The following is a 109,183-nucleotide window of genomic DNA, read 5'->3' on the forward strand; positions in this document are numbered from 1 at the left end:
GTGTCGGTCGAACTCTGGCAACGTTGCGTGGATGTGCTGCGCGACGAGCTGCCTTCGCAACAATTCAATACCTGGATCCGGCCACTGCAGGTGGAAGCGGAAGGGGATGAGCTGCGGGTGTTCGCGCCCAACCGCTTCGTGCTCGACTGGGTCAACGAGAAGTACCTGAGCCGTATCCTCGAATTGCTCGAGGAACATGCCGACGATGGCATCGCGCCGGTGCTTTCGCTGCTGATCGGCAGCAAGCGCAGCAACAAGCCGCGCCCGGCCCAGACGCCCAGCAGCCAGAGCAGTCCGCTGCCACCCCCGGTACAGGCGCCGCAACCGATCCAGTCGGATATCGTCACCGCGGGCGTCGCCTTGGAAGACGTGACCGCGGAACTGGCCGAGGCCGACGAGCCGGCGGTCAAGACCGAGCGTACCGTGCAGGTGGAGGGTGCGCTCAAGCACACCAGCTATCTGAACCGGACCTTCACCTTCGAGAACTTCGTCGAGGGCAAGTCCAACCAGCTGGCCCGCGCCGCGGCCTGGCAGGTGGCGGACAATCCCAAGCACGGCTACAACCCGCTCTTCCTTTATGGGGGCGTGGGTCTGGGTAAGACCCACCTGATGCACGCGGTGGGCAACCACCTGCTCAAGCGCAATCCGAACGCCAAGATCGTCTATCTGCATTCGGAGCGCTTCGTCGCCGACATGGTCAAGGCGCTGCAGCTCAACGCCATCAACGAATTCAAGCGTTTCTACCGTTCGGTGGATGCGCTGCTGATCGACGACATCCAGTTCTTCGCCCGCAAGGAGCGTTCGCAGGAAGAGTTTTTCCACACCTTCAACGCCCTGCTCGAAGGTGGACAACAGGTGATCCTCACCAGCGACCGCTATCCCAAGGAGATCGACGGCCTAGAAGAGCGGCTCAAATCGCGCTTCGGCTGGGGTCTCACCGTGGCCGTGGAGCCGCCGGAGCTGGAGACGCGGGTGGCGATCCTGATGAAGAAGGCCGACCAAGCCAAGGTCGACCTGCCCCACGACGCCGCCTTCTTCATCGCCCAGCGCATCCGCTCCAACGTGCGGGAACTGGAAGGCGCGCTCAAGCGGGTGATCGCCCATGCCCACTTCATGGGCCGGGACATCACCATCGAGCTGATCCGCGAATCGCTCAAGGATCTGCTGGCGCTGCAGGACAAGCTGGTCAGCATCGACAACATCCAGCGCACCGCGGCCGAGTACTACAAGATCAAGATCGCCGATCTGCTGTCCAAACGCCGCTCGCGTTCGGTCGCCCGGCCGCGGCAGGTCGCCATGGCGCTGTCCAAGGAGCTGACCAACCACAGCCTGCCGGAAATCGGCGACGCCTTTGGCGGACGCGATCACACGACGGTGTTGCATGCCTGTCGCAAGATCGCCGAACTTCGGGAATCCGACGCGGATATTCGCGAGGATTACAAGAACCTGCTGCGTACCCTGACCACTTGACGGACGCGGCCCTGGCAAGGACCTGACCATGCATTTCACCATTCAACGCGAAGCCCTGTTGAAACCGCTGCAGCTGGTGGCCGGTGTCGTGGAACGTCGGCAAACGCTGCCGGTGCTGTCCAACGTACTCCTGGTCGTGGAAGGCCAGCGGCTATCGCTGACCGGTACCGACCTGGAAGTCGAGCTGGTTGGCCGGGTCGATCTGGAAGAAGCCGCCGAAGCCGGTGAGATCACCGTGCCGGCGCGCAAGCTCATGGACATCTGCAAGAGCCTGCAGCCCGATGCGCTGATCGACATCCGCACCGAGGAACAGAAGCTGCTGATCCGTGCCGGACGCAGCCGTTTCACCCTGTCCACCCTGCCGGCCAACGACTTTCCCACCGTGGAGGAAGGTCCGGGCTCGCTGAAGTTCAGCATTCCCCAGGGTCGCCTGCGCCGTCTGATCGAGCGCACCGGCTTCGCCATGGCCCAGCAGGACGTGCGCTACTACCTCAACGGCATGCTGCTGGAAGCCAGCACCGGACGCCTGCGCGCCGTGGCCACCGACGGTCACCGCCTGGCCATGTGCATGCTGGAGGCCGATGTCGACCAGGCCGAGAAGCACCAGGTCATCGTGCCGCGCAAGGGCATCCTGGAGCTGTCGCGCCTGCTCACCGAACCGGAAGAGCCGGTCAACGTGGTCCTGGGCCAGCACCATATCCGCGCCACCACCGGCGACTTCACCTTTACCTCCAAGCTGGTGGACGGCAAGTTCCCCGATTACGAGCGCGTCCTGCCACGGCATGGCGACAAGCTGGTACTGGGCGAGCGTCAGCACCTGCGCGAGGCCTTCAGCCGCACTGCCATTCTCTCCAACGAGAAATACCGAGGCATCCGCCTGCAGCTGGAAAACGGCTTCATGAAAATCCAGGCCAACAACCCGGAGCAGGAAGAAGCCGAGGAAGAGCTGCAGGTCGACTATGACGGCGGCAGCCTGGAGATCGGTTTCAACGTCAGCTACCTGCTTGACGTGCTGGGCGTGATGACCACCGACCAGGTGCGCATCACCCTGTCCGATTCCAGCAGCAGTGCGCTGTTGCAGGAGGCGGGCAACGACGATTCCTCCTATGTCGTGATGCCGATGCGCCTCTGATCGCCGCTCGATGACGCTGATCCGCTTCAACGCCGACCGCCTGCGCAATCTGCAGGCGGTCGCGCTTCAGCCCTCGCCACGGGTCAACCTGCTGCATGGTGCGAACGGCAGCGGCAAGACCAGCCTGCTGGAAGCCATCCACCTGCTGGGACTGGCCCGCTCCTTTCGCAGTACCAAGCTGGCGCCGGTCATCCAGCATGAGCAGGCCAGCTGCACGGTGTTCGGCCAGGTGCGACTACCCGGGGGCCAGGACTGCAACCTGGGCATCCAGCGCGAGCGCGGTGGCGACTACCAGATCCGCATCAATGGCGAGAATGCCCGTAGTGCGGCGCAGCTGGCCGAGGTGCTGCCGCTGCAGCTGATCAACCCCGATGGCTTCCGGCTGCTCGAAGGCAGCCCCAAGATCCGACGGCAGTTTCTCGACTGGGGCGTGTTCCACGAGGAACAGCGTTTCCTGCCCCTGTGGCAACGCCTGCAAAAGGCGCTCAGGCAGCGAAATCACTGGCTCAGACGTGGTAAAATCGACCCTGCGGCGCAGGCCGCCTGGGATCAGGAACTGGCCCTGGCCAGCGCCGAGATCGATGGCTTTCGCCAGGCCTATATCCAGCGTCTGAAGCCGGAGTTCACCGCGGTGCTGGCCGAGCTGATCCAGCTCGATGGCCTGACCCTGAGTTACTACCGCGGCTGGGACCGCGAGCGCGATTTGCGCGAGGTGTTGGCAGACAGCTTGCCACGGGATCTGCAGCTGGGGCATACCCAGGCCGGTCCCCAGCGCGCCGACCTGCGGATCCGCATCGGCAACCACAACGCGGCGGACATCCTGTCGCGCGGCCAGCAGAAGCTGGTGGTGTGCGCACTGCGCATCGCCCAGGGGCGGCTGGTCAACCAGGTCAAGCGGGGCCAGTGCGTCTATCTCATCGACGACCTGCCTTCGGAACTGGACGAGGGACACCGGTTGGCCTTGTGCCGGCTGCTGGAGGCACTGGAGTGCCAAGTCTTCATCACCTGTGTCGAGCGCGAGACGCTACAGGCCGCCTGGCGGCCGGAGACAGAGGTCAGCGTGTTTCACGTGGAACACGGCCATATCAAGCAGACCCACACTAGCGGGAGCCAAGCATGAGCGAGACCAATACCTACGACTCTTCCAGCATCAAGGTGCTGAAGGGACTGGATGCCGTGCGCAAGCGCCCCGGCATGTACATCGGCGATACCGATGACGGCACCGGCCTGCACCACATGGTCTTCGAGGTGGTGGACAACTCCATCGATGAGGCCCTGGCCGGCTTCTGCAGCGAGATCAGCATCACCATCCACATGGACGAGTCCATCACCGTGCGCGACAACGGTCGCGGCATCCCGGTGGACATCCACAAGGAAGAAGGCGTCTCAGCGGCCGAGGTCATCATGACCGTGCTGCACGCCGGCGGTAAGTTCGACGACAACACCTACAAGGTGTCCGGCGGCCTGCACGGCGTGGGCGTCTCGGTGGTGAACGCCCTGTCCGAGGAGCTGCGGCTGACCATTCGCCGTGCCGGCCAGGTGTGGGAGCAGGTCTATGTCCACGGCGTACCCCAGGCGCCGCTGGCGGTGATCGGCGAGACCGACACCACCGGTACCCAGGTGCACTTCAAGCCTTCGGCCGAGACCTTCAACAACATCCAGTTCAGCTGGGACATCCTGGCCAAGCGGATTCGCGAACTGTCCTTCCTCAACTCCGGCGTCGGCATCGTCCTGCGCGACGAGCGCAGCGGCAAGGAAGAGCTGTTCAAGTACGAAGGCGGCCTGCGCGCCTTCGTCGACTACCTGAACACCAACAAGACCGCGGTGAACGAGGTGTTCCACTTCCAGGTGCAGCGCGACGACGATGGCGTCGGCGTGGAAGTGGCCCTGCAGTGGAACGACAGCTTCAACGAGAACATCCTCTGCTTCACCAACAACATTCCCCAGCGCGACGGCGGCACCCACCTGGCGGGCTTCCGTTCGGCGCTGACGCGCAACCTGAACAGCTACATCGAGGCCGAGGGCCTGGCCAAGAAGTTCAAGGTGGCCACCACCGGTGACGACGCCCGCGAAGGCCTGACTGCCATCATCTCGGTCAAGGTGCCGGATCCCAAGTTCTCTTCCCAGACCAAGGATAAGCTGGTTTCCTCCGAGGTGAAGACCGCGGTGGAACAGGAGATGGGCAAGCACTTCTCCGACTTCCTGCTGGAGAATCCCAACGAGGCCAAGGCGGTGGTCGGCAAGATGATCGACGCGGCCCGGGCCCGGGAAGCGGCGCGCAAGGCGCGGGAGATGACTCGCCGCAAGGGCGCGCTGGACATCGCCGGCCTGCCCGGCAAGCTGGCGGATTGCCAGGAAAAGGATCCGGCGCTGTCCGAACTCTACATCGTGGAGGGTGACTCCGCCGGTGGTTCGGCCAAGCAGGGCCGCAATCGGCGCACCCAGGCGATCCTGCCGCTCAAGGGCAAGATCCTCAACGTCGAGAAGGCGCGCTTCGACAAGATGCTCTCCTCCCAGGAGGTGGGCACCCTGATCACCGCGCTGGGCTGCGGCATCGGTCGCGAAGAATTCAACATCGACAAGCTGCGCTACCACAACATCATCATCATGACCGATGCCGATGTCGACGGCTCGCACATCCGTACCCTGCTGCTGACCTTCTTCTTCCGCCAGATGCCGCTGCTGATCGAGCGGGGCTACATCTACATCGCTCAGCCGCCGCTGTACAAGGTGAAGCGTGGCAAGCAGGAGCAGTACATCAAGGACGATGAGGCGATGGAGGAATACCTGACCCAGACCGCCCTGGAGGAAGCCAGCCTGCACGTCAACGAGAACGCCCCGGGTCTGTCCGGTGTGGAACTCGAAAAGCTGGTGAACAGCTATCGCCAGGTGATGAAGACCTTCAAGCGTCTGTCGCGGCTGTATCCGGCCGACGTCAGCGAACACCTGCTGTACCTGCCCCGCGTGGGCGTGGAGCAGCTGGGTGACGAGGCGGCCATGCGCGAGTGGCTAGCCACTCTCGAGGCGCGCCTGAAGGCCGCCGAGCGCAATGGCACCACCTACACCTTGAGCCTGCGCGAAGATCGCGAGCGCAGCCTGTGGCTGCCGGAGGTCGAGACCCGGGCCCATGGCCTGTCCAGCTACGTGACCTTCAACCGGGATTTCTTCGGCAGCAACGATTACCGCCTGGTGACCGAGCTGGCTGCCCAGCTGGACAACCTGCTGGAAGAAGGCGCCTATGCCAAGCGCGGCGAACGCCGTCGCCCGGTCAGCACCTTCAAGGAAGCCTGGGAGTGGCTGATGGTCGAGACCAGCAAGAGATTCAACATCCAGCGCTACAAGGGCCTGGGCGAGATGAATCCGGATCAGCTGTGGGAAACCACCATGGACCCGAACGTGCGTCGCATGTTGCAGGTGACCATCGAGGACGCCGTGGCGGCCGACCAGATCTTCAACACCCTGATGGGCGATCACGTGGAGCCGCGTCGCGATTTCATCGAGAGCAATGCCCTGGCGGTGTCGAACCTCGACGTCTGATTCCAGCGGTTATGCACAAGCCCCGCCATGCGGGGCTTTTTTGTGGAAAACATTCTGGCTAGACGAAGATGCCGTTTCGTTCCCTGGGAAGGATTGCCACTCATCTTATAGCCAGAGGTTTTGTGGATAGTTTTCCTCAGCTGCTTTTCGCAAAGCCTGGAAAGCAGCACAAAGAGGCCGTGCCATGCGGCATAGAGACACAGGCTATAACGGGCGATCCTGTGGATAAGCCTGGGAATAAGCTTATTGGTACTTGTGGATGACAGGGGATTCGCGGTAGCGGCCCACGATCAGGGCGCAGGAAAACCTCAGGATGTCCTGTGGATAAGTCTGTGGGAAACGCGAGGAAAACTGTCGGAAACAGCCAGGCCTTGCGGCCTGGCGATCAGGCGACGCAGCGCTCGACCGGGCTGGCGTCGGGCTTGGGGGCGAGGGCCTGTTCGATGAAGGCGAAGCAGCGGGCATTGAGATCGACAATGGCGCGGGGATCCTGGCCCTGGGGATAGAGCAAGGGGCCGATGCTGACCTTGATGGTTCCCGGCGACTTGATCCAGGAACGATTGGGCCAGTAGGCGCCGGCATCGTGGGCGATGGGCAGGATGGGCACGTTCAGGCTGCAGGCCAGGGCGGCGCCACCGCGGGAGAACTTGCCCATCTGACCGTAATCGATGCGCGTGCCCTGGGGAAAGATCAGTACCCAGCAGCCCTGGGCCAGGTAGCGGCCGCCCTGCTCGGTCAGCTGCTGGAGAGCCAGCTTGCCGTTGTCGCGGTCGATGGCGATGGGCTTGAGCAGCGAGAAGGCCCAGCCAAAGAAGGGAATCCGCAGCAACTCGCGCTTGATCACCTGGGAGGTGGGTTCGAACTGGGCGGACAGGAAGAAGGTTTCCCAGGTGCTCTGGTGGTTGGCCACGATCACGCAGGGCTGCGCCGGGACGTTTTCCAGGCCGTCGATCTCGTAGCGAATGCCGCAGATGACCTTGGCCAGCCAGACGGCAAAGCCGGTCCAGGCCTTGACCACCAGCCGATAGCGGGCGCGATAGGCCAGGAAGGGCGCGATCAGCAGGCTGACGCAGGACCAGAGGATGCCGCTGGTCCCCAGCAGCACGTAGAACAACAGGGTACGCAAGAGCCGCATCAGCGCGTTTCCTCGAGCAGGTGATCAGCCACCGCGGCCAGGTCGGCGAAGACCTGGGTGCCGGCTGGTAAAGGCTTGGCCAGGGTGCGCTCGCCCTTGCCGGTGCGCACCAGATAGGGGGTGCAGCCCAGGGCCACGCCGGCTTCCAGGTCGCGCAGGCTGTCGCCGACCACGGGGACTCCCGCGAGATCAGGGCGCCCATACTGGGTGGCGATGGCGCGGAACAGGCCGGGCAGCGGCTTGCGGCAGTTACAGCCCGCTTCCGGGCCATGGGGGCAGTAGAGGATCAGATCGACCCGACCGCCCTCCTCGGCCAGCAAGCGTTGCAGCTTCTCGTGCATGGCCGCCAGGTCATCTTCCGTGAAATAGCCCCGGGCCAGACCTGACTGGTTGGTGGCCACGGCCACCTGCCAGCCGGCCCGGTTCAGCCGAGCGATGGCAGCAAGGCTGCCGGGCAGCGGTTGCCACTGCTCGGCGCTGCGCACGTAGTCATCGGAATCGACATTGATGACGCCGTCGCGGTCCAGCACGATCAGCTTCATGCCTAGCCCAGCACCGAGATGTCGGCGATGCCGAGGAACAGGCCGCGCAGGTGGGCGAGCAGCGCGTAGCGATTGGCGCGGACGCGCTCGTCCTCGGCGTTGACCAGCACCTCGTCGAAGAAGGCATCTACCGGAGCGCGTAGACTGGCCAGGCGTTCCAGGGCTTCGCGGTAACGGCGGGCTTCGGCCAGGGGCGCGGCATCCCGCTCGGCGTCGGCGATGGCGGCGGCCAGGGTGCGCTCGGCGTCGGTCTCGAACAGGGCGGCATCGGCCTGGGCCGCGACCTGACCTTCGAACTTGCCGAGCAGGTTGGAGACGCGCTTGTTGGCGGCGGCCAAGGCTTCGGCTTCGGGCAGGCGACGGAAGGCTTGCACGGCCTGGACGCGCTGGTCGAAGTCCAGCGCCGAGGCCGGGCGCAGGGCGCGCACGGCCAGGTAGGCGGCGGTGTCGATGCCTTCGTCCTCGTAGCGGGCGCGCAGCCGGTCGAAGACGAAGTCCAGCACCTGCTCCTGCAGGCCCGCGGCCTTGACCCGCTCGCCGTAGCCGCCGGTGGCGAAGGCGACGGCGGCCGGCAGATCCAGCTCCAGGCCTTTCTCGATGAGGATGCGCAGCACGCCCAGGGCCTGACGGCGCAGGGCGAAAGGATCCTTGCTGCCGGTGGGCAGCATGCCGATGCCGAAGATGCCGACCAGGGTGTCGAGCTTGTCGGCCAGGGCCACGGCCGCACCGGTCAGGGTCTGCGGCAGTTCGGCGCCAGCGCCACGCGGCATGTACTGCTCGTTGAGCGCCAGGGCCACGTCTTCCGCCTCGCCGCCTTTCTTGGCGTAGTAGTAGCCGGCGATACCCTGCATCTCGGGGAATTCGCCGACCATCTCGGTGGCCAGGTCGCACTTTGCGAGCACGCCGGCGCGGTGGGCGCGCTCGGCATCACCGCCGATGCGTTCGGCGATGAACGCGGCCAGGGCAGCGACTCGCTGGGCCTTGTCGTAGACCGTACCGAGCTGGGCCTGGAAGACCACGTTCTTGAGGCGCTCGTTGAAGCTTTCCAGCGGCTGCTTCTGGTCCTGCTTGAAGAAGAACTCAGCGTCGGTGAGACGGGGGCGGACCACCTTCTCGTTGCCGCTGACGATCTGCGCCGGATCCTTGCTCTCCAGGTTGGCCACGGTGATGAAGCGCGGCAGCAGCTTGCCCTGGGCGTCCAGCAAGCAGAAGTACTTCTGGTTGTCCTGCATGGTGGTGATCAGGGCTTCCTGGGGCACCTCGAGGAAGCGTTCCTCGAAGGCGCACACCAGCGGCACCGGCCATTCCACCAGGGCGGTCACCTCGTCCAGCAGCGCGGGCGGCACCACGGCGCTGCCCTGCTCCGCCGCGGCCAGTTCGGCCACGCGGGATTCGATGAGCTGGCGGCGTTCGGCGAAGTCGGCCAGCACATGGGCGGCACGCAGGTCGGCGGCGTAGTGGGCCGGGGCGCTGATGCGCACGGCATCGGGATGATGGAAGCGATGGCCGCGGGACTCACGGCCGGCACGGCGGGTGAGGATCTCGCAGTCGATGACCTCGTCACCGAGCAGCATCACCAGCCACTGGGTCGGCCGGACGAATTCCTCGCGGCGGGCGGCCCAGCGCATGCGCTTGGGAATCGGCAGCTCGGCGAGGGAGGCTTCGACGATGCCGGGCAGCAGCGCGGCGGCGGGCTGACCGGGGATGCTCTGGGAGAATCTCAGCTTGGGGCCGCTGCGATCGATGGCGCTGATGTCGACGCCGCACTTGCGGGCGAAGCCCAGGGCGGCCTGGGTCGGCTGGCCATCGGCGCCAAAGGCGGCCTGGAGCGGCGGGCCGTCCAGGTTGACGCTACGCTCGGGCTGCTGGGTCTGCAGGGCTTCGACCAGCACGGCCAGGCGGCGCGGCGCGGCATAGGCGCGGGCGCTGGTGTAGCCAAGGCCGGCCTGCTTGAGGCCCTTCTCGATGCCGGCGAGAAAGCTGTCGCCGAGGGTCTTGAGCGCCTTGGGCGGCAGTTCTTCGGTACCCAGTTCGACCAGGAAATCCAGAGTGGTGCTCATCATTCGCCCTCCTTGAGCAGCGCCTGGACATCGTCGCGACCCAGGACCTCGTCACGCAGCGCCGGGGTGGCCAGGGGGAAGCCCAGGTGGGCACGGGCCTTGAAGTAGCCCTGGGCGACGCTGCGCGCCAGGGTGCGCACGCGCAGGATGTAACGCTGGCGCTCGGTCACCGAGATGGCGCGGCGGGCGTCCAGCAGGTTGAAGGTGTGGGAAGCCTTGAGCACCATCTCGTAGGTGGGCAGCGGCAGGTCCAGGGCGATCAGGCGATTGGCCTCGGACTCGTAGAAGTCGAACAGCTCGAACAGCTTGGGCACATTGGCGTGCTCGAAGTTGTAGGTGCTCTGCTCCACCTCGTTCTGGTGGAAGACGTCGCCGTAGGTCACGGTGCCGAAGGGGCCGTCGGCCCAGATCAGGTCATAGACCGAGTCCACGCCCTGCAGGTACATGGCCAGGCGTTCGAGGCCATAGGTGATCTCGCCGGTCACCGGGTAGCATTCGATACCGCCGGCCTGCTGGAAGTAGGTGAACTGGGTGACTTCCATGCCGTTGAGCCAGACTTCCCAGCCCAGACCCCAGGCGCCCAGGGTGGGCGATTCCCAGTTGTCCTCGACGAAGCGCACGTCGTGCACCAGCGGATCCAGACCGATGGCGGCCAGGGAGCCCAGGTAGAGCTCCTGGAAGTTGTCCGGATTGGGCTTGAGGACCACCTGGAACTGGTAGTAGTGCTGCAGGCGGTTGGGGTTCTCGCCATAGCGGCCGTCGGTGGGGCGGCGGCTGGGCTGCACATAGGCGGCGTTCCAGGTCTCGGGACCAATGGCGCGCAGGAAGGTGGCGGTGTGGAAGGTACCGGCGCCAACTTCCATGTCATAGGGCTGAAGTACCACGCAGCCCTGCTCGGCCCAGTATTGCTGCAAGGCCAGGATCAAGTCTTGGAAGGTGCGCACGGTGGGCTTGGACTGGCTCACGAAAGATACCCGTTCGGCTGCGACGAAAAGCCGGGGAGTATAGCTGAAAGCCGGGGGTGGCCACATGGGGGCTTTAGGGCTGCCCGACGGGAAAGTGCCTGCTCCCGTTATCGCAACCGTGGGCCAGCGCGTAGGTTGGGTTGAGCGTAGCGAAGCCCAACAGTGTCTCGGGGCGCCGGCGATGTTGGGCTTCGACGATAGCGCCGTCTCAACCCAACCTACGGTCTAGTGCTGCCATGGCTGCGATACGCTGGCAACCTGATAGCGTGGAAAAGCGCCTGGTGAGGCCGTTGGATTCGTCTCATCGACCTGGCAACTGCGCTAAGGTGACGTCTCCCCTCGCCGTCCGAGCCTTCGCCATGCCGCGTTGCTTCTGGTGCACCGCCGATCCGCTGTACATCGAGTATCACGACCACGAATGGGGCGTGCCCCAGCGCGATCCGGCGGTGCTCTTCGAATTTCTCTTGCTGGAAGGCTTTCAGGCCGGGCTGTCGTGGATCACCGTGCTGAAGAAGCGCGAGCGCTATCGCCAGGTGCTGCACGGCTTCGATCCCCGGCGCCTGGCGCAGCTGAGCGATGCCGAGATCGAGGCGCTGATGCAGGATCCGGGCATCATCCGCAACGGCGCCAAGCTGCGCGCCGCCCGTCAGAATGCCCAGGCCTGGCTCAGGCTCGAAGACCCGGCTGGCTGGCTATGGTCCTTCGTCGGCGGTGCGCCGAAGATCAACCATTTTCGCGACCGCCATGAGGTACCGGCGATCACCCCGGAAGCCGAGGCCATGAGCAAGGCGCTCAAGAAAGCCGGTTTCACCTTTGTCGGCCCGACCATCTGCTATGCCTTCATGCAGGCCATGGGGCTGGTGATGGACCACACCCTCGATTGCGACCGCCATGCCGAGCTGGCGTCTTTGTCGGCAGAACCGCAGGAAAAGTCGAATGTATAGGCGTCAGTTGGCGCGAACCTTACGCTTTCTTAACGTTTCCGGGGCTTGTAGACGCTAAACTGTCGGCGCATTCAGACAGGAGTCCCTCTTTTGGAAAGATTCAAAGGCGCGCTGATGATCGCCTTCCTGCGCCTTTTCGCCCTGCTGCCCTGGCCATTGGTCCAGCGCCTGGGTGGATTCATCGGCTGGTGCATGTGGAAGCTGCCGACCCGCGCCAGCAAGGTTACCCGCATCAACCTCGCCCACTGTTTCCCCGAACTCGATGCCGCCGGCCTGGAACGGCTGTCGCGCGAGTGCCTGCGCGGCATCGGCAAGACCCTGACCGAAAGCGCCTGCGCCTGGATCTGGTCGCCCCAGCGCTCCCTGCGCCTGGTGCGCGAGGTGGAAGGCATGGACGTCCTGCAGGAGGCTCTAGCCTCCGGCGATGGCGTGGTGGGCATCACCAGCCATCTGGGCAACTGGGAGTTGCTCAACCACTTCTATTGCTCCCATGCCAAGCCGATCATCTTCTATCGGCCGCCCAAGCTGAAGGCGGTGGACGACCTGCTCAAGCGCCAGCGGGTCCAGCTGGGCAACCGCGTGGCGCCCTCCACCCCGGAAGGCATCATCAGCGTGATCAAGGAAGTCCGCCGCGGCGGCGCCGTGGGGATTCCGGCCGATCCCGAGCCAAGTCGCAGCGCCGGCCTCTTCGTGCCCTTCCTCGGCACCACTGCCTTGACCAGCAAGTTCGTGCCCTCGCTGCTGGCGCGCGGCAAGGCCCGCGGGGTGTTCTTCCATGCCGTGCGCCTGGCAGACGGCAGTGGTTACAAGGTGATCCTGGAAGCCGCGCCCGCAGCCATGTACGACCCGGATCCGGAGGTCTCGGTGGCCGCCATGAGCGAGGTGCTGGCCGGCTACGTACGGCGCTATCCGACCCAGTACATGTGGAGCATGAAGAGGTTCAAGAATCGCCCGGATGGCGAGGAGAAGTGGTACTGAGGTCTTTCGCCCGGGGCCTGCCCGGGCGCTGAGGGGCAGGAGGTAGTCCCATGACCTATCGCTCGGTGCTTCGCCAGGACCGTTCGGTCGGCGCGCGGCTGACAGCCGCTGGGCTTTGCCGGAAGCTGCCCGGACCTCTAGGGAACGCTCAAGCCAGGGAGTCAGGCGATGAATTCGCGCGATCAGCGCCAACATACCCGTACCCCACTCAAGTGCCGGCTGTGGATCGCCTATCCGGATGGCGAGATCGTCGGTGAGACCCGCGACCTGTCCGATGGCGGCGTCTATGTGGTGCATCCCGAGCTGGCCCGGCTACCGCAGGGCACCCGCGTGGTCGGCCAGGTACTCGATCTGCCGATCGAAGCGCCCAAGGTGACCATGGAAGTCATGCGCACCGACGCCGACGGCGCGGGCCTCAGGTTCCTGCGCGATCAGGACTGAGCGCGGCGCGCCAGGCGCTTGAGAAACACCGTCATCTCCTTTTCCGCCTGCTTGTCGCCCTTGGCCTGCGCCGCCTGCAGGCCCTGGGTCCAGGCCGCCTCGGCGCTGGCCAGATCGCCACTCCCCTCATGGGCCTTGCCCAACAGTTTCCAGGCCGCCGAATAGGCCGGATCGAATTCGACGCAGCGCGCCAGGTGCTCGATCGCCCGCGCGGGCTCCCCGGCATCCAGAGAGCCCTTGCCCAGTCCGAACCTGAGCAGGGCGTTGTCCTGGCCGCGAGCGAGCATTTTCTCCAGGGATTCGAGCATGGCGGACTCCGGTAGCAGCGGAAGGGACGGGCCGATTCACGACCTTGAGCCGAACATTCTGCCCCGACTACCGGCAGCCTGGCGATCCGGCGCTGAAAGTGCCATATGTCAGGTGGACGGGCAGGTTGGTCTGGAACAGGCCTTTTGCCATCATTTTGTGACGTGTTTCACTTTAAGCTGACTGATCTATCGGCGCCTAGGACGGCCGCAGGATCTGATGAAGCTGTTTTCTTCCCTCAGTCGCAAGCTTGTGCGGGACGGTGCCCACATCGTCGACCCGCGTCAGGCAAAGAGCCCCTGGCTGCTGATCCTGACGCTGACATCGCTGCTGACATTCGCTCTGGGCTGCTGGCTGGGTGGTCGGGTTTCGCCTGCTGCAGCTCCAGCCACCCCTGTCGCTGCCACTCCGGGCAGCGCCAGCACACCGGTGGCCCTGGAGCGAATGGGCGTGCTGGTCGGCCGGCTGCAATCGCTGGAGGCCGATACCCAGGCGCTGCAGCGGATGCTGGAGCAGAACAGGCAATTGCGCGACCAGGTGAGCGCGGTCGACCCCAGTCTGCTGGTCGAGCCTTCCACGCGAGGTGCCCAGGGCGGTGCCTGGCTGCCGGCGCGATCCTGTAACGCCGGCGCCGCCAGCCAGGGCTTGCCTCTGCGCATGCTGGGTGCCAGCGAACAGGTAGCGCTCTGCCTGCGTCAACAACTGGATCTGCTGCTGAACCGGGTGGCCAGTCGCAATGCCGCCCTGATGGCGATTCCCTCGCTACGCCCAGTGGAACAGGCCCGTCTGGGATCGCTGTTCGGCAATCGGGTCGATCCCTTTACCGGTCACCTGGCGTTTCATTCCGGTGTCGACTTCGCCGCGCCCACTGGCACCCAGGTACACGCCGCTGCCGGGGGGCGTGTCCAGGTCACGGGCGCCCTGGGTGGCTATGGCAATCGGGTGGAGGTCGCTCACGGCAATGGCCTGGTCACCCGCTATGCCCATCTGAGCCGCATCTTCGTCAAGGAAGGCCAGGTGGTCACCCCCGGGCAACTCCTGGGTGCGGTGGGCTCCACTGGACGCTCGACCGGGCCTCATCTGCATTTCGAGGTCTTGCGTGACGGCCAATTCCTCGACCCCCAGCGCTTTCTTGCCCTGGGCCGACTGGAGCCCGAGCGCGATGGCCAGGCGCGCGACTAGTCGAGCGTCGAGTCGCGAGCTGCTGCGCGGCGAATTTCGCCTGCAGCCGGTCCCGCGACGGCGACTGGCCGGCTGGGTTGGTTTGTGCCTGCTGCTGTTGATACCGCTCGCGTTGCTGGTGGTCGGGCAGCGGATCCACCAGGGATACCAGGCGGAACTGAATCACCTGCAAGCCGAGAATCAGCACCTGCGCGATCGTCTGGCGCAGCAGACGCTGGATCTGCAACTGGGTGCGGCCACCGAACGCCAGTTGCTCGAACGCAACGCCGCCCTGTTGGCGCAGGTCGAGCGCCTGAGCGCGGAGCTGGCCTTCTTCCGTCGCCAGAATCAGAAACCCTAGTTGGAGAGCAGCACGGATGTTCAACAGAAAGAAGGCGGTTCCTCACCCCGCGGTGAATGGCTTTTCCAGTCTCATCGCCGACAACCTGTCGATCCGCGGTGATCTGGAGTTCAGCGATGGCCTCAAAGTCGACGGCCGGGTATGCGGCAGCATCAGTTTCAAGTCCGGCACCACCAGCCTGCTGGCGATCAGTGCCAATGGCGTGGTGGAGGGCGACGTGAGCAGCTACGACGCCCTGATCGATGGCACCATCGTCGGCGATCTGCGGGTCGAGCATCTGCTGGAGCTGCATTCCAATGCGCGGGTGCAGGGCAACATCACCTATCGCCAGCTGAGCATGGAGAACGGCGCCGTGGTGGAAGGCACCCTGAGTCGCCTCGAAGAAGGCTCCCCGGTGCTGGAGCTGCCCCAGGCGGAGGTACGCGCGCAGTTGCCGCACCCAGCCGCCACCGCGGAGAAGCGTCCGCAGCAGGATACGAACCAGCCGCTACCGCCAGAGGCTAGCGAGCAATCTTGATCAGCTTGCAGTAATAGAAGCCGTCGTGGCCTTCGGGCTGCGGCAGGAGCTGGCGACCATGGGGCTGGGCGAGGCCCCAGGGCGCGGGGATATCCAGTTCGCGGGCGCCCGGGGTGCGGGCGAGAAAGGCGGCGAGGTTGTCGCTGTTCTCTTCCGGCAACACCGAGCAGGTGGCGTAGACCAGGATGCCGCCGACGTCCAGCGTCGGCCAGAGGGCGTCCAGCAATTCGCCCTGCAACTGCACCAGGGGCGCGATATCGCTGGCCTGACGGGTCAGCTTGATGTCCGGATGGCGGCGGATCACCCCGGTGGCGCTGCAGGGAGCGTCCAGCAGGATGCGCTGGAAGGGCGTGCCGTCCCACCAGTCGGTTACGGCGCGGCCGTCGGCGGCCAGGGTGCGGGCGGTGAGGCCCAGCCGTGCCAGATTCTGCTCGACGCGCTCCAGGCGACCGGCATCGGCGTCCAGCGCCACCACCTCAGCCAGCGCCGGTTCGCGTTCCAGCAGGTGGCAGGTCTTGCCACCGGGCGCGGCGCAAGCGTCCAGCACCCGTTGTCCGGGCGCCAGCTCCAGCAGCTCGGCGGCCAACTGCGCGGCTTCGTCCTGCACGCTGAGACGCCCCGTGGCAAAGCCCGGCAGGGCGGTGACGTCCTGGGGCTGCAGCAGGCGGATGCCGTCGGCGCCGAAGGCGCAGGGCACGGCCTCGATGCCGGCGGCGGCCAGCTCGGCCAGATAGCTGTCGCGACTGCCCTGACGGCGATTGACCCTGAGGATCAGTGGCGGATGCAGGTTGTTGGCCGTGGCGACGGCTTCCCACTGCACCGGCCAGCGTGCCTTGAGCGTCTTCTGCAGCCAGCGTGGATGGGCCAGGCGCGCGGCCGGATCATGTTCCAGGCCTGGCAGCAGGCTGTCGTATTCACGCTGGGCGCGGCGCAGCACGGCGTTGAGCAGACCCTTGGCCGAGGATTTCTTCAGTTTGTCGACGCAGCCTACCGTCTCGCCGATGGCGGCATGGGCCGGGATGCGGGTATGGAACAGCTGGTAGAGCCCGATCAGCAGCAGGGCTTCGAGATCGCGGTCGCCAGCCTTGAAGGGTTTTTCCATGAGCTTTTCCGCCAGCAGCGACAGGCGCGGCTGCCAGCGGGCGGTGCCGAAGGCCAGATCCTGGGCCAGGGCGCGGTCACGCGGATCAACCTTGGCCAGTTGCTCGGGCAGGCTGCTGCCCAGGGAGGCACGTCCGGCAAGGACCGCCGCCAGGGCGCGGGTAGCCGCCAGTCGCGGATTCATAGACCCAGCACCTGACCGGGGGCGAAGCGCTCGCGACGGGCGTTATAGAGATCGGCGAAGCCCAGTGGCTTGCCACCGGGCAGTTGCAGCCGGGTCAGACGCAGGGCGCCCTCGCCACAGGCCACCAGCAGGCCTGCGCGATCGGCGTCGAGCACCATGCCGGGAACGCCCTGCCCTTCCGCCAGTTCGGCGGCCCAAACCTTGAGCGGTTCACCGGCCAGGGCGGTGTGGCACAGCGGCCAGGGATCGAAGGCGCGGATACGGCGCTCCAGTTCCACCGCCGGCCGACCCCAGTCCAACCGGGCCTCGTCCTTGTTGAGCTTGTGGGCGTAGGTGGCCAGGTTGTCGTCCTGTACCTCGCCCTGCAGACTGCCGTCGGCCAGACCCGGCAGGGCCTGGACCACGGCGGCGGCGCCCAAGGCGGCCAGGCGATCGTGCAGGCTGCCACCGGTGTCCGTGGCGGTCAGCGGCGTGGTCACCTTGCTCAGCATGGGGCCGGTATCCAGACCGGCTTCCATGCGCATCACGGTGACCCCGGACTCGGCATCGCCGGCTTCCAAGGCGCGCTGGATGGGCGCGGCGCCGCGCCAGCGCGGCAGCAGCGAGGCATGGCTGTTGATGCAACCCAGGCGCGGGATGTCCAGCACCGCCTGGGGCAGGATCAGGCCGTAGGCCACCACCACCAGCAGATCGGGTTCCAGCGCCGCCAGGGTGGCCTGGGCCGCGGGATCGCGCAGGATCGGCGGCTGCTGCACGGGAATGCCGTGGCTCAGTGCCAGCTGCTTGACCGGGCTCATGGCCAGTTTCTGCCCCCGCCCGGCGGGACGGTCCGGCTGGGTATAGACGGCGGCAATGGGATAACCGGCGTCGATCAGCGCCTGCAGGTGCACGGCGGCGAATTCCGGGGTTCCGGCGAAGACGAGGCGAAGGGATCTGGACATGGCGGACCTGGCGGAAAGGGCGAGCGGCGGACGCCGATGACGCCGTCCGCCAGTGCGATCAGGCCTTGTGGCGCTGCTGCTTTTCGAGCTTCTTCTTGATGCGATCGCGCTTGAGCGGCGACAGGTAGTCGACGAACAGCTTGCCGTCGAGGTGATCGATCTCGTGCTGGATGCATACCGCCAAGAGGCCGTCGCATTCCAGCTCGAAGGGCTTGCCGTCGCGATCCAGGGCCTTGACCCGGACGCGCTCGGGGCGGCAGACCTTTTCGTAGAAACCGGGGATCGACAGGCAGCCTTCTTGGTACTCGCCCAGTTCCTGGGTGAGCGGCTCGGCCTCGGGGTTGATGAAGACCAGCGGTTCGCTCTTGTCTTCGCTGACGTCGATCACCACCAGGCGGCGATGAACATTGACCTGGGTGGCGGCCAGACCGATGCCGGGCGCTTCGTACATGGTCTCGAACATGTCGTCGATGGTCTGGCGCAGGGCATCGTCGACCACGTCGATGGGCTTGGCGACGGTGCGCAGGCGGGGATCGGGGAATTCGAGGATGTCTAGGGTCGCCATGGCGTTGAGGGCACTTGTGGAATACAGTCAAGGGGCGCTGCTAAGATGCCGCAGCGTTGTTTCCACCCGCCTCGGGCTGGTCCCGAGCGGTGGATGACGTCGGTCGACGGGGATGAGCGCCTGCGCTGCCCGGTGCCGACGAAGGTGGCGATCAGGGCACGACTGGGGCGATTCCCCGACGTTTGCGTGAAGACGGTTCTTCAAAGCTAAGTGTAAAGGGATTCGACGCATGAGGAAATCTTTGTTCGCCCTGCTGCTGGTCGCCGGGGGCGCCCTGCAGTCGGCGTACGCAGCGGTCACCCTGCGTCAGGATCACCCGGAGAGCTATACCGTGGTCCGCGGCGATACCCTCTGGGACATCTCCGCCAGATTCCTCAGCAAGCCCTGGGAATGGCCGGAGATCTGGCAGGCCAATCCGCAGGTCAAGAATCCCCATCTCATCTATCCCGGCGATACCCTGGTGCTGAGCTACGTCGACGGCCAGCCGCGGCTGCAGCTCAACCGCGGCGCCTCGCGTGGCACGGTCAAGCTGTCACCTACGGTGCGCAGCACGCCCATCGCCGAAGCCATCCCGGCCATTCCGCTGGAAGCGGTCAACAGCTTCCTCTTGCAGAATCGCGCCATCGATTCGGCCGAACAGTTCCAGGCGGCGCCCTATGTGGTGGCCGGCAATGCCGAGCGCGTGGTGAGCGGCGCCGGCGATCGCATCTATGTGCGCGGCAAGCTGCAGCCGGGTGTCTCGGCCTATGGCATCTACCGCCAGGGCAAGACCTATGTCGATCCCAAGACCGGCGCCTTTCTCGGCATCAATGGCGACTTCATCGGCAGCGCCGACCTGGTCACCCAGGAGGGCGACATCGCCACCCTGCGCCTGACCCGCACCACCCAGGAGGTGCGCCTGGGCGACCGGCTGTTCCCCACTGAGGAGCGGCTGGTGAATTCCACCTTCATGCCCAGTGCGCCGGCCCGTGACATCAACGGCCTGATCCTCGACGTGCCGCGCGGCGTCACCCAGATCGGCCAGTTCGATGTGGTGACCCTCAACAAGGGCGCCCGGGACGGTCTGGCCGAGGGCAATGTGCTGGCGGTCAACAAGACCGGCGAGACGGTGCGTGATCGCATCACCGGCGAGCTGGTGAAGATCCCCGACGAGCGCGCCGGGCTGCTGATGGTCTTTCGCACCTACGACAAGATCAGCTACGGCCTGGTCCTGACCGCCACCCGCCAGCTGGCGATCATGGACAAGGTGCGCAACCCCTAACCTCTTCCGGGTCGCCAGGACGGCGACCGGCCACCCTCAAGGATGACAGCATGGCCAGCCTCTCCCCTGCCGAGCTGGACGCTCGGCTTCACCTGCATGCCCTGCCGGAGCTCGGTGCCGTGCGCCAGCGCCTGCTGCTGGATGCCTTTGGCAGCGCCAGCGCCGCCCTCAGTGCCCCCGCCTCGGCCTGGCGCGCCCTGCGCCTGCCGGCGGTGGCCGCGGACGCCCGCCGCAGCCCCGCGACCCGCGAACGGGTCGACCAGGCCCTGGCCTGGCTGGAGGACCCCGAGCGCCATCTGCTCTGCCTGGGCGACGAGCGCTATCCGGCGCTGCTCGCCGAGATCGCCGATCCACCGCCGCTGCTGTTCGTCGAAGGACGGGTCGAGTTGCTCGAACGACCGCAACTGGCCCTGGTCGGCAGCCGCCAGGCCAGTGCCCAGGGACTCGACAATGCCCGGCGCTTCGCCCACAGCCTGGCCGCGGCCGGCTTCTGCATCACCAGTGGCCTGGCGCTGGGCATCGATGGCGCGGCGCACCAGGGTGCGCTGGACGCCGGCGGCGGTACGGTGGCCGTGCTGGGCACCGGCCTCCGGCAGCTCTATCCCCGCCGTCATCTGGGCCTCGCCCGGCGCCTGCTGGCCGAGGGTGGTGCGCTGGTCTCGGAATTGCCGCTGGACTGCACGCCCCAGGCCGCCAACTTTCCGCGGCGCAACCGGATCATCAGCGGCCTCAGCCTGGGTACCCTGGTGGTGGAGGCCAGCCCCTCCAGCGGTTCGCTGATCACCGCGCGGCTGGCCGCCGAGCAGGGCCGCGAGGTGTTCGCCCTGCCCGGCTCCATCCATCATCCCGGGGCGCGAGGCTGTCATCAGCTGATCCGTGAAGGGGCGCAACTGGTGGAGGGCGTGGAGCATATCCTCGAAGCCCTGCAGGGCTGGCGCAGCCTGGCCCCGGTCGCCACGGCCGCGGTGGTCGAGGATCACCCCCTGCTGCGGCAGCTGGCCGCCGGACCGCTCAACAGCGAAGAGTTGGCGCGGCTCTGCCGCCTGTCGTTGCCGGAGGTGCTGGTCCAGCTGACCGAGTTGGAGCTGGAGGGCCGGGTGGTGGCGCAGCAGGGCAGCTGGACGCGTCTCGGCTAGCGGTGGATGGCTACCATCGGCGGCGCGCTCGGGTAGACTTCAGGGATTTGGCGGAGGCAAGGCGATGCACAACAGCTGGCGAGTGCGGCAGGCGGCGCGAATCGTGCGCGAGGGGGGCGTGCTGGCCTACCCCACCGAGGCCGTCTGGGGCCTGGGCTGCGATCCCTGGGATCAGGCCGCGGTCTATCGCCTGCTGACGCTCAAGCGGCGGCCCATGGAAAAGGGCTTGATCTTGGTGGCCGATACCATCCGCCAATTCGACTTCCTGCTCCACGATCTGCCGGAAGATTCCCTGGCCAAGCTGGCCAGCACCTGGCCCGGCCCCAACACCTGGCTGGTGCCGCACCACAATCGCCTGCCCGGCTGGGTGACCGGCGCCCACGCCACCGTGGCGCTACGGGTCTCCGAGCATCCGCTGGTGGGCGAACTCTGCGCCCTCACCGGTCCGCTGATCTCCACCTCGGCCAATCCCGCCGGCCGCCCGGCCGCGCGCACTCGGCTGCGGGTTCAGCAGTACTTCCCCGATAACCTGGATGGCATCCTCACGGGCGAACTGGGTGGGCGCAAGAATCCCAGCGTGATTCGCGATCTGGTGACCGGCAAGGTCTTCCGGCCCTAGGTCAGTCCAGCAACTGGCGCAGCAGCCGCGCCAGCGCATCGATCTGGAACGGCTTGGCCAGCGAGAGCTCACCGTTCGGGGTCGGCCGTTCGGCGTGACCGCTGACGAACAGCACTGGCAACTCCGGCCAGCGCTCGCGCAGGCGCCCGGCCAGGTCGGCGCCGTCGAGATCCGGCAGGCCGAGATCGGTGATCAGCAGGTCACAGGGCAGGTCGCCGTCGACCAGGGTGAGCGCCGCCGAGGCACTGGCCGCGGTGCGCACGCGATAGCCCAGCTCGGTGAGCATCTCGCGCAGCAACAGCCGCACCGAAACATCGTCTTCCACCAGCAGCAGGCGTTCGCCCCGGCTCTGGGCGATGGCCGCTTGAGGTGTATCGCTCGCTGCCGGTCGCTCGGGCTGGGCACAGGGCAGCCAGAGGCTGACCCGGGTGCCGCTGCCCAGTTCGCTCTCCAGGGTCACGTGGCCACCCGACTGCTTGATGAAGCCATAGAGCATCGACAGGCCCAGACCGGTGCCCTGGCCGATGGGCTTGGTGGTGAAGAAGGGATCGAAGGCGCGATCCACCACCTCGACCGGCATGCCGCTGCCGGTGTCGGCGATGGTCAGGCGCACATAGTCACCCGGCGGCAGGTCATGCTCGGCGGCCAGGTCAGTGAGGTGATCGAGGGCGGTTTCGAGGGTCAGCTGACCCCCCTCGGGCATGGCGTCGCGGGCGTTGATCACCAGATTCAGCAGAGCGTTCTCCAGCTGGTTGGTGTCGGTGCGCGCCGGCGGCAACTGCAGCGCGAGACTGCTGCGCAGGCTGATGCGTTCGCCCAGGGTGCGCTGGAAGAGTTCTTCCAAGGACAGGATCAGGTCATTGACGTCCACCGGCCGCGGGTCGAGGGTCTGCCGACGCGCGAAGGCCAGCAGGCGATGGGTCAGGGCGGCGGCGCGGGTGGCGGATTGCTCGGCGGTGTCCAGGTAGCGCTGCAGGTTGTCGTGGCGGCCCTGGTCCAGGCGCCGACGCAGCAATTCCAGGGAGCCGCTGATGCCGGTGAGCAGATTGTTGAAGTCGTGGGCGATGCCGCCGGTGAGATGGCCGATGGCTTCCATCTTCTGTGCCTGGCGCAGCGCGGCTTCGGCGTTCTGCAGGGCCAGGGCGGCGTCGTGCTCGACGGTGACGTCGCGGCCGAAGACATAGATGCGGCCATCGTGATCGGCGGTGGCCTTCCACATCATGTGGCGCCAGTGGCCGTCGCGAGTGCGCAGGCGGCCCGGCAGATCGCTGAGCACCTCGCCATGGCGCAGGGCGGCCAGGCGCGGGAACACCGGCGGATCGTCCGGGTGCTCCAGCGAGGTCGGCGGCTGGTGGCGCAATTCCTCGTCGTCCCAACCCAGGGTGCGGCCCCAGGCCGGATTGCGACTGAGCCAGCGTTGCCCCTGGATGACACCGAGCAGGTCGTCGGCCACCCGCCACATGCGGTCACGCTCGACGGTGCGCTCATGGACGCGCTGTTCCAGCAGTTCGGCTAGGCGCCGCAGGCGGTGTTCGGCCATGCGGATCTCGCTGACGTCGGTGTGCACGCCCACCCATTCGCAGACCACGCCGTTTTCCCGCACCGGCAGGGCGCGCACGCTGAAGGTCCGCCACTGACCGTCGCGGCAGCGCAGCCGGTGTTCGTCGTGGAAGTCCACCTGTTGCTGCACCGCCAATCGCCAGCGGCGCAGGGTGCGGGGGGCATCCTCGGGATGCAGGGCAGCGGCCCAGCCGTCCTGCTGATACTGGGCATAGCTCTGCCCGGTCAGGGTGCTCCAGGCGAGTTGTTCGCCGAGCAGGTGCCCCTGGGCATTGCTGGTCCAGACCACCCCCTGCACCGCCTCCACGGCGTTGCGGAAGCGCTGGTTGGACAGGTGCAGCGCGGCTTCGGCCTGCTTGCGCTGGGTAAGATCCACCACCACCAGACTCACCGACAGCTCCTGGCCGATTTCCGACTGCAGCGGCGAGCCGTGCAGGCTGACCCAGACCACCGAGCCATCGGGACGCAGGAAGCGCTGGTCCAGCTTGAAGCTGTCGCCGCGCTCGCGCAGGGTGTCGAGATGGCGCTCCAGTATGGCCCGGTCCTCGGGATGGGTCTGGGCCTGCAGGGTCTGTTCCAGCACCCCGACCTCGTTGCGATCGAGCAATTCGCAATAGCGGCGATTGGCGAGCAGGATGCGCCCGCGGGCGTCGGTCTGGCAGATGCCGACCGCCGCCTGGTTGATCAGGCTGGCCAGCCGCGCGCTGTGTTCGCGCAGGGCGGTTTCGGCATCGACCCGCTGCTGGACGTCATCGAACAGGGTGACCGAGGCGATCACCTCGCCGGTGGCCGAGCGGACCGGCGCGCTGGACACTTCCAGCAGCCGGATGCTGCCGTCGGGTCGCCGATAGCGCATCAATTCCGGCGCCACCGCCTGGCCGCTGCGCAGCACCCGTACCGTGGGGTAATCGTCCACCGCATAGGGCTGGCCATTGGCGTGCAGGGCGCCGATGGCGCCATAGCGTTCGTCCAGCGTCTCACCGGCCGGACGCTTGCCGAGAAGGATGTCGACGCGGTCGTTGAGCATCACCGCTTCTTCGCTGCCGGCTTCGGTGATGGAGATGCCCAGGGGCGCCTGCTGCAGCACGCTGGCCAGCAGCCCCTGCTCCAGTGACAGCCGTCGTTCCAGTTGCCGCGCCTGGTCCTGGGTCTGCTGCCGCACCAGCAGGGCGCCCAGCAGCAGAGCCAGCTGATCCAGCAACAGCCGGGTGTCCGCCTCGACGGCGCTGCCCAGCTGCAGATAACCCAGGGGCTGGGTGGCGGGACCGAAGGGGATGAGTGACGGAGCCACCGGCGGACTGCCGGCCTCGGCCACGGACAGCAGCCGCGCCTGGGGATCGTCGGCGAGGTCCCGCAAGGCCTGGGTGGCACACAGGCGCAAGGCGGCCAGGTCCGTGGTGCCGCTGAGGCGCCGTGACCATTCGCCAAGCGCCTGCAGGCGTTGCGGCAGGTCGCGCTCGGCACTGCGGCGGGCGGCGAAGCGCGCCCGGCTCGCCGGGGCCTGCCAGACGTGCAGCAACCAGCCCACGGCGACATCGGCCCGGCGCAGCGGCACCAGGTGCAGGTCGAGGCGTACCAGATGACCATCGCGATGGCGCAGGCCCCAGGTTTGGCAGCGTTCGAGGGCGGTCAGCCAGCCGTCCGCCGGGGGTTCCGGGAGCAACAGGCCGACGATGGACTCGCCGACCTTGTCCTGCGCGCTCCAGCCCAGCAGCCGGGCGACGGCCGGGCACCACTGCCCGATGCACCCTTCGGCGGTCAGGGTGATCAGTGCCGTGTCCGTGGCGGTGTCGAGCAGGTTGGCGAGGGGGCTGGAGATGGGCATGACGAGGGCAGCGATCCGGCCGATTCTGGAAAGAGCGTCGAGACCTTGGCGGCCTGACTGTCCGAGATAGACCGGCGTTTACCCCCGTCGTGCCGCCTGGTTACGGGAAACTTAATGGCCGTCACGATTTACCCGGCCAGGCGCGCGAACGTCTAGCCTCAGGGCAGCAGGATGGTCGAGCCGCTGGTCTCGCGGCCTGACAGGGCGCGGTGCGCCTCCTGCACCTCGGCCAACGGATAGCGGCGACCGATGTCCACCTGGATACGGCCATCGGTGATCAGCTCGAACAACTGATCGGCCATGTCCTGCAGCGCTTCGGGTGAGGCGGCGTAGGTAGCCAGGGTCGGCCGGGTTACATAGAGCGAACCCTTCTGCGAGAGGATGCCCAGGTTGACCCCGGTGACCGCGCCCGAGGCGTTGCCAAAGCTGACCATCAGGCCGCGCGGGGCCAGGCAGTCCAGCGACATCTCCCAGGTGTCCTTGCCGACGCCGTCGTAGACCACCGGCACCTTGGCACCCTCGGTTAGCTCGCGGACCCGCGCCGGGACGTCTTCCTGGCGATAGTCGATCACTGCCCAGGCGCCCAGGGCCTTGGCCTTTTCCAGTTTTTCCGGCGAGCCGGCGGTACCGATCAGGCGTACGCCCAGGGCCTTGGCCCATTGGCAGGCCAGGGAGCCGACGCCACCCGCCGCGGCATGGAACAGCACGGTGTCACCGGCCTGCAGCGGATAGGTCTGGCGCAGGAGGTACTGCACTGTCAGCCCCTTGAGCATGACCGCGGCGCCCTGCTCGAAGGAGACCGCCTCCGGCAGGTGCACCAGATGCCGCTCGGGCAGCACATGGACCTCGGCATAGGCGCCCAGCGGACCGGTGGCGTAGGCGACGCGGTCGCCGGCCTTGAAGCGGGTGACGGCGTTGCCCACCGCCTCCACCACTCCTGCACCCTCGGTGCCCAGGCCCGAGGGCAGCGACGGCGGCGGATAGAGGCCGCTGCGGTAGTAGGTCTCGATGAAGTTGAGGCCGATGGCGTGGTTGCGCACCCGCACCTCGTCGGGGCCGGGCGCGGCGGGTTCGAAATCCACAAGTTCGAGTACTTCGGGACCACCGGTGCGGCTGAACTGGATGCGCTGGGCCATGCTGTCGGTTCCTTATTGACGTGAGCCTTCATCCAAGCCGCAACCGCGGGCCACGTCAACCGGTCGGATACGGGTGTTATGCTCTCCGCCCTCCCCGCCTGTTGTGGAAATCCTTGCGATGAATCCCTCCCTGGAGGCCGTCAAGGCCTATCTGCTCGATCTGCAGGAGCGCATCTGCGCTGCACTGGAAGCCGAGGATGGCGCTGCGCATTTTGTCGAAGACGCCTGGACCCGGCCGACCGGCGGTGGTGGCCGCACCCGGGTCATCGCCGAGGGCGCCCTGCTGGAAAAGGGCGGTGTGAACTTCTCCCATGTGCATGGCGACAGCCTGCCGCCCTCGGCCAGCGCCCATCGTCCGGAACTGGCCGGGCGCAGCTTCGAGGCCATGGGCGTGTCGCTGGTCATGCACCCGCGTAATCCGTATATCCCCACCGCCCACGCCAATGTGCGCTTCTTTCTCGCCGAAAAGCCTGGCGAAACGCCGGTCTGGTGGTTCGGTGGCGGTCTCGACCTCACCCCCTACTACGGCAACGAGGCCGACTGCGTGCACTGGCACCAGGTCTGCCATGACGCCTGCGCACCCTTCGGCGCCGACGTCTATCCGCGCTACAAGGCCTGGTGCGACCGCTATTTCCACCTCAAGCACCGCGGCGAACCGCGCGGCATCGGTGGCCTGTTCTTCGATGACCTGAACGACTGGGACTTCGACACCTGCTTCGCCTTCCAGCGCGCCATCGGCGATGCCTTCGTCGACGCCTACCTGCCCATCGTCCAACGCCGCCGTGACCAGCCTTATGGCCAGGCTGAGCGGGAATTCCAGGCCTATCGTCGTGGGCGCTACGTGGAATTCAACCTGGTCTACGACCGTGGCACCCTGTTCGGCCTGCAATCCGGCGGCCGCACCGAGTCCATCCTCATGTCGCTGCCGCCCGAGGTGCGCTGGGGTTATGACTGGAAACCCGTACCCGGCTCGCCGGAAGCGCGACTGACCGATTTCTTTCTCACCGACCGCGACTGGCTCGCGCTCGCCCCGACGCCTGCAGGATAGCCCCATGGATCGCTACGCCGTCTTCGGCAACCCCATCGCCCACAGCAAGTCGCCGCTGATCCACAGCCTGTTCGCCGACCAGACCGGTCAGCGCCTGCACTACGGGCCGCTGCTGGCACCGCTGGACGGCTTCACCGAAAGCGCCCGCAGCTTCTTCCAGAGCGGCCTGGGCGCCAACGTCACGGTGCCCTTCAAGGAAGAGGCCTACCAGCTGTGCGACGACCTCACCCCGCGCGCCCGGCGCGCCGGGGCGGTCAACACCCTCAAGCGCCAGCCTGACGGTCGCCTGCTGGGCGACAACACCGATGGCGCCGGGCTGGTGCGGGACCTCACCGTCAACGCCGGTCTGCAGCTGGCTGGCCAGCGCGTCCTGGTGCTGGGCGCCGGGGGCGCGGTACGCGGCGTGCTGGAGCCGCTGCTGGCCTGCCAGCCCGGGCAACTGGTGCTGGCCAACCGCACCGAACTCAAGGCGGTGCAGCTGGCGCGGGAATTCGCCGAGCTGGGGGCCATCGAGGTGGCCGCCTTCTCCACCCTGCGCGAGCCCTTCGACGTCATCATCAATGGCACCTCCGCCAGCCTCGGTGGCGGTCGTCCGCCGCTGTCGGAAGCGGTGATCGGCCCCCAGACGGTGACCTACGACATGATGTACGGCAAGGACCTGACCGCCTTCAATCGTTGGGCGCAGGATGAAGGCGCCTTCCACACTCTGGACGGCCTGGGCATGCTGGTGGAACAGGCCGCGGAGGCCTTCGAACTCTGGCGCGGCGTGCGCCCCGACGGTGCGCCGGTGCTGGCGGAGTTGCGGCGACAACTGGGTTAGTTTCGGGATGCTGTTGGGCTTCGCTGCGCTCAGCGCCAACCTACGGGAACTCCATTGTAGGTTGGGTTGAGGCGGCTCCATCGCCGAAGCCCAACGGGCCGCGGTCAGCCCGCCAGCTGGGGCTGGCGCCTGCGCGAGGCCAGAGACACCGGCCACGCCTGGGCGATGCCGAAGCCGATTTCGATCACCAGGAACATTGCCAACAGAGGACTGGCACCCTGGTACAGCGCCCAGGCCTGCCAGAGGGCGAACAGGCCCCTGGCCACGGCGTCGTAGCGCCCCAGCGTCACCGAGGGGCTGGCCAGCCGCAGCGCCGCCCAGACGCACACCACGGAGCCGAGCAGGTTGCCTAGCAGCAGGGCTTCCGGGCTGAAGGTCGCCAGGGGGGCGAATCCCAGCCACTGCCCCAGGGCATCGAGCTGCCGCAGCAGCCAGGCGAGACTCCAGGGGGTGGCAAAAGGCGCGGTGACCAGCAGATCATAGAGGGCGCTGGCACGGACCAGCCGCAGATAGGGCGCAAGCTTCCACATGGACGGACTTCCTTGAACGAGAGGAAATCCAGTGTTGACCCTGGAGCTAGCTCCAGGGTCAAGGAGAACGGATGCGTATCGGCACCCTCGCCCAGGCGACCGGCCTGACCCGCGATACCCTGAGATTCTACGAGCGCCAGGGACTGCTCAAGGCTAGGCGCCGGGCCAATGGCTACCGCGACTATCCGCCCGAAGCCGTGGAATGGCTGGGCTATATCCGCACCGCCCAGCGCTTGGGCTTCAGCCTGCAGGAGATCGCCGCCAACCTGGAGGACGTCGAGCGCGCCGCCGATCCGGATGCCTATCTGCAGGAGCTGCTGCGCGACAAGCTCAGGGTCATCGAGGCGCGCATCGATGAACTGCAGGCGTTGCGTGGGGTGCTGTATTCGCGCTTGGGTGAAGCCTGTCCGCTGCGAACGTAGCTGAGCGTTGGGCTTCGCTGCGCTCGACCCAACCTACGGCCGTGAGCGGCGATCGCGGCCATGGGCCGCTCCTACAATTGCGTTGGAGCCTGTAGGAGCGGTCGTATCGACGGACCGCCATGACCGTGATCAGTTGTAGGTTGGGTTGAGGCGGCTCCATCGCCGAAGCCCAACAGGACCAGGCCTGCTAGGCCCCCTCCTCCCCGTAGCCTTCAGCCAGATGCTGGTCCTTGAGCTTCACGTAGTTGCCGGCGCTGTAGGTGAAGAAGGCGAGCTCCTTCTCTTCCAGCGGGCGGATCTGCTTGACCGGGCGGCCGACGTAGAGGTGGCCGCCTTCCAGCCGCTTGCCTGGCGGGACCAGACTGCCGGCGCCGATCACCACGTCGTCCTCCACCACCGCGCCGTCCATGACGATGCTGCCCATGCCCACCAGCACCCGGTCGCCAATAGTGCAGCCGTGCAGGGTCACCTGGTGGCCGACGGTGACGTCGTTGCCGATCAGCAAGGGATAGCCGTCCGGATTGAAGGGGCCGGCGTGGGTGATATGCAGCACGCTGCCGTCCTGGATGCTGGTGCGGGCGCCGATGCGGATGCGATGCATGTCGCCGCGGATCACTGTCAGCGGCCATATCGAGCTGTCTGCGCAGAGCTCGACATCACCGATTACCACCGCGGTGGCATCGACGAAGGCGCGTTCGCCCAGGTGCGGGGTCTTACCCTGGAAGGTCCTTATGGTCACGATAGATACCTTTTCTCGTCGGAAGGGTCTTGAGACCTATTAGGATGGGCTCCATATATAACTGTCAAAGCCATCGCCCCGAGGGGAACGCCGTGAGCGCCAGCAATCCGCTGCTTCAGTCCTACGACCTGCCGCCCTTTTCCGCCATCAAGCCCGAGCACGTCGAGCCGGCCATCGATACCGTCCTGGCCGAGAACCGTGCCGCCCTGGCCAAGTTGCTGGAGACGCAGAAGGAACACCCCACCTGGGCCGGCCTGGTGCTGGCGATGGACGAGCTGAACGATCGGCTGGGCCAGGCCTGGAGCCCCATCGGCCATCTCAACGCCGTGTGCAACAGCGCCGAGCTGCGCGCCGCCTATGAGGCCTGCCTGCCCAAGCTGTCGGCCTATTCCACCGAGATCGGCCAGAACAAGGACCTCTTCCAGGCCTACAGCCGCCTGGCCGAGAGCGAAGAAGCCAAGGGCTTCGACGCCGGCCAGAAGACCACCCTGGAACACGCCCTGCGTGACTTCCGCCTGTCCGGCATCGACCTGCCGCCGGCCGAGCAGCAGCGCTATGCCGCCATCCAGGCGCGTAAGTCCGAGCTGGGCAGCAAGTTTTCCAACCAGTTGCTCGACGCGACGCAGGCCTGGACCAAGCACCTCACCGATGAAGCCGCCCTTGCCGGCCTGCCTGAATCGGCCAAGGCCCAGCTGCAGGCCGCCGCCCAGGCCAAGGAGCTGGACGGCTGGCTGGTGACCCTGGAATTCCCCAGCTACTACGCGGTGATGACCTACGCCGACGACCGTGCCCTGCGCGAGGAAGTCTATGCCGCCTATGCCACTCGCGCCTCCGAGCAGGGCCCCAACGCCGGTCAGTTCGACAACGGCCCAGTGATGGAAGAACTGCTCGACCTGCGCCAGGAACTGGCGCGTCTGCTGGGCTACGCCAACTACGCCGAGCTGTCGCTGGCCACCAAGATGGCCGAGAGCAGTGATCAGGTGCTGGGTTTCCTGCGCGACTTGGCGGTGCGCTCCAAGCCCTTCGCCCAGCGCGACCTGGAAGAACTGCGCGCCTTCGCCGCCGAACAGGGCGTGCAGGACCTGCAGAGCTGGGACACCGGCTACTTCGCCGAGAAGCTGCGCCAGCAGCGCTACGCGCTGTCCCAGGAAGAGGTCCGCGCCTGGTTCCCGGTGGACAAGGTGCTCTCCGGCCTGTTCGCCACGGTGCAGAAGCTCTATGGCATCGAGATCGCCGAGCTGCGCGACTTCGAGAAGTGGCATCCCGACGTGCGCCTGTTCGAGATCAAGGAGAACGGCACTGCCATCGGCCGCTTCTACTTCGACCTCTATGCTCGCGCCAACAAGCGTGGTGGCGCCTGGATGGACGGTGCCCGCGACAAGCGCCGTGATGCCCAGGGCCGGCTGATCGATCCGGTGGCCTACCTGGTCTGCAACTTTACTCCGGCCAGCCCCGGCAAGCCGGCGCTGCTCACCCATGACGAGGTGACCACTCTCTTCCATGAATTCGGTCATGGCCTGCACCACCTGCTGACCCGCGTCGAGCACGCCAGCGTCTCCGGCATCAACGGTGTGGCCTGGGATGCGGTGGAGCTGCCCAGCCAGTTCATGGAGAACTGGTGCTGGGAGCCCGAGGGCCTGGCGCTGATCTCCGGTCACTACGAGACCGGCGAGCCGCTGCCCCAGGAGCTGCTGGACAAGATGCTGGCGGCCAAGAACTTCCAGTCCGGCCTGATGATGCTGCGCCAGCTGGAATTCTCGCTGTTCGACTTCGAATTGCACGCTACCCATGGCGACGGCCGCAGCGTGCGCGAGGTGCTGGAAGGCATCCGCGACGAGATCTCGGTGGTGCGTCCGCCGGCGTACAACCGCTTCCCCAACAGCTTCGCGCACATCTTCGCCGGCGGTTATGCGGCGGGCTACTACAGCTACAAGTGGGCCGAGGTGCTGTCCGCCGATGCCTTCGCCAAGTTCGAGGAAGAAGGCGTCTTCAACCCCGAGACCGGGCGCGCCTTCCGCGAGGCCATCCTGGCCCGCGGCGGCTCCCAGGCACCCATGGTGCTGTTCGTCGACTTCCGCGGTCGCGAGCCCAGCATCGACGCCCTGCTCCGCCATTCCGGGCTGAGCGAGGAGGCGGCGTGAGCGAGCCGATCCGCAAGAGGTTCATCGCCGGGGCGGTCTGCCCGGCGTGCCAGGCGCAGGACACCCTGAAGATGTGGACCCAGGACGGTACGCCCCACCGCGAGTGCCTCTCCTGCGGCTACAGCGACACCCTGGACGAGCGTGGCAATTCGGTCCCCAAGGAGTTGCCGACGCGGGTCAATATCAGTGCGCTGAAACCCAAGAAGCCCGATCCCAAGGTGCAGGCCGTGCAGTTCTTTCCCAATCCCAAGCTGAAAAAGCCGGAATAGCGAAAGGCGACCTTCAGAAAAGCCGCGCCCGGTCATCCAGGCGCGGCTTTTCCGTTTCCAGGCTGGGGAAAATCGATCCGCGCACGGCTTGAGTGCAGGCGAAAACGAGCGTCAGCGTAGGGGGGTCCCAGGCTTTATCCACAAAAAGCGGATTCGATAGCCAGCCGATCATCTTTTTAATCTATTGATAATAAAAGGATTTTATTGAGTCTCTGATTGGCGTCAGGGTTTTCTCCTGAAGTTATACCGATTTTATCCCCGATTTATCCACAGGCTGGAGAGTCCTGGAATGACTTGGGAGTCTTTTCCTGCAATCAGACTCCAAGTGGATAGCCGACGCCATCGTCCCTGACGAGGAAACCCCATGCGTACCGTCCTTTCTGCTGCAGTCCTCTGTCTGATAGGCAACCTGGCTCTGGCCGCGCCGCCGGAACATGGGCCGGGAGGACCCAAGGGGCCGCATGGCCCGGGCTGGCAGGACCAGAGCGTTCCGCATGGCAAGGGACCGGGTCCCGAGTCGCGTGGCCAGGGTCGCCCGGGTGCCGGACCGGGTGCCGGCGGCCCGCCGGATCTGGGACCGGCGCGGGAGCGTATCCAGGCGCTACGCGGCCAGATCGGTCGCGGGGGCGACCTGCCGCCGGGGCTGCGTCTGGAGCGCGGGCGCCCTCTCCCACCTGGTTATGGTCGACCGCTGCCGCCGGGTATCGCCCGCCAGTTGCCGGACTACCCGGGCTACGAATGGCGGCGTCTGGGAACCGACATGGTACTGGTCGCCGTGGGCACCGGGATCGTCTACGCCATCCTGCAAGGCGTACTGGACTGACCGGGACGATTCTTTTAGCGGTAGCCAAGGAGTAGCGCCGAGCTCACCGCAGGCTCTGGCACAGGCTCCTGGGGCCTGCCGGCCCGACGGAACTGGCCGGCGCGCCATCGCAGGCGATAAATGGAGAAAGACCTCTGGCACAGTGCCAGCCCGGATTTCAGTAGAATAACCGCCGCGCGCGGCCGCCCTCCGCCTTCAGACGGTAGGGAAACCGGGCCGCTTCGTATCGGTCTCAACGCCCATCGCTCGCCAAGGATTTCCCATGAGAGCTCTTCCCCGTCTGCTGCCGCTGGCCCTGTTCGCCCTGCTTGTGGGGCATAACGCCCCAGCCCGCGCCGAACCCGGTCTGTTCAATCTGCTGGTGGGCAGTTACACCGCGGGCAGCAGCCAGGGACTGTATGTCTACCGCTTCAACAGTCGCAATGGCCAGATCGATGGCCCGCTACGGATCGTCAAGGCCTCCAATCCGTCGTTCCTGACCCTGTCCCGCGATGGCCGCACCCTGTTCGCCGTCAACGAGAACGGCCGCGGTTCGAGTGGCGACAGCATCGGCCGGGTCACCTCCTATCGCTTCGAACCGGGCAATGGCCGTCTGCAGCAGATCAGCCAGGTCAAGAGCCTGGGCGACGAGCCGACTCACTCCAGCCTCAGCACCGATGGCAAGTTCCTGTTCGTGGCCAACTACTCCAGCCTGCCGGAAGGCTCCCTGGCAGTGCTGCCGATCCAGGACGGCGGCGTGCTCAGCCCAGTGGCGCAGATCGAATTCCATCAGCCCAGCGAACAGCACCCGCGTCAGCAGTCCAGCCATGTGCACGCGGCGGTGACTACCCCGGATGGCCGCTTCGTCTTCGCCCCGGATCTGGGCGCCGACAAGGTGTTCGTCTATCGCTATCTGCCGCAGCAGCCGGAGCGGCCGCTGGTGGCTGCCGAGACGCCCTTCGTCCCGGTGCCGGAAGGCAGCGGTCCGCGCCATCTGGTGTTCAGCGCCGATGGCCGCTACGCCTACCTGACCCTGGAGCTGGCCGGTCAGGTCATGGCCTTCGCCCATCAGGACGGCATGCTGAGGCAGTTGCAGAGCTACAGCCTGACGCCCCAGGAATTCGTAGGCGAGCGGGATGCCGGGGCCCTGCACCTGTCCGGCGACGGGCGCTTCCTCTATGTCGCCAGTCGCGGCACGGACAACCAGCTGGCGGTGTTCGCGGTCAATCCCGACGGCACCCTGACCTTTGTCCAGCGCCATCCGGTCAATGGCCTGTCGCCACGGGAATTCGCCATCGACCCGTCCGGGCGGTACCTGCTGGTGGCCAACCAGAAATCCAACCAGCTCAAGGTTTTCGCCCGGGATCCCGACAGCGGCACGCTCGGCGATGAACTGCAGAGCCTGGATGTGGGCGCCCCGGCGGACCTCAAATTCGTCGCGGTACCCTGATGACCCACTTCGACCGTCTGCACCACGTGGCGCTGATCTGTGCCGACTATGAACGCTCCCGGCACTTCTACACCGAGATCCTCGGGCTGCCGGTGATCGCCGAGACCTATCGCGAGGCCCGGCGCTCCTGGAAGCTGGATCTGGCGGTAGGCGCGCATGCCCAGCTGGAGCTGTTTTCCTTTCCCGATGCCCCGCCCAGGCCGTCGCGCCCGGAGGCCCAGGGCCTGCGCCACCTGGCCTTCGCCGTGGCCGACCTGGACGCCACCGTCGCCCACCTGCAGGGCCATGGCGTGGTCACCGAGCCGATCCGTACCGACGAGCTGACCGGCAGGAGATTCACCTTTTTCGCCGATCCTGACGATCTGCCACTGGAAGTCTACGAGCGCTGAGTTCAGCTCAGGTCGCCAGCTGTACGCCGGCCAGGGACTCGCGCGGCATTTCCAGCTCTTCCAGCAGCCAGTCGAGAAAGCGCTGCACCAGCCGCTGGCGCCGCTTGCGCTCGGGCAGGATGGCGTAATAGCCGTAGCGCGAGGTGGCCAGTCCGGCGAAGGGGCGACAGAGCAGCTCCTGCTGCAGCAGGTCGTCCACCAGGTGGCGCCAGCCGATCGCCAGCCCCTGGCCGGCAATGGCGGCCTGGATCACCAGGGTGTAGTTGTCGAAGCTCAGCACCGCGCCGGACGGTGCCGCGGGCAGGGGCGCCAGGTCCAGCGCCGGCAACAGGGTCTTCCAGTCGTACCAGCGACTGTTGGGCGCCGCCTTGAGGTGCAGCAGCGGCCAGCGCCCCAGCTCCGTGGCGGGCAGCGGCGGTTGCCGGCCTTGGAGCAGCCGCGGACTGCACACCGGAAAGACTTCCTCGCGAAACAGCGGCCAGGCCTCGCCATGCTTGAAGCGGCCGTCGCCGAAGCCCAGGGTGATGTCGATCTCCGGGCCGGGCAGGGGCACTCGATCGCTGGTGACCAGGCTGACGTCCAGCTCCGGATGGCGGGCATGGAAGCGCGGCAGGCGCGGCAGCAGCCAATAGGCGGCGAAGGCGAAGTCGGTGGCCACCTGCAGGACTTCGTGGGCAGGCCGGGCGGTGACCAGGCGTACCCCTTCGTCCAGGGTGGCGAGGCCGGCCTCGACGTATTCCTGCAACAGCCGTCCGGCTTCGGTGAGCAGGATGCCGCGATGGACCCGATCGAACAGCCGCACCTGCAACTGGGCTTCCAGGCGCTTGATCTGCTGGCTGATGGCCGGCTGGGTGGTGCCCAGTTCGCTGGCCGCCGCGGTAAAGCTCAGGCGGCGCGCCACCACTTCGAAGGTGCGCAGACTGTCCAGTGCCAGGGCAGGGCGGTCGGCAGACGTCGTGGCGTCCAAAGTGAAATCCCTATGAGGGTCAGACATAAGCCCAGCTTATCCGAAACATCATCTTCTATGCCCTTCACGTGATTTTCCTGGCGTCGGATGATGGGTTATCCATAAGCAACCCTGATTCGAAGCGGAGGCGCTCTTGTCCAAGCCGATGAACATCCTCTTTCTCATGGCCGACCAGATGGCGGCACCCATCCTGCCGCTGTACGACGCCGCCTCGCCGATCAAGCTGCCGAATCTGCAACGCCTGGCCGAGCGCGCCGTGGTGTTCGACTCCGCCTACTGCAACAGCCCGCTGTGTGCGCCCTCGCGCTTCACCCTGGTGAGCGGCCAGCTGCCGTCGAAGATCAGCGCCTACGACAACGCCGCCGACTTCGCTGCTGACATCCCCACCTACGCCCACCACCTGCGCCGCCTCGGCTATCGCACGGCGCTGTCGGGCAAGATGCACTTCTGCGGACCGGATCAGCTGCACGGCTACGAGGAGCGCCTGACCAGCGACATCTATCCAGCTGACTATGGCTGGGCGGTGAACTGGGACGCGGCGGACGTGCGCCCGAGCTGGTACCACAACATGTCCTCGGTGCTGCAGGCCGGGCCCTGTGTGCGCACCAACCAGCTGGATTTCGACGAAGAGGTGGTCTTCAAGGCGCGCCAGTATCTCTACGATCACGTGCGTCGCGGCGATGACCAGCCGTTCTGCCTGACCGTGTCCCTGACCCACCCCCACGATCCCTACACCATTCCCCGCGAGTTCTGGGACCTGTACGACGAGGTCGACATCCCGCTGCCGGAAGGCGCCATTCCCCAGGCCGAGCAGGACCCCCACAGCCAGCGCCTGCTCAAGGTGATCGATCTGTGGGACAAACCGTTGCCCGAGGCCAAGATCCGCGACGCCCGCCAGGCCTACTACGGTGCCTGCAGCTATGTCGACGCCCAGGTCGGCCACCTGCTCAAGACCCTGGAAGAATGCGGTCTGGCCGACGATACCGTGATCGTCTTTTCCGGCGACCATGGCGACATGCTCGGCGAGCGCGGACTCTGGTACAAGATGCACTGGTTCGAGATGGCCGCGCGGGTACCGCTGCTGATCCATGCGCCCGGGCGCTTCGCCCCGGCGCGGGTGCAGGCCTCGGTGTCGACCATGGACCTGCTGCCGACCTTCGTCGAGCTGGCCGGCGGCAGGCTGCCGGCGGAGTTGCCGCTGGATGGTCGTTCGCTATTACCGCACCTGGAAGGCCGGGCAGGGCATGACGAGGTCATCGGCGAATACCTGGCCGAGGGCACCGTCAGCCCGCTGCTGATGATCCGCCGCGGCCCCTACAAGTACATCCACTGCGAGCTGGACCCGCCACTGCTGTTCGATCTGCAGAACGATCCGCTGGAACGCGAAAACCTGGCCGCCAGCCCCGACTATGCCGAGCTGCTCGCCAGCTTCCAGGCCGAGGTTCGCCAGCGCTGGGATCTGGCGCGCCTGCATGGCGAGGTACTGGCCAGCCAGCGGCGGCGGCGCTTCGTCGCGGCGGCCCTGGAGCAGGGCGAGCGGACCAGCTGGGATCATCAGCCCTTCGTCGATGCCAGCCAGCAATACATGCGCAATCACATCGATCTCGACGACCTGGAGCGTCGCGCCCGCTACCCTCAACCCTGAACCGCTAACTGGAGCACGGCCATGAAACACGGAATCATCGCTACGTTCACGCTGGCCCTGGTCAGCCTGTCGGCCCAGGCCGAGGATCAGGCCTGTGGAACGGTTCGCCTGGCCGATCCGGGCTGGAGCGACATCGCCGCCACCAACGCCCTCACCGGCGCGGTCCTGGGCGCGCTGGGCTACACCAGCAAGGTCGAGACCCTGGCAGTGCCGATCATCTACGGTGGCATGCGCAACGGGCAGGTGGACGCCTTCCTCGGCAACTGGATGCCGGCGCAGCAGGCGCACTATGACCAGTTCGTGAAGACCGGCCAGGTGACCGAGCTGGCGCAGAACCTGGTCGGTACCGAATTCACTCTGGCGGTGCCCACCTATGTCTGGGAGGGCGGGGTGAAGAGCTTCGCCGATCTGGCCAAGCATGCCGACCAGTTCGGCAAGAAGATCTACGGCATCGGGGCCGGTGCGCCGGCCAACCAGTCGTTGCAGAAGATCATCCAGGACAACGAATTCGGCCTGGGCAGCTGGCAGCTGGTGGAGTCCAGCGAACAGGCCATGCTGTCCCAGGTAGGGCGCGCGGTGAAGCGTGACAAGTGGGTGGTCTTTCTCGGCTGGACGCCGCATCCCATGAACGTCGACTACCCGATCAAGTACCTGACCGGGGGCGACAAGTATTTCGGTACCGCCGGCACGGTGAACACCCTGACGCGCAACGGCTACGCCGAGCAGTGCCCCAATCCGGCCCGGTTGCTGACCAACATGAAATTCACCCTGGACATGGAAAACGCCGTCATGAGCGCCGCACGGGACAAGGGCGGCAGCTACGATGCCGCCGCCAAGGCCTGGCTCAAGGCCCATCCCCAGGTGCTGGAGCCCTGGCTGCAGGGCGTCACCACCCGCGACGGCCAACCCGGCTTGCCAGCGGTACAGCAAGCGCTCTGACCGCTAATTCTCCAAGCGCTACTTGAGCCCCAGCCGTCGCGCCAGGCGGGCGAGATTGGCGCGGTCCAGGTCGAGGGCGGCGGCGGCCAGGGTCCAGTTCTGGCCATGCTGTTCCAGGGCCAGGGTGATGGTCTGGCGCTGGAAGGCCTCCGTGGCTTCGCGCAGGGAGGTGGCGGGCAGGACGAGATCCTCGTCGGGCAGCGCCGTGCTGCCCAGCGGCAGGCCGAGCTGCTCGCTGTCCAGGGTCAGGATGCCGCCGCGTTCCTCGCTGCCGGCATGGGCCTTGAGCGCCGCCCGGCTGATGAGGTGCGACAGTTCGCGCACGTTGCCCGGCCAGGCGTAGGCCAGCAGGGTGCGCTGCGCCGCGGGTGTCAGCCGGAGGCCGCGCAGGCCCAGGCGGGCGCGATTCTGCTCCAGGTAGAAACCGGCCAGCAGCAGGACATCCCGGCCACGCTCGCGCAGGGCCGGTACCGCCAGCGGATAGACGCTCAGGCGGTGGTAGAGATCGGCGCGAAAGCGTCCGGCGCGCACGCAGTCGGCCAGGTCGCGGTTGGTGGCGGCGATGATGCGCACGTCCACCTTGAGATCGCGATCCGAGCCCAGCCGCTGCAGTTGGCCGCTCTGCAGCACCCGCAGGAGCTTGGCCTGCACCGTCAGCGGCAATTCGCCGACCTCGTCGAGAAACAGGGTGCCGCCATCGGCCAGTTCGAAGCGCCCGCGACGTTCGCTGACGGCACCGGAAAAGGCGCCGCGCACATGGCCGAAGAGTTCGCTTTCCACCAGCGCCTCGGGCAGCGCCGCGCAGTTGAGACTGATCAGCGGCCGCTGCTGGCGCAGGGAGCGGGCATGCACGGCTTCGGCCACCAGTTCCTTGCCGACTCCGGTCTCGCCGGTGATCAGCACCGTCAGATCGCTGGCCGCCACGGTGTCGATCTCCTGGCGCAGCCGCAGGCTGGCCGGACTCTGGCCGATGAGTTCGCGAGGCCGCTGGTGCCCCACCGATTGCTGATAGGCCACGGTCAATTCGTGCTCGCTGACGATGCGGGCGGAGAGCTGACCGATGCGCTCGGCGGCGGCCACGGTGGCGGCGGCCAGGCCGGCGAAGGCGGCGAGGGTGGTGAGATCCTCGGGTCGGGCATTCTGCGCCTGCAGCGAATCCAGGGTCAGCAGGCCCCAGAGCTGGTCCTGCACATAGAGCGGACAGCCCAGGCAGTCATGGACCTCCAGGTGCCCCTGCACGCCTTCCACCAGGCCATCGTAGGGATCGGGCAGGTCGCAATCGAGGGCGAAGCGGGTGGGCGCGCGACTCGCCAGCAGCAGGGCCAGACGCGGGTGCTCACCGACCTTGAAGCGGCGTCCCAGGGTGTCGGCTGCCAGCCCGCGCACCGCCAGGGGCACCAGCACCTCGCCATCCAGGCGCAGCAGGGCCACCGCATCGAAGGGCAGGACCTGGCGCAGGGCATCGAGCAGACTGGCGTAGCGTTGTTGATCGGGCAGGTCGCGGGCCAGATCCGCCACCAGCGGTACCATCACATCGAGCAGAGTGGGGCGGGTCAATTTGACCTCAGCGAGTCATAGGGACCTGGTCATTATGACCTGCGCACTGGCTAAAAGCCTGATCCAGGGCAAGTTTTAGGCTGGCACGACTCGTGATAGGGACAGGGCAGTCCTGTTTGGAGATCCCTGCCATGCTGTCATCCGACCAAAAAGCCATCATCACGGCTACCGTCCCCCTGCTGGAAACCGGGGGCGAGGTCCTCACCCGGCATTTCTACGCCAAATTGCTGGGCGACAATCCCGAGATCCGCCCGCTGTTCAATGGCGCCCACCAGGCCAGTGGCGCCCAGGCCCGGGCGCTGGCCCGGGCGGTGCTGATGTACGCCCGCTACATCGATCGCCTGGATACCCTGGGGCCGCTGGTGGAGCAGATCGTCAACAAGCACGTCTCCCTGCAGGTCCAGCCGGATCACTATCCGCTGGTGGGTATCGCCCTGCTGCAGAGCATTCGCGAGGTGCTGGGAGCCGAGGTCGCCACCGATGCAGTAATCGATGCCTGGGCTGCCGCCTATGGTCAGCTGGCCAACCTGCTGATCGGTGCCGAGGAACAGCGCTATGCGGCCCAGGCCGAGGCGCCTGGAGGCTGGCGCGGCGGACGCCCGTTCCGCATCGCGCGGATCGAACCGGAAAGCGAAGAGATCAGCTCCTTCTACCTGGAGCCGGTGGACGGCCTGCCGACCAGCATCGCCCAGCCCGGCCAGTACCTGGGTCTGAGCCTGACCCTGGACGGGGTCGAATACCGACGCAACTACTCGATCTCGGCGGCCAGCGATGGCCAGGGCTATCGCATCAGCGTCAAGCATCAGCCAGGTGGGGTGGTTTCGCGTTACCTGCACACCGATGCCCATGAAGGCGGCGTGTTGCAGGTCTTCGCGCCAGCCGGCGAATTCGTCCTGCAGGAATCGACCAAGCCGCTGCTGCTGATCGCTGGCGGCGTCGGCATCACGCCGCTGTTGCCCATGGTATCGGCGGCCCTGCCCAGCGGCCGGCCGATTCAGCTGATCCACTGCACCCGCCATGTCGGGGTGCAGGCCTTCGGGCACTGGCTGGAAGAGCAGGCCGCCCATCACCCGCAATTGCAGCTGTACTTCTGCTACAGCGAGCCGGTGGCGGAAGAGGCCTACGCCTCGCGATTGGACCGGACGCGCCTGCAGCGCTGGTTGCCCAAGGATCGCGACCTGGACGCCTACCTTCTTGGCCCGCAGCCCTTCATGGCCCAGGTGCGACGGGATCTGCTGGAGCTGGGGGTGCCGGAAAAGCAGATCCGTCACGAATTCTTCGGACCTGCTACGGACCTTTAGATGCGACAACGCCCGCCACCTCTCGGTGGCGGGCGTTGCATCGGCAGCGGCCGGCGCTACCTGGGGCAGCGCCCGGCAGCCGGAGACCTAGCGACGCTGGTAGACGATTTCCTTGCTACCGCCTTCGCAGTTGCCCACCACCTTGGCGGAGGCGCTGGCGCTGCCCTTGTCCACCACCTCAAGACTGTAGTGCGCTACCTGCTTGGCCTGCAGCTTGGCATCGATATCGGCCTTGACCGTGTCGCACGAGGTGCCAGCGGCGAAAGCTCCGCTGCTCAGGGCCAACAAACCGAGGGTAATCACGACTCTACGCATCTTGCCTGTCCTTTTGCGAGGGGAGGGAGGTCTTGAATAGCGGCTCAGCTGGCTTCGATACGGAAGCCGATCTTCAGGGTGACCTGATAGTGCGCCACCTTGGCGTCCTGGATATGACCGCGGATTTCACCCACTTCGAACCATTCCAGGTTCTTCACCGACTTGGAAGTCTCGGCGAGGGCATTATTGATGGCGTCCTCGACACTGGTGGTGGAAGAGCCAACGATTTCCAGCTTCTTGTAGGTGTGATGATCGGACATGAAAATCTCCTGGGTCAGCAATGACGGGCGCTGCAGCGGATAGCCGGCAACGCGTTGACCGGTGTCGCGGTCGACTCGCCGGGAAGGGTGCCTCTGCCATTTGAGGCCGCGAAAGGTCCCGATAAGTTCACTGCCCAGGCTCTCGGATACGGCTATGCAGCACTTTCCAACGGCTCGGTAGTCACATTTCCTGAATCCGTCCATCTCAGGAGGTTGTCATGGCCCGTAACACCGACTACCAGGCGTCCATCGCCAGCATCGAGAACGAAATCAACAGCCTGCTCGACTCGCTGGCATCGCTGAAGAAGAACGCGGCGCGCGAATCCCGCAGCAGCCTGAACTCTTTCAAGAGCACCGCTCGCGAAGCCCTGCATCATTCGGGCGATTCGCTGGAAGAAGTCTATGACGACGTGCGTCGCCTGACCCGTCAGTACGGCCGTGCCGCCAGTGGCGTGGCGCGCGAACATCCCTGGGCCACCGTCGGCATCGCCGCTGGCGTGACCGTTCTGGTCGGCTGGGCGCTGCTGCGCGGCGACCACTGATCGTGGCAGTTCGAGGCATCCCACGGGATGCCTCGGGCGCTAGCGCTCGGCCAGCTCCTGTCTGAGCCAAGCCGCCAACCGCTCCACCCGCTCATCCGCCAGCCGACCCGGCGCCCACAGCGCCAGCTCCGCACCGGTCGTCGCGAAGCCCCAGGGCGCGACCAGCCTGCCCGCCTTCAAATCCGCCGCCACCAGTGGTTCCGGTGCGATCGCCACCCCCAATCCCGACAGCGCCGCCTCCAGCAGGTAATAGAGGTGCTCGAAGCCCTGCCCGTACTCCAGCGCCGGTGCCGCCAGGCCCTGAATGGCGAACCACTGTGGCCAGGCCTGGGGCCGCGACAGGGTGTGCAGCAGTCGCTCCGCCAGCAAGGCCTGCAGATCACCGTCCCTGAGCCGCAGATAGGCCGGGCAGTAGGGACTCAGCACGGGCCCGATCCGCTCAGGCGCCAGGTGATAGGGCATCACGTCTTGGGGCGGCGCCGTCTCGGTGAACAACAGGCTGGCGTCCAGGCCGGCAGCGGCCAGCGGGGTATCGTCGGTACGGGTCGAGAGGTGCAGGCGCAACTCCGGCAGATCGCGATTGAGGCGATCCAGTCGCGGAATGAACCAGCGGGCCACCAGGCTGCCCGGGCAGCCCAGCACGAAGGGTCCCTGGCGACTGCCAGCCTTGAGTTCAGCGCACACCTCGCGTAACCGTTCGAAAACCTCACCGCTCACCTCGCGCAGGCGCAGCCCGGCCTCGGTCAGCGCCAGCCCCCGACCTTCACGGCGAAACAGCGCCACCCCGAGCTGTTCCTCCAGTGCACGAATCTGGCGACTCACGGCGCCGTGGGTCACATGCAGTTCGTCTCCGGCGCGACTCATACCGCCCAGACGAGCGGTGGCTTCGAAGGCACGTAGGGCATTAAGGGGAGGCAGGTCGCGGGGTTCGCTCATCTGTGAGATTTCCTGACGGGTCATCGCGATCTTATCGATTTATCACCGGCACTCAAGCAGGTAAGGTAGATCCATCTTCGCAGGAGAATCCCATGACCCAGACCGCCTATCGCCAGGGCCCCGACGCTCAAGGCATGTTCGGCCAGTTCGGTGGCCGCTATGTCGCCGAAACCCTGATGCCGCTGATCCTCGATCTGCAGCGCGAATACGAGACCGCCATGGAAGATCCGGCGTTTCTCGACCAGCTGGCCTATTTTCAGCGTGACTACATCGGTCGTCCCAATCCGCTGTACTTCGCCGAGCGCCTGACCGAGCATTTCGGTGGTGCCAAGATCTATCTCAAGCGCGAAGAGCTGAACCACACCGGCGCGCACAAGATCAACAACTGCATCGGCCAGATCCTGCTGGCCAAGCGCATGGGTAAGACCCGCATCATCGCCGAGACCGGCGCCGGCATGCACGGCGTGGCCACCGCCACCGTGGCCGCGCGCTTCGGCCTGCCCTGCGTCATCTACATGGGCAGCACCGACATCGATCGCCAGCAAGCCAACGTCTTCCGCATGAAGCTGCTGGGCGCCGAGGTGATTCCGGTCACCGCTGGTACCGGTACCCTCAAGGACGCCATGAACGAGGCCCTGCGCGACTGGGTGACCAACGTCGCCGACACCTTCTACCTGATCGGCACCGTGGCCGGTCCGCACCCCTATCCGGCCATGGTCCGCGACTTTCAGGCCGTGATCGGTCGTGAGACCCGCGCGCAGATCCTGGAAAAAGAAGGGCGCCTGCCCGACAGCCTGATCGCCTGCGTTGGCGGTGGCTCCAATGCCATGGGCCTGTTCCACGAATTCCTCGATGACACCGACGTCGCCATCGTCGGCGTCGAGGCCGGTGGTCACGGCGTGAACACCGACAAGCATGCCTCCAGCCTCAACGGCGGAGTGCCCGGGGTACTGCACGGCAACCGCACCTTCCTCTTGCAGGACGACGACGGCCAGATCATCGACGCCCACTCCATTTCCGCCGGTCTGGACTATCCCGGCATCGGCCCGGAGCACGCCCACCTGCACGATGTGCAGCGGGTGGAATACGTACCGATTAACGATGACGAGGCGCTCACCGCCTTCCACCAGACCTGCCGTCTGGAAGGCATCATCCCGGCCCTGGAATCCGCCCACGCCCTGGCCGAGGCCTACAAGCGCGCGCCGCACCTGCCCAAGGACCACCTCATGGTGATCTGCCTCTCGGGCCGCGGCGACAAGGACATGCAGACCGTGATGAGCCACCTGGGAGACAAGCTATGAGCCGTCTGGAAACCCGCTTCGCCGCGCTGAAGGCCGAGGGCCGCGCGGCCCTGGTCACCTACACCACCGCGGGCGATCCGGACTATGCCACCGCCCTGGCCATCCTCAAGGGCCTGCCGGCGGCCGGCGCCGACGTCATCGAACTGGGCATGCCCTTCACCGATCCCATGGCCGACGGTCCAGCCATCCAGGCCGCTGCCCTGCGTGCCCTGCAGGGTGGCCAGAATCTGGCCAAGACCCTGGAGATGGTGCGTGACTTCCGTCGCGGGGAGGGGGAGACGCCACTGGTGCTGATGGGCTACTACAACCCCATCCATCGCTATGGCGTGGAGCGCTTCCTGGCGGAAGCCGCCGAAGCGGGCGTGGATGGCTTGATCGTGGTCGACCTGCCGCCCGAGCACGACGCCGAGCTGGCGCTGCCGGCCCAGGCCGCCGGTATCGACTTCATCCGTCTGACCACCCCGACCACTGATGACGCCCGCCTGCCGCGCGTACTCAACACCAGCTCCGGCTTCGTCTATTACGTATCCGTCGCGGGCGTGACCGGTGCCGGCTCGGCCACCACCGAGCACGTTGAGGCCGCCGTGGCGCGCCTGCGTCGTTTCACCGACCTGCCGCTAGCCGTCGGCTTCGGCATCCGTACCCCGGAGCAGGCCCGCGTGATCGCCCGGATCGCCGATGGCGTGGTAGTGGGTTCGGCATTCGTCGACCAGATCGCCAAGGCCGAATCTTCGGGCGCTGCCATCGATGGCGTGCTCGGCCTCTGCAAGCAGCTGTCGGACAGCGTACGTACTGCGCGCTGAGTACTTGCCAGTGCTTAAAAGACCGCCTAAAGCGGTCTTTTTTATGCCCGAATGCTTTGCAAACTGTGCATAAGGTTGTGGGCAGTCTGTTCGCTACCGACGCAAAGCCGCGCGCCAGAAGGGCTGCGGGGATACTGACCTTGTTGATCGAATTGGCGACGGTCAGATTCAACCGGTCAGGCTGCGGACGATTGCCTGTCGTGCCGTCATTGCTTGACAGGTAAAGGCTGTGGATAAGCCTTGGGCAAGTTGTCAGCAACCGTTGGGGCAACTGTCCAAGGAAAATTGCTCAATAAATAACCAATTCCGCTCAGGCTATGCATGACCCCAGAAGACGTTTCTCCTGGCTGGTTTGCCCACATCTGCTGTGTGCGTGCCTGTGGAAAAGATGTGGGACCTGATCTGTACGCCAGGGCTGGCAAGGCCTGCAGAGGATCGTACAAAAAATGATCAAAACTGTTTCAGGCGTTTTCCACAACCCACAATAGCGTTGCATAGGGCTGTGGATAGGTTGTTCGTCCAGTGCCAGAGACCAGAGCTGGCGCGGTTTCCAGAGGATCGATCAAATAATGATCAGTTTTTCGAGATATGCCCGAGTCAAGGGATTTCTTTTGCCAGCCCAAGGAGTTATCCACGCCTGTTCAGCTCGGGGTTCAGCGATCGACGCTAAAAGTCATGTGGATAACTCTGTTGATTTTCTGTTTGGAAGCCTGTGCATTAAGCCTGCGTCCTAGCGCAGCGTCACCTGCTGGCGCAGACCTGCGGCTGGCAGGGTGAAGGCACATTCCTCGAAGGTGGCCATGCGCATGCGCAGCGGCGGATTGTTGCTGTAGCCGTATTGTTCGGTGGGCATGCCGATGAAATTGGTATCCAGCTGGCTGTTGCTGTTGCTGTCGTGGATGACCGACACGGCGTAGCGTCCGGGTGGCAGGTCGAAGCGCTGTTCCTGGGCACCTGCCTGTGCAGCGAGATGCGCCTGGGCCACCGGCGTCTTGTGCGCCTTCCAGGCCTCTTCGCTATCGAATACCGCCAGCAGCAACTGGCCCCCCGAGGCATCGACCGTCTCCACCCGCACCTGCAGCTCGGCGGCGTGCAGCACACCACTCAGACAAAGACCAGCGACCAGCAACAGAGACTTCATGGACATTCCTTCAGCAGGGGGAGGGCCGCAGCCGCAACAGCTCGACCGGGTGTTCGAAGAAAAGATCGGGCTGCTGCGCACGCAGCGTCACCGGGCAGCCATAGCCCCAGGCCACGGCCGCGCAATCCAGCCCGGCGCGGTGCGCAGCCTGGAGATCGCGCAGCTCGTCACCGACATAGAGCGCCTCGGCCGGTGCGATGCCCTGGCGGCGGAGCAACCGTGTCAGGCGCCGGGCCTTGCCCAGCAGGGGGATATCGAATTCGCCATCGGGGAACAACCGTCCGGCCTGGGGCAGTACCTGATGGACCGCGGCGGCGGAATTGGAGGTCGCCAGACCCAGCGCCAGGCCGTTGGCCTGGAGCCGGTCGAGGGTGGCGGGAATCTCGGCGAAGGGCGCCACCTGGTCGCCGCGCTGGACCAGCAGGCGGCGATAGTGGCGGGCGATGCGCGGTACCTGCCACAGCGGGATGCCCAGGCTGTCGAGCAGGCCGGTCAGGGAGGCGGCGCGCAGCCGGGGCCACTCGTCGGCAGCTGGCTGCCGAAAGCCATGGGTTCGCGCCAGCTCGCCCAGGCAGCTCAACAGAAAGGGCAGGCTGTCCGCCAGGGTGCCGTCGAAGTCGAAGATGACGTAGCGATAGCTCATGCGAGAGAGGCACGGTGGGCGAAGGCGCCAGCGTAGCGGTCGCCTCCCGGTTTTGCCACCGCGATGGGATCCGGCAGGGGTGTCCCTGCCGGACAGGTCACACGCGGAAGCGGCGGATCTGGCCGTTGAGCTCCACCGCCAGTTCGGAGAGCTGCTGGCTGGCGGCGCGCGTCTGTTCGGCACCGGCAGCGGTCTGCACCGACAGATCGCGGATGCGTACCAGATTGCGATCCACCTCGCGGGCCACCTGGGCCTGCTCTTCGGCGGCGCTGGCGATCACCAGGTTGCGCTCGTCGATGCCCGACACCGACTGGGCGATGGCGGCCAGGGCGGCGTTGGCCGACTGCGCCTGCTCGCGGGTCTGGCGCGCCTGGTCGGCGCTGGTCAGCAGCGCATCGACGGTTTGGCCGGTGCCCTGCTGGATGCTGCCGATCATGCCTTCGATCTCGCGGGTGGATTCACCGGTGCGATGGGCCAGGGCGCGCACCTCGTCGGCGACCACGGCGAAGCCGCGACCGGCATCACCGGCACGCGCGGCTTCGATGGCGGCGTTGAGCGCCAGCAGGTTGGTCTGTTCGGCGACCGAGCGGATCACGTCCAGCACCTGGCTGATGTTGCGGGTCTGTTCAGCCAGCTGGCGGGCCTGTTCGCTGGCACCCAGCACGTTTTCGGTGAGCACCTCGATGGCGCCCAAGGTATCGCCCAGCTGCCGCTGGCCCTGGCGCGCGGTATCGGCGGCCTGGCGCGATTCGGACGAGGTGGAGGTGGCATTGCCGGCCACTTCGTCCACCGCCTGGCTCATCTCGGTGACCGCGGTGGCCGCCATCTCGATCTCGCTGTTCTGCTGTTGCAGGCCGTGGGCGCTCTCCTGCATGACCGCGGTCATTTCCTCGGCGGCGGAGGCCAGCTGGGTAGCGGAATGGCCCAGGTGCCCCAGGGTGTCGCGCAGATTGGTCTGCATCTGCTGCATGGCTTGCAGCAGCTGGGCGGCTTCGTCGTGACCGCGGGTATCCAGGGTCTGGGTCAGATCGCCGCTGGCGATGGTCCGGGCGGCGGCCACGGCCTCGGCGATGGGTCGGGTCATGCTCAGGGTCAGGCGCCAGGCCAGCAGCACGGTCAGACCCAGGGCCAGGGCGATGACCATCCAGGTGATGGAGGTGGCCTGGGCATAGGTGTCGCCGGAGTGTTGGGAGGCGGCCTTGATGTCTTCCTGGTTGATCTTGCGCAGGGCTTCGGTGCGCTCGTTCATCTGTACGCCGAGCTGGGCCATGCTGGTCTGGATCAGGCTGCGGGCCTCGTCGACCTTGCCGGCCCCGATGAGGTCGGCGAGTTGCGCGGTGTAGCGGACATAGTCGCCATGGATCTGGCGCAGGGCCTCGAAGGCCTGGCGCTCGCGGTCGCTGCTGACGAGCTTGTCATAGCGACCGAAAGCGGCGCCGATGTCGGCATTGATGCTGTCGATCTTCTTGCGCGTGTTGGCGACGGTAGCGGCGTCCGGAATGGCCAGCAGGCGCAGCACCTCGACCCGGGTGCGGGCCAGTTGCAGGGCAAGGTTGTCGGCTTCGACGATGCTGGGCACGTTGTTGGTCTCGATCACCTGGCCCTGGGCCCGGATCTGCGACAGTTGCAACAGGCCGAACAGGCCCAGACTGGCGACGAGGATGGCCAGCAGGCCGAAACACAACACGCTGCGAATGGCGAGGGAGAAGGAACGAAAGGTCACGGCGGCAGCCCCGGTGAAGAGTGAGGTCTCCTTTAACGGCTAGAGGCGCCGCGACTTTATGGTCATTCGTCTTAAAGCTGACTGTTAACGACCCGACGGCTTCTAGCCTAGGTGCTGACACTCGCTCAGAACTGGAAGCGGCGTACCTGACCACTCAAGGTCGCTGCCAGATCCGCCAGTTGCTGGCTGGCGCCCCGGGTCTGCTCGGCACCGGCGGCGGTCTGCACCGACAGATCGCGGATGCGTACCAGATTGCGATCCACTTCACGGGCCACCTGGGCCTGCTGCTCGGCGGCGCTGGCGATCAGCAGGTTGCGTTCGTCGATGCCGGATACCGCATCCGCGATGGCAGCGAGGCCGGCATTGGCCGCCTGGGCCTGTTCCCGGGTCAGTCGTGCCTGATCGGCACTGCTCAGCAGCGCATCGACGGTCTGGCCAGTGCCCTGCTGGATATTGCCGATCATCTTCTCGATCTCGCTGGTCGAGTCCCCGGTACGCTTGGCCAGGGCCCGTACCTCGTCGGCCACCACGGCAAAGCCGCGGCCCGCCTCACCGGCCCGGGCGGCCTCGATGGCGGCGTTGAGCGCCAGCAGATTGGTCTGCTCGGCCACCGCGCGGATCACATCCAGCACCTGGCTGATGTCGCGGGTCTGGCTTTCCAGCTCACGGGCCTGGGCGCTGGCGCCTAGGACCTGCTCGGTGAGGGCTTCGATGGCGCCGAGGGTCTCGCCCAGCTGGCGCTGGCCCTGGGCCGCGGTCTGGGCGGCCTGGCGCGACGCGGTGGAGGTCGAGCCGGCATTGCCGGCGACCTCTTCGACCGCCTGGCTCATCTCGGTGACCGCCGTGGCGGCCATTTCGATCTCGTTATTCTGCTGGCGCAGGCCGTGGGCGCTTTCCTGAGTCACCGCGGTCATCTCCTCGGCGGCTGAAGCCAACTGGGTGGCCGAATCGCCGATGTGCGCGAGGGTCTCGCGCAACTGGCCCTGCATCTGCTGCATGGCCTGCAGCAGCTGGGCCGCCTCGTCGCGCCCGCGAGCGTCCAGCGGCTGGGTCAGGTCGCCGGTGGCGATGGTACGCGCCGCCGCAACGGCCTGGGCGATGGGCCCCGCGATGCTGCGGGTCAGCCGCCAGGCGAGCAGGGCGGTGAGGGCCAGCGCCAGCAGGATCATCAGCCAGGTCACGGTGGTAGAGCGCGCATAGGCGGTATCGGCCTCGTTACTGGCCGTATGGATATCCTGCTGGACCACGTTGCGTAGCGTCTCGATGCTGGCGTTCATCCGGAGACCCAGTTGCGCCATGTTCTGCTGGACCACCTGGCGCGCCTCGGCCATCTGGCCGGCACCGGCCAGGTCGGCCAGCTGCCGTACGCCCTGCATGTATTCCCGGTGCACCTGGCGCAGATCGTCCAGCGCCTGTCGGCTCTGTGGCGACAGCGCGCCTTGCTGATAGCGCCCGAAGGCGGCCTGGACCTCGGTACTCAGGTCGTCCAGCTTCTTGCGGGTGTTGGTCAGGGTCTCGGCATCGGGCATGGCCAGCAGACGCAGGGTTTCGATGCGGGTTCGGGCCAGCAGCATCCCCAAGTCATTGGCGGCGACGAGCGTGGGGATATGGCGCTGTTCTACCTGATGACCCAACTGGCGGATTTGCGCCAACTGAAACCAACCGAACAAGCCGAGGGCAGCGACGAGTGTCGCAAGAATGCCAAAACACAGCAGATTGCGAGTAGCGATGGACAGCGAGCGAAGAGTCATGATGAGCCCGTGAAAGACGATTCAAAACGTGAACAGGCTCAACTTTATGTGATGTTTTAAAATAAAGACGCTAAAAAGAGGTGCGTCAAAAAACCGCATTAACATAAAGACAGTTTATTGGCATGCCCATGGAGCCCTTGCGGCTCCATGGGCGGCTTAGAATTCGCGTTCCTCAGTCACCGCCGACCTGGCGTAGATGCGCGGCTGGCGCCTCTTCGCCGAGGTTGTTGAGCAGCCGCTCGCTGTACCAGTCGATGAAGTTAATCACGCCGAATTCGTAAGTCTTTGAGTAGGGACCCGGCTGGTAAGCCTTGGAGTTGATACCACGCTGGTTTTCCTCGGCCAGGCGACGATCCTGGTCATTGGTGGCATCCCAGACCTTGCGCAGGTTGACCGGATCGTAGTCGACGCCTTCCACGGCGTCCTTGTGCACCAGCCACTTGGTGGTCACCACGGTCTCGGTCGGACCCAGCGGCCAGACGGTGAAGACGATCATGTGATCGCCCATGCAGTGGTTCCAGGAGTGCGGCAGGTGCAGGATGCGCATGGAGCCCAGGTCCGGGTCCTTGATGCGCCCCATGAGCTTCTGGCAGCCGGGCTTGCCGTCCAGGGTCATGGACACGGTGCCGGCGAGCAGTGGCATACGCACGATGCGGTTGCGCAAGCCGAAGCTGGCATGGGCGTAGGGGATGTTGTCGGCGTCCCAGCGCGTGGTGCAGGCGGCGACCTGATCCTTGAATGCCTGGGAGGCACGCGGATCGGTGACGTCGTCCCATTCCAGCAGGGTGTTCAGCAACTCGGGGTGGGAGCCGCTGCAGTGATAGCACTCGCGGTTGTTTTCCAGCACCAGCTTCCAGTTGGCCTGCTCGACCAGGTCGGTGCGTACCGCGACCTTGGCGTTCTCCATGTCGTACGGCTCCATGTAGTGCTCGAGCGTACGCAGGAAGTCGTCGATGGCCGGCGGTTCGTCGGCCAGGGAGATGAAGATGTAGCCGCCGGCGGTCTTGACGTGGATCGGCTTGAGATTGAAGTCGGCCATGTTGAAGTCGGCGCCCATCTCGGTGCCGGCGAACAGCAGACGGCCGTCCAGCTCGTAGGTCCACTGGTGGTAGGGGCAGACCAGCTTGGCGACCTTGCCCTTGTCGCTCACGCAGAGGCGCGAACCGCGGTGACGGCAGACGTTGTGGAAGGCGTGGACCTTACCCTCGGCACCGCGGACCACCAGGATGGGATTGTCACCCAGCTGCAGGGTGATGAAGTTGCCCTTGGTGGGGATCTCGCAGGTCATGCCGGCGATCAGCCATTCCTTGCCGAAGATCTCCTGCATGTCGATCTGGAACAGGCGCTCGTCGTTGTAGAACGGCTGGGGTAGGGAATAGGTGCGCTCGCGGGTGCGCAGCATCTCGGCCGTGGCCTTGCGGGCCGGATCGAGAGGGTCGCCCAAACTCAAGGTGCTGACGTCCATCGTACATCCTCGTGGCCACCGCGGCGGGTGGCGAAAGTGGTTGGTCACGGTATTGCAAGGCTATTGGCCGACAGGACAGGGCCGCCGAATGACCCCGTGCTTCGCCCGTCGCGCGCTGTTCAGGTTCGGCTTGGGGCGGAGTGTGGGGCCGGAGCCGGGAGGGGGCCTTGCTCATGGGCGACATGGCCGACGCTGTTCACGACGCCCCAGCCCTTGCCATTGCTGGGCCGGTCGCCATCGGCATGTGGATGTCGCGATTGGGAAAGTGGCGGTCGTGAGGCCCTCCCAGAATCGCCGCCAATAGCCCCAGTGGCAGTCGAGGTGCGTCATGAATACCTTCCTCAACCCCGTAACCACCCAGACCTGGACCAATGGCCGCCACCCCGTGCGCTGCGTCAAGGTCATCCAGGAAACCTGGGACGTGCGCACCTTCTGCTTCACGGCCGAAATCCCGCTGATGTATTTCTTCAAGCCGGGCCAGTTCGTGACCCTGGAGCTGGAAATCGATGGCCGGCAGGTGATGCGCTCCTACACCATCTCCAGCTCGCCTTCGGTGCCCTACAGCTTCTCCATCACCGTCAAGCGCGTGCCGGGCGGCCTGGTATCCAACTGGCTGCACGACAACCTCAAGGTCGGTGAAAACCTGGCCGTGCATGGCCCGGTCGGCCTGTTCAACGCCATCGATTACCCGGCCGACAAGGTGCTCTACCTCTCCGGCGGCGTGGGCATCACCCCGGTGATGTCCATGGCGCGCTGGTTCTACGACACCAACGCCAGCGTCGACATGGTCTTCGTGCACAGCGCCCGCACCCCGCGCGACATCATCTACCAGGGTGAGCTGGAGCACATGGCCGCGCGGATCGACAACTTCGCCCTGAACCTGGTGTGCGAGCGCACCGAGCACGGTGAGTCCTGGGCCGGTTTCCGCGGCTACTTCGATCGCCGCATGCTGGAGCTGATGGCGCCGGACTTCCGTGAACGCGAGATCTTCTGCTGCGGCCCCACGCCCTACATGAACGCCGTCAAGGCCATGCTCCGCGAGCTGGACTTCGACATGACCCGCTACCACGAGGAATCCTTTGGCGCGACGCCACCGGAAGCCAAGGTCGAAGCCGCCGAACAGGCCGAAGCCGCCGCCGACCTGCCGCCGATTCCCCTGGAAGCCCAGTGCCTGATCTCCTTCACCGAGAGCGACAAGAGCGTCAGCATCGGTCCCGGCGAGACCATCCACGGCGCCGCGGCCAAGCTCGGCCTGCACATTCCCAAGGCCTGCGGTATGGGCATCTGCGGCACCTGCAAGGTGCTCAAGAAAAGCGGCGAGGTGGTCATGGACCACAACGGCGGCATCACCGAGGAAGACGAAGCCGAAGGCTACATCCTGTCCTGCTGCAGTATTCCGCAGGGGGATGTGCAGATCGAGTTTTGAGGAGGAGGGCGGTTGGGCTGAACCTGAGCGAAGCCCAACGCTGCCCAGGTCGAGCACGCCCTGTTGGGCTGCGACGGTGGAGCCGTCTCAGCCCAACCTACGACACGAAACTCTAGTAGGTTGGCGCTGAGCGCAGCGAAGCCCAACGCTGCCCAGGTCGAGCCCGCCATGTCGGGCTGCGACGGTGGAGCTGTCTCAGCCCAACCTACATCACGAACTTCAGTAGGTTGGCGCTGAGCGCAGCGAAGCCCAACGCTGTTCAGGTCGAGCCCGCCCTGTTGGGCTTCGACGGTAGAGCTGTCTCAGCCCAACCTACATCACGAACTTCAGTAGGTTGGCGCTGAGCGCAGCGAAGCCCAACGCTGTTCAGGTCGAGCCCGCCATGTCGGGCTGCGACGGTGGAGCTGTCTCAGCTCCACCTACATCCGGTCCCTAGGCGCTGCGCTGCGCTAGGCCAGGCGCAGCGGCAGGTGCAGGGTGATGATCACCTCGCCCGCGCCATTGGCGAAGCGCGCCTCGCCACCAAAGCTTTCGCTGAGCGCCTTGACGATGGGCAGTCCCAGGCCCCAGCCGCGCTTGTCGCTGCGGGTGGAGATGAAATAGGGCGTGGCCAGGTTGGCCAGGACTTCGTCGGGAAACTGCCCCAGGTTGCGCAGCTCCAGCATGACCTGATCGCCAGCCAGCCATTGCCGCACCTGGATCGGCGTTCCCGTGTCGCCATGCTTGGCGGCGTTGAGCACCAGGTTGTCGAAGATGCGCAGGAAGGCGTATCTGTCCCACAGCACCTCCAGCTCCGGGGTCTCCAATTGCAGCTCGAGGTGATTGCCGAATTGCAGCCGTAGATTGGCCGCGGCGTCGTTCAGCAGCGGACCCAGCACCAGCGGATCGCCGCTGAGACGGACGCCGCCGCCCAGGCTCATGTGGCTGATGTCCAGCACGTCGGTGATCATCTGGTTCATGCGCTGCAGGTTGTCGTGCAAGGTCTGCAGCAGATCGTCGGTGCGTCGCGCCGGGCTGCGCTGCATCAGGTTGACCACCATGGTGGCGGCGGTCAGCGGCGAGCGCAGGTCGTGGTTGAGCGATCTCATGAAGCGTTCCAGCATGACCTTTTCCGCCTGCAGGTTCTCGCTGCGGGCGATGGCCGAATTGCGCTGCTGCTCCATGTGCCCGACCCGGGAGCTGGCCTTGAGCAGGGCACCGACGGTGGCCAGCACCTCTTCCGGATTGATCGGGTGGGTCAGGTAGGCCTGGGCCCCGGTGTTGAAGCCCTGGGCCTTGTCCTTGCCGGAGACGAAGGTGGCCGAGATGTTGATGATGGCCGGCAGCCGACCCCAACCGCACCTCTGCTCGATGGCCTGGATCAGCTCGAAGCCGGTGGTGTCCGGTAGATTGACGTCGATGATCACCAGTTCGACGGATTCGTCGATCAGCGCCAGGCCAGCGGCACCGCTAGCCGCTTCCAGCACTTCGTAGTGGGTCTGGCTGCCGAGGATCTTGCGCAGCACATAGCGATTGGCCTCGGTGTCATCGATGATGACGATACGGCGCTGGGCACTAGTCATCGGACAGGCTCCGCGCCAGCGCACAGACCTCGGCCAGCAGCCGCTCGGCGTGATCGGGGGCGTGCTTGAACAGGATGGCGTGGCAGTAGTCCTGCAGGCGCTGGCGACCCGCTTCGTCCAGGGGCTGGGCGGTGTTGATCAGCACCCGTCGGTGCATGCTCCAGTCCATGCTGGCGAGCAGATCCTCGCCGTTGATGTCGGGCAGGTCGAGGTCGAGGATGATGATGTCCGGGCGTACCGCATTGAGCCGATCCAGGCTGCTGCGGGCGCTGTCGGCCTCCAGCAGCACGGGATTGAGTCGTTCGAGGGTACGACGGACCAGATAGCGATCCCCTTCGTTGTCTTCGATCACCAGCACGGTGAGGCCGCTGAGATCGGGTTCCGGTTCGGCAGCGCGGTGACTGGCATAGTGGCGCGGCAGGCGCAGGGTGAAGCGACTGCCGCGGCCGACCTCGCTGTCCAGGGACAGCTCGCCGCGCAGCAGCACGGCCAGGCGCTGCGCCAGGGGCAGACCCAGGCCGGTGCCTTCGATATGGGTCAGGTGCGGCGAGCGGATCCGCTCGAATTCCTCGAAGATCTTCTGCTGATCCGCGGCGGCGATGCCGATGCCGCTGTCTTCCACCAGGAATTCCAGGCTGGCGTCGTCCGGCTGGAACACCTGGATGCGCACCTGGCCCCGAGGGGTGTACTTGAAGGCGTTGGAGATCAGATTGCGCAGCACCTGGAACAGCCGGCTCTCGTCGGTATCCAGCAGCACCTCGGCGGGCGGCGGGGCGACGCTGAAACTGACCTGGGGATAGCGCGGCGCCAGGGCGGCGGCGAACTGTTCCAGGCGGTCGACGAAGGTCCCCAGCGGGAAGGGCTGGGGCACGATGGTCAGGCGACCGGACTGTACCTCGGCCAGGGCCAGCAGCTCGCTGACCAGATTGGCCAGTTCCAGCGCCGCATCGCTGATGAAGCGCACCTGGCGCTGCTGTTCGGCATTGAGCGCCCCGTCCACGCCGCTGGCGAGCAGCTTGGCGACGTTCTCGATGATGTTGATCGGGGTGCGGAATTCATGGGTCATGTTGGAGAAGAAGCGCGTCTTCGCCTCGCTGGCCTCCTTGAGTTCCTGGGTGGCCTTTTCCAGTTCGGAATAGAGCGCCACCACCCCCTGATTGGTGTTTTCCAGTTCCTTGTTGGTGACCTCCAGCTCCGACTGGCGCAGTTGCAGTTCGGTGTTGGTCAGCAGCAGTTCTTCGCTCTGCAGGCGGATCTGCTGATAGGGATCCGGTGGCGGACTGCCTTGCAGGTCGGCCGTCAGCGCCTGGAGCAGGTCAGCGTCGGGAAAGGGCCGTGGCGCCTGGTACTTGCGGGCGGTGATGCAGGTGCCGGCGGGTGACGTCTGGATGTCGAAGTCGTCGAACAGCCGCTGGGCGCCGCGCAGGCCGATACCCATGCCGGTGTTGGAGCGATAGCTGCCGGCGCGGATGGCGTCCATCTCGGCGATGCCCGGGCCCTGGTCGACCGCCCGCACCTCCAGGCCGCGCAGGCGCAGGCGCTGGCCGTCGTCTCGCAGCAGGGCGAAGTCGAAATGCCCGCTGCCGGCGTACTGATGGATGTTGCGCGCCAGTTCGGAGACCGCGGTGGCCAGACGGATCTGCTCCAGCACCGGCCATTCCAGAGCCGCGGCCAGGCGCTTGGCGGCCTGGCGGCAATGCACGATGTCCTGCTCGCTGCGCAGGGCGAGGGTCAGCAGGGGCAAGACGTCAGACATGCTTGAGTACCAAGACGGTGGCATCGTCGGCGGAGCGCCGGAAGTCGCGATGCAGAAGGGCGGCGATCAGCGCCGGATGGCGCGCCCCGAGCCCGGAGTGCTCGCCCAGGCCTACCTTGGACGTCAGTCCATCGGAGTTCAACACCAGCAGGGTGCCGGGTGTCCAGGGGTAGGTATAGGTCTGGATCCGTCCGATCCGGTAGCCCAGGGTGCCATTGTTGGACACCAGACTGCGCGAGGTGTTGCCGAGCAGGCGCCCGGCGATGTTGCCGATGCCGCAAAAGCTCACCTGGCCCTGATCGGGGTCCAGCTCGGCCAGGGCCAGGGCGGCGCCACGGGTGTCCATCAGCGCCTGGTGCAGATTCTCCATCAGTCGCTGCAGCGGCAGGTGCGCGCCATGGCGCAGGAACAATTCTCGCGCCCGGCGACTGGCCGTGGCGGCCTGCCGGCCGTGTCCCAGGCCGTCGCAGACCAGCAGGCGGCGCCCGCTGACCGCCCAGGTGTCGCCGCAGACCTCTTCCTCGGGGTGCGGCGTGCACAGGGCGCCATGCTGCAGCCGGCTGCTGGGCGTGCCCGCCAGATGGAAGCGGGCCAGCACCACGGTGCCCTGACCGGGTCGCGAATGGATGTCGAACACATCGGCCTGGCGGCGGATCGCCCCCAGGCCGGCACCCAGCGTCGCGGCCGTGCTGTAGTGATCGCTCAGGCAGCGGGCGACGTCGTGCATGCCCGGGCCGCGATCCACCGCCAGGACATCGAGCACGCCTTCGCCGCTCAGGGTGGCCAGGAGTTCGCCATGTCCGGCATGCCGAACCAGGTTGTAGCCCAGCTCCTGGGCGACGATGGTCAGGCGCCCGAGCAGGGTTTCATCGGTGGTGACGGTGCCGGCCAGGCGGACCAGGGCGCGCCGGGCGGCATCGACATGGACCGTGGTGGTCACCGGCAGCACCAGGCTGCACGGCTGGTCGTTCATCGCCACTTCCAGAGCTCGACGGTGGTGCCCTGGCCGGGCTGGCTCTCGATGTGGAAGTCGTCCACCAGCCGCCGCGAACCGGACAGCCCCAGACCCAGGCCCTTGCCCGAGGTGTAGCCGTCGACCATGGCGCGGTCGAGGTCGGCGATGCCCGGACCCTGGTCACGGATCACCAGGCGGATCGCCGGCTTGCCGGCGCGCAGTGTCTCCTCGATCAGGCATTCGCCGCCCAGTCCGTAGACCAGACCGTTGCGCGCGATCTCGCTGGCCGCGGTGACGATCTTGGTCTGGGAGATCAGGCCCAGGCGGATGGCTTCGGCGACCTTGCGCACCTGCTGACGGATCAGCACGATGTCAGTCTCCTGGCGGAGTGGAAGCGTCTGTGTCTTCGCCACCCTCTGACTCCTCCAGCGATTCGTCCGCGGCGACCATGGCTTCCAGCCGGCGCATGCCCTTTTCCATGTTCAGCGCCGTGGCGATGCCCTCCAGCGACAGCCCCAGTTCCACCAGGGTGATGGCCACCGCCGGCTGCATGCCGACCACGATCACCTTGGCATCGAGGATGCGCGAGACCTGGGCGATGTGGGACAGCATCCGGCCAATGAAGGAGTCGACGATTTCCAGGGCCGAGATGTCGATGAGCACGCCCTTGGCCTTGTGGCGGACGATCTGCTCGGTGAGGTCTTCCTGCAGGTCCAGCGCCAGCTGGTCGTGCATGTCCACCTGGATGCTCAGCAGCAGAAAGGGGCCGAGCTTGAGAATCGGAATCCGGTCGATCATGGCGCGCTCCTAGCCCTTGGTGGGGGCGGCCAGGCGCACGCCCTGCTGGCGCAAGGCCAGGCGGAAGGCATCGGCCAGCGACGCCTTGGTGATGACATCGCCCAGGTCCACGCCCAGATGGACGATGGTGGCGGCGATCTGCGGGCGGATGCCGCTGATGATGCACTGGGCGCCCATCAGCCGGGCGGCGGTCACCGTCTTGAGCAGGTGCTGGGCGACCATGGTGTCCACCGTGGGCACGCCGGTGATGTCGATGATGGCGAGGTCCGATTCGGTCTGGACGATCTTTTCCAGCAGCGACTCCATCACCACCTGGGTGCGGTTGCTGTCCAGCGCGCCGATCAGCGGGATGGCCAGGATGCCGTCCCACAGTTCCACCACCGGGGTGGACAGTTCCAGCATGCTTTCCTGCTGCTCGCGGATCACCGTCTCGCGACCGTTCACATAGCTTTCCATGCTGTACAGACCGAGGTCGTCGATCAGCCGGGTGGCGGCCCAGATTTCGGCGAGGGGATCGTCGCATTCGTTCTGGATCAGCGTGAACAGCGGCTCCTTGAGCGAGAAGACGAAGGTCGCCGTCTGCGACGGCGTCAGGCCGGCACGACTCTGGTCGAAGGAAAACCGCTCCAGCAGCGCGCGCACCGGCTGCCAGTGCGGCTCGCGCAGATCACCCAGGCCCTGGGCGGCGGCCACGGTGATGCGCCGCAACAGCTCGGCGGAGTTGGCCAGGATGGTGGTTTCGTCGAGCAGGTCGATGCGCATGCCGGCCGCGCGCTGAGCGCCGATCCAGGCGTCGAGCAGCGCCCGCTCGTGGGTGCGCAGCAGCTCGACCAAAGCGGTACTGTACATGGGGGTTCCTAGGTGACGAAGAGGGCGGCTCAGGAAGGGCCGACCGGACGAAGAGGGTGTGGGAAAGAGACGGCAGGCGCGAAGGGGGACCCAGCGCTACGGCCAGGTCCCCGAGAGATCACATGTCCATCTTTTCCTTGGTGATCTTGCCGGTCTTGGCGTCGGCATGGAAGTCATACTTCATACCATCTTTCTTCATGCCTTCGCCTTCCCACTGACCGTCATCGGCTTCGATCTTGGTGATCGAGGTGTAGCCCTGCTCCATGAGCTTGGACTTGACGTCGTTCATGGGCATCCAGTCGGCGCCGGGCTGGTCGGCCAGGGCCGCGGTGCTGGCCAGGACGGAACAGGCAAACAGGGAAGCGAGCAGCTTGGATTTCATCGCGAGACCTCGTCGTGGTGGTATGTCCTGACCTTGGACCACCACCACGTGCGACAGATCCGTCTGGCCCAGGCGTTAGACTGACGATTCTTCGACCAGGTGTGGCAACAGCCCGGCAGGGGCCTTGGCGCTCTTGGGCTTGGCTTTGCGCGACTCATAGGGGCGGCTGGCCAATCGCCAGAGGTCCCGCCAGCGTTCGGCGAGGACGGTGGGCTTGTCCAGATAGAGACGCAGGCCCAGGGAAAAGGCCTTCGCCTGCAAGCGCTCGCGCTGCTGGGCCAGGCTCTCGCCAATGGCCAGGCGGGTATTGCTGGCGCCGAACAGCGTCGGCTCGCTTTCCAGCAACAGCTGCATCACCGCCAGGTCGTGATCGTCGCCCAGGTATTCCGAAAGACGCTTGAGGCTCTTCTGGCGCGTCTTGAATTCCGCCGGCCAGGCCGCGGCGAGCAGCTGGGTGTGATACCAGTGATCCTTCACCCGCTTGCGCCAGTCGTGCAGGGTCTCGTCGGTGGGCTTGTCGCGGGCGGTCTTGAGCGCCTGGCGTCCGGCCTTGTAGTTGTCTTCCAGGCCACGGGCGAACAGCCCGAAGCCCTTGCCGGAGAGCTTCCAGCCGGCCACCTCCTCGCGCAGGGCGGTCAGTTCCTCGAGCAACTCGGGATGGCCGCTGGCTGCGGCGATCTGCTGGTCGGCGCGCTCCTGTAGGCGCTGGCGCACCCGCTTCATGGCCGGCGAAGCGAACCTCTTGCGGTCGGACTCACCCAGCTTGTCCCAGCTTTCCACCAGGGCGGCGCTGTCGCGTAGCGACGACAGCTGGCGGCCCAGGTCGCGCAGGCGCCGATTGCGACTGGCGAAGGCGCGCTTGCCCAGGGCGCCGTGCAACAGCCGCAAGAGGGCGCGTAGTTCCTTGAGGCGCTTGCGCGTCTCGTGGACGCCTTTGGGGGTACCGCTCGCCAGGGACGTCTCAGCCTGTACCAGACGATCCGTCACCACGCGGCGGACTTCCTCGTCAGCTGCTTGCCGCGCATCGAAACGAAAGGCCATCGAACTCTCCTCAATAGGTGGACTGCAGACCCGCGCTGCGCGGGAGCGTAACGGTAAGAAAGACCTCCACGACAGCGGGAGATGCCAAATTTCATCTAAACGTCATATTTCCTTCATGAGATCTAGCAGCGGGCACCGCCTGCCGCCTGGCCGGTCAGAAGGGCTATAGTTGCCCGACCACCAGAGCGAGGAGATCCGGATGTTCGAAGCCGCCGAAAACGAACACCTGCTCGACGAGGCCACCTACGACGCCAAGCTGCCCAAGCTGCGCGAAGCGTTGCTGGCCGCCCAATACGAACTCAAGGCGCAGGGCCGTTTCCCGGTGATCGTACTGATCAATGGCATCGAGGGTGCGGGCAAGGGCGAGACGGTCAAGCTGCTCAACGAGTGGATGGATCCGCGCCTGATCCGCGTTGAGACCTTTCTGCAGCCCACCGTCGAGGAGCGCCAGCACCCGCCGGCCTGGCGCTACTGGCAGCGCCTGCCGGGCAAGGGTCGGACCGGCGTCTTCTTCGGCAACTGGTACAGCCAGATGCTGCATGGGCGGGTCAACAAGGCGCTCAGTCGCGTCGAACTGGATGCCGCCATCGGCCAGGCGGAGCGTTTCGAGCGGATGCTCGCCGACGAGGGCGCGCTGATCCTCAAGTTCTGGTTCCATCTTTCCAAGCCTCAACTCAAGCAGCGCCTGAAGCACCTCAAGAACGATCCTCGCCTGGGCTGGAAGCTCAGTCCGCTGGACTGGCGCCAGGCCAAGGTCTACGACCGCTTCGTCAAGGAGGGCGAGCGGGTGGTGCGGCGGACCCATCACGACTACGCCCCCTGGCACGTGGTGCCCGGTTTCGACGAGCGCTTTCGCAGCCTGACCGTCGGCACCGTGCTGCTCAAGGCGCTGCAGCGCGCCCTGGCCAACAAGCTGCGCAAGCAGCGCCGGGCCGCCGCCGTGCTGCCGCCGCCGGTGGATGGCCGCGGCGTGCTGGAGGCCATGGACCTGAGTCAGCGCCTGGACAAGGCCGATTACGAAGACCAGCTGCTCGCCGAACAGGCCCGCCTGGCGCGGCGCCTGCGCGACAAGAAGTATCGTCGCCATGCCCTGGTGGCGGCTTTCGAGGGCAACGATGCCGCCGGCAAGGGCAGTGCCATCCGCCGCGTCACCGGCGCCCTGGATCCGCGCCAGTACCGCATCGTCCCGGTGGCCGCGCCCAGCGACGAGGAACTCGCCCAGCCCTATCTCTGGCGCTTCTGGCGGCACATTCCGCGGCTGGGCAATTTCACCATCTTCGATCGTTCCTGGTATGGCCGGGTGCTGGTGGAGCGGGTCGAGGAGCTGACACCGGTCGCCGACTGGCAGCGCGCCTATGGCGAGATCAACGACTTCGAGGAGCAGCTCCACGACGCCGGCATCGTGCTGGCCAAGTTCTGGCTGGCCATCGACCAGGACACTCAGCTGGAGCGCTTTCGTGCCCGCGAGGAAACGCCCTTCAAGCGATTCAAGATCACCGAGGACGACTGGCGCAATCGCGACAAGTGGGACCTCTACAGCCAGGCCGTCAACGACATGGTGGTGCAGACCAGCACCGCCATCGCGCCCTGGACGCTGGTGGAGGCCAACGACAAGCGATTCGCGCGGGTTAAGGTGCTGAGGACACTCAACGAGGCGCTAGAAAGGGCGTATGACAAAGGTTGAAAGGCTGCTGCCTGTGGGCTAGGCGCTTCGCTTCATACCTATCTCACGACGTTTATCGTAGACGTGCAGGCGCGGAGAATGCGCCCCTTTCCAGAAGGGTGAGCGGAATCGTTGCGTAAGGGGTTGAGCGGCATGGATGCCGCGAGAGTCGCGAGGGCCATGGATGGCCCTTCGTGGCGTGCCCCTGGAGCGGCGATGGAGCGAACGAACCCCGGCGCAGCCGGGGCCGATGGAGGGGCAAGCGTTTTTGGTTACTTTTGCCGCGACTGGCAAAAGTGACTCGCCCGGGTGGGCGAAATTAAAGGCTTCAGCAGGCACGCTAATCAGCTGAATAGCGCAAGCCAGGCAACCACCAAATCCCAGAAACGAAAAAGCCCCGCCGAAGCGGGGCCTTTCTGCAACCGGATCAGTCGTTAGACGACTTGAACCTGGTCAGCTTGCATACCCTTCTGGCCTTTGACAGCCACGAAAGTGACCTTCTGGCCTTCGCTCAGGCTCTTGAAGCCGGCGCTTTCGATGGAGCGGTAGTGCACGAACAGGTCGGCGCCGCTTTCCGGGGTGATGAAGCCGTAGCCTTTCTCATCGTTGAACCACTTGACGGTGCCATTTTCACGATTGGACATGAGTATCTCCAGGTGTAGGGGGAACAACCACGTTAGCGAGACATTCGTTAACGGGACTGTAATGCGAGAGTGAGACGAGCCAGGAGATGAAAATGAAGCAACATCAAGCAGGTATCGAGTAACTATTGCAGTAGCAGTGCCCACACCATACTCGCTTTCGCGAGCTTGTATAGCCCTGATTCGCATATTTGTTGACCAGTGGCGCTGCTTGCGCTGCCAGGGCGTCTCACTCAGGCTACGGATTCCCCTGCTCGAAAGAGACTCCGCATGGACAAGCTGCACCGGATCAAGGGGGCCTGGCCCTACCTGATCGCCGTCTTTCTCAACGCCTTCGTCGATCTTGGCCACAAGATCGTCATCCAGAACACCGTGTTCAAGGTCTATGACGGTTCCACCCAGGTGGTGCTGACCGCCCTGGTCAACGGCATGATGTTGCTGCCCTTCATCCTGCTGTTCAGTCCCTCCGGCCATGTGGCCGACCGCTTCGCCAAGGTGCGGGTGCTGCGGCTCGGCGGCTGGGCGGCGGTGGCCATCACCCTGGGCATCACCCTGGCCTACTATGCCGGACTGTTCGAACTGGCCTTCGCCATGACGCTGTTGCTGGCCATCCAGGCGACCTTCTATTCGCCGGCCAAGTACGGCTACATCAAGGCGCTGTTCGGCAAGCAGCGGCTGGCCGAAGGCAATGGCCTGGTGCAGGCCAATTCCATCATCGCCATCCTGGCCGGCACCGTGGTCTTCACCGCTTTCTTCCAGCTGCACCTGGGCGAGGGCCATGCCACGCCCCATGCGATCCTGCAGGACATCGCGCCGCTGGGCTGGCTGCTGGTGCTCTGCAGCCTGGCCGAGGTGGCGTTGCTCTATCGCCTGCCGCTGCTGGAAGCGCCCAAGCCGCGCGAGCCCTTCGACTGGCATGCCTATCTGCGGCTGCAGACCGCCCGGCGCAACCTGGCGGTGATCGGCGAGAATCCGGTGATTCGCCTGTCGATCATCGGCCTGGCGGTGTTCTGGTCGGTGGGCCAGGTGCTGCTGGCGAGCTTTCCGGCCTATGCCAAGGATCACCTGGGCATCGACAACGTGCTGCTGTTGCAGGGCATCCTGGCCTGCGCCGGGATCGGCATCGCCTTGGGCTCGGCGCTGGCCAGCCGGGCCTCGCGCGGGCGCATCGAGACCGGGCTGATCCCGGTGGGCGCCCTGGGCATCGCCCTTGGCCTGTGGTGGCTGCCGGCGCCCAGTTCGGCGCTGGTGCATGCGCTCAATTTCATTTTCATCGGGCTGATGGGTGGGCTGTTCATCGTGCCGCTCAATGCTCTGATCCAGTTCCATGCCCGTGAGGACCAGCTCGGCACGGTGCTGGCGGCCAACAACTGGGTGCAGAACGTCGCCATGCTGAGCTTTCTGGTGCTCACCGCGGTGATCGCTCTGCTCGGCCTGGACAGTCGCTGGCTACTGCTGCTGATCGCGGCCGTGGCCCTGATCGGCGGTGCCTACACGGTGTGGAAACTGCCCCAGAGTCTGGTGCGTTTCCTGCTCGGCCTCATGGTCACCCGCCACTACCGCATCCAGGTCCAGGGGCTGCAGAACCTGCCGGCCCAGGGCGGGGTGCTGCTGCTGGGCAATCACATCAGCTGGGTGGACTGGGCCATGGTGCAGATCGCCAGCCCGCGCCCGGTACGCTTTGTGATGCTCAGGTCGATCTATGAGCGCTGGTACCTGAAGCCCTTCCTCAAGGCGATGGGGTGCCTGCCCATCGCCCAGGGCAGCGGCGCCGGCGCGGCGCTGGAGCAGGTGGCTGGCCTGCTGAGTGCGGGGGAGGTGGTCTGCCTGTTCCCCGAAGGCGCCATCAGCCGTACCGGCCAGCTCGGCGAATTCCGCCGCGGCTATGAAAAGGCCTGCGAGCGGGTCGGCCCGGAGGTGCAGATCGTACCCTTCTATCTGCGCGGCCTCTGGGGCAGCCAGTTCTCGCGTTCTTCGAGCAAGCTCAAGGAGCTGCGCGACAGTCCGCTGCACCGCGAGGTGGTGGTGGCCTTTGGCAAGGCGCTGCCCAAGGACACCCCGGCCGATGTGCTCAAGCGGCGGATCTTCGAGTTGTCGATTCGCTCCTGGGAGCGCTACATGCAGGGCCTGCCGTCGCTGGCCGACGCCTGGGTCGCCAGCGTCAAGCGCCGGCCCAATGGCCTGGCCCTGATCGACGACCTGGGCGCGCCGCTCAAGGCCGCCCAGGCGCTTACCGGCGCCGCCTGCCTGGCGCGGCGGATGCGCAAGCGGCCCGAGGCCAATCTCGGCTTGCTGCTGCCCACCAGCAGTGGCGGCATGCTGGCCAACATGGCGGTGCTGCTGGCCGGCAAGACCCTGGTCAATCTCAACTACACGGCCACGCCCGAGGCGCTGGCATCCGGCCTGGACCAGGCCGGTATCCGTACCGTCTACACCTCCAAGCGCTTTCTCGACCGCCTGCGCAAACGCGGCCTGCCGGTGGACGAGTTGCTGGCCGGACGCGAGGTGGTGGACCTGGAAGAGCTGCGCGCCGGCATCGGCAAGGCCGAGCTACTGGCCAACTGGCTGGCGGTCTGGCTGTTGCCCACCGCCATGCTGCAGGTGCTGGTGAGCCGCGCCCACGATCCCGCGGCCACCGCCGCCATCCTCTTCTCCAGTGGCAGCGAGGGTACGCCCAAGGGGGTGATGCTCAGCCACAGCAACCTCATGGCCAATCTCAAGCAGACCTCGGACGTGCTCAACACCCAGGACGACGACGTCTTCATGGCCTCGCTGCCGCTGTTCCACGCCTTCGGCCTCACCGTGACCCAGTTCCTGCCGCTGATCGAGGGGGTGCCGGTGGTCTGCCAGGCCGATCCCACCGACGTGGCCGGCATCGCCAAGGCGGTGGCCACCCATCGCGCCACGGTGCTCTGCGGCACCTCGACCTTCCTGCGGCTGTTCGTGCGCAACACCAAGGTGCATCCGCTGATGCTGGAGAGTCTGCGCATCGTGGTGGCCGGTGCCGAGCGCCTGGATCCGGCGGTGCGCGAGGCCTTCAAGCTCAAGTTCAACCATGACATCTACGAAGGCTACGGCGCCACCGAGACCGCGCCGGTGGCGTCGGTCAACCTGCCCGACGCCCTGGACGTCAGCTACCTGCAGGTGCAGCGTGGCGGCAAGCTCGGCACCGTGGGCATGCCGCTGCCGGGGACCGGCTTCAAGATCGTCGATCCTCAGACCTTCGCCGAATTGCCCACCGGCGAGGCCGGCATGGTGCTGATCGGCGGACCGCAGCTGATGCAGGGTTATCTGAACGATCCCGAGCGCACCGCCAAGGCGATCCGCGAGATCGACGGCGAGCGCTGGTACGTGACCGGCGACCAGGGTCGGCTGGACGAGGACGGCTTTCTCACCATCGTCGACCGCTATTCGCGCTTCGCCAAGATCGGCGGCGAGATGGTCAGCCTGGGCGCCGTGGAGCAGGCCCTGGCCAAGGCGGTGGCCGATCCGGAGATCGAGCTGCAGGCGGTCAATCTGCCGGATGCCAGGAAGGGCGAGCGCATCGTGGTGCTGCATACCGGCACCCTGGACGGCGCGGCGGTGGAAAAGACGCTGCTGGCCCAGGGGGTGAGCGGACTGCTGCTGCCCTCGGCCTGGCTGGCGGTGGACAGCCTGCCGAAACTGGGGACCGGTAAGGCCGACGTGGCCGGCGCGAAACGTCTGGCGCAGACGCGGTTGAGCGAGGCGGGGGAGGCCTAGGCGATAAATCGTCCATCCGGCGCCGGTGAACCCTAAAGCCTGACGCCGTTTGGCCGATCATGAGGAGGCTAATCTTTTTTTCGAGGTCTTCCCGGTGAAGCTACGCTCCCTCAACATCGCCCCGCGGGCCCTGGTTGCCTTTGGTTTCTTCGCCCTGCTGGTGATCGGCCTCGGGCTGTTTTCCCTGGGCCAGAATCGCGTCATCAAGGAGGGCGAGGAGCAGATCGTCGGCAACGTGATTCCCAGCGTCCAGGTCATCGGCGAGATCCGCGCCGACCTGCTGAGTCTGCGCATGCACAACCAGGGCCTGATGCTGGCGACCTCCAACGCCGAGACCCAGGCCGTGCACAAGGCCATCGACGCGGCCAAGGCCACCCTGGAGCAGCACGTGCGCCAGTTCGACGCCCTGCTGCTGAGCGACAACGGGCGTGAGGTCTACACCCGCTTGACCGGCCAGCTGACCACCTACCTGGACAACCAGAACCGCTATCTCAAGGCGCTGGACGACCAGAACGACGCCGAGTTGCTCAAGCTCGCCGGTCAGGACGGCGAGATGGCCCGTAGCGGCAATGCCCTGAGCGCCACCGTCAACGAACTCGCCGGGCTGGTCGATGGCAAGGTCACACGTCTGGCCGCTGCTTCCATGGCCAGCTACCACAACGCCATCGCCATCACCGTGGCGGTGATGGTGGCGGCCCTGGCCGGTACCCTGCTGCTGGCCTGGCGCTTCACCCGCAGTCTCACCGGGCCGCTGGAAAAGGCCCTGGCGGTGGCCGAACGCATCGCCGCCAATGACCTCAATCGGTCGGTCGAGCAGGACGGGCGCGATGAACCCGGCCGGCTGCTCGCCGCCATGGCGCGGATGCAGGACAACCTGCGCGGCACCCTGGAGCGGCTGACCCTGTCGTCCACCACCCTGGCGTCTACCTCCGAGGAGATGTCGACGGTCACCGAGACCGGCTTGCGCGGCATTCAACGGCAGAACGACGAACTGGCCCAGGCCGCCACCGCCGTCAACCAGATGACCGCTGCGGTGGAGGAGGTGGCGCGCAATGCCGCTGCCGCCAGCGCCGCCGCCCAGGATTCGCGCACCTCGGCCGATCTTGGCCAGCGCCGGGTCGAGGAGACCCTCACCACCATTCACGCGCTGCACACGGCGGTGACCTCCAGCAGCGGCGAGATCGACGGCCTGGCCGCCCAGGTGCAGCGCATCAGCGGGGTGCTCGACGTCATCCGCGGCATCGCCGAACAGACCAATCTGCTGGCGCTCAACGCCGCCATCGAAGCCGCGCGGGCCGGCGAGGCGGGGCGGGGGTTTGCCGTGGTGGCCGACGAGGTACGCGCCCTGGCGGCCCGCACCCAGCAATCCACCGGTGAGATCGAAGACATGATCGGCGCCATCCAGGGTGGCGCGGGCAAGGCGGTGGACGCCATGGCCACCAGCAATCAGCAGGCCGGTGCCTGCCTGACGGTGGCCGCGGCCGCCGGCGAGGCCCTGGCCGAGATCGGTCGCCACATCGTGCAGATCACCGAGCGCAACCTGAGCATTTCCGCCGCCACCGAAGAGCAGGCCCAGGTGGCCCGCGAGGTGGATCGCAACCTCACCAGCATCCGTGACCTGTCCACCCAGAACGCCGCCGGGGCCGAGCAGACCGCCGCCGCCAGCACCGACCTGGCGCGCCTGGCCGGTGACCTGAATGGTGCGGTGCGGCAGTTCCGCTTGTAGGCAGCACAAGACAACGCAGGCGTGCCCCGCCTCAGCGGCGCGGGGCGCTCAAGGCACCAGCGCCAGGGCCGTGCGCAGATCCACCACCAGGACATCCAGATAGCCACCCTGGAGGGCGCCGCGGATGGCGTTGACCTTGCGCAGGCCGCCGGCCAGGCCCACCACGCGGTCGATCTCCAGCAGTTGCGGCAGGTCCACCGACACTACGGTCTCTTCACTGTCGTCCAGCACCGGCCGGCCCTGGGCGTTGAAGTACCTGAGGCAGATGTCGCCCACCGCGCCGCGGGCGGCCAGCACTTCCAGCATGGCCTCGCCATGGTAGTTGCCGCTGTTGCGTAGGAGCTGCGAAGGCTCCAGCTCGCCGATGCCGACCAGGGCCACGGTGAGCCGGGCGAAGCGTTCGGTGACCTCGCGTACCTCGTCCAGTTGCAGGATGCGCTGGCGACTCTCGGGTGACTGCTCGATGCTCTGGGACGGCAACAGATAGGCCGGGCAACCGAGCAGATTGGCCAGTTGCTGGGTCAGCAGGGTGGCTTCGAAAGCCCCTTTGTTGCCGACCCCGCCGAGCAGCTGCACCACCTCGGTCGCGCCCTGGCGACTGCTGCCCCGGTGCATGTGGCCGACCATGGCGCGGATGGTGGAGCTCCAGGAAGAGATGCCAATGTGGTCCTTTTCGGTGACGCTGGTTTCCAGGTAGTGGGCGGCGGCCGAGCCGATGGCCTGCTTGATGGCTTCTTCGTCGTCACCGGTGGGCTCCACCACGATGGCCTGACGGATGCCGTAGCGCTGCTGCAGCTGACGCTCCAGTTCCAGGTGGAAATTGCGTGGCCGCTGCACCGAGATGCGCACGATGCCTTCCTTGAGCGCTCGGCTCAGGGCGCGGCTGACGAAGGATTGCGACAGGTCGAGCTGTTCGGAGATCTGCGACTGCTTGAGTCCCTCTTCGTAGTAGAGGGAGGCGATCTTGGTCAGCAGGCGTTGTTCTTCGAGGTTACTCATCCAGATTCCCGGTACCAGCGGCTAGGTCGCGCCCAGGGTCGCCAGGCCGGCCTGGCCATGACGAACCACCGAAAAGCAGGCACGTACCTGTTAGAAAGGCGCATTTTCCCGCTATTTTCCCTCAGCCTCCCGCTGGACGCCAAGGCTTTTGCGGCCTGGCGTCCCCGGGGGTCGATCAGGACATGATCAGGCCACCGTCCACATTGATCGCCTGGCCGGTGATGTAGGCGGCGTCCGCCGAGGCGAGAAAGGCCACCAGGCCGGCGACATCGGCCGGGGTGCCGGCGCGCTTCATGGGGATGTTGCCGACCCATTCCCGCATCAGTTCGCCCTGGCCATAGCGCTTTTCCGGGGTGGACAGGATCTCGCCCCAGACCCGGTCGTTGTAGTCCCACATCTCGCTTTCGATGATGCCCGGGCAGAAGGCGTTGACCGTGATGCCGTGGCGCGCCAGTTCGTGGGCCAGGCTCTGGGTGATGCCGATGACGCCCATCTTGCTCGCCGCATAGTGGGGGGTGTAGATGAAGCCCTGGCGCCCCTGGCCGGAGCTGGTGTTGATCAGGCGTCCGCCACGCCCGGCGGCGACCATGCGCCTGGCCGCCTCGCGACAGCACAGCCAGACACCGGTGGTGTTGACCTGCAGGATGCGGTCGAAGTCTTCCCGCGGCATGCGGTCGAAGGCATCGATGGTGATGATCCCGGCGTTCTGCACCGAGACGTCGACCCGACCGAAGCGCGCCTCGGCCTGGGCATAGAGATCGGCCACCGCCGCCTCGTCGGTGATGTCCACCACCAGTGGCAGCACCTCGGCCCCGGTCTCGGCGGCCAGCCGCGCGGCGGTGTCGTGCACCCGCTCGGCGTTGGAGACCAGCACCAGGTTGGCGCCCTCACGTCCGAAGCGCTCGGCGATACCCTCGCCGATGCCCCGGCAACCGCCGGTGATGACCACGGTTTGACCTGCGAAGCGACGTTCCACGTGAAACCTCCTAGAGCGGGTGGCGACCCGGCGCGCGTGATCGCCAGCGGGTTGTTACCAGCAGACGAAGCCGCCATCGACGATCAGATCGACCCCGGTGCAAAAGGACGCCGCCGGGCTGCAGAGGAAGATCGCCGGGCCGACCATTTCCTCCACCTCGGCCATGCGGCCCAGGGGGGTGGTCTGCTCGAAGATCTTGACCTGGTCGGCCACCTCGGGACGGGTGTTCATCGGCGTGGCGGTGTAGCCGGGGCTGATGCAGTTGACGCGGATGCCGCGCTCGGCCCATTCCATCGCCAGGCTCTTGGTCAGGTGGATGACCCCGGCCTTGGAGGTGTTGTAGTGGGCCTGCAGCAGGCCGCGGTTGACGATGCTGCCGGACATGGAGGCGATGTTGACGATGGCGCCCTTGCCGCGCGGCAGCATGACCCGTGCCTGGGCCTGGCAGCTGAGCATCACCCCGGTGAGGTTGATGTCGAGCATGCGCTGCCAGCGCTCCAGCTCCAGCTCCTCGGCCGGCTGGGCGTTGGCGATGCCGGCGCTGTTGACGGCGAGACTCAGGGGGCCGAGCTCGGCCTCGGTGCGGGCCACGGCGGCTTCCAGGTCAGCGGCGCTGGTCACCGAGCCTTCCAAGGCTAGGGCGCGGCGGCCGTGGGCCTGGATGCGCTCGACGGTGCCGGCGAGGTCGCGACTGCCGGGCAGGTCGAAGCAGGCCACATTGGCACCAGCCTCGGCGAGGCCGACGGCGATGGCCTGGCCAATGCCGCTGCCGGCACCGGTGACGAAGGCGGTCTGGCCGCCGAGATCGAAGAGACGCATGGGAAAACTCCTAGTCAGGCGGTAGCCAGTTCCATCACGGCCACCGGAGTGGCCTGTTCGCGTTCGAGAATGCCCATCTGCTGGCCACGGCTCATCACCATGACTCGGTGCGACAGGCCGAGGACCTCGTCGAGGTCCGAGCTGACCACGATCACCGCCATGCCGGTGGCCGCCAGTTCGGCGATCACCTGGTAGATGGCGGCGCGGGCGCCGACGTCGATGCCACGGGTGGGCTCGTCGAGGATGAAGACCTTGGGATTGCGCGCCAGCCACTTGGCGATGATCACCTTCTGCTGGTTGCCACCGGAGAGGGCGGCGATGGCCTGCTCCGGCTGGCCCTTGACGCCGAGCCGGGCCACCGCCTTGCGAGCGAAGGCGCGCAGGCCACCGGGGGACACCCAGCCACCGGCGGCGAGCAGGTCGGTGTTGCCATAGATGAGGTTTTCCTCGATGGCATGGTCGACCACCACGCCCTGCTGCTTGCGATCCTCGGGCACCAGCACGATGCCAGCCTGGATGGCTTCGCAGGGACTGGCGAAGCGGCAGGTCCGGCCTTCCAGCACCAAGGTGCCGGTGACCTGCTCGGCGGCGCCGGCGATGGCGCGGACCAGCTCGGTACGACCGGCGCCGACTACCCCGGCCACGCCGAACACCTCGCCCGCCCGCACGCTGAAATCGATGTGCTTGAGCGGCATCTCGCGGCAGCTGAGATCCTTGACCCGCAGCACCTCGCGGGCCGCGGGCGCGGCCATGGCCGGAAAGATGCGCTCCACGCTGCGCCCGACCATCTCTTCCACCAGTTGCCGCACCGGTACCTGGGCGGTGGCGTGCAGGGCGATCTGGCGGCCGTCGCGCAACACCAGGACCCGGTCGGCGATCCGCGCGATCTCTTCCAGGCGATGGCTGATATAGATGAAGGACACGCCCTCGGCCTTGAGCCGCTCGACCTGGGCGAACAGCAATTCGGTCTCTTCGCCGCCCAGGGCCGCGGTAGGTTCGTCGAGGATCAAGAGGCGCGCCTTGAGGGTCAGCGCCTTGGCGATCTCCACCAGCTGCTGGGCGGCCACACTGAGGCCGGCCACAGTGCGCGTGGCGGGTACCTTCAAGCCCAGGCGATCCAGCTGACGCTGGGCCTCGGTTTCCATGAAGGCGCGATCGATACGGCCGCCGCGCATGGGCAGGCGCCCGACGAACATGTTCTCGGCGATGGTCAGCTCCGGCAGCAGGCGGATTTCCTGGTGAATCAGGCCGATGCCGGCGGCCAGGGCGGCGCCGGGAGAATCCGGAGCGTAGTCGCGCCCCAGCCAGGTCATGCGCCCACCGGTCTCGGGCGGCACCAGGCCGGCGATGATGGACGACAGGGTGGACTTGCCGGCCCCGTTCTCGCCGAGCAGGGCCAGGACCTCACCGGGCTGGATATCGACGTCCACCCCGCTCAGCACCTCGATGCCGGCGTATTTCTTGCCGATGTTTCTCAGGCTGAGGGCGGCGGGCTGTTCCAGGGGCATGACGGCGGACATGGGGCCTCCGAAGGGGGGAACTGAAGCGGTGCCTCCATTGCAAGGCACATAAGGCATGGGCTGGATGCGGCGGGCGCTGCCCGCCACTGGTCCTACTGTTACGGATGGTTCTCGATGAAGGGGGCGACGTTATCCTTGGTGGTCAGGATCGCCTCCTGCAACTGCTCCTTGGGCAGCTGCTTGCCTTCCTTGAGCGCCACCGCCGATTCCAGGGCCATGCGACCCATCTTGCGAGTCTGCTGGGTCATGGTGGCGGACAGGGTGCCGGCGGCCACCGCCTTGAGACCGGCCACGTCGCCGTCGAAGCCGACGATGGTCACCGGATGATCGAGGTTGGCCACCTTGACCGCCTGGGCAGCGCCAAGGGCCATGGCGTCGGCGCGACCAAAGAAGACGTTGATGTTGGGGTCACGCTGGAGCATGTCCTGGGCCACGGCGAAGCCCTTGTCCTGGGCCCACTCGGCAGGCTGCTGGGCGACCACCTTCAGCTCGGGAAATTTGGCCAGGCCTTCGGCAAAGCCCTTGGCGCGATCGTTTTCCGGCGTGGTGCCGATCTGGCCCTGGAGGATGGCTACGCGGCCCTTGCCTTCGGTGACCTTGCCGACGTATTCGGCCAGGGTGCGGGCGGCGGCGACGCTGTCGCTGGCGATGAAGGTGTCACCCGGGGCGTCGGGGGCGTTGCGGTCCACCGCCACCACCGGGATGCCGGCGGCCTTGGCCGCCTTGACCGGGACACCGGCGGCGGTGGCGCCGGCCGGGATATAGATCAGGGCGTCGACCTGGCGGGTGATCAGATCCTGGATCTGGTTGACCTGGGTCGCCGAGTTGCCCTGGGCGTCCACGGTGATGACCTTGATGCCCTTGGCCTTGCCCTCGGCCTCGACGGCCTGCTTGATCTGATTGAAGAAGTCGGCCTGCAGGTTGGCCACGGCCAGGCCCACGGTGAGTTCCTTGGCCTGGGCATTGAAGGCAGTGGTGCAGGTCATGGCGGCGAACAGGGTACTGAGCAACAGCTTCTTGGGGGTCAGCATGGATGGCACTCCGTTGTTATTGTTGTACTGCGGTGACGAGACGAAGCAGAGCAGACCTATCGCTGCCCGTTACGGCGGCGCAGGGTGTCCAGGGTGACGGCCAGGGCGATGACGATGCCGATGATCACCTGCTGCACGAAGGGCGAGACTCCCAGCAGGTTCAGGCCATTGCGTAGCACGCCGATGATCAGCACGCCCACCAGGGTGCCGCCGATGCTGCCAACGCCGCCGCTGAGGCTGGCACCGCCGATCACCACCGCGGCGATGGCATCCAGCTCCATGGACAGGCCGGCGCTGGGCTGGGACGAATCCAGCCGCGCGGCCATGGCCACCGCGGCCAGGCCCGCCAGGGCGCCGCTCAGGGCATAGATCCAGATGGTGAGGGTGCGCACCTTGATGCCCGACAACCGTGCCACCTCGGCGCTGCCGCCCATGGCATAGAGGTTGCGGCCACCGGCGCGAAAGCGCAGGAAGACCCAGGCCACCAGCAGCATCAGCAGGAACAGCCCGACGGTGACCGAGAGGAAGCCGAAGTGCCGCACCGTGGCCAGGTTGGTGAACCAGTCCGGGAAGCCGACGATCTGGCGGCCGTCGGTAAGGATGTTGGCCAGACCCCGAGCCACCGACATCATGGTCAGGGTGGCGATGAAGGCGGGCAACCGTGCCTTGGCGATGAGCATTCCCGATACCAGGCCGCACACCAGACCGCCGAGGATGGCTGCGGGAATCGCCAGGCCCAGCGGCCAGCCGATGTCCTGATAGAGCCAGCCCAGCAGCATCATGGAAAAGGCCAGCACCGAGCCCACCGACAGGTCGATGCCACCGATGACGATGACCAGGGTCATGCCGATGGCCAGGATGCCGAGCACCGTCACCTGGTCAAGGATGTTGAGGGCGTTGCGCACGGAGAAGAAATACTCCGAGGCAAAGGAGAACACGGCGATCAGCAGCGCCAGACCGATCAGCGGACCGCCGACGTTGCGGGGCAGGCGTAGCGCCAGGCGGGCGAGGGGCTTGGCGGGTGGCGAGGCGATCGGGGCTTTGGCGTCCACGAGCTTCTCCTGAGGTTATTGTTCTTGTGTAGGGCTCGCTTGAATATTTATGCGTGCCTGATTTTTAATTCAGACTCTGCCTGTTCCGGGTGGAAGTCAAGCGCCTTTTCATCGCTGTATGCCGAACGCGATGGCTTCGGCAATCCCGCATCCCGCCACGCATTCTATCCGCTCGCCAGATCGCCAATGGCCTTTCCTGGCTATTGACGACCCTGCGGATTGGGGTCTAAATGATAAATATATTTTCAGTGACGAATAAATATTCATAAGACGCCCACTGAAACCTCGGCAGGCGTCTGCTCCACTGCAGCTTCGGATACCCGAGGGGGTCGCCTGATGAATCCGTTCCAGTACGACGTCGCGCAGATTCGCGAAAAGGCCCGGCTGATCCGCCGGCGCGTCATCCAGCTCAACGCCGGCTCGCCTGCCGGCGGCCATACCGGGGCGGATCTGTCGGAGACCGACATCCTCGCCACCCTCTATTTCCGCCTGCTCGACGTCGCCCCTGAACGCCTCGCCGATCCCCAGCGCGACATCTACATCCAGAGCAAGGGCCACGGCGTCGGCGGCCTCTACTGCTGCCTGGCCGAAGCCGGCTACTTCCCGCCGGAATGGCTCGACACCTACCAGCACTTCGATTCCCACCTGCCGGGTCATCCGGTACGGCAGAAGACCCCCGGCATCGAGCTCAACACCGGCGCCCTCGGCCATGGCCTGCCGGTCGCCACGGGGATCGCCCTGGCCGCCCAGCGCGATGGCAGTCCGCGCCGCGTCTATGTGCTGACCGGCGATGGCGAACTGGGCGAGGGCTCCAACTGGGAGTCGGCGCTGACCGCCGCCAAGTATCGGCTGGACAACCTCACGGTGATCGTCGACCACAACCGCCTGCAACTGGCCGGCCCCACCGCCGAGATCCTGCCGCTGGAGCCCCTGGCCGAGAAGTGGCGCGCCTTCGGCTTCCATGTGGTCGAGTGCGATGGCAACGACGTGGCCCAACTGGTGGAGACCCTGGAAGCGTTGCGCGATCACCGCGGCCAGCCCCAGGTGCTGATCGCCAATACCGTCAAAGGCAAGGGGGTTTCCTTCATCGAGGGCAAACCCGAATGGCACCACCGGGTGCCCAAGGGCGACGAGATCGCCGCTGCACTGGAGGAGCTCGACCATGGCCACTGATACCCAGATCCCGGGCGAAGCCCATCTCGCCAGCGTCATGGTCGAGGCCTTCATCGCCGCGGTGGACGCTGGCGTCGACCTGGTGCCAGTGGTCAGCGATTCCACCTCCACGGCCAAGATCGGTCCTTTCGTCAAACGCTTCCCCGAGCGCCTGGTCAACGTCGGCATCGCCGAGCAGACCCTGGTCGGGGTGGCGGCTGGCCTGGGCCTGGCCGGCAAGGTGGCGGTGACCTGCAACGCCGCGCCCTTCCTGATCTCCCGCGCCAACGAGCAGGTCAAGGTGGACGTCTGCTACAACAGGTCCAACGTCAAGATGTTCGGGCTCAACGCCGGGGCCAGCTATGGTCCCCTGGCCAGTACCCACCACAGCCTCGACGACATCGCCGTGATGCGCGGCTTCGGCAACGTGGAAATCTATGCCCCGGCCGACGGCGCCGAGTGCCGGCAGATCGTCGAGCACGCCCTGGCCCACGACGGCCCGGTCTATGTCCGCCTGGATGGCAAGGCGCTGCCCGATCTGCACGGCCCCGACTACCGTTTCGTCCCCGGTCAGGTCGACGTGCTGCGCCAGGGGCACGACGTCAGCCTGGTGGCCCTGGGCTCGGTGGTCCACGAGGCGGTGGACGCCGCCCGGCTGCTGGCCGAGCAGGGTATCAGTGCCCAGGTGATCAACCTGTCGTCGATCCGTCCGCTGCAGCGTGAAGCCCTGCTGGAAGCCCTCTGCGCCGCCCGCGGCGGGGTGGTCACGGTGGAAGAACACAATGCCAACGGCGGGGTGGGCAGTCTGGTGGCCGAGGTCATGGCCGAAGCCGCCCTGGGGGTGCCGCTGATTCGCCTGGGCATCGCCGATGGCGAGTATGCTGCCGCCGGCGCGCGCGGGCCGACCCGCGCCAAGCACGGCATCGACGCTGCCGGTATCGTCGCTGCGGTGCAGCGCCTGCGCTGATACGCCGGCGCCTAGGACAAGAACAACAACAGGAGCTGCCATGGCCGCCGAACCGCTGATCCTCGCCCTCGACGAGGGCACCACCAATGCCAAGGCGATCCTGGTGGATCGCGCCGGGCGAGTCGTGGCCCGGGGTTCCCGGCCGCTCACGGTCGAGCATCCCCAGGCGGGCTATGCCGAGCAGGATCCCCTGGCCATCTGGCAGGCCCTGCAGGGCGCCATCGGCGACTGCTTGGCGCAGACGGACGCGCCCCTGGCGGCCATCGCCATCAGCAACCAGCGCGAATCCGCCCTGGCCTGGGAGCGCCGCAGCGGTCAGTTGCTCGGTCCGCTGGTGAGCTGGCAGTGCAAGAGATCCCAGCCGCAGTGCGAGGCCCTGCACGCCGCCGGTCACGGCGAGACGATCCTGCAGCGCAGCGGCCTGGCGCTGGATCCGATGTTTTCCGCCGGCAAATGGCGCTGGCTGCTCGAGCAGATCCCCGACGGCACGGCCCGCGCCGCCGCCGGCGACATCTGCCTGGGCACCGTGGACAGCTGGCTGCTCTGGCAACTCAGTGGTGGCACGAGCTTTCTCATCGACGCGGCCAACGCGGCCCGTACCCAGTTGCTCGACCTGCGCGGCGGCGACTGGGACCCACAGCTGCTGAGCCTCTTCGGCATTCCCCGGGCGGCGTTGCCGGAGATCCGACCCAGTGCCGGCTACTTTGGCGAGACCCGTGCCCAGGGTCCGTTACCGGCCGGTCTGCCGATCCTGGCCATGATCGGCGATTCCCATGCGGCGCTGTTCGGCCAGGGCGGTTTCGTGCCGGGCAAGGTCAAGGCCACCCTGGGCACGGGTTCTTCGCTGATGACACCCATCGCTGAGCCGGTGGTGTCCGCCCATGGCCTGGCTACCACCCTGGCCTGGCGCCTGTGCGAGACCCCGACCTTTGCCCTGGAAGGCAACATCGTCCACACCGGCGCCGCCGTGGGCTGGACCGCGCGCCTGCTGGGCGGGGCCGGAGAGCTGGAGACCCTGGCCGCGGAAGCCGCGGCGCTGCCGGACAACGGTGGCGTCTATTTCGTCCCGGCGCTGGGAGGCCTGGGCGCGCCGCACTGGCGGGCCGAAGCCCGTGGGCTGTTTTGCGGGCTGGCCGAGAACTGCGGGCGGGCGCACCTGATGCGCGCGGCGCTGGAAGCCATCGCCTACCAGATCCGCGACGTTTTCGACGCCATGCAGCAGGACAGTCCGACGCCCCTGGACGAACTCTGGGTGGATGGCGGCGCCACGCGCAACGAATGGCTGCTGCAATTCCAGGCCGATCTCCTGCAGCGGCCGGTGATCTGCAGCCTGTCGCCGGAGGTCTCGGCGCTGGGCGCCGCCCATCTGGCCGGCCATGCCCTCGGTTGGTGGCAGGACGCCGCGGCCCTGGCCGATCTCGAACGACCCCGTCGCCGTTACGAACCCCGCGCCAATGCCGTACCCGAACTCTATGCCGGCTGGCGTCAGGCGCTGGCGCGAACGCTGCGGTAGGATTCCGGTGTTCCACTGATCGCGGCCATGGGCCGCTCCTACAGGATGTCCGGCTCCTGTAGGAGCGGCCCATGGCCGCGATTTGGCGGGATCAGCCCCGTAGCCTTTTCCAGTGGGGCATCGTGACGAGGGGCGCCCTCACCCCAACCCAAGGGGAGAGGGGGCTAGACCGTAGGTTGGGTTGAGACGGCTCCATCGTCGAAGCCCAGCAATGCGGATTCGAGCTGCGCACCGTTGGGCTTCGCTGCGCTCAACCCAACCTACGGCGGCCCGTACCGCCTGGCTCAGGTCGGCAGGGTCATGAAGATCTGGGTGCCCTGACCGGGGCGGGAGACCACGCCGATGCGACCGCCGTGCTGGCGGATGATTTCCTTGCACAGGGCCAGGCCCAGGCCGGCGCCGCCCTTCTGGCTACCGATCTGCACGAAGGGCTCGAACACCCGGCCCTGCTGTGCATAGGCGATGCCTTCGCCATTGTCCTGCACCGCCATCAGCAGCTGATCGTTCTGGCGCAAGGCCTGGATGACGATACGGCCGCCGGCCGGGGTATGGCGCAGGGCATTGCTCAGCAGGTTGTCGAACACCCGGCCCAGTTGCTTGGGATCCAGGCTGACCCGCGGCAGCGGCGTGTGCAGCAATTCGACGGCCAGCTCGACATCGCGCTCGCGGGCCTCGTCGGCATGACGACCACGGGCTGCCTCCAGCAATTCGCCGATTTCGCTCGGCAGCTTTTCCGGGCGCTGCAGGCCGCTCTGGTGGCGGGAATAGTCCAGCAGGTCGTTGATCAGCTGCACCAGGCGATGGGTTTCCTCGTCCACCGTCTGCAGCAGAAAGGCCTCGCGGGAATCCGGCGCCACCTTGAGGCGTTCCCGTAGCAGACCAAAGGCCATGTGCATGCCGGTGACCGGAGTGCGCAGTTCGTGGGAGGCGCGCAGGACGAATTCGTTACGCACCCGATCGAAGGCGCGCTGCTCGGTGACATCGCGCAGCACCATGAGCGCCCCGACGCTGCGGCCGTCGGCGTGGTTGACCGGGGTCAGACTCCAGGCCAGCAGCCGCACCTCGTCGTCGACGCGGATCTCCAGGTCCTCGGGCGCCGCATCCAGGGCGCCACCGGCCAGCACCCGTTGCACGCTCGCCTCGATTTCCGGGCGTTCCAGGGCGGCGATCAGGGATTCGCCCAGGTGGTTCTCGTTCCAGCCCAACTGGCGGCAGGCCACCGGGTTGGCGTGCTCGATGTTGCCCTGGGGATCGAGGATCACCAGGCCGTAGTCGATGCTGTCGAGCACCGCCTGCAAGCGCCGTTGCCCCGCCACTAGAGCCTCGACATTGGTCTGGCTGAGACGGTGCAGGGCCTGGGCCATGTTGCCGAAGCGACGACTGAGCAGGGTGAATTCGGCGATCTGGGAGGTGGGCAGCTGGACGTCGAAATTGCCCTGGCTGATGCGCTCGGCGGCCTTGGCCAGGCCGTCGATGGGACCGGTGAAGCGCCGCGCGATGCCGTTGGCGGTTACCACCCCGGTGACCAGGATGGCCACGCCGATCAGCGCCAGCAGCATGGCGATGATCACCGCCCGGTCATGGGCCTCGTCCTGCATGCGCTCCAGGGTCACCACATAGCTTTTCTGCAGGTCGTAGATGCGATTGCGCAAGGCGTCGAGGGTTTGCTGGAAACCCGGGTCGGCGCGCAACTGGTTGTAACCGCCCGGCGGCGACCGCAGGTAATCGGCGAAGCGCTCATAGCGTTGCTTGACGTCTTCCAGCACGGCCAGCTGTTCGGGCTTGTGCATCTCGCCCTGGACCAGTTGCAGATTCTGCTCGAAGCGTTGCTGGGCGGCGACCAGGGATTGTCGATCCGGAGCGCCATCGAGCATCTGGAACAGGCTGTTGCTCAGCTCCTGGCGCATGTTCAACGTCAGGTTGATGAAATCCAGGTTGCTGCGGGTCTGGACGCTCTGCTCGCGGGCCAGATGCAGCACGCTGACCAGGCCCACCAGCAGCCCGATGAGGGCTACGGCGATCAGCGCGGAGATGCTAAGAAAGAGGCGGGTGTGCAGCTTGATCGGCAGTTTCATAGCCCGTACTGCTTACGTTTTCGATAGAGCGTGGAGGCGTCGATGCCCAGGGTCTTGGCGGCCTGGTCGAGGGTCTCGCTGGTGGCCATCACCGCGGCGATGTGGGCGCGCTCCAGGGCCTCCAGACTCAGCGCCTCGCCGACCCGCGGCGCGCTGGCGGCGCTGCTGGTGGCCGGGCTGTCACCCAGGCCCAGGTGATTGACGTCCACCAAATCCTGGCCACAGATGATGCTGGCCCGTTCGATGACGTTGCGCAACTCGCGGACGTTGCCCGGCCAGCCATAGTTGCGCAGGGCCTCCAGGGCCGCCTCGCTGAAGCCATGGGCGGGACGGTTGTAGTCCTTGACGAAGCGGGCGAGGAAACGCTCGGCGAGATCGACGATGTCTTCCTTGCGTTCGCGCAGCGGCGGCAGGGTGAGCACGATGACGTTGAGGCGATAGAGCAGGTCTTCGCGGAATTCGTTTTCCGCCACCATCTGTTCCAGGTTGCGGTTGGTGGCGGCGAGGATGCGCACGTCGGCACGGCGCGTCACCGGATCGCCGACGCGCTCGTATTCCTTGTCCTGGATGAAACGCAGCAGCTTGGGCTGCAGGGCCAGGGGGAAGTCACCGATCTCATCGAGAAAGAGGGTGCCGCCATCGGCCTGGCTGACCCGGCCGAGGGTGCTCTCGCTGGCCCCGGTGAAGGCGCCACGGGTATGGCCGAACATCTCGCTTTCCATCAGGTCCGCGGACAGCGACGGGCAGTTGATGGTGACGAAGGTCTTCTTGGCGCGCCGACTCCAGGCGTGGATGGCCCTGGCCAGTTCGCCCTTGCCGGAGCCGGATTCACCGAGGATCAGCACGTTGGCGTCGGTGGTGGCGACCTGCCGGGCGGTTTCCAAGATGCTCATCATTGTTGGGCTGCGCGAGTCCAGACCGGCGCTGGACTTGCGCACCTCGCCTTCGAGGGCTTCTAGGCGCGCCGAGAGCTGGCGGAATTCCAGCTGCTTGGCCGCGGCCATGCGCAACTGATCGGGGCTGCAGGGTTTCACCAGGTAGTCGGCAGCGCCGGCCTGCATGGCGTCCACCGCGGTATCGATGGCCGAATGGGCGGTGACGATCACTACCCGCATCCAGGGCGCCTGGATACGCATCTGCTGCAGCACGTCCAGACCGTTGTCCGCACCCAGGCGCAGATCGAGAAAGCAGAGATCGTAGACCTGCCGCAAGAGCAGGACTTCGGCCTGAGCCGCGCTGTTGGCCGTGGCCACACTGTAGCCGGCGTCTTCCAGACAGAAACGAAAGGTCCGCAGGATGGCGGCTTCGTCGTCCACGAGGAGGATGCGACCGCTGGTTTGTTCCATGACGGGAAAACTCCGGGCCCAAGGGGCCGAAACGCACTAAAGGGCAGGGCTGGCAATTAGTCCATGATACATCGTGCAAGTTGCAATCCGCTGGGCCACTAGGCGATTCATCGTAGCCACCAGTGATGTCGTGCAGAACGCAACCCGGTGGGCTGAACAGGGGAAAAATCCGCTTTTTTGGCCGGGTGACAGGAAGCTCATGGCCACTTTCGCCGCTGCGCTTGGTAAACGAACAACCGGGCGCCCTCCAATACCCCTCTGGCCATCATGCAAAACGCAATGCTCCAGACGTTGCACCTTGCAAGGTGCATGTGTGGCTACACCCGGTGAAAAACATAAGCCATTGTTTTATAAGATAAAAAAGCTTTTCAAAAAGCTGGCACGCAGTCTGCAATCTCCTTGGCAAGCCGGCCTTAGGGCCAACGGACTGCAGGAGAGACCCGATGATCAGCCAGACCCTTCGCAAGCACTTGGTAGGTACTGCGCTCTTCGCTTGCTTCGCCAGCGCCGCCGTCGCTGCCCCCCAGGGCCAGGACGTCAGTCGCGAACAGGCACTCATCGCCTCTACCCGCATCGCTGCCCAGGCCATGGTGCCTGCAGCCAAGCCGCTGGCAAGTCAAGGTCGTGGGGAACTCAAAGCCATCCCGGCACAGTCCAACGGTGACCGTCTGGTGAAGCAGACCCGCTGGGTATTCTGAGGTCATGACCATGATGTGGATGCTGCTGGTGATTGGGTTGTTCGCTGCAGTGACGGTCATGAGCATCGGTATGTTGCTCAGTGCTTTGATGATGGGTCGTGCGCTCAATCAGACGCACAACCTCAATGGTCTGGATCTCGATCTGACCGCTGTGGAACCACGGATGGCGAGTCTGGATACCCAGGATTTCGCTAATAAAACCAATGCTCGCTGGACAGGTGCTGTCGTCCGCTGAGTGCACTTGTAATACATAGGAGAAACACCATGCTGAGCTGGGCTATCACTTTCCTGATCATCGCGATCATCGCAGGCGTCCTGGGTTTCGGTGGCATCGCCGGTACCGCCACCAGTATCGCCAAGATCCTGTTCGTGCTGTTCCTGGTGTTGTTCGTGGTGTCGTTCTTCATGGGTCGCCGTCGTCCCTGACGCCAGCCCCATGAGCAAGACAGGCTGCCGGTCGTGACGACCGGCGGCTGAGGCTCTGTCATCGGATTGCAGCTTTAAGCCGATTCAATGAGCAACCTCGAAGTCGTCTCCTCACCCGAGACGCAAGGGCCACATGGTCGGGACGCTCTGCAGTTAGGGAGGGTTCCAAGAGTACAGGGAGTACTTTCGCACTCGTAGCGGACTGGGCTGGTTACGACCACACCCCTGAATTCGACCGGTTTCGTCGTCAACGAAACCCGCCGACGTCAGGGGTGTTGTCGTTTCAGAGCAAGGAAAAACGACTGGGCGGAACGGACTCAGCCCTGCCAGAAGGCATCCCACCAGGTGCGCTCACCGCGAGCGTCTTCCAGTACGACGGTACAGGTGGTACCGGCTGCGAGCAGCAGCCCCTCCGGTAGCGGATCCAGAGCGATGCGCACTGGTACCCGCTGGGCCAGGCGTACCCAGTTGAAGGTGGGATTCACGTCGGCGGTGAGTTCACGGCTCTGGGGATTGTCGCGGTCGTAGATACCGCGGGCGATGCTTTCCACATGGCCCTGGAGTGTTTGGCCGCTCATCAGGCGCATCTCGGCGGAAGCACCCACCCGTACATGGGGCAGTTTGGTCTCTTCGAAGTAGCCGTAGACCCAGAACGAGTGGGCATCGATGACGGCCAGCTTGGGCGCGCCCGCGGCGGCGTAATCGCCCTTGAACACCGAGAGGTTGGTGACGTAGCCGTCGACCGGCGCCAGCACCCGGGTGCGCTTGAGATTGAGGCGCGCCGATTCCAGCTGGGCCTGGGCCTGGCGCAGATCGGCCTCAGCGGCCAGGGCGGCGCTGCTGGCGTCTTCGCGGTTCTCGCGGGAAACCACCAGGCTGTCGATGTCGGCACGGCGGCGGGCGTTCTGCTGGCGCATGGCGAGGGTGGCCTTGCGCGCGGCGACTGTGGCCTCGGCCTGATGCACGGCGATCTCGTAGTGCTCCGGATCGATCTGCAGCAGCAGGTCGCCCTTGTTGACCCACTGGTTGTCGCGCACGGCGATCTCGGTTACCAGGCCCGCCACGTCGGGCGCGATGGTGATGACCTCGGCGCGCACCCGGCCGTCGCGGGTCCAGGGGTCGTTCATGTAGTGCACCCAGAGCAGCCGCCCGAGGATCAGCGCCAGGCAGACCACCAGCAGGGTAAAGAGCACGCCGAAGAGTTTCTTGAGGATCATGGCAGGAGTCCTAGTGTGGTGGTTCAGGAGTTCGCACAAGAATTGGCGAGTGATTTTTAGGTCTGGGCTAGGCGCCGCGACGAGTCATAGCAGGGCTATGGCGAGGAGTGGCAACGACGTCCAGGCCGAAAAAGCGCCGCCAAAATTGTGTAGATAACTTCTGGAACACCACACTAGCGATAAACGCACAGCGCCAGGGCGCAGTAGAGGCAGATGAACAGGGCCAGGCGCAGCAGCGCCGGATGCCAGACGACGTGATAGAGGCCGACCGCGGCCAGCACCCGGTCAAGCGCCCAGGCGAGCAGGGCGGCGACCAGGAACAGCACCGTCACGGTGGGCAGGTAGAGGCCATGGAAGGCGATTTCACGGGGCATGGGAGATCTCGTGATAGCGGGCCAACGGCCCCTGGGGATCGAGCAGGGCGCTGCGGATGAAGTGCAGATCGCTCTGCACCTGGCGCAGGGGCGACTCGTCATAGGGCAGTTCCGGCGGTTCGGCCACGGCTGCCACGGTGGCCAGGGCAGCGTCCACGGCAGCCAGGGCCCGGCGCAGATTTTCCGCCCCAGGCTTGAGGAAGAGGCGCACCAGGGCGCGCCCGAGCACCCGAATGGCCTGGCGCCAGGCGCTGCTCTCGGCATAGCGCGGGGCCGCGGGCAGGTGGGCCTGCAACTGGCGCAGCTCGATCACCGCGTGACCGATCTCCAGAACCGCGAAGGCCCAGCCGATCAGGCGTCGCTGCGCCTCGCCCCGCCCGGCGCTGACGCCATAGGCCTGGTTGAGCAGATCGCGGGTCTGGCCCTCGAAGGCCGGCGCCAGGTGTGGCAGGGGGGCGCTGACCGCCCGCACCAGCTGCTGGCACAGGTCACGCTCCAGGCGGCGCCACAGCCAGGGGCTGTTGGGTGGCAGCAGCACCGCCGAGACCGCCGCGGTGATCACCATCGACAAGACCACGGCGATGCCGTTGTTGATGAAGGCGTAGGCGTCGTAGATCGGCGGATTGTCGGGGATCGAGGTGAAGCAGAAGAACACCAGGCAGCCCAGGCCATAGCCCATCCAGCCCGGCCGCAGGGAAATCCAGGTGCCCAGCATGAACACCGGTGCCAGGGTCAGCAGCAGCAGCGGCAGGCCGGTGATCCAGGGAAAGACGAAGAAGGTCAGGAAGAAGCCCAGCACCACGCCGCCACTGGCGCCAACGGCCATCTGCAGGGCGGTGCGCTTGGGATCGGGCGAGGCCGAGGCCAGCGCCGAGACCGCCGCGGCGTTGAGCGCCAGCATGCCGCCACTGGGATAGGCGCTGGCGATCCAGAACGCGCCCAGCACCAGCACCAGAAAGGCGCTGCGGATGCCGGTGACCGCGGCGCCTAGGGCATTGGCCTTGGCCACGAAGCGCGGCTTCCACTGCTCGCGGCTGTGCCGCGGCGCCGCCAGGGAGGCGTGGGTCTGCAGATAGCCGTGCCATTCGCCGGTGAAGCGAAAGAGCAGCTCCACGGCGGTCTCGAAGTCGCGCCGGTCGGGTTCGCTCAGGGGCGGCAGCTCGGCACGCAGGGCGCGAATACGCGGGCGCAGACCCTGGTGCAGCTGTTCCAGACGCGCCGCCGCTGCCAGGGCAGCACGGTCGGTGAGCGCCTGACCGCGCCATTCCTCGAACAGCTCCAGCAGGGGAGCCCAGAGGCGTTCGAGGGCTGTCAGGGGCACCTGGGCGTCGCGCTCGCGCAGGCGCATCAACAGCCGGCTGAGGGCATGCAGGCGGGTGGTCAGACCCATGAATTCGGCATTCAAACGGGCCAGGCGCCCGCTGCGCATGCGCATGTGCGGGTCTTCGAAGGCCGAGGCGCTGCGCAGGCTTTCCAGTCCTACCGCCTCGGCGGCCAGGCGTACTCCGGCGGCCTCCAGGGAGGCACGGTCGAGACGACCGCGCAGGACGTCGGCGGCCAGTCCGGCGAAGCCGCCCATGCGCCGATAGAGGGTCGCGCGCATGGCCGTGGCGCTGGTCTGCGGAAAGACCGCCGCGCTCACCGCGCCGCTGCAGAGCACGCCCAGGGTGATGGCCAGCACCCGCATCACCGCCGACATGAAGGCGGTGTCGGCATTGAGCGCGGCAGGGATGCCGATCAGCGCGGCGGTGTAGCCGGCCAGCATGCAGGCATAGCTGCGAAAGTCCCGGTAGCGCGCCGAGCCGGCCACGCAGAGGCCGATCCACAGCGCCAGAAAGATCAGGAAGGGCACCCGTTCCTGGGCGAACAGGGCGATCAGTACCAGCATCACAGCCAGTCCCAGCAGGGTGCCCATCACCCGATAGAAGCTCTTGGCCAGCACCTGGCCGCTCTGCGGCTGCATGACGATGAACACGGTGATCACCGCCGAGCTGGGATGCGGCAGTTGCAGGCGCATGGCCAGCCAGAGGGTCAGGCTGGCTGCGAGCAGCATCTTGGCCTGGTACAGCCAGAGGCTGCCATCGCTACGTGCCCAGGCGCCCAGGGCCTGGCGCAGTGGCGAGTGGGTGGCAACGTGGGTACTCACCGTGCGGCCCGCTCAACGGCGACGCGGGCCGGCACCAGGTCGTGGTCGCCTGGGCCGCGTTCAAGGTCCGCGCCGCCGCCGAGGGCGACCAGGGCGCCGGCCTGGGCGGCCAGGCGCAGAGCGTGCACCTGGGCGGTGATGCGCTGCTGGGCGAACAGCCGGGTCTGGGCGTCGAGCACGTGCAGGTAGTCGGTCAGGCCGCGACGGAAAGCCTCGCGGGCGATGTCGTAGGTGCGCTGGGCTTCCTGGCTGGCCTGGTCGGCAAGGGTGGCCTGCCTGGCCGCCGAGTCGGCTTTGATCAGGGCATCGGAGATGTCCTTGAGGGCGTCCACCAGGGTCTGGTTGTAGGCGCCGACGGCCAGGTCGTAGGCTGCCGATTCCGCGCCGAGGCGTCCGCGCAGGGCGCCACCGTCATAGATCGGCAACGAAAAGGCGGGGCCGATGAAGGAGCCGGTCTTGGCGTGGGTCAGCATCTCGCTGAGACGGCCCAGGGTGAGGAACTGGCCGACGTTGGCCACCAAATCGATATTGGGATAGAAGCTGGCGCGGGCCACGTCCACGCCCTTGGCCGCCGCGGCGATCTGCCAGCGGCGCGCCACCACGTCGGGACGCTTGCCGACCAGTTCCAGTGGCAGTGCACTGGGCAGGCGCGGTGCGGCGCCCAGGGTCAGTCGCGGTCGCTGCAGGCGGGCGCCGGCACCCGGGCCCTTGCCCGCCAGGGCGGCGAGCTGGTTGCGATCCAGCGCCAGGGTCTCGTCCAGGGCTTCCAGCTGACGCTCGGTCTCGGGCAGCAGGGCACGCGCCTGGCTGACCTCGAACTGGGTGCCGAGGCCACCGTCCAGCTGGCGCTGGGCCAGGTCGGCCAGTTGCCGCTGCTGTTCCAGGGTGGCGGCGAGGATGTCGCGCTGGTCATGGTGCAGGGCGAAGCCGATATAGCTGCGGACGATGTTGCCGGTCAGCTCCAGCTCGGCGGCGCGTACCTCGGCGGCGGCCTGGTGGGCCTGGTCCAGGGCCTGGGCGCTGGCATCACGCTCGCGACCCCAGAAGTCTAGGGCGTAGCTCAGACCCAGCTCGGCGTTGTTGTTCCAGGTGGTGCGGTCGGCCAGCTCGCCGGGGCCATAGAAGCCGTCGGTGGGCCAGCTGTAACGCTTGAAGGCGCCCTTGGCCTCCACCTGCAGGGCCTCGCGGGATTCGGTCAGGCCGGCCAGGGATTCGGCGCGGCGCACCCGGGCGGCGGCCGTGGCCAGGCGCGGGTTATCGGCCAGGGCGCCGCTGATCCAGGCGTCCAGCTGGGGATCGCCATAGGCGCGCCACCACTGGCGCTCGGGCCAGGCGGCCTGCCCGGCGGCGGCACGGATGGCAGCGTCGGTGGCCAGCGCCTGATCGTCGAGGCGCTGCGCCTGGGGCGCGTTGTGACCGGTACCGATGCAGCCGGCCAGCAGGGTCGCCAGGGCGACCACCGTGAGCGCAGGCCAGGCTCTGCTAGAGAAAGGCGACACTTGGAGGTCCGTTTGCAACAGGGCCATACTCCGGATTCGCGTCAGAGAAGCGCGGCGGGTCGGCGGGATGAGCTGGAACTGAAGAGGACGCCAGCGGACGAGGAGGCCGCTGGGGTTACCATTAGGCTGCTAACGATTCTATAAAATTCCAGGAGGGTCGATTAGCGCGCCAACCGGCGAATCTTTGTTTCACATACTGAAATAATGTGGAAAATGGCGCTTTCGTCAGACTGTCGAGGCGGCATGGACACCCTGCACAACATGCGCGTTTTCGTCGCCGTGGTGGAAAGCGGCAGCTTTACCGGCGCGGCCCAGACGTTGCAGACCACCACCGCCCATGTCTCCCGGGCGGTGGCCCATCTGGAAACCCATCTGCGTACCCGGCTGTTGCACCGCACCACGAGACGCATCGCCCTGACCGAGGCCGGCCAGCGCTACCTGGCGCGTTGCGAGCAGATCCTCGCCTATGTCGAGGAAGCCGAAGCCGAGGCCGGGCATGCCCAGGCCCGGCCCGAGGGACGGCTGCGGGTGCACAGCATGACCGGCATCGGCCAGCACTATGTGATCCGCGCCATCGCCGGCTATCGCGCCCTGCATCCCGAGGTGCGCTTCGACCTGACCATGGCCAACCGTATCCCCGATCTGCTGGAGGAGGGCTTCGACCTGGCCATCGTGGTGGCGGCCGAGTTGCCCGATTCCGGCTTCGTCTCCCAGCAGATCGGCCACACCTACAGCATCCTCTGCGCCTCGCCCGCCTATCTGCAGGAACACGGCCAGCCGCAGACGCCGGCGGAGCTGGCCAACCACGCCTGCCTGAGATTCATCAGCCCGGTGGTGTCCTTCGACCGCTGGCACTTCGAAGGTCCCAACGGCCCGGAAACCTATCGCATCGGCGAGACCCCCTTCCAGGTCAATGTCGGCGACGCCATGACCGAGGCCCTGCGCCAGGGCCTGGGCATTGGTGTGCTGCCGCTCTATTCGGCAGTGGACGGCCTGCGCGACGGCAGCCTGGTGCGGGTGCTGCCGGCCTATCGCCTGCAGCGGCTCAACGCCTATGCCCTCTATGCCTCGCGGCAGTACCTGGATGCCAAGATCCGTACCTGGGTGGCCTATCTGCGCGAACAGATCCCCGGCGCGCTGGAGGCGGACGAGGCCTTCGTGCGCGCTGTCAGCGAAGTCGTCGGACAATCGCATTGAGCTCGACGGGGCGCTTGGACTAAGCTCGGGAGAGACCCGGCTGCGTGCCGGGTCATAGTTAGTAAGCTATTGAAATATCGCCCGGTATTGCGGTCCTGAGGGCGACAGGACGGCTGCTCGACGGCACGCTCCACTCGCGTCGAGGTCCATGTCCCGAAGTCGGTGGCCATGCCGACGGACCGCCGTGCAGGACGGCCGGATCACGCAGGCGGTCAGGGACCGCCGTCAGTACCACGGGAGTCCAATGAGCGCCCAAGCAGGACCCACTCTGAGATTCGCCGACCAGCCGCTCAAGGGCATCGCCCTGATCTGTCTCGCGGTCTGGCTGTTCGCCTCCCACGATGCCCTCTCCAAGTACCTGTCCGGCTTCTATCCGGTGGTCATGGTGGTCTGGGCCCGCTACCTCTCCCACACCCTGCTGATGATGGGCATCTTCATCCCGCGCTCGGGGCTGGCGGTGATCCGCACCAAGCGGCCGGGATTGCAGGTGCTCAGGGCGCTGTGCCTGATCGGCTGCAGCCTGTTCTTCACCACCGGGCTGCGCTACCTGCCCATGGCCGAGGCCACCGCAGTCAACTTTCTCGCCCCACTGATGGTGACGGCGCTGTCGGTGCCGCTGCTCAAGGAGACCGTGACCCGCAGCCAGTGGGCGGCGGTGCTGGCCGGCTTCATCGGGGTGCTGATCATCGTCAGGCCGGGCGGCCAGCTGTTCACTCCGGCGGTGCTCTTGCCGGTCTGCTCGGCGGTGTGCTTTGGCCTCTACCAGCTGCTGACGCGCCTGCTCAGCGGCATCGACAGCCCCACCACCAGCAACTTCCTCACCGGCATCATCAACACCCTGGTGCTGAGCAGCGTGGTGCCCTTCTTCTGGGAGATACCCACCCTGGGCCACGGCTTCATGCTGGCCCTGCTCGGCTTCTTCGGCATGTCCGGTCATCTGCTGCTGACCCAGGCCTTCCGCTACGCGCCACCGGCGTTGCTGGCGCCCTTCAGCTATGGCCAGATCGTCACCGCCGGCATCATCGGCTATTTCGTCTTCGGCCATGTACCGGACAGCGGCGCGCTGATCGGCATCCTCATCATCTGTGCCAGCGGCCTGGCGGTGGCCTGGCAGCAGAGCCGCAAGGCGTCCAAGGCCAAGCAGGCCCGGGCGGTGCCGGCAGCGCAGCCCGAGGCGCTGCCGGAGGTGGTGGCCGATGCCGCCGCGGGCACCCCGGCTCAGCGCAGCCCGTAGTCGGCGATGATCCCGACGAGGATCGCCAGACCCGCCCAGTGGTTGTGCAGGAAGGCCTTGAAGCACACCAGGGGATCACGATTGCGGGTGACGTGGAATTCCCAGGCGAAGCAGCCGGCCGCCACCACCAGGCCCAGGTAGAAGGGCAGGCCCAGGCCGAAGCGACCGCCGGCCAGCGCCAGGCAGAGCAGGGTGAGGCCCTGGAGGGTGGCGATGATCACCCGGTCGGCATCGCCGAACAGGATGGCGGTGGACTTCACCCCGATCTTGAGATCGTCCTCGCGGTCGGCCATGGCGTAGTAGGTGTCGTAGCCCACCGTCCAGATCACGTTGGCGACGAACAGCAGCCAGGCCGCCGCCGGCAGCTCGCCGGTCTCGGCGGTGAAGGCCATGGGCATGCCCCAGGAGAAGGCCGCGCCCAGCACCGCCTGGGGGTAGTAGGTGTATCTCTTCATGAAGGGATAGAGCGCCGCCACGCCGAGCGCGCCAAAGGACAGCCAGACGGTGGTGGCGTTGGTGCAGAGCACCAGGCCGAAGCTGAGCAGCACCAGCACGGCGAAGAACAGCAGGGCCTCCTTGGGCGAGATGCGTCCGGTGGCCAGGGGGCGATTCTTGGTGCGGGCGACGTGGCCGTCGAAGTTGCGGTCGGCGAAGTCGTTGATCACGCAGCCGGCCGAGCGCATCAGCACCACGCCGAGCACGAAGATCAGCAGATTCTTCAGGCTCGGCACGCCCTCGGCGGCGATCCACAGCGCCCAGAGCGTGGGCCAGAGCAGTAGATAGATGCCGATGGGCCGGTCCAGTCGGGTCAGCTGGACGAAGTCCCAGATGCGCTCGCGACGCGGGCGCGTGGCGATGACCCGGGCACTGGGCTCGGGGCCGCGGGGGGCGGCAGGACGGCGATCACGGGGGCGGGAGGCGTGCTTTTTCATCGGACGACTGCGTGGCGAAGGGCCCGACGATTATAGGGGCCCCGTGGCGCCAACGCTGCCACGCTGATGATTCGGCTAGCCTTCGCGCCTGGCGTGGGGCCAGAAGGCCGGCAGGAAGACCTCGCCCACCAGGATCGCCAGGGGGCCGCGCCTGAACACCGAGCGCCGGGCCCAGCAGGGCGTTGCTGCCGCCCCTGCGGGCAGCCAGGTCAGCGGATAGCGACAGGCCTCCAGCGGCCCGCGAACGAAGGCCGGCGCCTGGAACAGCCAGTGGCCGAGGGGCCGCTCGCCCAGCGCCGCCAGATCGAAATCCGCCGCTTCCAGGGCCGTGCGCGCCGCCACGCTGCGGGCGAAGACCCAGGCCTCGCCGCCACCACGCAGCCAGACCTCGCGCACCCAGCCGGGGCTGGCCGCCGGGACCTCAAGCGCCTGGCACTCGTCCAGGCGCAGGGGCTGCCAGCCCTGGGCGATCACCTCGACGGCGAAGCGCCCGCCACTGAGGGCGGTCAGCCGTTCGGTGAGGGAACCACGGTCTGCATAGAGCCAGCCGAGCGGTGCCTCCCGGTAATCCGGCGCCTGGCTGGCCGCCACGTGGGTCAGCCAGCGCGGGGCGCCGTCACAGGCCCCAGACATTGCCCAGGGTGCTCAGCAGGGAGGGCTGGGTGCCTTGCTTGCCGAGATAGCCGAGGATCACCTGGGCGAACTGGCTGGTCATGCCACTGTTCATGCCCAGGGCGTTGAAGGTCTTGTCGACGTCCTGGCGGCTGTCGACATTGCCCAGCAGGCTGCCCAGCGGACTCTGCTTGGCGTCCTGGCCACCCCCGCCGAGCAGACTGCCCAGCCCACCCAGTTGCGCCAGGCCGCCGGTGGCGTTGGCGCCGGCCAGCTGGTCCAGTCCCGGCACGGCTTTGGCCAGTTGGCGATAGTCGTTGCCCACCAGCTGATTCTTGGCCAGGCCGAGCAGGGCGCCGGTGCCGCCCACCGCCTGCTGCGGGGTGACATTGAGCTGGGTGGTCAGGGCCTGCAGCAGGCCCTGGGCCTGGGGCGTGGCGGCCGCCGCGGCGGTGGCCTTGGCGTTGTTGTTGCCATTGGCGCTGTTGTAGGCGTTGACGGCGTCGTTGAGGTTGAAGGCGAAGACCGGGCTGGCGGCGAGCACCAGCGGCAGGGCGAGAACGGACAGACGCATGGGCGGACTCCAGCAGCTTGCGTGAAAGGTCAGAGAATAACCCGACAGCGATGACCACCGCCTGAACGACGTCCCTGCAGGGAGCGGACGCTACGGTTATCATCGCCGTTTTGCCGGGAGAACACCGATGCTCAACGGGTTGTGGCTGAGCTTCTTCATCGTCGCCGGGATCAGCGCCTTCGGGCAGTGGCTGGTGGCTGGCAACGCCGGGGTCTTCGCCGCCATGGTGGAGAGCCTGTTCGCCATGGCCAAGCTGTCGGTGGAGGTCATGGTGCTGCTGTTCGGCACCCTGACCCTCTGGCTCGGCATCCTGCGCATCGCCGAGAAGGCCGGACTGGTGGACGCCCTGGCGCGGTTGCTCGGCCCGCTGTTCGCCCGGCTGATGCCCGAGGTGCCGCGCGGTCATCCGGCACTGGGGCTGATCACCCTCAACTTCGCCGCCAACGGCCTGGGCCTGGACAACGCCGCCACCCCCATCGGCCTCAAGGCCATGCGCGCGCTGCAGGAGCTCAACCCCAGCAGCACCACCGCGAGCAATGCGCAGATCCTCTTCCTGGTGCTCAACGCCTCCTCGCTGACGCTGCTGCCGGTGACGGTGTTCATGTATCGCGCCCAGCAGGGCGCGCCGGATCCGACCCTGGTGTTCTTGCCGATCCTGCTGGCCCACACCTGCGCCAACCTGGTGGGGCTGTTCTCTGTGGCCTTCATGCAGCGGCTGAAACTCTGGGATCCGGTGGTGCTGGCCTGGATCGGCGGGGGCGCCCTGGCCTTTGGCGTCTTCGTCGCCTTTCTCTTCACCCTGACCGCCACGGCGCTGGCCGGACTGTCATCGCTGCTCGGCAACCTGACCCTGTTCGGCATCATCCTGGCGTTCATGATCCTGGGCGCCCTGCGCAAGGTGCCGGTCTACGAAGCCTTCGTCGAAGGCGCCAAGGAAGGTTTCGACGTCGCCAAGTCGCTCTTGCCCTACCTGGTGGCCATGCTCTGCGCGGTGGGGGTGCTGCGCGCCTCCGGCGCCCTGGAGGCCATTCTCGAAGGCATCCGCCATGCAGTGACCTTTCTCGGCTGGGACACCCGCTTCGTCGAGGCCCTGCCCACCGCGCTGGTCAAACCCTTCTCCGGCAGCGCCGCCCGCGCCCTGCTGATCGAGACCATGCAGACCCATGGCGTGGACAGCTTTCCGGCGCTGGTAGCGGCCACCATCCAGGGCAGTACCGAGACCACCTTCTATGTGCTGGCGGTGTACTTCGGTGCGGTGGGCATCCAGCGCGCCCGCCATGCGGTGGGCTGCGCCCTGCTGGCGGAATTCACCGGGGTCACGGCATCGATCCTGATCTGCTACTGGTTCTTTGGCTGAGCCTTGGGTTCCATGTCGACCATCCAGTCGTTTTGCACCATGCGCCGCTGACGGCGCGAGGTCAGCTGCTGGGTCTGCCAGTCCTCGGCGATCAGCGCACAATAGTTGCCGTCGTGCTGGCCCAGGCGAAAGCGCCGGCGCACCCCGATGGGATCGTGATCCGAGCCATAGAAGGCCACCGCGCGGATCTCCAGGCCCTCGAACACCCAGCCCTCGGGCGGCCGGTGGTTGTCCAGGGTCAGGCCGTTGTGCTCGGCGGCGCGGCGGATCAGGCCCTGGAAGGTGCCGATGTGGGTGAAGTCGCCGGTGTTGAGCGGTCCCTGGTGGGTCGCCTCGCCCAGCACCAGATCGGGATCGAAGTCATCCTGGCCGCTCTCGCGGATATCGGTGACATCGGTGTAGAGCGTCTCGCGGTTGGTCTTGAGGATCACCGTGAGCTGGTTGATGAACACCGGCTCGGCGCTCATGTTCGACAGCAGGCAAAGGGCGCCCACGCCCTTGCCGGCGCCGCGGTTGATGATCAGGCGCGGCTGGCGCTGGCGCTTGTAGTTGTTGAGCAAGAGCTGGGCATAGAGCACCCAGACGCCCAGGGTGCAGCACTGGGCGAAGAGCGTGAGGACTTGAGAGTTGTCTTTCAACCACTGGAACATGGGGGCACTTCACGGCAAGGAATGACCATCGGAAAGACCGTTCGGGTTCCAGGTTCCACCGCTTCGCTGGCCAAAGGATCGCGCTGAGAACATCGCCACAGCTCGGGCGTCCAAGCCTGAGAGGTCATCACGCCAAGGAAAATCGCCATGCTGCGTCTATCGCTACTCTGCTGTACCGCCCTGTTGAGCACGGCTGCGCTGGCCGAACCCCTCTCCTGCGACCAGCTCAAGGCCGAGATCGAGGTCAAGATCCAGTCGGCCGGGGTGACCGCCTATACCCTCGAAGCGGTTCCCAACGCCGAGGTACGCGATCCCAACATGGTGGTGGGCAGCTGCGCCAACGGTACCCACAAGATCCTCTATCAGCGCAACGACTGATCCTCGGCCCGGAGGACGAACCGTTCATCCGCTGGATGCTTGTACAGTTGCGCTTGGCTTAGTACTGTTTGCGCATACAGTATTTAGCCAAGAGGGTAATGCCATGTCGCCGTTCGCCCGGATTCGCCAAGCTCTGTCCCTTGCCCAGCCCGCGCCGCGCTGGATGGAACGCGAGGATTTCCTGCGCATGAGTCGCCAGCTGCGCGAGCAGAAGGGTCGCCCGGTCGCGCGTCGTAGCCAGGATCGCGATCAGGATGACTGGGTCAGCGTACCCGCCTAGCGGGTCCTGGGCTGACCCGCTCGCCCTCCCTGGCGACGGGGGTCAGAAGGGCGAGCAGATGCCCCGCTGGGAGCTCACCAGTTCGCGCTGGCCGTCGTAAAGGGTGATCTCGCCCTGGCCGAAGGTGTGTTCGGCCGCCAGTCGATAGCGCCGGCCGGCCTGGAAATCCCCGTAGTCCAGTTCCAGATAGCATTGGATCTGCAGAGGTTCGTTCCAGCCGAAACGTGGTCCGAAGCCACCGCCGCCATAGAGTTCGTAGCGATAGCTCACCTTGAGGCTGTGGCTGCCGGGGGCGAGCTGGAAATAGCGGCCGTCGTCGAGACGTCTGCCGTCCTGGGACTCGGCCAGCAGCGAGGCGCCTACCGCGGGTTCGCGCAGCTCCAGATCGACCCACGCCTGCTGGGGATCGACCGGGGGCAGCGGCGTGGTGCAGCCGCCGAGCAGCAGCAGCAGAGGAAGCAGCAGGCGCAGACGCATGGATGGCGACTCGCGACAGGGAGATCAGCCGAGTCTACACGTCGCCGCAACGACTGGCAGTGCTGCGCGCCACTTCCTGGTTGCGTTCGTCATAGAGGCGCGCCCAGGGTCGCCAACCGGTCTGGCCGGCTTCCAGGCGATAGCGCTCGCCCGCGGCGAAGGCCTTGTAGTTGAGGGTCACCAGGCAGGTGCGCGCCAGCGGATCGGCCACCTGGGCGCCGATGTTGGTGGGCTGCACCTCGAACTGGTAGCGTACCTGCAGATCGTGGTTTCCTGGCCAGACCTGGAAGTAGCGTTTGTCTTCGAGATCCTTGCGATCGGCGCGCAGGGCTTCCAGCTTGGCCTTGCCGTCGCTGTCCAGATCGATCCAGGCCTGCGCCGGATCGGGCTTGGGCAACGGCCACAGGGAACAGCCCCCCAGGAACAGCACAGGCAACAGCAGGCACAGTCTACGCATGACGGCTACAACTCCGGGCAGGGAAGGGTGCGCCACCCAGTCAGGCACCCTGCCTGCGCAACGCGCGAGCCGTTGGCTGGCGCTGCTGTCCCTCTTGATCGGACTGAGCGGTTGTACCTCGGTCGGGTACTACGCTCAGATGGTACAGGGCCAGTGGGCGCTGATCCGTGATCGCGAGCCCATTGCGACGGTCGTCGCAGATCCCGCGCGGCCCGTCGCCCTGCGCGAACGCCTCGCTGCCGCCGCGGGGGCTCGACGCTTCGCCAGTGCCGAATTGGCTCTGCCGGACAACGCCAGCTATCGCGGTTTCGTCGAACTCAAGCGACCCTTCGTGCTGTGGAATGTCTTCGCCACCGCCGAATTCTCCACCCGACCCACCACCCACTGCTTTCCCATCGCCGGTTGCGTGGCCTATCGCGGCTACTACCGGGAAGCCAAGGCCCGAGCTGAGGCGCAGCGGCTGCAGGCGCAGGGTCAGGACACCTACGTCGGCGGCGTGCCGGCCTATTCGACCCTGGGCTGGTTCAGCGATCCGCTGCTCAGCAGCATGCTGCGCTGGGACGACGACCAGGTGGCGGCCACGATCTTCCACGAGCTGGCCCACCAGCGCTTTTACCTGCCGGGCGATACTGCCTTCAACGAATCCTACGCCACCTTCGTCGAGGGCGAAGGTCTGCGACAATGGCGCGCCAGTCGTGGCCTGCCGCCGCCGGACGCTGGGCGCGAGGCCCGCTACCAGCAATTTCGCGCCCTGCTGCTGACCACCCGCGACGACCTGGCCAGGCTCTATGCCCAGCCGCTGGTGTCGGTGGCTATGCGCGCGGCCAAGGCCCGGCGTTTCGCCCAATTGCGTGCTGACTATCAGCGCCTGCGCGCCACCCCGGCCTGGCGTGACGAGCGTCGCTTCGATGGCTGGATGAGCCAGCCACTCAACAACGCGCGGCTGGTGCCCTATGGCCTGTACGAACAGTGGGTGCCGGCCTTTGCCGCGCTCTATGCACAGCACCCAGGCAATTGGCCGGCCTTCTTCCACCGGGTACGGCTATTGAGCGAGCGTCCGGCGGCCGAACGCGAGCAGGCGCTCAAGGCGCTGCTCGGCCAGGCGGCAACACCGCAGTCCTAGCGCGGCGCTCGCCAGTTGGACCAGGCAGCGACCAGACCCAGCGCTGCCGCCAGGGCCAGTCCCAGGCGCGGGGCCAGCCCGGCATCCAGATGCAGCAGCAACGCCAGGGCCGCGGCCCCCAGTGCCATGCCGGTCTGGCGCGCGGTCGCCTGGACGCCGCCGGTGGCGCCGTTGCGACCAAGCGGGGCAGCGGTCAGCATGATCCTGTTGTTGGGCACCTGGAAGAAGCCGAAGCCAATACCCCCGACGATCAGGCAGGGAACCAGCAGCGTGGTGGAGTGTTCCAGCGGCATCACCGCGGCGGCCGCCAGCCCCAGGGCGATCCCCAGCCCCCCGAGCATGCACAGCCGCTGCGGCGGATGGCGGTCGGCCAGCCGCCCGGCCACCTGCGCCGAGACGGCCACGGTGAGCGGCCAGGCCAGCATCAGCAGGGCCACCTGCAAGGGCACCAGCCCGAGCTGGTGCTGCAGATAGAAGGGCAGGGCGAGAAAGCAGAGCATCTGCGCGGCAAAGGAGCAGACCGAGGCCAGCACCGAATGGCGCATGGCCGGCAGCCCCAGCAGATCTACCGGAAGCAGGGGCGCCGGCAGGCCGCGCTCGCGGCGCACCAGCAGCCCCAGGCTGGCCGCGGCCAGCAACAACAGGGCCACCCCCTGCAGCGGCGCGCCGCCGAGCCGCTCCAGACCGCCGATGCCGGCGCAGAACAGCAGGGCGTTGAGCAGCACGCTGACGGGATCGAGACGGCGTTGCGCGTGGGGGCTGTCGGGCAGGTTGCGCACTAGTAGGCCGACCAGGATGGCCAGGGGTACGTTGATCGCGAACAGCCAGGGCCAGCCGCCCAGCGCCAGGATGGCCGCGCCCAGGCTGGGCGCGGCCGCCGAACCCAGGGCTACGCACAGGGCGTTGATGGCGATGCCCCGCCCGAGGCGGGCGCGTGGATAGGACAGCCGCACGATGCCGGCGCTGACGCACATGATGGCGGCGGCGCCGACCCCCTGCAGCGCTCGGGCAGCCACCAGGCTGGCCAGATCCGGCGCCAGGGCGCAGCCCAGGGAGGCCAGGCCGAAGATGCCGACGCCAGTGGCGAATACCGGACGCAGGCCCAGCCGCTCGGCCACCGCGGACAGCGGAAACAGCAGGGCGACCAGGCTCAGCTGGTAGGCGCTGACGATCCACACCGCCGCGGCGGCGGACACATCCAGGGCCTCGGCGATGGTGGGCAACGCCAGGTTGGCGATGCCGCTGTCCAGCACCGTCATGCTGATGGCCAGCAGCAGGGCGGCGACCGCCCGGTAGCGTCGGGGTCGCGGCAGGCCATCGGCGAGGGGGGCGCTGGTAGTCAATCCTCGACCTTCACATGCTGGTCGCTCTCGCCGAGCTTCCAGTAGCCGGCGGCCTTGACCCAGTCCCGCGGCAGACCCTTGGCCAGCAGCGCCTGACGCGCGGCGCGGGCCTGGGTCGCCTCACCGGCGATCCAGGCATAGCCTTCGCCCGCGGGCAACTTCAGCTGCTCCAGGGCCTGCACCAGGGCATCGGCCTCGGTTTCGCGATAGACCCAGCGGATATCGGCGGCGGCGGCGGTAGGCAGGGCGATTTCCAGGCCGGGGCGGGCCACTTCGGCGACGACCTGAACGCGGACGCTGGCGGCCAGTTGCTCCAGGCGGCGGGCGATGGCGGGCAGGGCGGTCTCGTCGCCGGCCAGCAGGTACCAGTCGAAGTCCTCGGGTGGCACCAGGGCACCCTTGGGGCCACCGATGATCAGCTCGGCACCGGGCTGCGCCTGGCGTGCCCAGGTGGTCAGCACCCCGGCTTCATGCAGATAGAAGTCGATGGCCAACTCGCCGCGCGCGGCGTCGTAGTGGCGCGGCGTGTAGTGCCGACCGACCAGCTGCTCGGGGCTAGCGGCGCGGATCGGGGTGGTGTCGGCGGGGACGAACAGCTTCACGTGCTCGTCGAAGGCCGCGCTCTGGAAGTCGGCCAGGTCGCTGCCGCCAAAGGTCAAGCGCAGGAGGTCACCACCGAGCGCTTCGCGGCGAACGACGGTCGCCCAGCGGCGCTTGAGGTCGAAGCGCACGCGCTGGAACAGGTGAGGGGCACTGGCATCGCCCTCGCGGCTGTGAAAAGATGTCGCCATTGCGGAGGTACCATTCATTGAGGTTCCTCACTATATTCGAGGTAAGTAGTTGTCATGTCAACCGCCGCCGCCATTGCCGAAGCCCTGATGGATCTGAAACGGCAGATGCGCCAACAACTGGATGAGACCCTCAAGGCCTCTGGACTTTCCTTTGCCCGCTACAAGGTGCTCAAGGTGCTGGAACGCCTGGGGCCCTGCCGCCCGGGCGAGGTCGCCGAACAACTGCGCCATGCGCCACGCACCCTGACCGATGCCTTCGACGCCCTGGAGCGTGACGGCTTGGTCCGCCGCGAGCCCCATCCCCAGGATCGCCGCGCTCTGCTGGTGCACCTGACCGAGCAGGGGCGCCAGGCCCTGGATCAGGCCCAGGCGCCCCGGACCCAGGGGCTGGAAGCGGTCTTCGCGCCCCTGGATGCGACCGAGCAGGCGCAACTGCTGGCCTATCTGGAGCGCGTCCGTATTCGTCGTTGAGCGGCGGGCGAACTCCGTGGCGGTCGTTGCGCTCGAAAGAAGGACCCTATCGAGGAGAGCCTGCCATGAGTGACCAGCGTTCCGATGCCCACCTGGGCAAGACCCCACCCAACGAACCCGCGCTCGATGAAGCGGGACGCCCCGTGGATGTGGTGAAGAAAGACATGGAGCAGCCGGAATCGACGCCGACCGATGGCATCGACAAGGTCCTCACGCCCACCGATATCAAGACCAAGGAACAGGAAGCCGACGCGCTCAAGCGCAAGAACGCCGAGGTCGAGCGCAAGCTGGAGCGCTGATGCTCCACGTGGAACCTCGGCTGGCCGAGGTATCCATGGCGTCCTTGCCTCGAAGCTGGCCATAGCCAAAGCCAGGGCTCCTCATAGTGCCTTTGCACTGGCTGCGAAGAGGTGAGGCGCCTAGCCTGGGCGCTGATCATCCCTTCTTGGCGTCAGGAGCACCCATGGACCAGGCCACCTTCATCGAGCAACTTGCCCGCGAGGGTTTCCAGCCACCGGTACTGGTCGAGCGCGATGCCCTGGGCAGGCTGGAACCCCATGCCCACCCCTTCGAAGCCAGGGCGTTGGTAATCCAAGGTGAGCTGCGTATCCGTAGCGCCGCTGGCGAACGCCACTACGGCGTCGGTGACATCTTTCAGCTCGCCGCCCAGGAGACGCATTCCGAGGTCTTCGGCCCCACGGGCGTGCGTTACCTGGCAGGTCGGCGACCGGCCTAGCCTTCGCTGTCGTTCTTCTCGATGTCCTTGCGTTGGCGGTTGAGGATCACGCAACCGTAGATGCCGCCGCCCAATAGCAACACGGCGAGGATGGAAAAGAGGGTCATGAAGATGGAGTCGTTCATCGTACTCTCCGAAAGCGGGGTCGGAGCAGTCTAGCGACTTGCGGACAGCTCGGCGAACAGGCTCTGGAACAGGGTGTTGCCGATGCCGGAGCGGCATCGGCAGACGCCTCAGACCCTTAGCCTTCGAGCGTGGCGTTCAGGTTGATCTTGGCGCCCTTGAGCACCTTGGACACCGGGCAGCCTTCCTTCGCCTGGTTGGCGATGGTGGTGAACTGTTCCTGGGTGGCACCGGGGATCTTGGCCTTCATGGTCAGATCGATGGTGGTGATCTCGAAGCCATCACCGACCTTGTCCAGGGTGACGTCGGCCTTGGTCTCGATCCGCTCGGGGGTCAGACCGTTCTGGCCCAGCAGCATGGAGAAGGCCATGGAGAAGCAGCCGGCATGGGCCGCGCCGATCAGTTCTTCGGGATTGGTGCCCGGCGTGCCTTCGAAACGGGTGTTGAAGCCGTAGGCATTGTCCTTGAGCGCGCCGCTCTCGGTGGAGATATGGCCCTTGCCATCTTTCAGACCGCCTTGCCAGACCGCGGAAGCATATTTCTTCATGGAGCGTCTCCTGTTGTAGGTTAGGAATCCATCTAGAACCAGGCGGCAGCCGGTAAGTTCGTTGCAGTCGATCCGGGAACTGCGTGGTCAACCTCTTTCGACCATCCCTGGAGGCCCCCATGAACTATCGCACTCTCGGCTGCACCGGTCTGAAGATCTCGCCCCTTTGCCTCGGCTGCATGACCTATGGCGTGCCCGAGCGCGGCAATCACCCCTGGACCCTGCCGGAAGATCAGAGCCAGCCGCTGCTAAAGAAGGCCCTGGATCTGGGCATCAACTTCTTCGACACCGCCAACAGCTACTCCGACGGCACCAGCGAAGAGATCGTCGGCCGCTTCCTCAAGGCCAACGCCGTGCGCGAGGAGATCGTGCTGGCGACCAAGGTGTACTTCCCGTTGCGTGACAGACCCAATGTCGGCGGCCTGTCGCGCAAGGCCATCTTCGCCGCCATCGACGCCAGTCTGCAGCGCCTGGGCACCGACTATGTCGATCTCTACCAGATCCATCGCTGGGACTATCACACGCCCATCGAGGAGACCCTGGAGGCCCTACACGACGTGGTCAAGGCCGGCAAGGCGCTGCACATCGGCGCCAGCAGCATGTACGCCTGGCAATTCGCCAAGGCGCTGCACACCGCCGAGCGCCATGGCTGGACCAGATTCGCCACCATGCAGAACCACCTCAACCTGCTCAACCGCGAAGAGGAGCGGGAGATGCTGCCGCTGTGCCGCGATGCCGGTATTGGCGTGATCCCCTGGAGCCCGCTGGCCCGTGGTCGCCTGACCCGCGACTGGGACGCCAGCACGGCGCGTACCGAAAGCGATGCCTTCGGCAAGACCCTCTATACCGCCAGCGAGGAATCCGATCGGCAGATCGTCGCCGCCGTAGCCCGCATCGCCGAAGTCCGCGGCGTACCGCGCGCTCAGGTGGCGCTGGCCTGGCTGCTGCAGAAGCCGGGCATCGACGCGCCCATCGTCGGCGCGTCCAAGCCGCAGCATCTGGAAGACGCGGTGGCGGCGCTGGAGCTGCACCTGAGCGACGAAGAGATCGCCGCCCTGGAAGCGCCCTATGTGCCGCATCCGGTGGTGGGGTTCAGCTGAGCCGGGGGCTGGCCCTCACCCCGGCCCTCTCCCGGAGGGAGAGGGGGAAGAGCAGGATGGCGCGAGGAATGATCCCCGGCGCTCAGGTCGCCACGAAGCTTGATCTTTGGGCTCTCGCTCCCCTCTCCCTCAGGGAGAGGGGCCGGGGGTGAGAACCGCTTTACCCGGCCTTGGACTTAGCGAACTGCCCCTGCCAAAGCGCGAGGAGTAGCTAGCCCCTCTCCCTCTGGGAGAGGGGTCGAGGGTAAGGGCCGCTTTACCCGGCCTTCGATTTAGCGAACTGCCCTGCCCAAGCGCGAGGAGTAGCTAGCTCCCCTCTCCCTCTGGGAGAGAGGTCGGGGGTGAGGGTGCTCGAACTCAGGCGTACTGGTCGGCGATCTGCCGCTCGGCGCTGGCCAGGGCCGCGTTCTTGGCTTCGTCGCCATAGGCCAGGCCTTCGGCGCGAACGATCTGGATGTCGGTGATCCCGAGAAAGCCCAGCAGCAGCTGTAGATAGTCCTCGTGGGCGATGCCGGTGGGCTTGCCGGCATGGATGCCGCCCGCGGTGGCGACGATGATCGCCTTCTTGTCGCCGCACAGGCCTTCCGGACCGGCTTCGCTGTAGCGGAAGGTGGTACCGGCCACGGTGATGCGGTCGATCCAGGCCTTGAGCTGGGTCGGAATGGTGAAGTTGTACATGGGCGCACCCAGCACCAGTACGTCGGCGGCGAGGAATTCCTGCAGGGCGCGGGCATTGCGCTCGGCTTCGTCGCGCTGTTCGGCGCTGCGCTGCTCGGCCGGGGTGGCCCCAGCGGCCAGGCTGGCGCCGGAGAAGTGCCCGAGGGCGTCGTGGGCGAGGTCATGGTAGATCACCTCCAGACCCGGCGTGGCGGCCTTGAGCGCGTCAACGACCTTGGCGGTCAAGGCGCGGGAGGCGGAATGATCGCCGAGGATGCTGGAATCGATGTGCAAGAGTTTCATGACGGTAGTCCTGTAGGGTTCGATGCGATGAGCCCAGACTACCGATAAGACGATCAGCTGATTAGCCAGCTAAAATGCGATGCTTCGTCCCATGGATAGGACAATCACCCATGCAAGACCTCAATGACCTCGCCTATTTCGCCAAGGTGGTGGAAGCCGGTGGCTTCGCCGCCGCCGGGCGGCTGCTGGGCATTCCCAAGTCGCGGCTGTCCCGCCGTATCGCCGAGCTGGAGACTCGGCTGGGCGCGCGCCTGTTGCAGCGCACCACCCGCACCCTGACCCTCACCACCCTGGGCGAGCGCTATCTGGTGCACTGCCAGGCGCTGTTGCGTGAGGCGGAAAGCGCCGCCGAAACCGCCGCCAGCCTGTCCAGCGAGCCGCGTGGGCCGCTGCGGGTGTCCTGCCCGGTGGCCCTGGCGCAGCAGTATCTTCCCGAGGTAGTGACGCGGTTTCTTACCCGTTATCCCCAGGTGCAGCTGGACATGCTGCTGGTCAACCGGCGGGTGGACATCATCAACGAAGGGGTGGACGTCGCCATGCGCGTGCGGGACGTCGACGACGAAGAGCCAGGCTTGGTGGTGCGGCGGCTGCGCCAAGCTTCCGTGGTGTTGGTGGCGGCACCCGAACTGCTCGCCGGGCGACGGCTGGATACCCCGGAGGCCTTGCTAGGCCTACCCTTGCTGGGCGCCCTGGAGGTGGATCGCAAGGTACACCTGCGTCTGGCAGGACCTCAGGGCGAACGTCGCGAGCTGATACTGGAAGCGCGTCTGGGCATCGATGACTTCGGCGTGCGCAAGGCCGCCGCCCTGGCCGGGCTCGGCTATACCCTGCTGCCATTGCCCTATTGTCAGGCCGAGCTGGCCGAGGGCCGCCTGCAACGCCTGCTGCCGGACTGGTCGATCCCCGGTGGCCATCTCCAGGCGGCCTATGCGCACCGCCGTGGCCAACTGCCAGCGGTGCGCGCCTGGCTGGAGCACCTGGAAGAGAACTTCCGCGATCAGGGCAGTGCGCCGGTCTAGACCACCGTCGCCCAGGCCGAGACGAGCAACAGCGCCGCCATCCCCAGGTTGAAACCACGCCAGGCGCGCTGCGATCTCAGGCTGCGCGCCGCGACCCGGCCGAGCAGCGCCCAGAGACCCAGGCAGGGCACGGACACCAGCAGGAACACCAAGGCCAGGACCAGCACCTGCCGCCAGAGGTCGGCGCCGGGCTCGGCATAGACCGTGACCACCGCCAGCGCCATGCTCCAGCTCTTGGGGTTGAGCACCTGTAGGCCGGCGGTGCCGCCGAATCCCAGGCGGGCGCTGTCATCCGTGACCGCGGGCGCGCCGGCACGGGCCAGTTGCCAGGCCAGCCAGCTCAGCCAGAGCACGCCGGCCCAGGCCAGGCCGCGCTGCCAGTCGGGATGTCGGGCCAGGGTCTGGCCGAGACCGAAACCCACCACCAGGACCAGGGCCACCGCGCCCAGGCTGCCGCCCAGCACCAGCGGCAGACTGGCCCGGGCGCCGTGGCGAGCGCTGTGGCCGAGGATGAGCACATTGGTCGGCCCGGGGGTGATGGAGGCGACCAGGGCGAACAGCAGGAAGGGCAGCAGGGACATGGGAGACTCCTGGAAGGACTGAGCCACCAGGGTCGCAAGCCTTGCCGCTAGCGGTCTGGAAGATTCGAGCAGCGCGCGCGATAGGCCGCCGGGGTCAGGCCATAGGCGCGGCGGAACCAGCGACCCAGGTGACTCTGGTCGGCGAAGCCCAGGGCGGCGGCGGTCTCCGCCGGCGACAGGCCGTCGGCCAGCAGGCGGCGCGCCCGCGACAGGCGCAGCTGCACTAGATAGGCATGGGGCGCCAACCCAAAGGCCGCCTTGAAGGCGCGGGTCAGGCGGAATCTGTCGACGCCAGCGGCCTGGGCCAGTTCCTCCAGACCGATGTCCTCGTGGTGATGGGCCTGCAGGAAGTCGCGGGCGCGCAAGGCCACCTGGGGCAGCCGTGGATCGCCGGCCTGGGGCGCCCGCCATTGCAGGTGCGGCAGGAGGCGCAGCAGCAGGGCGTCCAGGGCGCTCTGGCGGACGATGCGCAATTCCGGACGACTCAGGACCTCATGGGCCCAGGCCACCGCGCGGTGCAGTTCGGCCTGGTCCACCAGGGTACGGGCGAAGCCCGGTTCGCCCAGCGGCCGGGCCTCACCGTGCAGGCCCTGCAGCTCGCGCGCCAGCCACTGGGGATCGAGGTAGAGCATGGAATAGGTGAAGCCCTCGGCTTCCGGCGCCTGGCCGTCGTGCAACTCGCCAGGCTCCAGCAGAAAGACCTGCCCCGGGGTACTCAGGTGGCGCTGGCCCCGACAGTGGAATTGCTGCAGGCCCTGCTCGGTGTAGCCCACCAGATAGGCGTCGTGCCAATGCAGATCATAGGCATGGCCCTCGAAATGGGCGCGCAGGGTCTCGATGCCGGTGTCGGCGTCCTGCTGCAACTGGATCCAGTGATCGTCGGCCATGGCGAGAGAAGGGGCTTTTGGGCTTTCCAGTCTAATTACTGACCTGATGTCGGTCTGGAAGATTCGTGCAGCCTTAGCGCCCCAGCCGCGCGGGCAGCTCCTGCGCCAGATGGCGGATCAGTTCGGAAAGCCGACGCGGCACATGGCGCTGCTGGCGGTGTACCGCATAGATGGCTGCAGCCGGCGCCTCATGATCGGTCAGCACTGGCACCAGGGCGCCACTGGCGATCAGCTCGGCCACGTCCCATTCCGATCTCAGGATCAGCCCATGGCCCTCCAGGGCCAGGCGCACCACTACCTCGCCATCGTTGCTGCTGAGACTGCCGCGCACCTTCTGGGCGAAGTGCTGGCCGGCCTTGGTGAAGCGCCAGACGGCGTAGTCGCCCGCGTCCTGGCGCAGCACCAGGCAATTGTGCCGCGCCAGGTCCGCCACGCTTTCCGGCACGCCGGCCCGGGCCAGGTAGGCGGGGGCGGCGCAGAGCAGGCGACGGTTATCCAGCAGGCGGTGGGCGATGACCCGGGCGTCGGGTGGCTCGCCGACGCGGATGTCCAGGTCGAAGGGACCCTCCAGCAGGTTCACCGGATGGCTGGAGAGATGCAGATTGAGCTCCAGTTGCGGATGGCGGCGGGCGAAGTCCGACAGCAGCGGTGCCAGGTGGCGGCGGCCGAAGCCGAAGGTGGCATTGAGATTGAGCGCCCCGCTCAGGGGCGCGTCGGGCCGGCCGACTGCGGCCTCCAGGTCTTCCAGCTGGGTCAGCAGCGGACGGGCGCCTTCCAGGTAGCGCAGGCCCTCCGGCGTCAGGTCCAGCCGCCGGGTAGTCCGGCGGATCAGTTGCACACCCAGCCGACGCTCCAGCGCGGAGAGTCGTTTGCTGACCGCCGCCAGGGACAGGCCCAGCTCCCGGGCAGCGGCCGTCAGGCTGGGGTGGCCGGCCAGGCGGACGAAGAAGGCGAGGTCGTCGGCGGACAAGATTCTTGATCCCAGGTTAAGAATGGCTTTCCCTTTGGCGGGATTGTACGCCTCTGCCGCAGGACTACACTGGGTCCATCCCACCCAGACTGCCGGAGAAAGCCCATGCAAGCGTCCAAGCCCCATAAGATCGCGGTCATCGCCGGTGACGGCATCGGCAAGGAAGTCATGCCCGAAGGTATCCGCGTGCTGGACGCCGCCGCCCAGCGCTTCGGTATCGACCTGCAGTGGGACCATTTCGACTTCGCCAGCGCCGAGTACTACCAGGCCCACGGCAAGATGCTGCCGGACGACTGGTTCGAGACGCTCAAGGACTACGACGCCCTCTACTTCGGCGCCGTCGGCTGGCCGGACGTGGTGCCCGACCACATCTCCCTCTGGGGCTCGCTGCTGCAATTCCGCCGTCGCTTCGACCAGTACGTCAATCTGCGGCCCTGCCGGCTGATGCCCGGGGTCAAGGCGCCCCTGGCCAATCGCCAGCCGGGCGACATCGACTTCTATGTGGTGCGCGAGAACACCGAGGGCGAGTACTCCAGTGTCGGCGGCATCATGTTCGAGGGTACCGAACGCGAGGTGGTGATCCAGGAAACGGTCATGACCCGTCACGGCACCGACCGCATCCTCAAGTTCGCCTTCGACCTGGCCCAGCAGCGGCCACGCAAGAAACTGACCTCGGCCACCAAGTCCAATGGCATCGCCATCACCATGCCCTGGTGGGACAAGCGCGTGGAGGAGATGGGCAAGGCCTATCCAGACGTGGCAGTGGACAAGTTCCACATCGACATCCTCACCGCCAACTTCGTCCTGCACCCGGACTGGTTCGACGTGGTGGTGGCCAGCAACCTGTTCGGCGACATCCTCTCCGACCTGGGCCCGGCCTGCACCGGCACCATCGGTATCGCGCCTTCGGCCAACATCAACCCGGAACGCAATTTCCCCAGTCTGTTCGAGCCGGTGCACGGCTCGGCGCCGGACATCGCCGGCCGCGGCATCGCCAATCCCATCGGCCAGATCTGGTGTGGCGCCATGATGCTGGAGCATCTCGGCCATGCCGACGCCGGCGCTGCCGTGGTGGCGGCCATCGAGGCCGTGCTGCGCCAGGGTCCCGAACAGGCGCCCCTGACCCGCGACCTCGGCGGCCAGGGCAACACCGAAAGCCTGGGTCAGGCCATCGCCGCGGCTCTGGCCTGAGATGGACGGCCTCTTTGCGGGCTTCGAACAGCGGCGGCTGAACGTCGGCGGCGTCGAGATCAATTACCGCGTCGGCGGTCAGGGCCCGGCGCTGCTGCTGCTCCACGGCCATCCCCAGACCCATGTGATGTGGCATAAGGTGGCGCCGCGGCTGGCCGAGCGCTTTACCCTGGTGGCCGCCGATCTGCGCGGCTATGGCGACAGCGCCAAGCCCGACGCGGGCACGGAGGCCTACAGCAAGCGCACCCTGGCGGGGGACAACGTCGCGCTGATGCGCCTGCTGGGCCACCAGCGCTTCGCCGTGCTGGCCCACGACCGCGGCGCCCGGGTCGCCCATCGCCTGGCGCTGGATCATCCCGCGGCGGTGGAGCGGCTCATGCTGCTGGACATCGCCCCGACCCTGGCCATGTATCGGCAGACCGACGAGGCCTTCGCCCGCGCCTATTGGCACTGGTTCTTCCTGATTCGCCCGGCGCCGTTGCCGGAGCGGCTGATCGAAGCCGATCCGGAAGGCTATCTCAAGGGCGTGATGGGTACGCGCAGTGCCGGCCTGGCCCCCTTTCCACCGGAAGTGCTGGCCGAATACCTGCGCTGCCTGAGCCTGCCTGGCACCGCCCGGGGCATCTGCGAGGACTACCGCGCCAGTGCCGGGATCGACCTGGAGCACGACCAGGCCGACCTGGATGCCGGGCGCCGGCTGGAGCTGCCACTCCGCGTGCTCTGGGGCGCCGAAGGCACCGTCGGGCGCTGCTTCGATCCGCTGGCCGAATGGCGTCAGGTGGCCACCCAGGTCAGTGGTTGCGCCTTGCCGGGTGGCCATTACCTGGCGGAGGAATTACCGGATCTGGTCGTGGCAGAAGCGCTGGCCTTCTTTGGTTGAGTCGATGATCGCAAAGGAGTGTTGCGTCATCTGGCTGTAACAAAGTGTGACGTCATCGAGGTCGAGTCGGTCTATTCGTGAAATTTTCGTGAAAAGAGACCTCGATGAACGCTCCCCTCTTCACCGCCACCTGGCAGTGGCGTCGCCTGGCGCTGTGCCAGGCTCTGGCTCTGGGCCTGCTGCTGCT

General features: G+C 66.5%; 109 protein-coding genes and 4 pseudogenes (1 of these 113 cut by a window edge). 53 read left to right on the forward strand and 60 right to left on the reverse strand.

The genetic code is table 11. The annotated features are described in order from the left end of the window. Genes dnaA through gyrB form a run of 4 tightly spaced genes read left to right on the forward strand, consistent with a single transcriptional unit; the run spans window position 1 to window position 6,139 of the window. Window positions 1–1,470 (forward strand): chromosomal replication initiator protein DnaA, encoded by a 1,470-nt coding sequence (dnaA, locus tag V6W80_RS00005; RefSeq protein ID WP_017641477.1) that lies wholly within the window; start codon window positions 1–3, stop codon window positions 1,468–1,470. A 28-nt stretch (window positions 1,471–1,498) separates the two neighbouring features. Further along, a complete protein-coding gene (gene dnaN / locus V6W80_RS00010) occupies window positions 1,499–2,602 on the forward strand; it encodes a DNA polymerase III subunit beta (RefSeq protein ID WP_007160136.1) in 1,104 nt (367 codons plus the stop codon). Between the two features lie 10 nt (window positions 2,603–2,612). Next, on the forward strand, window positions 2,613–3,722 hold the full coding sequence (gene recF, locus V6W80_RS00015) for a DNA replication/repair protein RecF (protein WP_007160137.1): 1,110 nt from the start codon (window positions 2,613–2,615) through the stop codon (window positions 3,720–3,722). Next, a complete protein-coding gene (gene gyrB, locus V6W80_RS00020; RefSeq protein ID WP_338545544.1) occupies window positions 3,719–6,139 on the forward strand; it encodes a DNA topoisomerase (ATP-hydrolyzing) subunit B in 2,421 nt (806 codons plus the stop codon). Before recF ends, gyrB begins: the two co-directional genes overlap by 4 nt. Before the next feature lie 385 nt (window positions 6,140–6,524). Here gyrB and V6W80_RS00025 read toward each other — a convergent pair whose 3' ends face one another. Genes V6W80_RS00025 through glyQ form a run of 4 tightly spaced genes read right to left on the reverse strand, consistent with a single transcriptional unit; the run spans window position 6,525 to window position 10,841 of the window. Continuing rightward, window positions 6,525–7,274 carry a lysophospholipid acyltransferase family protein gene (locus tag V6W80_RS00025; protein WP_068384406.1) on the reverse strand — a complete coding sequence of 250 codons (750 nt, stop codon included), beginning with the start codon at window positions 7,272–7,274 and terminating at the stop codon, window positions 6,525–6,527. Beyond that, window positions 7,274–7,816, reverse strand: a complete 543-nt coding sequence (gene gmhB, locus V6W80_RS00030; RefSeq protein ID WP_184289315.1) for a D-glycero-beta-D-manno-heptose 1,7-bisphosphate 7-phosphatase — start codon at window positions 7,814–7,816, stop codon at window positions 7,274–7,276. Before gmhB ends, V6W80_RS00025 begins: the two co-directional genes overlap by 1 nt. Window positions 7,817–7,818: 2 nt before the next feature. Then, a complete protein-coding gene (gene glyS / locus V6W80_RS00035; RefSeq protein WP_338547504.1) occupies window positions 7,819–9,876 on the reverse strand; it encodes a glycine--tRNA ligase subunit beta in 2,058 nt (685 codons plus the stop codon). Next, entirely contained in the window at window positions 9,876–10,841 is a 966-nt protein-coding gene (gene glyQ, locus V6W80_RS00040) for a glycine--tRNA ligase subunit alpha (protein WP_338545545.1), read from the reverse strand. The genes glyS and glyQ overlap by 1 nt, the downstream gene beginning before the upstream one ends. A 359-nt stretch (window positions 10,842–11,200) precedes the next feature. Between glyQ and V6W80_RS00045 the strand changes: the two genes are divergently transcribed. The 3 genes from V6W80_RS00045 (at window position 11,201) to V6W80_RS00055 (ending at window position 13,204) form a co-directional block, all read left to right on the forward strand. Beyond that, window positions 11,201–11,785: a DNA-3-methyladenine glycosylase I gene (locus V6W80_RS00045; RefSeq protein WP_338545546.1), complete on the forward strand. Its 585-nt coding sequence runs from the start codon at window positions 11,201–11,203 to the stop codon at window positions 11,783–11,785. A gap of 90 nt (window positions 11,786–11,875) precedes the next feature. Beyond that, the gene (locus V6W80_RS00050) at window positions 11,876–12,763 is read left to right on the forward strand and encodes a lysophospholipid acyltransferase (protein ID WP_017641485.1); all 888 of its coding nucleotides are present in this window, start codon (window positions 11,876–11,878) and stop codon (window positions 12,761–12,763) included. 168 nt (window positions 12,764–12,931) lie between these two features. Next, on the forward strand, window positions 12,932–13,204 hold the full coding sequence (locus V6W80_RS00055) for a PilZ domain-containing protein (RefSeq protein WP_338545547.1): 273 nt from the start codon (window positions 12,932–12,934) through the stop codon (window positions 13,202–13,204). Here the strand turns inward: V6W80_RS00055 and V6W80_RS00060 are convergent. After that, window positions 13,195–13,512, reverse strand: a complete 318-nt coding sequence (locus V6W80_RS00060; RefSeq protein WP_338545548.1) for a tetratricopeptide repeat protein — start codon at window positions 13,510–13,512, stop codon at window positions 13,195–13,197. The genes V6W80_RS00055 and V6W80_RS00060 overlap by 10 nt on opposite strands. A 217-nt stretch (window positions 13,513–13,729) precedes the next feature. Between V6W80_RS00060 and V6W80_RS00065 the strand changes: the two genes are divergently transcribed. The 3 genes from V6W80_RS00065 to V6W80_RS00075 are packed head-to-tail and all read left to right on the forward strand — an operon-like array spanning window position 13,730 to window position 15,549. Then, entirely contained in the window at window positions 13,730–14,692 is a 963-nt protein-coding gene (locus V6W80_RS00065) for a M23 family metallopeptidase (RefSeq protein WP_338545549.1), read from the forward strand. Beyond that, window positions 14,673–15,032 (forward strand): hypothetical protein, encoded by a 360-nt coding sequence (locus V6W80_RS00070; RefSeq protein ID WP_026083892.1) that lies wholly within the window; start codon window positions 14,673–14,675, stop codon window positions 15,030–15,032. Before V6W80_RS00065 ends, V6W80_RS00070 begins: the two co-directional genes overlap by 20 nt. Window positions 15,033–15,048: 16 nt before the next feature. Further along, on the forward strand, window positions 15,049–15,549 hold the full coding sequence (locus V6W80_RS00075; protein ID WP_338545550.1) for a bactofilin family protein: 501 nt from the start codon (window positions 15,049–15,051) through the stop codon (window positions 15,547–15,549). On the opposite strand, the gene rsmB is transcribed toward V6W80_RS00075, so the two are convergent. Genes rsmB through def form a run of 3 tightly spaced genes read right to left on the reverse strand, consistent with a single transcriptional unit; the run spans window position 15,533 to window position 18,340 of the window. Further along, window positions 15,533–16,834, reverse strand: a complete 1,302-nt coding sequence (gene rsmB, locus V6W80_RS00080; protein WP_338545551.1) for a 16S rRNA (cytosine(967)-C(5))-methyltransferase RsmB — start codon at window positions 16,832–16,834, stop codon at window positions 15,533–15,535. The two genes, V6W80_RS00075 and rsmB, sit on opposite strands and share 17 nt — an antisense overlap. Continuing rightward, complete coding sequence (gene fmt, locus V6W80_RS00085) at window positions 16,831–17,775, reverse strand: methionyl-tRNA formyltransferase (RefSeq protein WP_338545552.1); 945 nt, start codon at window positions 17,773–17,775, stop codon at window positions 16,831–16,833. The genes rsmB and fmt overlap by 4 nt, the downstream gene beginning before the upstream one ends. A 58-nt stretch (window positions 17,776–17,833) precedes the next feature. After that, complete coding sequence (gene def, locus V6W80_RS00090) at window positions 17,834–18,340, reverse strand: peptide deformylase (RefSeq protein WP_338545553.1); 507 nt, start codon at window positions 18,338–18,340, stop codon at window positions 17,834–17,836. A 229-nt stretch (window positions 18,341–18,569) separates the two neighbouring features. On the opposite strand from def, the gene V6W80_RS00095 reads away from it, so the two are divergent. From V6W80_RS00095 to V6W80_RS00105, 3 genes are all read left to right on the forward strand, one after another. After that, on the forward strand, window positions 18,570–19,601 hold the full coding sequence (locus V6W80_RS00095) for a LysM peptidoglycan-binding domain-containing protein (RefSeq protein WP_026083893.1): 1,032 nt from the start codon (window positions 18,570–18,572) through the stop codon (window positions 19,599–19,601). Between the two features lie 50 nt (window positions 19,602–19,651). Further along, window positions 19,652–20,737, forward strand: coding sequence for a DNA-processing protein DprA (gene dprA / locus V6W80_RS00100; RefSeq protein WP_338545554.1), 1,086 nt, complete (start codon window positions 19,652–19,654; stop codon window positions 20,735–20,737). Window positions 20,738–20,801: 64 nt separating this feature from the next. After that, window positions 20,802–21,356, forward strand: coding sequence for an L-threonylcarbamoyladenylate synthase (locus V6W80_RS00105; protein WP_338545555.1), 555 nt, complete (start codon window positions 20,802–20,804; stop codon window positions 21,354–21,356). 1 nt (window position 21,357) lies between these two features. On the opposite strand, the gene V6W80_RS23875 is transcribed toward V6W80_RS00105, so the two are convergent. The 4 genes and pseudogenes from V6W80_RS23875 to V6W80_RS00115 form a co-directional block, all read right to left on the reverse strand. Further along, entirely contained in the window at window positions 21,358–21,642 is a 285-nt protein-coding gene (locus V6W80_RS23875) for a response regulator (RefSeq protein ID WP_430707829.1), read from the reverse strand. Window positions 21,643–21,816: 174 nt separating this feature from the next. Next, window positions 21,817–22,059 (reverse strand): annotated as a pseudogene (locus tag V6W80_RS23880) (ATP-binding protein); the annotation flags it as partial. Between the two features lie 246 nt (window positions 22,060–22,305). Beyond that, window positions 22,306–24,741 (reverse strand): annotated as a pseudogene (locus tag V6W80_RS00110) (PAS domain S-box protein); the annotation flags it as partial. Between the two features lie 158 nt (window positions 24,742–24,899). After that, a complete protein-coding gene (locus V6W80_RS00115) occupies window positions 24,900–25,877 on the reverse strand; it encodes an NADPH:quinone reductase (RefSeq protein ID WP_017641496.1) in 978 nt (325 codons plus the stop codon). A gap of 118 nt (window positions 25,878–25,995) precedes the next feature. Between V6W80_RS00115 and hemF the strand changes: the two genes are divergently transcribed. After that, window positions 25,996–26,925 carry an oxygen-dependent coproporphyrinogen oxidase gene (hemF, locus tag V6W80_RS00120; protein ID WP_338545557.1) on the forward strand — a complete coding sequence of 310 codons (930 nt, stop codon included), beginning with the start codon at window positions 25,996–25,998 and terminating at the stop codon, window positions 26,923–26,925. A 4-nt stretch (window positions 26,926–26,929) separates the two neighbouring features. Next, window positions 26,930–27,745 carry a shikimate dehydrogenase gene (gene aroE, locus V6W80_RS00125; RefSeq protein WP_173148761.1) on the forward strand — a complete coding sequence of 272 codons (816 nt, stop codon included), beginning with the start codon at window positions 26,930–26,932 and terminating at the stop codon, window positions 27,743–27,745. Window positions 27,746–27,849: 104 nt separating this feature from the next. Here the strand turns inward: aroE and V6W80_RS00130 are convergent, their stop codons facing one another. After that, on the reverse strand, window positions 27,850–28,275 hold the full coding sequence (locus tag V6W80_RS00130; protein ID WP_059313020.1) for a hypothetical protein: 426 nt from the start codon (window positions 28,273–28,275) through the stop codon (window positions 27,850–27,852). A gap of 71 nt (window positions 28,276–28,346) precedes the next feature. Here V6W80_RS00130 and V6W80_RS00135 point away from each other — a divergent pair, with 71 nt between their 5' ends. Then, window positions 28,347–28,697, forward strand: coding sequence for a MerR family transcriptional regulator (locus tag V6W80_RS00135; RefSeq protein ID WP_064307103.1), 351 nt, complete (start codon window positions 28,347–28,349; stop codon window positions 28,695–28,697). A gap of 187 nt (window positions 28,698–28,884) precedes the next feature. Here the strand turns inward: V6W80_RS00135 and V6W80_RS00140 are convergent, their stop codons facing one another. Further along, complete coding sequence (locus tag V6W80_RS00140) at window positions 28,885–29,436, reverse strand: gamma carbonic anhydrase family protein (protein ID WP_338545558.1); 552 nt, start codon at window positions 29,434–29,436, stop codon at window positions 28,885–28,887. 44 nt (window positions 29,437–29,480) lie between these two features. Here V6W80_RS00140 and prlC point away from each other — a divergent pair, with 44 nt between their 5' ends. Together prlC and V6W80_RS00150 are read left to right on the forward strand one after the other, a co-directional pair. Continuing rightward, a complete protein-coding gene (prlC, locus tag V6W80_RS00145; protein ID WP_338545559.1) occupies window positions 29,481–31,577 on the forward strand; it encodes an oligopeptidase A in 2,097 nt (698 codons plus the stop codon). Further along, a complete protein-coding gene (locus V6W80_RS00150; protein ID WP_017641503.1) occupies window positions 31,574–31,846 on the forward strand; it encodes a YheV family putative zinc ribbon protein in 273 nt (90 codons plus the stop codon). Before prlC ends, V6W80_RS00150 begins: the two co-directional genes overlap by 4 nt. Window positions 31,847–31,859: 13 nt before the next feature. Here V6W80_RS00150 and V6W80_RS00155 read toward each other — a convergent pair whose 3' ends face one another. Continuing rightward, the gene (locus V6W80_RS00155; protein ID WP_156522279.1) at window positions 31,860–32,018 is read right to left on the reverse strand and encodes a hypothetical protein; all 159 of its coding nucleotides are present in this window, start codon (window positions 32,016–32,018) and stop codon (window positions 31,860–31,862) included. 192 nt (window positions 32,019–32,210) lie between these two features. Between V6W80_RS00155 and V6W80_RS00160 the strand changes: the two genes are divergently transcribed. The 3 genes from V6W80_RS00160 (at window position 32,211) to gloA2 (ending at window position 34,487) form a co-directional block, all read left to right on the forward strand. Next, window positions 32,211–32,669, forward strand: coding sequence for an anti-virulence regulator CigR family protein (locus V6W80_RS00160; protein ID WP_064307106.1), 459 nt, complete (start codon window positions 32,211–32,213; stop codon window positions 32,667–32,669). Window positions 32,670–32,931: 262 nt separating this feature from the next. After that, window positions 32,932–34,098, forward strand: coding sequence for a lactonase family protein (locus tag V6W80_RS00165; protein ID WP_184289272.1), 1,167 nt, complete (start codon window positions 32,932–32,934; stop codon window positions 34,096–34,098). After that, on the forward strand, window positions 34,098–34,487 hold the full coding sequence (gloA2, locus tag V6W80_RS00170) for an SMU1112c/YaeR family gloxylase I-like metalloprotein (RefSeq protein WP_282286052.1): 390 nt from the start codon (window positions 34,098–34,100) through the stop codon (window positions 34,485–34,487). Before V6W80_RS00165 ends, gloA2 begins: the two co-directional genes overlap by 1 nt. 7 nt (window positions 34,488–34,494) lie before the next feature. On the opposite strand, the gene V6W80_RS00175 is transcribed toward gloA2, so the two are convergent. After that, complete coding sequence (locus V6W80_RS00175) at window positions 34,495–35,481, reverse strand: choline sulfate utilization transcriptional regulator (protein ID WP_338545560.1); 987 nt, start codon at window positions 35,479–35,481, stop codon at window positions 34,495–34,497. Between the two features lie 118 nt (window positions 35,482–35,599). Between V6W80_RS00175 and betC the strand changes: the two genes are divergently transcribed. Then, the gene (gene betC, locus V6W80_RS00180) at window positions 35,600–37,099 is read left to right on the forward strand and encodes a choline-sulfatase (RefSeq protein WP_338547506.1); all 1,500 of its coding nucleotides are present in this window, start codon (window positions 35,600–35,602) and stop codon (window positions 37,097–37,099) included. 21 nt (window positions 37,100–37,120) lie between these two features. Beyond that, entirely contained in the window at window positions 37,121–38,038 is a 918-nt protein-coding gene (gene choX, locus V6W80_RS00185) for a choline ABC transporter substrate-binding protein (RefSeq protein ID WP_338545561.1), read from the forward strand. 18 nt (window positions 38,039–38,056) lie between these two features. Here choX and norR read toward each other — a convergent pair whose 3' ends face one another. After that, window positions 38,057–39,595 carry a nitric oxide reductase transcriptional regulator NorR gene (gene norR / locus V6W80_RS00190; protein ID WP_338545562.1) on the reverse strand — a complete coding sequence of 513 codons (1,539 nt, stop codon included), beginning with the start codon at window positions 39,593–39,595 and terminating at the stop codon, window positions 38,057–38,059. 131 nt (window positions 39,596–39,726) lie between these two features. Between norR and hmpA the strand changes: the two genes are divergently transcribed. Next, complete coding sequence (hmpA, locus tag V6W80_RS00195; protein WP_338545563.1) at window positions 39,727–40,896, forward strand: NO-inducible flavohemoprotein; 1,170 nt, start codon at window positions 39,727–39,729, stop codon at window positions 40,894–40,896. An 87-nt stretch (window positions 40,897–40,983) separates the two neighbouring features. On the opposite strand, the gene V6W80_RS00200 is transcribed toward hmpA, so the two are convergent. Both V6W80_RS00200 and V6W80_RS00205 read right to left on the reverse strand, forming a co-directional pair. Further along, window positions 40,984–41,211, reverse strand: a complete 228-nt coding sequence (locus V6W80_RS00200; protein ID WP_017641513.1) for a DUF1161 domain-containing protein — start codon at window positions 41,209–41,211, stop codon at window positions 40,984–40,986. A gap of 44 nt (window positions 41,212–41,255) precedes the next feature. Beyond that, the gene (locus tag V6W80_RS00205) at window positions 41,256–41,471 is read right to left on the reverse strand and encodes a dodecin (RefSeq protein WP_017641514.1); all 216 of its coding nucleotides are present in this window, start codon (window positions 41,469–41,471) and stop codon (window positions 41,256–41,258) included. A 218-nt stretch (window positions 41,472–41,689) separates the two neighbouring features. Between V6W80_RS00205 and V6W80_RS00210 the strand changes: the two genes are divergently transcribed. Continuing rightward, entirely contained in the window at window positions 41,690–42,013 is a 324-nt protein-coding gene (locus V6W80_RS00210) for a DUF883 family protein (RefSeq protein ID WP_007160170.1), read from the forward strand. A 39-nt stretch (window positions 42,014–42,052) separates the two neighbouring features. Here the strand turns inward: V6W80_RS00210 and V6W80_RS00215 are convergent, their stop codons facing one another. Further along, entirely contained in the window at window positions 42,053–42,949 is an 897-nt protein-coding gene (locus tag V6W80_RS00215) for a LysR family transcriptional regulator (RefSeq protein WP_338545564.1), read from the reverse strand. A 92-nt stretch (window positions 42,950–43,041) separates the two neighbouring features. On the opposite strand from V6W80_RS00215, the gene trpB reads away from it, so the two are divergent. Together trpB and trpA are read left to right on the forward strand one after the other, a co-directional pair. Beyond that, complete coding sequence (trpB, locus tag V6W80_RS00220; RefSeq protein WP_338545565.1) at window positions 43,042–44,250, forward strand: tryptophan synthase subunit beta; 1,209 nt, start codon at window positions 43,042–43,044, stop codon at window positions 44,248–44,250. Continuing rightward, on the forward strand, window positions 44,247–45,053 hold the full coding sequence (trpA, locus tag V6W80_RS00225) for a tryptophan synthase subunit alpha (RefSeq protein WP_017641517.1): 807 nt from the start codon (window positions 44,247–44,249) through the stop codon (window positions 45,051–45,053). Before trpB ends, trpA begins: the two co-directional genes overlap by 4 nt. 730 nt (window positions 45,054–45,783) lie before the next feature. Here trpA and V6W80_RS00230 read toward each other — a convergent pair. The 4 genes from V6W80_RS00230 to V6W80_RS00245 all read right to left on the reverse strand — a co-directional run bounded on the left by V6W80_RS00230 (window position 45,784) and on the right by V6W80_RS00245 (window position 50,260). Further along, on the reverse strand, window positions 45,784–46,194 hold the full coding sequence (locus tag V6W80_RS00230) for a DUF2141 domain-containing protein (RefSeq protein WP_064307115.1): 411 nt from the start codon (window positions 46,192–46,194) through the stop codon (window positions 45,784–45,786). A gap of 10 nt (window positions 46,195–46,204) precedes the next feature. Next, window positions 46,205–46,837, reverse strand: a complete 633-nt coding sequence (locus tag V6W80_RS00235) for an HAD hydrolase-like protein (protein WP_064307116.1) — start codon at window positions 46,835–46,837, stop codon at window positions 46,205–46,207. Window positions 46,838–46,934: 97 nt separating this feature from the next. After that, on the reverse strand, window positions 46,935–48,560 hold the full coding sequence (locus V6W80_RS00240; protein ID WP_017641520.1) for a methyl-accepting chemotaxis protein: 1,626 nt from the start codon (window positions 48,558–48,560) through the stop codon (window positions 46,935–46,937). Window positions 48,561–48,685: 125 nt separating this feature from the next. Further along, a complete protein-coding gene (locus tag V6W80_RS00245) occupies window positions 48,686–50,260 on the reverse strand; it encodes a methyl-accepting chemotaxis protein (RefSeq protein ID WP_231356102.1) in 1,575 nt (524 codons plus the stop codon). On the opposite strand from V6W80_RS00245, the gene V6W80_RS00250 reads away from it, so the two are divergent. Further along, window positions 50,168–50,371 (forward strand): hypothetical protein, encoded by a 204-nt coding sequence (locus V6W80_RS00250; RefSeq protein WP_338547513.1) that lies wholly within the window; start codon window positions 50,168–50,170, stop codon window positions 50,369–50,371. The two genes, V6W80_RS00245 and V6W80_RS00250, sit on opposite strands and share 93 nt — an antisense overlap. Window positions 50,372–50,483: 112 nt before the next feature. Here the strand turns inward: V6W80_RS00250 and gbcA are convergent, their stop codons facing one another. Continuing rightward, window positions 50,484–51,776 (reverse strand): glycine-betaine demethylase subunit GbcA, encoded by a 1,293-nt coding sequence (gene gbcA, locus V6W80_RS00255; protein ID WP_017641523.1) that lies wholly within the window; start codon window positions 51,774–51,776, stop codon window positions 50,484–50,486. Window positions 51,777–52,104: 328 nt separating this feature from the next. On the opposite strand from gbcA, the gene V6W80_RS00260 reads away from it, so the two are divergent. After that, the gene (locus V6W80_RS00260) at window positions 52,105–53,202 is read left to right on the forward strand and encodes a hybrid-cluster NAD(P)-dependent oxidoreductase (protein WP_017641524.1); all 1,098 of its coding nucleotides are present in this window, start codon (window positions 52,105–52,107) and stop codon (window positions 53,200–53,202) included. Between the two features lie 449 nt (window positions 53,203–53,651). Here V6W80_RS00260 and V6W80_RS00265 read toward each other — a convergent pair whose 3' ends face one another. The 8 genes from V6W80_RS00265 to V6W80_RS00300 all read right to left on the reverse strand — a co-directional run bounded on the left by V6W80_RS00265 (window position 53,652) and on the right by V6W80_RS00300 (window position 60,545). Beyond that, entirely contained in the window at window positions 53,652–54,764 is a 1,113-nt protein-coding gene (locus tag V6W80_RS00265) for a hybrid sensor histidine kinase/response regulator (protein WP_338545566.1), read from the reverse strand. Continuing rightward, on the reverse strand, window positions 54,757–56,520 hold the full coding sequence (locus V6W80_RS00270; RefSeq protein WP_338545567.1) for an ATP-binding protein: 1,764 nt from the start codon (window positions 56,518–56,520) through the stop codon (window positions 54,757–54,759). The genes V6W80_RS00265 and V6W80_RS00270 overlap by 8 nt, the downstream gene beginning before the upstream one ends. Next, window positions 56,513–57,493: a SpoIIE family protein phosphatase gene (locus tag V6W80_RS00275; protein WP_017641527.1), complete on the reverse strand. Its 981-nt coding sequence runs from the start codon at window positions 57,491–57,493 to the stop codon at window positions 56,513–56,515. Before V6W80_RS00275 ends, V6W80_RS00270 begins: the two co-directional genes overlap by 8 nt. Next, window positions 57,490–57,843 (reverse strand): ATP-binding protein, encoded by a 354-nt coding sequence (locus tag V6W80_RS00280; RefSeq protein ID WP_017641528.1) that lies wholly within the window; start codon window positions 57,841–57,843, stop codon window positions 57,490–57,492. Before V6W80_RS00280 ends, V6W80_RS00275 begins: the two co-directional genes overlap by 4 nt. A gap of 4 nt (window positions 57,844–57,847) precedes the next feature. Continuing rightward, on the reverse strand, window positions 57,848–58,273 hold the full coding sequence (locus V6W80_RS00285; protein ID WP_064307122.1) for an STAS domain-containing protein: 426 nt from the start codon (window positions 58,271–58,273) through the stop codon (window positions 57,848–57,850). A gap of 9 nt (window positions 58,274–58,282) precedes the next feature. Continuing rightward, the gene (locus V6W80_RS00290; protein ID WP_338545568.1) at window positions 58,283–59,122 is read right to left on the reverse strand and encodes an STAS domain-containing protein; all 840 of its coding nucleotides are present in this window, start codon (window positions 59,120–59,122) and stop codon (window positions 58,283–58,285) included. A 118-nt stretch (window positions 59,123–59,240) separates the two neighbouring features. After that, a complete protein-coding gene (locus V6W80_RS00295) occupies window positions 59,241–59,504 on the reverse strand; it encodes a PepSY domain-containing protein (RefSeq protein ID WP_007160186.1) in 264 nt (87 codons plus the stop codon). Window positions 59,505–59,579: 75 nt separating this feature from the next. Continuing rightward, a complete protein-coding gene (locus tag V6W80_RS00300) occupies window positions 59,580–60,545 on the reverse strand; it encodes a CHAD domain-containing protein (RefSeq protein WP_338545569.1) in 966 nt (321 codons plus the stop codon). Between the two features lie 199 nt (window positions 60,546–60,744). Here V6W80_RS00300 and pap point away from each other — a divergent pair, with 199 nt between their 5' ends. After that, window positions 60,745–62,229, forward strand: coding sequence for a polyphosphate:AMP phosphotransferase (gene pap / locus V6W80_RS00305; protein WP_338545570.1), 1,485 nt, complete (start codon window positions 60,745–60,747; stop codon window positions 62,227–62,229). A 413-nt stretch (window positions 62,230–62,642) separates the two neighbouring features. Here the strand turns inward: pap and V6W80_RS00310 are convergent, their stop codons facing one another. Next, the gene (locus tag V6W80_RS00310) at window positions 62,643–62,852 is read right to left on the reverse strand and encodes a cold-shock protein (protein ID WP_007160189.1); all 210 of its coding nucleotides are present in this window, start codon (window positions 62,850–62,852) and stop codon (window positions 62,643–62,645) included. Window positions 62,853–63,119: 267 nt separating this feature from the next. Here V6W80_RS00310 and V6W80_RS00315 point away from each other — a divergent pair, with 267 nt between their 5' ends. From V6W80_RS00315 to V6W80_RS23890, 3 genes and pseudogenes are all read left to right on the forward strand, one after another. Continuing rightward, window positions 63,120–66,590 carry an acyl-[ACP]--phospholipid O-acyltransferase gene (locus V6W80_RS00315; protein WP_338545571.1) on the forward strand — a complete coding sequence of 1,157 codons (3,471 nt, stop codon included), beginning with the start codon at window positions 63,120–63,122 and terminating at the stop codon, window positions 66,588–66,590. Window positions 66,591–66,750: 160 nt separating this feature from the next. Next, a pseudogene (locus tag V6W80_RS23885) lies at window positions 66,751–67,410 on the forward strand (MCP four helix bundle domain-containing protein); the annotation flags it as partial. A gap of 309 nt (window positions 67,411–67,719) precedes the next feature. Beyond that, window positions 67,720–68,316 (forward strand): annotated as a pseudogene (locus V6W80_RS23890) (methyl-accepting chemotaxis protein); the annotation flags it as partial. 48 nt (window positions 68,317–68,364) lie between these two features. On the opposite strand, the gene V6W80_RS00325 reads toward V6W80_RS23890, so the two are convergent. From V6W80_RS00325 to V6W80_RS00350, 6 genes are all read right to left on the reverse strand, one after another. Beyond that, window positions 68,365–69,315 carry a sugar-binding transcriptional regulator gene (locus tag V6W80_RS00325; protein ID WP_338545573.1) on the reverse strand — a complete coding sequence of 317 codons (951 nt, stop codon included), beginning with the start codon at window positions 69,313–69,315 and terminating at the stop codon, window positions 68,365–68,367. A 175-nt stretch (window positions 69,316–69,490) separates the two neighbouring features. Then, complete coding sequence (locus V6W80_RS00330; protein ID WP_007160194.1) at window positions 69,491–70,291, reverse strand: SDR family oxidoreductase; 801 nt, start codon at window positions 70,289–70,291, stop codon at window positions 69,491–69,493. A gap of 54 nt (window positions 70,292–70,345) precedes the next feature. Next, entirely contained in the window at window positions 70,346–71,110 is a 765-nt protein-coding gene (locus tag V6W80_RS00335) for an SDR family oxidoreductase (protein WP_338545574.1), read from the reverse strand. A 14-nt stretch (window positions 71,111–71,124) separates the two neighbouring features. Continuing rightward, complete coding sequence (locus tag V6W80_RS00340) at window positions 71,125–72,630, reverse strand: sugar ABC transporter ATP-binding protein (RefSeq protein WP_338545575.1); 1,506 nt, start codon at window positions 72,628–72,630, stop codon at window positions 71,125–71,127. Between the two features lie 98 nt (window positions 72,631–72,728). Next, window positions 72,729–73,661, reverse strand: a complete 933-nt coding sequence (locus V6W80_RS00345) for a sugar ABC transporter substrate-binding protein (protein ID WP_338545576.1) — start codon at window positions 73,659–73,661, stop codon at window positions 72,729–72,731. A gap of 56 nt (window positions 73,662–73,717) precedes the next feature. Continuing rightward, on the reverse strand, window positions 73,718–74,713 hold the full coding sequence (locus V6W80_RS00350) for an ABC transporter permease (RefSeq protein ID WP_430707777.1): 996 nt from the start codon (window positions 74,711–74,713) through the stop codon (window positions 73,718–73,720). Between the two features lie 336 nt (window positions 74,714–75,049). Here V6W80_RS00350 and V6W80_RS00355 point away from each other — a divergent pair, with 336 nt between their 5' ends. Genes V6W80_RS00355 through V6W80_RS00365 form a run of 3 tightly spaced genes read left to right on the forward strand, consistent with a single transcriptional unit; the run spans window position 75,050 to window position 78,345 of the window. After that, window positions 75,050–75,886, forward strand: a complete 837-nt coding sequence (locus tag V6W80_RS00355) for a transketolase (RefSeq protein WP_017641541.1) — start codon at window positions 75,050–75,052, stop codon at window positions 75,884–75,886. Further along, window positions 75,876–76,832: a transketolase family protein gene (locus tag V6W80_RS00360; protein WP_338545577.1), complete on the forward strand. Its 957-nt coding sequence runs from the start codon at window positions 75,876–75,878 to the stop codon at window positions 76,830–76,832. The genes V6W80_RS00355 and V6W80_RS00360 overlap by 11 nt, the downstream gene beginning before the upstream one ends. A gap of 40 nt (window positions 76,833–76,872) precedes the next feature. Then, complete coding sequence (locus tag V6W80_RS00365) at window positions 76,873–78,345, forward strand: FGGY family carbohydrate kinase (RefSeq protein ID WP_338545578.1); 1,473 nt, start codon at window positions 76,873–76,875, stop codon at window positions 78,343–78,345. A 284-nt stretch (window positions 78,346–78,629) separates the two neighbouring features. Here V6W80_RS00365 and V6W80_RS00370 read toward each other — a convergent pair whose 3' ends face one another. Continuing rightward, the gene (locus V6W80_RS00370) at window positions 78,630–80,420 is read right to left on the reverse strand and encodes an ATP-binding protein (protein ID WP_257704886.1); all 1,791 of its coding nucleotides are present in this window, start codon (window positions 80,418–80,420) and stop codon (window positions 78,630–78,632) included. Continuing rightward, window positions 80,417–81,766 carry a sigma-54-dependent response regulator transcription factor AlgB gene (gene algB / locus V6W80_RS00375; protein ID WP_338545579.1) on the reverse strand — a complete coding sequence of 450 codons (1,350 nt, stop codon included), beginning with the start codon at window positions 81,764–81,766 and terminating at the stop codon, window positions 80,417–80,419. The genes V6W80_RS00370 and algB overlap by 4 nt, the downstream gene beginning before the upstream one ends. A gap of 443 nt (window positions 81,767–82,209) precedes the next feature. On the opposite strand from algB, the gene V6W80_RS00380 reads away from it, so the two are divergent. The 3 genes from V6W80_RS00380 to V6W80_RS00390 are packed head-to-tail and all read left to right on the forward strand — an operon-like array spanning window position 82,210 to window position 82,890. Continuing rightward, window positions 82,210–82,464, forward strand: coding sequence for a hypothetical protein (locus V6W80_RS00380; RefSeq protein ID WP_007160204.1), 255 nt, complete (start codon window positions 82,210–82,212; stop codon window positions 82,462–82,464). 10 nt (window positions 82,465–82,474) lie between these two features. Beyond that, the gene (locus V6W80_RS00385; RefSeq protein ID WP_338545580.1) at window positions 82,475–82,699 is read left to right on the forward strand and encodes a hypothetical protein; all 225 of its coding nucleotides are present in this window, start codon (window positions 82,475–82,477) and stop codon (window positions 82,697–82,699) included. Window positions 82,700–82,728: 29 nt separating this feature from the next. After that, a complete protein-coding gene (locus V6W80_RS00390; RefSeq protein ID WP_007160206.1) occupies window positions 82,729–82,890 on the forward strand; it encodes a DUF1328 domain-containing protein in 162 nt (53 codons plus the stop codon). A 317-nt stretch (window positions 82,891–83,207) separates the two neighbouring features. On the opposite strand, the gene V6W80_RS00395 is transcribed toward V6W80_RS00390, so the two are convergent. From V6W80_RS00395 to V6W80_RS00410, 4 genes are all read right to left on the reverse strand, one after another. Continuing rightward, on the reverse strand, window positions 83,208–84,107 hold the full coding sequence (locus V6W80_RS00395) for an HlyD family secretion protein (protein ID WP_338545581.1): 900 nt from the start codon (window positions 84,105–84,107) through the stop codon (window positions 83,208–83,210). Between the two features lie 173 nt (window positions 84,108–84,280). After that, a complete protein-coding gene (locus V6W80_RS00400; RefSeq protein WP_007160208.1) occupies window positions 84,281–84,481 on the reverse strand; it encodes a DUF1656 domain-containing protein in 201 nt (66 codons plus the stop codon). Next, window positions 84,471–86,627, reverse strand: coding sequence for an FUSC family protein (locus tag V6W80_RS00405; protein ID WP_338545582.1), 2,157 nt, complete (start codon window positions 86,625–86,627; stop codon window positions 84,471–84,473). Before V6W80_RS00405 ends, V6W80_RS00400 begins: the two co-directional genes overlap by 11 nt. Further along, window positions 86,624–88,126 carry an efflux transporter outer membrane subunit gene (locus V6W80_RS00410; protein WP_338545584.1) on the reverse strand — a complete coding sequence of 501 codons (1,503 nt, stop codon included), beginning with the start codon at window positions 88,124–88,126 and terminating at the stop codon, window positions 86,624–86,626. Before V6W80_RS00410 ends, V6W80_RS00405 begins: the two co-directional genes overlap by 4 nt. Window positions 88,127–88,369: 243 nt before the next feature. On the opposite strand from V6W80_RS00410, the gene V6W80_RS00415 reads away from it, so the two are divergent. Next, the gene (locus V6W80_RS00415; RefSeq protein WP_017641550.1) at window positions 88,370–89,323 is read left to right on the forward strand and encodes a LysR family transcriptional regulator; all 954 of its coding nucleotides are present in this window, start codon (window positions 88,370–88,372) and stop codon (window positions 89,321–89,323) included. A 244-nt stretch (window positions 89,324–89,567) separates the two neighbouring features. After that, window positions 89,568–90,557, forward strand: coding sequence for a DMT family transporter (locus V6W80_RS00420; RefSeq protein ID WP_160922172.1), 990 nt, complete (start codon window positions 89,568–89,570; stop codon window positions 90,555–90,557). Here the strand turns inward: V6W80_RS00420 and ubiA are convergent. From ubiA to V6W80_RS00435, 3 genes are all read right to left on the reverse strand, one after another. Further along, window positions 90,542–91,489 carry a 4-hydroxybenzoate octaprenyltransferase gene (gene ubiA, locus V6W80_RS00425; protein ID WP_178121618.1) on the reverse strand — a complete coding sequence of 316 codons (948 nt, stop codon included), beginning with the start codon at window positions 91,487–91,489 and terminating at the stop codon, window positions 90,542–90,544. The genes V6W80_RS00420 and ubiA overlap by 16 nt on opposite strands. Window positions 91,490–91,564: 75 nt before the next feature. Continuing rightward, window positions 91,565–92,122: a chorismate--pyruvate lyase family protein gene (locus V6W80_RS00430; protein ID WP_093253668.1), complete on the reverse strand. Its 558-nt coding sequence runs from the start codon at window positions 92,120–92,122 to the stop codon at window positions 91,565–91,567. Beyond that, complete coding sequence (locus V6W80_RS00435; RefSeq protein WP_017641554.1) at window positions 92,106–92,675, reverse strand: DUF2780 domain-containing protein; 570 nt, start codon at window positions 92,673–92,675, stop codon at window positions 92,106–92,108. The genes V6W80_RS00430 and V6W80_RS00435 overlap by 17 nt, the downstream gene beginning before the upstream one ends. 127 nt (window positions 92,676–92,802) lie before the next feature. Here V6W80_RS00435 and V6W80_RS00440 point away from each other — a divergent pair, with 127 nt between their 5' ends. Then, complete coding sequence (locus V6W80_RS00440; protein ID WP_017641555.1) at window positions 92,803–94,032, forward strand: nucleoside recognition domain-containing protein; 1,230 nt, start codon at window positions 92,803–92,805, stop codon at window positions 94,030–94,032. Here the strand turns inward: V6W80_RS00440 and V6W80_RS00445 are convergent. Continuing rightward, the gene (locus tag V6W80_RS00445) at window positions 94,014–94,682 is read right to left on the reverse strand and encodes a hypothetical protein (protein ID WP_017641556.1); all 669 of its coding nucleotides are present in this window, start codon (window positions 94,680–94,682) and stop codon (window positions 94,014–94,016) included. The two genes, V6W80_RS00440 and V6W80_RS00445, sit on opposite strands and share 19 nt — an antisense overlap. Window positions 94,683–94,829: 147 nt before the next feature. On the opposite strand from V6W80_RS00445, the gene V6W80_RS00450 reads away from it, so the two are divergent. Both V6W80_RS00450 and V6W80_RS00455 read left to right on the forward strand, forming a co-directional pair. After that, window positions 94,830–95,060: a DUF1161 domain-containing protein gene (locus tag V6W80_RS00450; RefSeq protein ID WP_017641557.1), complete on the forward strand. Its 231-nt coding sequence runs from the start codon at window positions 94,830–94,832 to the stop codon at window positions 95,058–95,060. Window positions 95,061–95,163: 103 nt separating this feature from the next. After that, the gene (locus V6W80_RS00455) at window positions 95,164–95,340 is read left to right on the forward strand and encodes a hypothetical protein (RefSeq protein WP_017641558.1); all 177 of its coding nucleotides are present in this window, start codon (window positions 95,164–95,166) and stop codon (window positions 95,338–95,340) included. 42 nt (window positions 95,341–95,382) lie between these two features. Here the strand turns inward: V6W80_RS00455 and V6W80_RS00460 are convergent, their stop codons facing one another. Both V6W80_RS00460 and V6W80_RS00465 read right to left on the reverse strand, forming a co-directional pair. Further along, window positions 95,383–95,817, reverse strand: coding sequence for a hypothetical protein (locus tag V6W80_RS00460; protein WP_338545585.1), 435 nt, complete (start codon window positions 95,815–95,817; stop codon window positions 95,383–95,385). A gap of 34 nt (window positions 95,818–95,851) precedes the next feature. After that, complete coding sequence (locus V6W80_RS00465; protein ID WP_064309091.1) at window positions 95,852–96,274, reverse strand: hypothetical protein; 423 nt, start codon at window positions 96,272–96,274, stop codon at window positions 95,852–95,854. Here V6W80_RS00465 and V6W80_RS00470 point away from each other — a divergent pair. After that, complete coding sequence (locus tag V6W80_RS00470; protein ID WP_338545586.1) at window positions 96,273–97,397, forward strand: aminopeptidase; 1,125 nt, start codon at window positions 96,273–96,275, stop codon at window positions 97,395–97,397. The two genes, V6W80_RS00465 and V6W80_RS00470, sit on opposite strands and share 2 nt — an antisense overlap. Here the strand turns inward: V6W80_RS00470 and V6W80_RS00475 are convergent. Together V6W80_RS00475 and V6W80_RS00480 are read right to left on the reverse strand one after the other, a co-directional pair. Continuing rightward, on the reverse strand, window positions 97,394–98,740 hold the full coding sequence (locus V6W80_RS00475; RefSeq protein WP_338545587.1) for an MFS transporter: 1,347 nt from the start codon (window positions 98,738–98,740) through the stop codon (window positions 97,394–97,396). The genes V6W80_RS00470 and V6W80_RS00475 overlap by 4 nt on opposite strands. Beyond that, window positions 98,737–99,531, reverse strand: coding sequence for a siderophore-interacting protein (locus V6W80_RS00480; RefSeq protein WP_338545588.1), 795 nt, complete (start codon window positions 99,529–99,531; stop codon window positions 98,737–98,739). The genes V6W80_RS00475 and V6W80_RS00480 overlap by 4 nt, the downstream gene beginning before the upstream one ends. Before the next feature lie 54 nt (window positions 99,532–99,585). Here V6W80_RS00480 and V6W80_RS00485 point away from each other — a divergent pair, with 54 nt between their 5' ends. From V6W80_RS00485 to V6W80_RS00495, 3 genes are all read left to right on the forward strand, one after another. Continuing rightward, window positions 99,586–100,002 (forward strand): MarR family winged helix-turn-helix transcriptional regulator, encoded by a 417-nt coding sequence (locus V6W80_RS00485; RefSeq protein WP_338545589.1) that lies wholly within the window; start codon window positions 99,586–99,588, stop codon window positions 100,000–100,002. 65 nt (window positions 100,003–100,067) lie between these two features. Continuing rightward, window positions 100,068–100,301, forward strand: coding sequence for a hypothetical protein (locus tag V6W80_RS00490; RefSeq protein ID WP_338545590.1), 234 nt, complete (start codon window positions 100,068–100,070; stop codon window positions 100,299–100,301). Window positions 100,302–100,465: 164 nt separating this feature from the next. Next, a complete protein-coding gene (locus tag V6W80_RS00495; protein WP_160922180.1) occupies window positions 100,466–100,738 on the forward strand; it encodes a cupin in 273 nt (90 codons plus the stop codon). Here the strand turns inward: V6W80_RS00495 and V6W80_RS00500 are convergent. Next, complete coding sequence (locus tag V6W80_RS00500; RefSeq protein ID WP_017641567.1) at window positions 100,735–100,863, reverse strand: hypothetical protein; 129 nt, start codon at window positions 100,861–100,863, stop codon at window positions 100,735–100,737. The two genes, V6W80_RS00495 and V6W80_RS00500, sit on opposite strands and share 4 nt — an antisense overlap. Window positions 100,864–100,979: 116 nt before the next feature. Continuing rightward, a complete protein-coding gene (locus V6W80_RS00505) occupies window positions 100,980–101,408 on the reverse strand; it encodes an OsmC family protein (protein ID WP_017641568.1) in 429 nt (142 codons plus the stop codon). A 119-nt stretch (window positions 101,409–101,527) separates the two neighbouring features. Between V6W80_RS00505 and V6W80_RS00510 the strand changes: the two genes are divergently transcribed. Next, window positions 101,528–102,508: an aldo/keto reductase gene (locus V6W80_RS00510; RefSeq protein ID WP_338545591.1), complete on the forward strand. Its 981-nt coding sequence runs from the start codon at window positions 101,528–101,530 to the stop codon at window positions 102,506–102,508. A 357-nt stretch (window positions 102,509–102,865) separates the two neighbouring features. Here the strand turns inward: V6W80_RS00510 and V6W80_RS00515 are convergent, their stop codons facing one another. Beyond that, window positions 102,866–103,468 carry an FMN-dependent NADH-azoreductase gene (locus V6W80_RS00515; RefSeq protein WP_338545592.1) on the reverse strand — a complete coding sequence of 201 codons (603 nt, stop codon included), beginning with the start codon at window positions 103,466–103,468 and terminating at the stop codon, window positions 102,866–102,868. A gap of 110 nt (window positions 103,469–103,578) precedes the next feature. Between V6W80_RS00515 and V6W80_RS00520 the strand changes: the two genes are divergently transcribed. Then, window positions 103,579–104,487, forward strand: coding sequence for a LysR substrate-binding domain-containing protein (locus tag V6W80_RS00520; protein WP_338545593.1), 909 nt, complete (start codon window positions 103,579–103,581; stop codon window positions 104,485–104,487). Here V6W80_RS00520 and V6W80_RS00525 read toward each other — a convergent pair. The 3 genes from V6W80_RS00525 to V6W80_RS00535 form a co-directional block, all read right to left on the reverse strand. Beyond that, window positions 104,484–105,068, reverse strand: coding sequence for a LysE family translocator (locus V6W80_RS00525; RefSeq protein WP_059313087.1), 585 nt, complete (start codon window positions 105,066–105,068; stop codon window positions 104,484–104,486). The two genes, V6W80_RS00520 and V6W80_RS00525, sit on opposite strands and share 4 nt — an antisense overlap. Window positions 105,069–105,115: 47 nt before the next feature. Next, a complete protein-coding gene (locus V6W80_RS00530) occupies window positions 105,116–105,955 on the reverse strand; it encodes an AraC family transcriptional regulator (protein WP_338545594.1) in 840 nt (279 codons plus the stop codon). Between the two features lie 73 nt (window positions 105,956–106,028). Further along, the gene (locus tag V6W80_RS00535) at window positions 106,029–106,925 is read right to left on the reverse strand and encodes a LysR family transcriptional regulator (RefSeq protein WP_338545595.1); all 897 of its coding nucleotides are present in this window, start codon (window positions 106,923–106,925) and stop codon (window positions 106,029–106,031) included. Window positions 106,926–107,030: 105 nt separating this feature from the next. On the opposite strand from V6W80_RS00535, the gene V6W80_RS00540 reads away from it, so the two are divergent. The 3 genes from V6W80_RS00540 to V6W80_RS00550 all read left to right on the forward strand — a co-directional run. Next, a complete protein-coding gene (locus tag V6W80_RS00540) occupies window positions 107,031–108,116 on the forward strand; it encodes a tartrate dehydrogenase (RefSeq protein WP_338545596.1) in 1,086 nt (361 codons plus the stop codon). A gap of 1 nt (window position 108,117) precedes the next feature. Next, on the forward strand, window positions 108,118–108,996 hold the full coding sequence (locus V6W80_RS00545; protein ID WP_338545597.1) for an alpha/beta fold hydrolase: 879 nt from the start codon (window positions 108,118–108,120) through the stop codon (window positions 108,994–108,996). A gap of 104 nt (window positions 108,997–109,100) precedes the next feature. Then, window positions 109,101–109,183, forward strand: partial view of a phosphatase PAP2 family protein gene (locus tag V6W80_RS00550; RefSeq protein ID WP_338545598.1) — the 5' end (the start) only. The gene runs 709 nt beyond the window's last position; the window shows 83 of its 792 coding nt (coding positions 1–83); it begins with the start codon at window positions 109,101–109,103; its stop codon lies off the right edge, out of view.

The sequence above is a fragment of the Pseudomonas benzopyrenica genome, from assembly GCF_036884265.1.
GTDB lineage: Bacteria > Pseudomonadota > Gammaproteobacteria > Pseudomonadales > Pseudomonadaceae > Chryseomonas > Chryseomonas benzopyrenica.

Excerpts from the sequence above, each read along its gene's own strand:
- V6W80_RS00215 (WP_338545564.1), bottom strand. The coding sequence starts at position 42,949 with ATGAGCGAACCCCGCGACCTGCCTCCCCTTAATGCCCTACGTGCCTTC.
- V6W80_RS00115 (WP_017641496.1), bottom strand. The coding sequence starts at position 25,877 with ATGGCCCAGCGCATCCAGTTCAGCCGCACCGGTGGTCCCGAAGTACTC.
- trpA (WP_017641517.1), top strand. The coding sequence starts at position 44,247 with ATGAGCCGTCTGGAAACCCGCTTCGCCGCGCTGAAGGCCGAGGGCCGC.
- V6W80_RS00360 (WP_338545577.1), top strand. The coding sequence starts at position 75,876 with ATGGCCACTGATACCCAGATCCCGGGCGAAGCCCATCTCGCCAGCGTC.
- V6W80_RS00275 (WP_017641527.1), bottom strand. The coding sequence starts at position 57,493 with ATGAACGACCAGCCGTGCAGCCTGGTGCTGCCGGTGACCACCACGGTC.
- V6W80_RS00525 (WP_059313087.1), bottom strand. The coding sequence starts at position 105,068 with ATGTCCCTGCTGCCCTTCCTGCTGTTCGCCCTGGTCGCCTCCATCACC.
- ubiA (WP_178121618.1), bottom strand. The coding sequence starts at position 91,489 with ATGAAAAAGCACGCCTCCCGCCCCCGTGATCGCCGTCCTGCCGCCCCC.
- V6W80_RS23875 (WP_430707829.1), bottom strand. The coding sequence starts at position 21,642 with ATGCTCACCGAGCTGGGCTATCGCGTGCGCACCGCGGCCAGTGCCTCG.
- V6W80_RS00420 (WP_160922172.1), top strand. The coding sequence starts at position 89,568 with ATGAGCGCCCAAGCAGGACCCACTCTGAGATTCGCCGACCAGCCGCTC.
- V6W80_RS00490 (WP_338545590.1), top strand. The coding sequence starts at position 100,068 with ATGAGTGACCAGCGTTCCGATGCCCACCTGGGCAAGACCCCACCCAAC.
- trpB (WP_338545565.1), top strand. The coding sequence starts at position 43,042 with ATGACCCAGACCGCCTATCGCCAGGGCCCCGACGCTCAAGGCATGTTC.
- V6W80_RS00445 (WP_017641556.1), bottom strand. The coding sequence starts at position 94,682 with ATGTTCCAGTGGTTGAAAGACAACTCTCAAGTCCTCACGCTCTTCGCC.
- V6W80_RS00130 (WP_059313020.1), bottom strand. The coding sequence starts at position 28,275 with ATGTGGAAGCTTGCGCCCTATCTGCGGCTGGTCCGTGCCAGCGCCCTC.
- V6W80_RS00400 (WP_007160208.1), bottom strand. The coding sequence starts at position 84,481 with ATGCCCCGTGAAATCGCCTTCCATGGCCTCTACCTGCCCACCGTGACG.
- V6W80_RS00465 (WP_064309091.1), bottom strand. The coding sequence starts at position 96,274 with ATGCGTAGACTGTGCCTGCTGTTGCCTGTGCTGTTCCTGGGGGGCTGT.
- fmt (WP_338545552.1), bottom strand. The coding sequence starts at position 17,775 with ATGTCCAGATCCCTTCGCCTCGTCTTCGCCGGAACCCCGGAATTCGCC.
- V6W80_RS00175 (WP_338545560.1), bottom strand. The coding sequence starts at position 35,481 with ATGTCTGACCCTCATAGGGATTTCACTTTGGACGCCACGACGTCTGCC.
- V6W80_RS00105 (WP_338545555.1), top strand. The coding sequence starts at position 20,802 with ATGCACAACAGCTGGCGAGTGCGGCAGGCGGCGCGAATCGTGCGCGAG.
- choX (WP_338545561.1), top strand. The coding sequence starts at position 37,121 with ATGAAACACGGAATCATCGCTACGTTCACGCTGGCCCTGGTCAGCCTG.
- V6W80_RS00335 (WP_338545574.1), bottom strand. The coding sequence starts at position 71,110 with ATGCGTCTCTTCGATCTCGGCGGCCAGACCGCCTTCGTCACCGGTGCC.
- gbcA (WP_017641523.1), bottom strand. The coding sequence starts at position 51,776 with ATGGACGTCAGCACCTTGAGTTTGGGCGACCCTCTCGATCCGGCCCGC.
- V6W80_RS00045 (WP_338545546.1), top strand. The coding sequence starts at position 11,201 with ATGCCGCGTTGCTTCTGGTGCACCGCCGATCCGCTGTACATCGAGTAT.
- V6W80_RS00065 (WP_338545549.1), top strand. The coding sequence starts at position 13,730 with ATGAAGCTGTTTTCTTCCCTCAGTCGCAAGCTTGTGCGGGACGGTGCC.
- V6W80_RS00250 (WP_338547513.1), top strand. The coding sequence starts at position 50,168 with ATGGCGCTGTTCTACCTGATGACCCAACTGGCGGATTTGCGCCAACTG.
- def (WP_338545553.1), bottom strand. The coding sequence starts at position 18,340 with ATGGCGACCCTAGACATCCTCGAATTCCCCGATCCCCGCCTGCGCACC.
- V6W80_RS00290 (WP_338545568.1), bottom strand. The coding sequence starts at position 59,122 with ATGTACAGTACCGCTTTGGTCGAGCTGCTGCGCACCCACGAGCGGGCG.
- V6W80_RS00265 (WP_338545566.1), bottom strand. The coding sequence starts at position 54,764 with ATGACTAGTGCCCAGCGCCGTATCGTCATCATCGATGACACCGAGGCC.
- V6W80_RS00210 (WP_007160170.1), top strand. The coding sequence starts at position 41,690 with ATGGCCCGTAACACCGACTACCAGGCGTCCATCGCCAGCATCGAGAAC.
- gmhB (WP_184289315.1), bottom strand. The coding sequence starts at position 7,816 with ATGAAGCTGATCGTGCTGGACCGCGACGGCGTCATCAATGTCGATTCC.
- V6W80_RS00430 (WP_093253668.1), bottom strand. The coding sequence starts at position 92,122 with ATGTCTGGGGCCTGTGACGGCGCCCCGCGCTGGCTGACCCACGTGGCG.
- V6W80_RS00515 (WP_338545592.1), bottom strand. The coding sequence starts at position 103,468 with ATGAAACTCTTGCACATCGATTCCAGCATCCTCGGCGATCATTCCGCC.
- glyS (WP_338547504.1), bottom strand. The coding sequence starts at position 9,876 with ATGAGCACCACTCTGGATTTCCTGGTCGAACTGGGTACCGAAGAACTG.
- V6W80_RS00435 (WP_017641554.1), bottom strand. The coding sequence starts at position 92,675 with ATGCGTCTGTCCGTTCTCGCCCTGCCGCTGGTGCTCGCCGCCAGCCCG.
- algB (WP_338545579.1), bottom strand. The coding sequence starts at position 81,766 with ATGGAACAAACCAGCGGTCGCATCCTCCTCGTGGACGACGAAGCCGCC.
- V6W80_RS00095 (WP_026083893.1), top strand. The coding sequence starts at position 18,570 with ATGAGGAAATCTTTGTTCGCCCTGCTGCTGGTCGCCGGGGGCGCCCTG.
- V6W80_RS00205 (WP_017641514.1), bottom strand. The coding sequence starts at position 41,471 with ATGTCCGATCATCACACCTACAAGAAGCTGGAAATCGTTGGCTCTTCC.
- V6W80_RS00385 (WP_338545580.1), top strand. The coding sequence starts at position 82,475 with ATGATGTGGATGCTGCTGGTGATTGGGTTGTTCGCTGCAGTGACGGTC.
- prlC (WP_338545559.1), top strand. The coding sequence starts at position 29,481 with ATGGGCTCCATATATAACTGTCAAAGCCATCGCCCCGAGGGGAACGCC.
- V6W80_RS00520 (WP_338545593.1), top strand. The coding sequence starts at position 103,579 with ATGCAAGACCTCAATGACCTCGCCTATTTCGCCAAGGTGGTGGAAGCC.
- V6W80_RS00440 (WP_017641555.1), top strand. The coding sequence starts at position 92,803 with ATGCTCAACGGGTTGTGGCTGAGCTTCTTCATCGTCGCCGGGATCAGC.
- dprA (WP_338545554.1), top strand. The coding sequence starts at position 19,652 with ATGGCCAGCCTCTCCCCTGCCGAGCTGGACGCTCGGCTTCACCTGCAT.
- V6W80_RS00450 (WP_017641557.1), top strand. The coding sequence starts at position 94,830 with ATGCTGCGTCTATCGCTACTCTGCTGTACCGCCCTGTTGAGCACGGCT.
- V6W80_RS00055 (WP_338545547.1), top strand. The coding sequence starts at position 12,932 with ATGAATTCGCGCGATCAGCGCCAACATACCCGTACCCCACTCAAGTGC.
- V6W80_RS00060 (WP_338545548.1), bottom strand. The coding sequence starts at position 13,512 with ATGCTCGAATCCCTGGAGAAAATGCTCGCTCGCGGCCAGGACAACGCC.
- V6W80_RS00295 (WP_007160186.1), bottom strand. The coding sequence starts at position 59,504 with ATGAAATCCAAGCTGCTCGCTTCCCTGTTTGCCTGTTCCGTCCTGGCC.
- V6W80_RS00395 (WP_338545581.1), bottom strand. The coding sequence starts at position 84,107 with ATGATCCTCAAGAAACTCTTCGGCGTGCTCTTTACCCTGCTGGTGGTC.
- V6W80_RS00470 (WP_338545586.1), top strand. The coding sequence starts at position 96,273 with ATGACGGCTACAACTCCGGGCAGGGAAGGGTGCGCCACCCAGTCAGGC.
- V6W80_RS00455 (WP_017641558.1), top strand. The coding sequence starts at position 95,164 with ATGTCGCCGTTCGCCCGGATTCGCCAAGCTCTGTCCCTTGCCCAGCCC.
- V6W80_RS00355 (WP_017641541.1), top strand. The coding sequence starts at position 75,050 with ATGAATCCGTTCCAGTACGACGTCGCGCAGATTCGCGAAAAGGCCCGG.
- hemF (WP_338545557.1), top strand. The coding sequence starts at position 25,996 with ATGAATCCCTCCCTGGAGGCCGTCAAGGCCTATCTGCTCGATCTGCAG.
- V6W80_RS00165 (WP_184289272.1), top strand. The coding sequence starts at position 32,932 with ATGAGAGCTCTTCCCCGTCTGCTGCCGCTGGCCCTGTTCGCCCTGCTT.
- V6W80_RS00380 (WP_007160204.1), top strand. The coding sequence starts at position 82,210 with ATGATCAGCCAGACCCTTCGCAAGCACTTGGTAGGTACTGCGCTCTTC.
- V6W80_RS00460 (WP_338545585.1), bottom strand. The coding sequence starts at position 95,817 with ATGCGTCTGCGCCTGCTGCTTCCTCTGCTGCTGCTGCTCGGCGGCTGC.
- V6W80_RS00135 (WP_064307103.1), top strand. The coding sequence starts at position 28,347 with ATGCGTATCGGCACCCTCGCCCAGGCGACCGGCCTGACCCGCGATACC.
- aroE (WP_173148761.1), top strand. The coding sequence starts at position 26,930 with ATGGATCGCTACGCCGTCTTCGGCAACCCCATCGCCCACAGCAAGTCG.
- pap (WP_338545570.1), top strand. The coding sequence starts at position 60,745 with ATGTTCGAAGCCGCCGAAAACGAACACCTGCTCGACGAGGCCACCTAC.
- gloA2 (WP_282286052.1), top strand. The coding sequence starts at position 34,098 with ATGACCCACTTCGACCGTCTGCACCACGTGGCGCTGATCTGTGCCGAC.
- V6W80_RS00325 (WP_338545573.1), bottom strand. The coding sequence starts at position 69,315 with ATGAGTAACCTCGAAGAACAACGCCTGCTGACCAAGATCGCCTCCCTC.
- V6W80_RS00310 (WP_007160189.1), bottom strand. The coding sequence starts at position 62,852 with ATGTCCAATCGTGAAAATGGCACCGTCAAGTGGTTCAACGATGAGAAA.
- V6W80_RS00270 (WP_338545567.1), bottom strand. The coding sequence starts at position 56,520 with ATGTCTGACGTCTTGCCCCTGCTGACCCTCGCCCTGCGCAGCGAGCAG.
- V6W80_RS00540 (WP_338545596.1), top strand. The coding sequence starts at position 107,031 with ATGCAAGCGTCCAAGCCCCATAAGATCGCGGTCATCGCCGGTGACGGC.
- V6W80_RS00390 (WP_007160206.1), top strand. The coding sequence starts at position 82,729 with ATGCTGAGCTGGGCTATCACTTTCCTGATCATCGCGATCATCGCAGGC.
- V6W80_RS00235 (WP_064307116.1), bottom strand. The coding sequence starts at position 46,837 with ATGAGCTATCGCTACGTCATCTTCGACTTCGACGGCACCCTGGCGGAC.
- V6W80_RS00530 (WP_338545594.1), bottom strand. The coding sequence starts at position 105,955 with ATGGCCGACGATCACTGGATCCAGTTGCAGCAGGACGCCGACACCGGC.
- V6W80_RS00300 (WP_338545569.1), bottom strand. The coding sequence starts at position 60,545 with ATGGCCTTTCGTTTCGATGCGCGGCAAGCAGCTGACGAGGAAGTCCGC.
- V6W80_RS00285 (WP_064307122.1), bottom strand. The coding sequence starts at position 58,273 with ATGATCGACCGGATTCCGATTCTCAAGCTCGGCCCCTTTCTGCTGCTG.
- V6W80_RS00370 (WP_257704886.1), bottom strand. The coding sequence starts at position 80,420 with ATGAAACTGCCGATCAAGCTGCACACCCGCCTCTTTCTTAGCATCTCC.
- betC (WP_338547506.1), top strand. The coding sequence starts at position 35,600 with ATGAACATCCTCTTTCTCATGGCCGACCAGATGGCGGCACCCATCCTG.
- gyrB (WP_338545544.1), top strand. The coding sequence starts at position 3,719 with ATGAGCGAGACCAATACCTACGACTCTTCCAGCATCAAGGTGCTGAAG.
- hmpA (WP_338545563.1), top strand. The coding sequence starts at position 39,727 with ATGCTGTCATCCGACCAAAAAGCCATCATCACGGCTACCGTCCCCCTG.
- V6W80_RS00340 (WP_338545575.1), bottom strand. The coding sequence starts at position 72,630 with ATGTCCGCCGTCATGCCCCTGGAACAGCCCGCCGCCCTCAGCCTGAGA.
- V6W80_RS00070 (WP_026083892.1), top strand. The coding sequence starts at position 14,673 with ATGGCCAGGCGCGCGACTAGTCGAGCGTCGAGTCGCGAGCTGCTGCGC.
- V6W80_RS00545 (WP_338545597.1), top strand. The coding sequence starts at position 108,118 with ATGGACGGCCTCTTTGCGGGCTTCGAACAGCGGCGGCTGAACGTCGGC.
- V6W80_RS00315 (WP_338545571.1), top strand. The coding sequence starts at position 63,120 with ATGGACAAGCTGCACCGGATCAAGGGGGCCTGGCCCTACCTGATCGCC.
- V6W80_RS00155 (WP_156522279.1), bottom strand. The coding sequence starts at position 32,018 with ATGATCGGCTGGCTATCGAATCCGCTTTTTGTGGATAAAGCCTGGGAC.
- V6W80_RS00365 (WP_338545578.1), top strand. The coding sequence starts at position 76,873 with ATGGCCGCCGAACCGCTGATCCTCGCCCTCGACGAGGGCACCACCAAT.
- V6W80_RS00200 (WP_017641513.1), bottom strand. The coding sequence starts at position 41,211 with ATGCGTAGAGTCGTGATTACCCTCGGTTTGTTGGCCCTGAGCAGCGGA.
- recF (WP_007160137.1), top strand. The coding sequence starts at position 2,613 with ATGACGCTGATCCGCTTCAACGCCGACCGCCTGCGCAATCTGCAGGCG.
- V6W80_RS00160 (WP_064307106.1), top strand. The coding sequence starts at position 32,211 with ATGCGTACCGTCCTTTCTGCTGCAGTCCTCTGTCTGATAGGCAACCTG.
- V6W80_RS00415 (WP_017641550.1), top strand. The coding sequence starts at position 88,370 with ATGGACACCCTGCACAACATGCGCGTTTTCGTCGCCGTGGTGGAAAGC.
- V6W80_RS00510 (WP_338545591.1), top strand. The coding sequence starts at position 101,528 with ATGAACTATCGCACTCTCGGCTGCACCGGTCTGAAGATCTCGCCCCTT.
- V6W80_RS00345 (WP_338545576.1), bottom strand. The coding sequence starts at position 73,661 with ATGCTGACCCCCAAGAAGCTGTTGCTCAGTACCCTGTTCGCCGCCATG.
- V6W80_RS00260 (WP_017641524.1), top strand. The coding sequence starts at position 52,105 with ATGAATACCTTCCTCAACCCCGTAACCACCCAGACCTGGACCAATGGC.
- V6W80_RS00025 (WP_068384406.1), bottom strand. The coding sequence starts at position 7,274 with ATGCGGCTCTTGCGTACCCTGTTGTTCTACGTGCTGCTGGGGACCAGC.
- V6W80_RS00075 (WP_338545550.1), top strand. The coding sequence starts at position 15,049 with ATGTTCAACAGAAAGAAGGCGGTTCCTCACCCCGCGGTGAATGGCTTT.
- V6W80_RS00505 (WP_017641568.1), bottom strand. The coding sequence starts at position 101,408 with ATGAAGAAATATGCTTCCGCGGTCTGGCAAGGCGGTCTGAAAGATGGC.
- V6W80_RS00500 (WP_017641567.1), bottom strand. The coding sequence starts at position 100,863 with ATGAACGACTCCATCTTCATGACCCTCTTTTCCATCCTCGCCGTGTTG.
- dnaN (WP_007160136.1), top strand. The coding sequence starts at position 1,499 with ATGCATTTCACCATTCAACGCGAAGCCCTGTTGAAACCGCTGCAGCTG.
- rsmB (WP_338545551.1), bottom strand. The coding sequence starts at position 16,834 with ATGAATCCGCGACTGGCGGCTACCCGCGCCCTGGCGGCGGTCCTTGCC.
- V6W80_RS00480 (WP_338545588.1), bottom strand. The coding sequence starts at position 99,531 with ATGGCGACATCTTTTCACAGCCGCGAGGGCGATGCCAGTGCCCCTCAC.
- V6W80_RS00230 (WP_064307115.1), bottom strand. The coding sequence starts at position 46,194 with ATGAAGTCTCTGTTGCTGGTCGCTGGTCTTTGTCTGAGTGGTGTGCTG.
- V6W80_RS00485 (WP_338545589.1), top strand. The coding sequence starts at position 99,586 with ATGTCAACCGCCGCCGCCATTGCCGAAGCCCTGATGGATCTGAAACGG.
- V6W80_RS00495 (WP_160922180.1), top strand. The coding sequence starts at position 100,466 with ATGGACCAGGCCACCTTCATCGAGCAACTTGCCCGCGAGGGTTTCCAG.